The organism is Enterococcus sp. AZ163 (assembly GCF_050498925.1).
Lineage (GTDB): Bacteria > Bacillota > Bacilli > Lactobacillales > Enterococcaceae > Enterococcus_A > Enterococcus_A ferrettii.
Genome location: NZ_JBIPAO010000001.1, coordinates 1 through 115343, shown reverse-complemented (window position 1 = coordinate 115343; position 115343 = coordinate 1). Strand labels below are relative to the sequence as shown.

At 39.7% G+C, this 115343-nt stretch carries 113 protein-coding genes, 1 tRNA gene and 1 other RNA gene (1 of these 115 running past the window's edge); 94 read left to right on the top strand and 21 right to left on the bottom strand.

The window, feature by feature from the left end:
- Nucleotides 1-60: the beginning of a helix-turn-helix domain-containing protein gene (locus tag IGI46_RS00575; protein WP_429972646.1), read on the bottom strand. The gene continues 1473 nt to the left of window position 1, outside the view; the window shows 60 of its 1533 coding nt (coding positions 1-60); the start codon lies at nucleotides 58-60; its stop codon lies off the left edge, out of view.
- A 373-nt stretch (nucleotides 61-433) separates the two neighbouring features.
- Here IGI46_RS00575 and IGI46_RS00570 point away from each other — a divergent pair, with 373 nt between their 5' ends.
- The 16 genes from IGI46_RS00570 (at nucleotide 434) to IGI46_RS00495 (ending at nucleotide 18190) form a co-directional block, all read left to right on the top strand.
- Entirely contained in the window at nucleotides 434-1639 is a 1206-nt protein-coding gene (locus tag IGI46_RS00570) for an O-antigen ligase family protein (RefSeq protein WP_429972645.1), read from the top strand.
- A gap of 2 nt (nucleotides 1640-1641) precedes the next feature.
- Nucleotides 1642-2676 carry a glycosyltransferase family 4 protein gene (locus IGI46_RS00565; RefSeq protein WP_429972644.1) on the top strand — a complete coding sequence of 345 codons (1035 nt, stop codon included), beginning with the start codon at nucleotides 1642-1644 and terminating at the stop codon, nucleotides 2674-2676.
- Nucleotides 2677-2742: 66 nt separating this feature from the next.
- Nucleotides 2743-3375 (top strand): YveK family protein, encoded by a 633-nt coding sequence (locus tag IGI46_RS00560; RefSeq protein ID WP_429972643.1) that lies wholly within the window; start codon nucleotides 2743-2745, stop codon nucleotides 3373-3375.
- A gap of 16 nt (nucleotides 3376-3391) precedes the next feature.
- Nucleotides 3392-4600 (top strand): polysaccharide pyruvyl transferase family protein, encoded by a 1209-nt coding sequence (locus tag IGI46_RS00555; RefSeq protein WP_429972642.1) that lies wholly within the window; start codon nucleotides 3392-3394, stop codon nucleotides 4598-4600.
- Complete coding sequence (locus IGI46_RS00550) at nucleotides 4597-6003, top strand: lipopolysaccharide biosynthesis protein (RefSeq protein ID WP_429972641.1); 1407 nt, start codon at nucleotides 4597-4599, stop codon at nucleotides 6001-6003. Before IGI46_RS00555 ends, IGI46_RS00550 begins: the two co-directional genes overlap by 4 nt.
- A 4-nt stretch (nucleotides 6004-6007) precedes the next feature.
- Nucleotides 6008-6733, top strand: coding sequence for a WecB/TagA/CpsF family glycosyltransferase (locus IGI46_RS00545; protein ID WP_429964419.1), 726 nt, complete (start codon nucleotides 6008-6010; stop codon nucleotides 6731-6733).
- Nucleotides 6730-7953 (top strand): glycosyltransferase family 4 protein, encoded by a 1224-nt coding sequence (locus IGI46_RS00540; RefSeq protein WP_429972640.1) that lies wholly within the window; start codon nucleotides 6730-6732, stop codon nucleotides 7951-7953. The genes IGI46_RS00545 and IGI46_RS00540 overlap by 4 nt, the downstream gene beginning before the upstream one ends.
- 42 nt (nucleotides 7954-7995) lie before the next feature.
- Nucleotides 7996-8703: a winged helix-turn-helix domain-containing protein gene (locus IGI46_RS00535; protein WP_429972639.1), complete on the top strand. Its 708-nt coding sequence runs from the start codon at nucleotides 7996-7998 to the stop codon at nucleotides 8701-8703.
- Between the two features lie 269 nt (nucleotides 8704-8972).
- Nucleotides 8973-9656, top strand: coding sequence for a sugar transferase (locus IGI46_RS00530; protein WP_429972638.1), 684 nt, complete (start codon nucleotides 8973-8975; stop codon nucleotides 9654-9656).
- Nucleotides 9657-9691: 35 nt separating this feature from the next.
- Nucleotides 9692-10465 (top strand): YveK family protein, encoded by a 774-nt coding sequence (locus IGI46_RS00525; protein ID WP_429972637.1) that lies wholly within the window; start codon nucleotides 9692-9694, stop codon nucleotides 10463-10465.
- A 19-nt stretch (nucleotides 10466-10484) separates the two neighbouring features.
- Nucleotides 10485-11168, top strand: a complete 684-nt coding sequence (locus IGI46_RS00520; protein ID WP_429972636.1) for a CpsD/CapB family tyrosine-protein kinase — start codon at nucleotides 10485-10487, stop codon at nucleotides 11166-11168.
- Between the two features lie 66 nt (nucleotides 11169-11234).
- Nucleotides 11235-14123: an immunoglobulin-like domain-containing protein gene (locus IGI46_RS00515; protein ID WP_429972635.1), complete on the top strand. Its 2889-nt coding sequence runs from the start codon at nucleotides 11235-11237 to the stop codon at nucleotides 14121-14123.
- Between the two features lie 16 nt (nucleotides 14124-14139).
- Entirely contained in the window at nucleotides 14140-14625 is a 486-nt protein-coding gene (locus IGI46_RS00510) for a DUF4352 domain-containing protein (protein WP_207702878.1), read from the top strand.
- 160 nt (nucleotides 14626-14785) lie between these two features.
- A complete protein-coding gene (wecB, locus tag IGI46_RS00505) occupies nucleotides 14786-15898 on the top strand; it encodes a non-hydrolyzing UDP-N-acetylglucosamine 2-epimerase (protein ID WP_429972634.1) in 1113 nt (370 codons plus the stop codon).
- Between the two features lie 43 nt (nucleotides 15899-15941).
- A complete protein-coding gene (locus IGI46_RS00500) occupies nucleotides 15942-16883 on the top strand; it encodes an LCP family protein (protein ID WP_429972633.1) in 942 nt (313 codons plus the stop codon).
- Between the two features lie 137 nt (nucleotides 16884-17020).
- Nucleotides 17021-18190, top strand: a complete 1170-nt coding sequence (locus IGI46_RS00495; protein WP_429972632.1) for a 3D domain-containing protein — start codon at nucleotides 17021-17023, stop codon at nucleotides 18188-18190.
- Between the two features lie 261 nt (nucleotides 18191-18451).
- Here the strand turns inward: IGI46_RS00495 and IGI46_RS00490 are convergent, their stop codons facing one another.
- Both IGI46_RS00490 and IGI46_RS00485 read right to left on the bottom strand, forming a co-directional pair.
- Entirely contained in the window at nucleotides 18452-19027 is a 576-nt protein-coding gene (locus IGI46_RS00490; RefSeq protein WP_429972631.1) for a DUF2922 family protein, read from the bottom strand.
- Nucleotides 19028-19088: 61 nt separating this feature from the next.
- Entirely contained in the window at nucleotides 19089-19478 is a 390-nt protein-coding gene (locus IGI46_RS00485) for a hypothetical protein (RefSeq protein WP_429972630.1), read from the bottom strand.
- A 1208-nt stretch (nucleotides 19479-20686) separates the two neighbouring features.
- Here IGI46_RS00485 and IGI46_RS00480 point away from each other — a divergent pair.
- From IGI46_RS00480 to IGI46_RS00405, 16 genes are all read left to right on the top strand, one after another.
- Nucleotides 20687-21295 carry a hypothetical protein gene (locus IGI46_RS00480; protein ID WP_429964406.1) on the top strand — a complete coding sequence of 203 codons (609 nt, stop codon included), beginning with the start codon at nucleotides 20687-20689 and terminating at the stop codon, nucleotides 21293-21295.
- A gap of 76 nt (nucleotides 21296-21371) precedes the next feature.
- The gene (locus IGI46_RS00475; protein WP_429964405.1) at nucleotides 21372-21983 is read left to right on the top strand and encodes a class D sortase; all 612 of its coding nucleotides are present in this window, start codon (nucleotides 21372-21374) and stop codon (nucleotides 21981-21983) included.
- A gap of 9 nt (nucleotides 21984-21992) precedes the next feature.
- Nucleotides 21993-22841 carry a hypothetical protein gene (locus IGI46_RS00470; RefSeq protein WP_429964404.1) on the top strand — a complete coding sequence of 283 codons (849 nt, stop codon included), beginning with the start codon at nucleotides 21993-21995 and terminating at the stop codon, nucleotides 22839-22841.
- 1 nt (nucleotide 22842) lies between these two features.
- A complete protein-coding gene (locus tag IGI46_RS00465) occupies nucleotides 22843-23634 on the top strand; it encodes a YveK family protein (RefSeq protein ID WP_429964403.1) in 792 nt (263 codons plus the stop codon).
- A gap of 9 nt (nucleotides 23635-23643) precedes the next feature.
- The gene (locus tag IGI46_RS00460) at nucleotides 23644-24330 is read left to right on the top strand and encodes a CpsD/CapB family tyrosine-protein kinase (protein WP_429972629.1); all 687 of its coding nucleotides are present in this window, start codon (nucleotides 23644-23646) and stop codon (nucleotides 24328-24330) included.
- Between the two features lie 11 nt (nucleotides 24331-24341).
- Nucleotides 24342-25082, top strand: a complete 741-nt coding sequence (locus IGI46_RS00455) for a tyrosine-protein phosphatase (RefSeq protein WP_429972628.1) — start codon at nucleotides 24342-24344, stop codon at nucleotides 25080-25082.
- A 13-nt stretch (nucleotides 25083-25095) separates the two neighbouring features.
- A complete protein-coding gene (locus IGI46_RS00450; RefSeq protein ID WP_429972627.1) occupies nucleotides 25096-25788 on the top strand; it encodes a sugar transferase in 693 nt (230 codons plus the stop codon).
- Between the two features lie 17 nt (nucleotides 25789-25805).
- A complete protein-coding gene (locus IGI46_RS00445; RefSeq protein WP_429972626.1) occupies nucleotides 25806-26606 on the top strand; it encodes a DUF4422 domain-containing protein in 801 nt (266 codons plus the stop codon).
- Nucleotides 26607-26642: 36 nt separating this feature from the next.
- Nucleotides 26643-27752, top strand: coding sequence for a UDP-galactopyranose mutase (glf, locus tag IGI46_RS00440; protein ID WP_429973938.1), 1110 nt, complete (start codon nucleotides 26643-26645; stop codon nucleotides 27750-27752).
- Between the two features lie 59 nt (nucleotides 27753-27811).
- Nucleotides 27812-29086, top strand: coding sequence for an O-antigen polymerase (locus IGI46_RS00435; protein WP_429972625.1), 1275 nt, complete (start codon nucleotides 27812-27814; stop codon nucleotides 29084-29086).
- Nucleotides 29076-30044, top strand: a complete 969-nt coding sequence (locus IGI46_RS00430; RefSeq protein WP_429972624.1) for a glycosyltransferase family 2 protein — start codon at nucleotides 29076-29078, stop codon at nucleotides 30042-30044. Before IGI46_RS00435 ends, IGI46_RS00430 begins: the two co-directional genes overlap by 11 nt.
- A gap of 20 nt (nucleotides 30045-30064) precedes the next feature.
- The gene (locus IGI46_RS00425) at nucleotides 30065-31192 is read left to right on the top strand and encodes a polysaccharide pyruvyl transferase family protein (RefSeq protein WP_429972623.1); all 1128 of its coding nucleotides are present in this window, start codon (nucleotides 30065-30067) and stop codon (nucleotides 31190-31192) included.
- Between the two features lies 1 nt (nucleotide 31193).
- On the top strand, nucleotides 31194-32198 hold the full coding sequence (locus IGI46_RS00420) for a glycosyltransferase family 2 protein (RefSeq protein ID WP_429972622.1): 1005 nt from the start codon (nucleotides 31194-31196) through the stop codon (nucleotides 32196-32198).
- A 34-nt stretch (nucleotides 32199-32232) separates the two neighbouring features.
- The gene (locus IGI46_RS00415; protein WP_429972621.1) at nucleotides 32233-33474 is read left to right on the top strand and encodes an oligosaccharide flippase family protein; all 1242 of its coding nucleotides are present in this window, start codon (nucleotides 32233-32235) and stop codon (nucleotides 33472-33474) included.
- A 103-nt stretch (nucleotides 33475-33577) separates the two neighbouring features.
- Nucleotides 33578-34591, top strand: coding sequence for an acyltransferase family protein (locus IGI46_RS00410; RefSeq protein WP_429972620.1), 1014 nt, complete (start codon nucleotides 33578-33580; stop codon nucleotides 34589-34591).
- Nucleotides 34592-34699: 108 nt separating this feature from the next.
- Nucleotides 34700-35269 (top strand): VanZ family protein, encoded by a 570-nt coding sequence (locus tag IGI46_RS00405; protein WP_429972619.1) that lies wholly within the window; start codon nucleotides 34700-34702, stop codon nucleotides 35267-35269.
- A gap of 26 nt (nucleotides 35270-35295) precedes the next feature.
- Here IGI46_RS00405 and IGI46_RS00400 read toward each other — a convergent pair whose 3' ends face one another.
- Nucleotides 35296-36126, bottom strand: a complete 831-nt coding sequence (locus IGI46_RS00400; protein ID WP_207704134.1) for an AraC family transcriptional regulator — start codon at nucleotides 36124-36126, stop codon at nucleotides 35296-35298.
- Between the two features lie 131 nt (nucleotides 36127-36257).
- Between IGI46_RS00400 and IGI46_RS00395 the strand changes: the two genes are divergently transcribed.
- The 3 genes from IGI46_RS00395 to IGI46_RS00385 all read left to right on the top strand — a co-directional run bounded on the left by IGI46_RS00395 (nucleotide 36258) and on the right by IGI46_RS00385 (nucleotide 41114).
- A complete protein-coding gene (locus IGI46_RS00395) occupies nucleotides 36258-37736 on the top strand; it encodes an amino acid permease (protein ID WP_429972618.1) in 1479 nt (492 codons plus the stop codon).
- Nucleotides 37729-40701, top strand: a complete 2973-nt coding sequence (gene ebgA / locus IGI46_RS00390) for a beta-galactosidase subunit alpha (protein ID WP_429972617.1) — start codon at nucleotides 37729-37731, stop codon at nucleotides 40699-40701. Before IGI46_RS00395 ends, ebgA begins: the two co-directional genes overlap by 8 nt.
- Nucleotides 40702-40775: 74 nt before the next feature.
- Nucleotides 40776-41114, top strand: a complete 339-nt coding sequence (locus tag IGI46_RS00385; RefSeq protein ID WP_207704137.1) for a hypothetical protein — start codon at nucleotides 40776-40778, stop codon at nucleotides 41112-41114.
- An 18-nt stretch (nucleotides 41115-41132) separates the two neighbouring features.
- Here IGI46_RS00385 and IGI46_RS00380 read toward each other — a convergent pair whose 3' ends face one another.
- Nucleotides 41133-42023 (bottom strand): GH25 family lysozyme, encoded by an 891-nt coding sequence (locus IGI46_RS00380; protein ID WP_429972616.1) that lies wholly within the window; start codon nucleotides 42021-42023, stop codon nucleotides 41133-41135.
- A gap of 388 nt (nucleotides 42024-42411) precedes the next feature.
- A complete protein-coding gene (locus IGI46_RS00375; RefSeq protein WP_429964381.1) occupies nucleotides 42412-43878 on the bottom strand; it encodes a helix-turn-helix domain-containing protein in 1467 nt (488 codons plus the stop codon).
- Nucleotides 43879-44377: 499 nt separating this feature from the next.
- Between IGI46_RS00375 and IGI46_RS00370 the strand changes: the two genes are divergently transcribed.
- The 5 genes from IGI46_RS00370 to IGI46_RS00350 all read left to right on the top strand — a co-directional run bounded on the left by IGI46_RS00370 (nucleotide 44378) and on the right by IGI46_RS00350 (nucleotide 51128).
- Entirely contained in the window at nucleotides 44378-45127 is a 750-nt protein-coding gene (locus IGI46_RS00370) for a winged helix-turn-helix domain-containing protein (RefSeq protein WP_429964380.1), read from the top strand.
- An 84-nt stretch (nucleotides 45128-45211) separates the two neighbouring features.
- Nucleotides 45212-49705, top strand: coding sequence for a bacterial Ig-like domain-containing protein (locus tag IGI46_RS00365; RefSeq protein WP_429972615.1), 4494 nt, complete (start codon nucleotides 45212-45214; stop codon nucleotides 49703-49705).
- Between the two features lie 136 nt (nucleotides 49706-49841).
- The gene (locus IGI46_RS00360) at nucleotides 49842-50162 is read left to right on the top strand and encodes a DsrE/DsrF/TusD sulfur relay family protein (protein ID WP_207704142.1); all 321 of its coding nucleotides are present in this window, start codon (nucleotides 49842-49844) and stop codon (nucleotides 50160-50162) included.
- Between the two features lie 80 nt (nucleotides 50163-50242).
- Nucleotides 50243-50845 (top strand): alpha/beta hydrolase, encoded by a 603-nt coding sequence (locus IGI46_RS00355; protein ID WP_429964378.1) that lies wholly within the window; start codon nucleotides 50243-50245, stop codon nucleotides 50843-50845.
- A gap of 55 nt (nucleotides 50846-50900) precedes the next feature.
- Complete coding sequence (locus IGI46_RS00350) at nucleotides 50901-51128, top strand: CsbD family protein (protein WP_429964377.1); 228 nt, start codon at nucleotides 50901-50903, stop codon at nucleotides 51126-51128.
- 125 nt (nucleotides 51129-51253) lie between these two features.
- On the opposite strand, the gene IGI46_RS00345 is transcribed toward IGI46_RS00350, so the two are convergent.
- Complete coding sequence (locus IGI46_RS00345; RefSeq protein ID WP_429964376.1) at nucleotides 51254-52147, bottom strand: LCP family protein; 894 nt, start codon at nucleotides 52145-52147, stop codon at nucleotides 51254-51256.
- Nucleotides 52148-52341: 194 nt separating this feature from the next.
- Here IGI46_RS00345 and IGI46_RS00340 point away from each other — a divergent pair, with 194 nt between their 5' ends.
- From IGI46_RS00340 to IGI46_RS00245, 20 genes are all read left to right on the top strand, one after another.
- Nucleotides 52342-53376: an aspartate-semialdehyde dehydrogenase gene (locus IGI46_RS00340; RefSeq protein ID WP_207704145.1), complete on the top strand. Its 1035-nt coding sequence runs from the start codon at nucleotides 52342-52344 to the stop codon at nucleotides 53374-53376.
- Between the two features lie 591 nt (nucleotides 53377-53967).
- On the top strand, nucleotides 53968-54597 hold the full coding sequence (locus tag IGI46_RS00335; protein WP_429964375.1) for a signal peptidase I: 630 nt from the start codon (nucleotides 53968-53970) through the stop codon (nucleotides 54595-54597).
- Nucleotides 54598-54629: 32 nt separating this feature from the next.
- Nucleotides 54630-55484, top strand: a complete 855-nt coding sequence (locus tag IGI46_RS00330; protein WP_429964374.1) for a hypothetical protein — start codon at nucleotides 54630-54632, stop codon at nucleotides 55482-55484.
- Between the two features lie 83 nt (nucleotides 55485-55567).
- The gene (locus IGI46_RS00325) at nucleotides 55568-56368 is read left to right on the top strand and encodes an LPXTG cell wall anchor domain-containing protein (protein WP_429972614.1); all 801 of its coding nucleotides are present in this window, start codon (nucleotides 55568-55570) and stop codon (nucleotides 56366-56368) included.
- Complete coding sequence (locus IGI46_RS00320) at nucleotides 56352-56837, top strand: signal peptidase I (protein ID WP_429972613.1); 486 nt, start codon at nucleotides 56352-56354, stop codon at nucleotides 56835-56837. The genes IGI46_RS00325 and IGI46_RS00320 overlap by 17 nt, the downstream gene beginning before the upstream one ends.
- Nucleotides 56838-57027: 190 nt before the next feature.
- Nucleotides 57028-57543, top strand: a complete 516-nt coding sequence (locus IGI46_RS00315; protein WP_429972612.1) for a helix-turn-helix domain-containing protein — start codon at nucleotides 57028-57030, stop codon at nucleotides 57541-57543.
- A gap of 127 nt (nucleotides 57544-57670) precedes the next feature.
- The gene (locus IGI46_RS00310; RefSeq protein ID WP_429972611.1) at nucleotides 57671-58924 is read left to right on the top strand and encodes a hypothetical protein; all 1254 of its coding nucleotides are present in this window, start codon (nucleotides 57671-57673) and stop codon (nucleotides 58922-58924) included.
- Between the two features lie 311 nt (nucleotides 58925-59235).
- Nucleotides 59236-60915, top strand: a complete 1680-nt coding sequence (locus IGI46_RS00305) for a ribonuclease J (protein ID WP_429972610.1) — start codon at nucleotides 59236-59238, stop codon at nucleotides 60913-60915.
- Nucleotides 60916-61203: 288 nt separating this feature from the next.
- Nucleotides 61204-62244, top strand: a complete 1041-nt coding sequence (locus tag IGI46_RS00300; protein WP_429972609.1) for a zinc-binding dehydrogenase — start codon at nucleotides 61204-61206, stop codon at nucleotides 62242-62244.
- A 20-nt stretch (nucleotides 62245-62264) separates the two neighbouring features.
- Entirely contained in the window at nucleotides 62265-62768 is a 504-nt protein-coding gene (locus IGI46_RS00295) for a PTS sugar transporter subunit IIA (RefSeq protein WP_429973937.1), read from the top strand.
- A 22-nt stretch (nucleotides 62769-62790) separates the two neighbouring features.
- On the top strand, nucleotides 62791-63084 hold the full coding sequence (locus tag IGI46_RS00290; protein ID WP_010756850.1) for a PTS sugar transporter subunit IIB: 294 nt from the start codon (nucleotides 62791-62793) through the stop codon (nucleotides 63082-63084).
- Nucleotides 63085-63127: 43 nt separating this feature from the next.
- Nucleotides 63128-64399 carry a PTS transporter subunit IIC gene (locus IGI46_RS00285; protein WP_207704154.1) on the top strand — a complete coding sequence of 424 codons (1272 nt, stop codon included), beginning with the start codon at nucleotides 63128-63130 and terminating at the stop codon, nucleotides 64397-64399.
- 118 nt (nucleotides 64400-64517) lie between these two features.
- On the top strand, nucleotides 64518-67481 hold the full coding sequence (locus tag IGI46_RS00280) for a sigma 54-interacting transcriptional regulator (protein ID WP_429972608.1): 2964 nt from the start codon (nucleotides 64518-64520) through the stop codon (nucleotides 67479-67481).
- Nucleotides 67482-67520: 39 nt separating this feature from the next.
- Nucleotides 67521-68753, top strand: coding sequence for a RuBisCO large subunit C-terminal-like domain-containing protein (locus IGI46_RS00275; RefSeq protein ID WP_429972607.1), 1233 nt, complete (start codon nucleotides 67521-67523; stop codon nucleotides 68751-68753).
- 439 nt (nucleotides 68754-69192) lie between these two features.
- Nucleotides 69193-70173: a thiamine pyrophosphate-dependent dehydrogenase E1 component subunit alpha gene (locus IGI46_RS00270; protein ID WP_429973936.1), complete on the top strand. Its 981-nt coding sequence runs from the start codon at nucleotides 69193-69195 to the stop codon at nucleotides 70171-70173.
- Nucleotides 70174-70186: 13 nt separating this feature from the next.
- On the top strand, nucleotides 70187-71158 hold the full coding sequence (locus IGI46_RS00265) for an alpha-ketoacid dehydrogenase subunit beta (RefSeq protein ID WP_207704158.1): 972 nt from the start codon (nucleotides 70187-70189) through the stop codon (nucleotides 71156-71158).
- Nucleotides 71159-71171: 13 nt separating this feature from the next.
- Entirely contained in the window at nucleotides 71172-71414 is a 243-nt protein-coding gene (locus IGI46_RS00260; RefSeq protein WP_429972606.1) for a biotin/lipoyl-containing protein, read from the top strand.
- A complete protein-coding gene (locus IGI46_RS00255; RefSeq protein ID WP_429972605.1) occupies nucleotides 71407-72084 on the top strand; it encodes a 2-oxo acid dehydrogenase subunit E2 in 678 nt (225 codons plus the stop codon). The genes IGI46_RS00260 and IGI46_RS00255 overlap by 8 nt, the downstream gene beginning before the upstream one ends.
- A gap of 12 nt (nucleotides 72085-72096) precedes the next feature.
- A complete protein-coding gene (lpdA, locus tag IGI46_RS00250; protein ID WP_429972604.1) occupies nucleotides 72097-73479 on the top strand; it encodes a dihydrolipoyl dehydrogenase in 1383 nt (460 codons plus the stop codon).
- A gap of 229 nt (nucleotides 73480-73708) precedes the next feature.
- The gene (locus tag IGI46_RS00245) at nucleotides 73709-73855 is read left to right on the top strand and encodes a putative holin-like toxin (protein ID WP_010758334.1); all 147 of its coding nucleotides are present in this window, start codon (nucleotides 73709-73711) and stop codon (nucleotides 73853-73855) included.
- A 486-nt stretch (nucleotides 73856-74341) separates the two neighbouring features.
- Here IGI46_RS00245 and IGI46_RS00240 read toward each other — a convergent pair whose 3' ends face one another.
- The 7 genes from IGI46_RS00240 to IGI46_RS00210 form a co-directional block, all read right to left on the bottom strand.
- Nucleotides 74342-74422, bottom strand: coding sequence for a putative holin-like toxin (locus tag IGI46_RS00240; protein WP_242704509.1), 81 nt, complete (start codon nucleotides 74420-74422; stop codon nucleotides 74342-74344).
- A 133-nt stretch (nucleotides 74423-74555) separates the two neighbouring features.
- Nucleotides 74556-75272, bottom strand: coding sequence for a DUF2922 domain-containing protein (locus tag IGI46_RS00235; protein WP_429972603.1), 717 nt, complete (start codon nucleotides 75270-75272; stop codon nucleotides 74556-74558).
- Between the two features lie 44 nt (nucleotides 75273-75316).
- Nucleotides 75317-75700: a hypothetical protein gene (locus tag IGI46_RS00230; protein ID WP_429964366.1), complete on the bottom strand. Its 384-nt coding sequence runs from the start codon at nucleotides 75698-75700 to the stop codon at nucleotides 75317-75319.
- Between the two features lie 55 nt (nucleotides 75701-75755).
- Nucleotides 75756-75974, bottom strand: a complete 219-nt coding sequence (locus tag IGI46_RS00225) for a DUF2922 domain-containing protein (protein ID WP_207703723.1) — start codon at nucleotides 75972-75974, stop codon at nucleotides 75756-75758.
- Nucleotides 75975-75990: 16 nt separating this feature from the next.
- Nucleotides 75991-76197, bottom strand: a complete 207-nt coding sequence (locus IGI46_RS00220) for a hypothetical protein (RefSeq protein ID WP_429972602.1) — start codon at nucleotides 76195-76197, stop codon at nucleotides 75991-75993.
- A 430-nt stretch (nucleotides 76198-76627) separates the two neighbouring features.
- Nucleotides 76628-77080 carry a competence protein ComK gene (locus IGI46_RS00215; RefSeq protein WP_429972601.1) on the bottom strand — a complete coding sequence of 151 codons (453 nt, stop codon included), beginning with the start codon at nucleotides 77078-77080 and terminating at the stop codon, nucleotides 76628-76630.
- A 35-nt stretch (nucleotides 77081-77115) separates the two neighbouring features.
- Complete coding sequence (locus IGI46_RS00210; RefSeq protein WP_429972600.1) at nucleotides 77116-77562, bottom strand: hypothetical protein; 447 nt, start codon at nucleotides 77560-77562, stop codon at nucleotides 77116-77118.
- 63 nt (nucleotides 77563-77625) lie between these two features.
- On the opposite strand from IGI46_RS00210, the gene IGI46_RS00205 reads away from it, so the two are divergent.
- From IGI46_RS00205 to IGI46_RS00165, 9 genes are all read left to right on the top strand, one after another.
- On the top strand, nucleotides 77626-79053 hold the full coding sequence (locus tag IGI46_RS00205) for an MFS transporter (protein WP_429972599.1): 1428 nt from the start codon (nucleotides 77626-77628) through the stop codon (nucleotides 79051-79053).
- A gap of 90 nt (nucleotides 79054-79143) precedes the next feature.
- The gene (locus tag IGI46_RS00200) at nucleotides 79144-79590 is read left to right on the top strand and encodes a hypothetical protein (RefSeq protein WP_429972598.1); all 447 of its coding nucleotides are present in this window, start codon (nucleotides 79144-79146) and stop codon (nucleotides 79588-79590) included.
- Between the two features lie 88 nt (nucleotides 79591-79678).
- Nucleotides 79679-80146, top strand: a complete 468-nt coding sequence (locus tag IGI46_RS00195) for a YbaK/EbsC family protein (RefSeq protein ID WP_429972597.1) — start codon at nucleotides 79679-79681, stop codon at nucleotides 80144-80146.
- A gap of 120 nt (nucleotides 80147-80266) precedes the next feature.
- Nucleotides 80267-81598, top strand: a complete 1332-nt coding sequence (locus IGI46_RS00190) for a DRTGG domain-containing protein (RefSeq protein WP_429964360.1) — start codon at nucleotides 80267-80269, stop codon at nucleotides 81596-81598.
- Nucleotides 81599-81610: 12 nt separating this feature from the next.
- Nucleotides 81611-82555 (top strand): DHH family phosphoesterase, encoded by a 945-nt coding sequence (locus IGI46_RS00185; protein ID WP_429964359.1) that lies wholly within the window; start codon nucleotides 81611-81613, stop codon nucleotides 82553-82555.
- A 199-nt stretch (nucleotides 82556-82754) separates the two neighbouring features.
- Nucleotides 82755-83609 (top strand): PRD domain-containing protein, encoded by an 855-nt coding sequence (locus IGI46_RS00180; protein WP_207704171.1) that lies wholly within the window; start codon nucleotides 82755-82757, stop codon nucleotides 83607-83609.
- 3 nt (nucleotides 83610-83612) lie between these two features.
- Nucleotides 83613-85589, top strand: a complete 1977-nt coding sequence (nagE, locus tag IGI46_RS00175; RefSeq protein WP_429964358.1) for an N-acetylglucosamine-specific PTS transporter subunit IIBC — start codon at nucleotides 83613-83615, stop codon at nucleotides 85587-85589.
- A 236-nt stretch (nucleotides 85590-85825) separates the two neighbouring features.
- A complete protein-coding gene (locus IGI46_RS00170) occupies nucleotides 85826-86161 on the top strand; it encodes a zinc ribbon domain-containing protein YjdM (protein WP_207704173.1) in 336 nt (111 codons plus the stop codon).
- Between the two features lie 83 nt (nucleotides 86162-86244).
- A complete protein-coding gene (locus tag IGI46_RS00165; RefSeq protein ID WP_207704174.1) occupies nucleotides 86245-86952 on the top strand; it encodes a zinc metallopeptidase in 708 nt (235 codons plus the stop codon).
- Between the two features lie 30 nt (nucleotides 86953-86982).
- Here IGI46_RS00165 and IGI46_RS00160 read toward each other — a convergent pair whose 3' ends face one another.
- Nucleotides 86983-87471, bottom strand: coding sequence for a GNAT family N-acetyltransferase (locus tag IGI46_RS00160; protein WP_429964356.1), 489 nt, complete (start codon nucleotides 87469-87471; stop codon nucleotides 86983-86985).
- A 145-nt stretch (nucleotides 87472-87616) separates the two neighbouring features.
- Between IGI46_RS00160 and IGI46_RS00155 the strand changes: the two genes are divergently transcribed.
- Entirely contained in the window at nucleotides 87617-87955 is a 339-nt protein-coding gene (locus IGI46_RS00155) for a hypothetical protein (RefSeq protein ID WP_207704176.1), read from the top strand.
- A 60-nt stretch (nucleotides 87956-88015) separates the two neighbouring features.
- Here the strand turns inward: IGI46_RS00155 and IGI46_RS00150 are convergent, their stop codons facing one another.
- Entirely contained in the window at nucleotides 88016-88402 is a 387-nt protein-coding gene (locus IGI46_RS00150; RefSeq protein WP_429964355.1) for a YxeA family protein, read from the bottom strand.
- A gap of 141 nt (nucleotides 88403-88543) precedes the next feature.
- Between IGI46_RS00150 and tadA the strand changes: the two genes are divergently transcribed.
- The 3 genes from tadA to IGI46_RS00135 all read left to right on the top strand — a co-directional run bounded on the left by tadA (nucleotide 88544) and on the right by IGI46_RS00135 (nucleotide 89810).
- Nucleotides 88544-89056 carry a tRNA adenosine(34) deaminase TadA gene (gene tadA, locus IGI46_RS00145; RefSeq protein WP_207704178.1) on the top strand — a complete coding sequence of 171 codons (513 nt, stop codon included), beginning with the start codon at nucleotides 88544-88546 and terminating at the stop codon, nucleotides 89054-89056.
- A gap of 26 nt (nucleotides 89057-89082) precedes the next feature.
- Nucleotides 89083-89169: signal recognition particle sRNA small type (ffs, locus tag IGI46_RS00140), an RNA gene on the top strand.
- A gap of 137 nt (nucleotides 89170-89306) precedes the next feature.
- Nucleotides 89307-89810: a hypothetical protein gene (locus IGI46_RS00135; protein ID WP_429964354.1), complete on the top strand. Its 504-nt coding sequence runs from the start codon at nucleotides 89307-89309 to the stop codon at nucleotides 89808-89810.
- Between the two features lie 48 nt (nucleotides 89811-89858).
- Here the strand turns inward: IGI46_RS00135 and IGI46_RS00130 are convergent, their stop codons facing one another.
- The gene (locus IGI46_RS00130) at nucleotides 89859-90989 is read right to left on the bottom strand and encodes an AI-2E family transporter (protein WP_429964353.1); all 1131 of its coding nucleotides are present in this window, start codon (nucleotides 90987-90989) and stop codon (nucleotides 89859-89861) included.
- Nucleotides 90990-91178: 189 nt separating this feature from the next.
- Between IGI46_RS00130 and IGI46_RS00125 the strand changes: the two genes are divergently transcribed.
- From IGI46_RS00125 to IGI46_RS00110, 4 genes are all read left to right on the top strand, one after another.
- Nucleotides 91179-92069, top strand: a complete 891-nt coding sequence (locus IGI46_RS00125; protein ID WP_429964352.1) for an SPFH domain-containing protein — start codon at nucleotides 91179-91181, stop codon at nucleotides 92067-92069.
- Nucleotides 92066-92554 carry an LURP-one-related/scramblase family protein gene (locus IGI46_RS00120; RefSeq protein WP_429964351.1) on the top strand — a complete coding sequence of 163 codons (489 nt, stop codon included), beginning with the start codon at nucleotides 92066-92068 and terminating at the stop codon, nucleotides 92552-92554. Before IGI46_RS00125 ends, IGI46_RS00120 begins: the two co-directional genes overlap by 4 nt.
- A 74-nt stretch (nucleotides 92555-92628) precedes the next feature.
- Nucleotides 92629-93819 (top strand): AI-2E family transporter, encoded by a 1191-nt coding sequence (locus tag IGI46_RS00115; RefSeq protein WP_429964350.1) that lies wholly within the window; start codon nucleotides 92629-92631, stop codon nucleotides 93817-93819.
- A gap of 74 nt (nucleotides 93820-93893) precedes the next feature.
- Nucleotides 93894-93977 (top strand) — tRNA-Leu (locus IGI46_RS00110).
- A gap of 117 nt (nucleotides 93978-94094) precedes the next feature.
- On the opposite strand, the gene IGI46_RS00105 is transcribed toward IGI46_RS00110, so the two are convergent.
- Nucleotides 94095-94553, bottom strand: a complete 459-nt coding sequence (locus IGI46_RS00105) for a methylated-DNA--[protein]-cysteine S-methyltransferase (RefSeq protein WP_429964349.1) — start codon at nucleotides 94551-94553, stop codon at nucleotides 94095-94097.
- Nucleotides 94554-94637: 84 nt separating this feature from the next.
- On the opposite strand from IGI46_RS00105, the gene IGI46_RS00100 reads away from it, so the two are divergent.
- The 14 genes from IGI46_RS00100 to nifJ all read left to right on the top strand — a co-directional run bounded on the left by IGI46_RS00100 (nucleotide 94638) and on the right by nifJ (nucleotide 110548).
- On the top strand, nucleotides 94638-96020 hold the full coding sequence (locus IGI46_RS00100; protein ID WP_429972596.1) for a bifunctional metallophosphatase/5'-nucleotidase: 1383 nt from the start codon (nucleotides 94638-94640) through the stop codon (nucleotides 96018-96020).
- A 34-nt stretch (nucleotides 96021-96054) separates the two neighbouring features.
- Nucleotides 96055-96648 (top strand): YutD family protein, encoded by a 594-nt coding sequence (locus IGI46_RS00095; protein ID WP_429964347.1) that lies wholly within the window; start codon nucleotides 96055-96057, stop codon nucleotides 96646-96648.
- A gap of 4 nt (nucleotides 96649-96652) precedes the next feature.
- Nucleotides 96653-97423: a TIGR01457 family HAD-type hydrolase gene (locus IGI46_RS00090; protein WP_429972595.1), complete on the top strand. Its 771-nt coding sequence runs from the start codon at nucleotides 96653-96655 to the stop codon at nucleotides 97421-97423.
- Nucleotides 97401-98051, top strand: coding sequence for a TIGR01906 family membrane protein (locus IGI46_RS00085; RefSeq protein WP_429972594.1), 651 nt, complete (start codon nucleotides 97401-97403; stop codon nucleotides 98049-98051). Before IGI46_RS00090 ends, IGI46_RS00085 begins: the two co-directional genes overlap by 23 nt.
- 431 nt (nucleotides 98052-98482) lie before the next feature.
- Nucleotides 98483-99808 (top strand): electron transport complex subunit RsxC, encoded by a 1326-nt coding sequence (gene rsxC, locus IGI46_RS00080; RefSeq protein WP_429972593.1) that lies wholly within the window; start codon nucleotides 98483-98485, stop codon nucleotides 99806-99808.
- Complete coding sequence (locus IGI46_RS00075) at nucleotides 99805-100749, top strand: RnfABCDGE type electron transport complex subunit D (protein WP_429964343.1); 945 nt, start codon at nucleotides 99805-99807, stop codon at nucleotides 100747-100749. Before rsxC ends, IGI46_RS00075 begins: the two co-directional genes overlap by 4 nt.
- On the top strand, nucleotides 100746-101303 hold the full coding sequence (locus IGI46_RS00070) for an FMN-binding protein (RefSeq protein WP_429964342.1): 558 nt from the start codon (nucleotides 100746-100748) through the stop codon (nucleotides 101301-101303). Before IGI46_RS00075 ends, IGI46_RS00070 begins: the two co-directional genes overlap by 4 nt.
- A gap of 14 nt (nucleotides 101304-101317) precedes the next feature.
- Entirely contained in the window at nucleotides 101318-101995 is a 678-nt protein-coding gene (gene rsxE, locus IGI46_RS00065; RefSeq protein WP_429964341.1) for an electron transport complex subunit RsxE, read from the top strand.
- Nucleotides 101995-102585 carry an electron transport complex protein RnfA gene (locus IGI46_RS00060; RefSeq protein WP_207701990.1) on the top strand — a complete coding sequence of 197 codons (591 nt, stop codon included), beginning with the start codon at nucleotides 101995-101997 and terminating at the stop codon, nucleotides 102583-102585. The genes rsxE and IGI46_RS00060 overlap by 1 nt, the downstream gene beginning before the upstream one ends.
- Nucleotides 102586-102598: 13 nt before the next feature.
- Nucleotides 102599-103411, top strand: coding sequence for an RnfABCDGE type electron transport complex subunit B (locus IGI46_RS00055; RefSeq protein ID WP_429972592.1), 813 nt, complete (start codon nucleotides 102599-102601; stop codon nucleotides 103409-103411).
- A gap of 867 nt (nucleotides 103412-104278) precedes the next feature.
- A complete protein-coding gene (locus IGI46_RS00050; RefSeq protein WP_429972591.1) occupies nucleotides 104279-104722 on the top strand; it encodes a flavodoxin in 444 nt (147 codons plus the stop codon).
- Between the two features lie 29 nt (nucleotides 104723-104751).
- Nucleotides 104752-105588 carry a sulfide/dihydroorotate dehydrogenase-like FAD/NAD-binding protein gene (locus IGI46_RS00045; protein ID WP_207701993.1) on the top strand — a complete coding sequence of 279 codons (837 nt, stop codon included), beginning with the start codon at nucleotides 104752-104754 and terminating at the stop codon, nucleotides 105586-105588.
- Nucleotides 105581-106999, top strand: a complete 1419-nt coding sequence (gene gltA / locus IGI46_RS00040; RefSeq protein WP_429964339.1) for an NADPH-dependent glutamate synthase — start codon at nucleotides 105581-105583, stop codon at nucleotides 106997-106999. The genes IGI46_RS00045 and gltA overlap by 8 nt, the downstream gene beginning before the upstream one ends.
- Before the next feature lie 15 nt (nucleotides 107000-107014).
- A complete protein-coding gene (nifJ, locus tag IGI46_RS00035) occupies nucleotides 107015-110548 on the top strand; it encodes a pyruvate:ferredoxin (flavodoxin) oxidoreductase (RefSeq protein ID WP_429972590.1) in 3534 nt (1177 codons plus the stop codon).
- Nucleotides 110549-110701: 153 nt separating this feature from the next.
- On the opposite strand, the gene IGI46_RS00030 is transcribed toward nifJ, so the two are convergent.
- Complete coding sequence (locus IGI46_RS00030) at nucleotides 110702-111211, bottom strand: phosphatidylglycerophosphatase A family protein (protein ID WP_429964337.1); 510 nt, start codon at nucleotides 111209-111211, stop codon at nucleotides 110702-110704.
- 12 nt (nucleotides 111212-111223) lie between these two features.
- Nucleotides 111224-112213 (bottom strand): NAD(P)/FAD-dependent oxidoreductase, encoded by a 990-nt coding sequence (locus IGI46_RS00025; protein ID WP_207705471.1) that lies wholly within the window; start codon nucleotides 112211-112213, stop codon nucleotides 111224-111226.
- Nucleotides 112214-112456: 243 nt separating this feature from the next.
- Here IGI46_RS00025 and IGI46_RS00020 point away from each other — a divergent pair, with 243 nt between their 5' ends.
- On the top strand, nucleotides 112457-113044 hold the full coding sequence (locus IGI46_RS00020) for a peptidylprolyl isomerase (protein WP_429964336.1): 588 nt from the start codon (nucleotides 112457-112459) through the stop codon (nucleotides 113042-113044).
- Between the two features lie 66 nt (nucleotides 113045-113110).
- On the opposite strand, the gene IGI46_RS00015 is transcribed toward IGI46_RS00020, so the two are convergent.
- Nucleotides 113111-114277, bottom strand: a complete 1167-nt coding sequence (locus tag IGI46_RS00015; RefSeq protein WP_429964335.1) for a MalY/PatB family protein — start codon at nucleotides 114275-114277, stop codon at nucleotides 113111-113113.
- Nucleotides 114278-114355: 78 nt separating this feature from the next.
- Here IGI46_RS00015 and IGI46_RS00010 point away from each other — a divergent pair, with 78 nt between their 5' ends.
- Both IGI46_RS00010 and IGI46_RS00005 read left to right on the top strand, forming a co-directional pair.
- A complete protein-coding gene (locus tag IGI46_RS00010; RefSeq protein ID WP_429964334.1) occupies nucleotides 114356-114736 on the top strand; it encodes a CvfD/Ygs/GSP13 family RNA-binding post-transcriptional regulator in 381 nt (126 codons plus the stop codon).
- A 94-nt stretch (nucleotides 114737-114830) separates the two neighbouring features.
- Entirely contained in the window at nucleotides 114831-115187 is a 357-nt protein-coding gene (locus tag IGI46_RS00005) for a hypothetical protein (RefSeq protein WP_207705474.1), read from the top strand.
- Nucleotides 115188-115343: the final 156 nt, after the last annotated feature.

The following is a 115343-nucleotide window of genomic DNA, read 5'->3' as shown; positions in this document are numbered from 1 at the left end:
TTTAATCTTAGTAATCGTTTCCTTATCAAACAGTGAAGCTAAATAATCAATTGAAAACATCCTTATAGACTAACCCCTTTCCTACCTAACAAACCAGACATGCAGTAAAATCTCCTAATAAATGTTTAACTCATAAAATAATTAATTAAAAAATGAAAACATGATTTTCTGTGTGATTGCAGGATTTTTAACTTAATAGAAACAAAAAAATCTGTTTTGGACTATTTAAATATTATTTTATACTTTAAAATCCTGTTTGATCGGTCAAAAAAAGACGCTAAACGAACAAAATTAGACGTTTAATTGGTTAATAGTTAGCTTATTATTAACCGTGCTTAAGGGAACATCGAGGGTTAGTGAGGTGTTCAGTTTACAAAAGAGGGGAAATAGTTTGGGTGATCGTATAAGAAGTTATTTTTTTTTGATATTACTAATGATTTTTCCATTGGTAGATATTTTCAATGGCGTTTTTATCACATATGGGCATGAAGTTCCTCTGGGGATTGCATATAGACTATTATTTATCTGCTTTATTCTATATAGCGTGCTGCTTCAAGGAATCAGGCGATCAGGAATCTTTTTTCTGTTACTTCTTTCATTGGTCTCACTGATTTTGGTTTGTGTCATTCAGTCCTTTTACTTTAGAACGGGGATACCAGCTTTGATCAAGGAGCTTTCATACATTATCCGTTTTTCCTTATGTTTATTGATTCCTTTTTTTGCTGAACAATATCAAGAACAGTTTTCGCTGAAAAAAATGGCTTGGTTAACCATTGTATTAGATAGTTTCTTGGTTGGCGGTTTAGTCATCCCTTATCTCTTGGGGATTGGCAATAATACCTATGACGAAACAGCTGGATTTAAAGGCTTCTACTTTGCAACAAACGATATTGCCTATGCCTTCTTGATTCTGTTGTTTTTAATTGGCTGGTTTTTAATCCGCCGGGAGAAACCCTTCCCAACCATAGTATTATTGGTTCTTTATTTTTCTAATCTGTATTGTCTAGTGATTTTGGGAACGAAATCAGGCTTGCTGGCAGGTGTTTTGTATTCTCTTTATTTGGTCATTTATTTTATTTCTCACTATCGGAGCCGAACCCTCTACGAACAATTCTTTGTGTTTGAGTTTTTACTGCTGCTGTTTTTATTGCTAGTAGTGAAAGGGAAAGAATTTATACTGAAGTCTTTGTCTAGTGTAATTACCCGATTTGTTTATTTCAAAACGTTGTATCAGGACGATTGGCTGCGCCTGCTTCTGAGTTCTAGAAATGTTTATTTGAGGGATGCTAATGAACAATTTTTACAAACACCCAATAATCAGGCCATCTTTTGGTTTGGCAGCGGCTTTGAGAATCGGTGGGACTGGTATGGACGAAAGGGCGGGCTTATCGAAATGGATTTCTTCGATATGTTTTTCTCTTATGGAATGATTGGTTTAGTTGTGCTTGTCCTAGTAGTGAGCTATTTCTGGTTCATTATTCTTAATAAAGGCACCAGTAAATTTGGGTTGTTCCTGTTACTCTTCACAATTATTTACAGTTTCTTAGTAGGCCATGTATTCTTTTCGGCACTATCGGCGACGGTATTTGGCGTTATGGCCATGTTTATTCAAGAAATAAAGAAGGAGCAGCTAGGCTGAATATGAAAAAAATTATTATGGTTGGACCAGACAGTAAGGGAAAAGGGGGCATCTCAACCGTTATTCACAATTTTATCCATTCCTTCAAGCAAGAGGAATGGCAGGTTTCGTATGTATGCTCCTGGAAAGCGAGTGCTAAACTTCTTTACAGTTTGCGCGCCTGGTGTCAGCTGTTTTTTCTTACCCATACACAGCAAATTGAGATTGTTCATATCCATGTTTCTCAAGATGCCAGTTTCTATCGAAAGGCCATACTTCTGACAGCGATTAAAAAAAATGCCAAGGTGATTTTTCATATGCACGCGCCTCAATTTGATCTTTTTTATCAAAGGAAGAGTACCAGAGGTCAGAACAGAATTGAAAAAATTTTTAATCGTGTAGATTTGGTAGTTGCTCTTAGTGAAGAATGGGCCCAATTTTATCAGCAGCTTACGACTACTAAGGTGCAGGTGATTGAGAACGCAGTAAATGTACCTGAAGTCTTTCACTATCAGGTGCACTCGAAGAATGTATTAACCTTCGGACGTATATGTGAACGAAAAGGAAGCCAAGATATCGTGACGCTTGCTAAGAGAATTGAGAAAAAACTGCCGGATTTACGTTTCAGTTTATATGGGGATACTGATGAGACAACAGTCAAGATTATTCAGCAAATCAAGGATTTAGATTGTCGCAATGTTGAACTACATGGTTGGACCGATCAACAAGAAGAGTTATTAAAGGATTGTGCTTTGCATTTGCTGCCTTCTTATCATGAAGGAGTCCCCATGGCAATTTTGGAAACTATGGCAAATGGTGTCCCCAATCTGGCAACCGAAGTAGGAGGAATAAACCAGGTGGTTAAGCATCAAATAAATGGGTATCTAGTTTCTCCTGGAAGTATTGATGAGATGGAACACTATCTATTGGCGTTCTTCAGTGATCCTGAAATGCGTTGTCGTTTTTCAAATCAGGCAAGAATGATGATCGACGAGCATTTTTCTATTCCAAACTATCTTCAGAGCTGGAATAGGGTGTATCAATCTTTAACTAAATAAGAGGAGAACGGCATGGTGTATTCATTTAAAGATTTTTTGCTTTTTTTGTGGCTCCGTAAAAAGTGGTTGAGTATCGCAACGTTGGCAGCTATCGCAGTTGTTTTCAGCAGCCTAGTCTTACTAAAAGGATTTGATTATTCAAAAAAGGTTTCATTTTTATTACCAGTGACAGAAGTCCAAACTGCAAAAAATGTCGAGAATGAACAAGAATTGGAGAATCGAATCATCGCCAGCAACATTAAGCTAGTCGAAACTTACAAAGAAATGGTGAAAAGTGACCAAGTAATGGAGGAATTACAGAAAAAATTTCCGAATCAATCAAAATCAGACCTGACAAACGCATTGACTGTAACCAGTAGTATCAATTCTCAAATCTTTACGGTTGTCATTACAACAGATAATCCCAAAATCAGTCAAAAGCTGGCCGCTGATTTAAGTAAGATTTATCCGCAAGTCGTAAAAGACAGCCAATTACCAAGAGAAGTTTTTCCACTAACGGCTGAAGCAAACGATTTTTATCGTTCGCCAAGCATAGCAAAGGTTCTGACGTGCACGGTTCTTTTCAGTCTATTTTTAAGTACGACCAGCTGTTTTATCTGGGTCTCTTTACGTGAACGAAAGTTTTTGCGAAGTCCAGAAGCTGTTTCCAGTTTAGTTGAAGTGGACGTACTCGGTGTAGTGAACAGGTACGAAATATAAGAGAGGAGGTAGGGCAATGAAGGCACTACTGGTTAGTTTTATTGACAGTTCAAATATTGGAGATCGTCTAATTGCAGAAACCTTGGATAAGCAGCTGTTAACTGACTGTGAAACGAAAAAATATAGTTACAAATTGATTGAAGAATCGCAAGTAGTTATAAAACAGGCAATTGTTCCTCGTTCAAAGCTTCATGAAATTTATTACAAGTATTTTCGAAGTATTCCGTTTTTAGGCAACGTTGTGACAAAGGGGAAATGGCTTCGCGGCAGACATAGAATGTATGACCCGAAGAACATCGCAAATTTTGAACAAGCGTTGACTCAAGCGGATCTGTTAGTAATTGGCGGAGGCAATGCCATTTTTGATTTATCATCGGCTACCTTGTCTGCTCAAAGATTTGATCAGGTGGTTTCACTAGCTAAAAAACATCAGGTCCCCATTTTTGTCAGCTCCATTGGAATTGGGCCATTTTGTACAAACAAGCAAGAAGCTGCAGCAGTTGAAACACTAAAAAAATGTGAGTATGTCACGTTTCGGGATCAACGATCACTGAATTATTTACCAGAGGATCAGCACTCTGCAGCTTATGGTTCAGTAGACCCAGTTTTTTTACTGCCAGCTACTTTGCCTTTTGAACAATTAAAGGCTAAAAAGCGGCTGAATCAGCGAATAGGTATTTGTGTGATTGATTATCGGATTACCGGATGTTCTCACAAAGAGTATCTAAGCTACTTAACCCAAATGAAGCAATTGATTCAGCGGTTGGCTCAAATGAACAGTGAAATTATTTTGTTTTCATCTGAAATTCAAGATTATGAAACGCTCGAAGCGATTTACGCCAGTTTTGAAAACTATTCGCAGGTCACTTCTGTCTTAATCAAAGACAAGGAAGCCTTGCTGAAGTTGTACGAAGGGTTGAACTTAGTGATTGGAACGCGAATGCACTCAATGATTGTTGCAGTGTCTCAATATATACCGATTATTGGTTTATCTTGGCAGCAAAAGGTGAAGGAAATGTTTCGAAATCTCAATTTGGAGGATGACGTGCTGCCAATTGAAGAACTGGCCCCGAATCTGGATTTGCTAATTGAGAAGGTTCAAACGAAGCTGACAAATAATCCACAGGAACTGATGAAAATGAAAGAGTGTAAAGAAGCCATGCAGGGAAAATTTGCGATCAATCATCAGATTATGCACACGCTAGAACAGCGTTTCCAGGAATGATGAATCAATATAAAAAGTTAGTCAATGATTCGCTCATTCTGGCTATCGGCAGCTTTGGCAGCAAGTTGATTACGTTTTTCTTAGTAGGGTTTTATACCTACTATTTAACAACCGCTGAGTATGGAATGGCTGATCTGCTCCTTAACAGCATAAATCTAGCTCTGCCAATTGTCAGCCTCAGTATATCAGAGGGGGTGCTGCGTTTTACCTTAGACAGCAACCAGCAGCAGGAAAAGGAAAAACTATTACATACTGCTTTAAAGATTAATAGCTGGGGAATTGGAATGATTGGATTCATCTTGTTTGGCAGCTATTTTCTTATTGGATCTGGTGGACTTTCGTCGGCAATCTGGCTGTTCAGCTTTAGTTTACTGGTTTTGCAATCCTTTCAGCTTATCCTTATGCAATACATCAAAGGAATGGGGAAATTAAAGGTTTATGCTGCAAATGGTATCTTATTGTCCCTATTAACGTTGTTGTTTGGATTTCTGCTTTTTCGTCGAATGCAGGATAAGTTGACTGCCTACTTTTGTTCCTTAGCATTGGCTAATGGACTATCACTGATCTTTTTAATGGGAAATGCTTCGTTGCATACCTGGCCGACGAAAGCGAATTGCTTGAATAGAGATCAAACTAGACAGCTGATTAAATATAGCCTGCCTTTAATTCCTAATTCTGCTATGTGGTGGGTATTGACGACCTCCAGCCGTTTCATAATGACCTTCTTTTTAGGAGTAGCCAGTAACGGAATGTATGCAGCTGCCAGCAAAGTTCCCAACCTATTATCAGTAGTCGGTTCTATTTTTTTGCAGGCTTGGCAGCTGTCAGCGGTGGAAAACCATCGAAAAAAGAATGCTTCCGTCTTTGCTCAAAGAGTTTTTAATTACTACAGCACCTTGCTGATTGTATTTTCCAGCTGCATTCTGTTGTTCTTGGATCCGTTAGCTTCTATTCTGCTGTCGAAAGATTTTTATTATGCAAAAGCATATATACCGTTGCTGTTGATTAGTAACTTTTTCTCCTGTATCTCAGGCTTTTTCGGCACTACTTATATAGTAGTAAAAAAAACACGCGGCGTTTTAACTACTTCTTTGGTGGGAGCAGGAATTAGTTTGATTGCCAGCTGGTTGCTTATCCCGTTTATCGGAATTAATGGAGCTTCCTTGGCTTCTGCGTTAGGTTTCTTTGTAATTTTTTATCTTAGAAAGCGTCAAACTCGTCAGCTAACGAAAAGTCAGTTGTCTACCAAGCGAATGAATGGGCAGGTGATCTTGCTGCTCCTTCAGATCGGACTGCTTTACTGGTCCCCTGTGTCAAAGGGAGCAACAGTCCTGCTGCAAGTCTTGTTGCTAATTTTTATGGGGTTGATAGGGATCGTGCATCAGCCTGTTAGAAAGGAATAATCCAATGAATAAAATAGAACTGTTTGGCTTACCGATTGACGATGGCACTCTGACAGAAACGGTTGAGGAGATTGTCACCCGGATTCGACGAAATGAAGTAATAGAGCACGTTGGAGTTAATTCAAATAAAGTCGTGTTAAGTCAACGAAATGCACATATTAAACAAATCATTCAGCAAGCGGATATGGTGAGTGCCGACGGTTATTCAGTTGTCAGAGCCTGTCACTGGATTAATAAGACAAAAATTGAGCGAGTGACCGGAATTGATACGATGCAGGCGCTCTTAAAACGAGCAGAGGAAGAAGCGTTTAGCGTGTATTTTTTAGGAACAAAGGAAAGTACATTGGAAAAGCTATTGACGGCAGTGCAAAAGCAGTACCCAAAATTACGAATTGCAGGTGCGCATCATGGCTATTTCAAAGACGCGGAACAGGTGGTCGAGGAGATTGCGGCCTGTCAGCCGCAACTATTGTTTGTTGGTATTACTTCTCCTTATAAAGAAGAATTCGTCAATAAATACAAGTATCAGTTGAAAGCCAATTTGATCATGGGGGTTGGCGGAAGCTTTGATGTTTTAGCCGGAGAGATTTCACGAGCGCCAAGATGGATGCAGCGCAGCGGATTAGAGTGGCTTCACCGGTTTATGAAAGAACCGCTGCGCCTATACAAACGCTACATTTTTGAAAATTTGTACTTCGTTTATTTAACACTACGGGAGAAGGCGAAATGAAGAAAAAGCGTGTGTTACTGCTGACTTACGGTAAATTGCCTGTTCCAGCTGTCCGTGGCGGCGCAATTGAAACTTTGATAGAAACATTAATTGAAGAAAATGAGCGGCACCAATTAGTGGAACTATTCGTGATTTCTCGAGAGGATTCAGCGATTGAGTCTTTCAATCAGAAACATCAAGCTACTCAAATTATTTCAGCAAAGACGAAAGAACATCCGATATGGTGGTTTTTTCAAAAGTGCATGAATAAGGTTCTTGCTGCGTTTGATGGAAAAAAGCGTACGTTAATCCCCTATCCGGTTCTTATAGCCGAGGCCAAGGATGTTTTGCAGGAACAACCAATGGATTGTGTAATTGATCTAAATTGTCCAGAACGAGTTCTAAGCCTGAGAGAGTTTTATCCCGGCAAATTAGCTGTTTATTTGCATAATGACTATTTGAATCAACGGACATCACATGGGAAAAGCATATTCCAACAGTTGGATGGCATAATTTCAGTTTGCGACTTTTTAAATCAGCAAGCCAAAACGATTCCTGTTACTGGAACTGAACCACAATTCTTTCGAGTAAACAATGGCATTGATCTAGCTAGCTACCGCCCGCCTGAAATGGAGGAGCGCAAAAGCTGGCGCGAGAAATTCAATATAGAGGAGAAAGATTGTGTAATTGTTTTTTTCGGCAGGATCACGGAAACGAAGGGGGTTCACCTTTTATTGAACGCGTTGAGCCAAATTGAATATAAAACCAATGTCAAGGTGTTGATTATAGGAGGAAATACCTACAGTTCGGCTCAGCAGGATAGCTATGTCAAAAAGGTCAAGATGCAAGCTGAGAGACTTCCTATCGATGTTGTCTTTACTGGGTATGTTGACAAGGAACAAATTCCCAACTATTTGAAAGCTGCGGATATTTGTGCAGTTCCATCAATTTTTCATGAGACTTGCTGTCTATCTGCTGTAGAAGCGCAAGCGATGGGGATTCCGGTTATCGCGACAAAAATTGGCGGTATTCCTGAATACATCAGTCAGAACAGTGCTCTACTAATTGATTACGATAAAAACTTTGTCGGAAATTTTGCTAAGGGTCTTGATCAGCTGATTCATCATCCTGAGTTCAGACATCAATTACAGGAGCAAGCGATTAAGCAACGGAATCGCCACTCGAAGGAGCGTTATTATCAGGAATTTGTTGCAAGTGTCGAAGCCTTACTCGCGGATTAGTACAAAAGAAATCTCAATTATAAAGGAAATGAGGACTATTCAATGAAAATTTTAATTTTAACCAAGAATTTATTGGCCGAAACTGAATGTCAAAACAAGCTCCAGCAATTAAATAATGAGGTGCTGTGCAGTACCAGTTTAGTGAAGGATAGTTACATGACGCCAGGAAAGACAGAAGCGATTCTTTCCTATTTTAGCTTAGTTATTTTGAGTGAGACTATCTCTTATCAGGAAATAAAGGCAGTCGTTCCAATCATTCGAAAACATGCGACGGCAATCGTTCGAAAGTTTGAAAGTGACTATACTAAAGACTTCGAGGAAGAGCAGACGGAATATGTCATTGATCAATGGATAAGAAAAGACGCCTCATTAGAAGAAGTGAGAGAGCTTTGCCAGACTATAACTCAACGAGAAAGTGACAACCAAGTAGAGATTTTATTCTCTAATGGGAAGGGTGTATTTAATAAAGGGCAGTATCATTTTTACGATATTGGTTTTTCTAAACGTGAAAGTGCTTTGCTGCTGTCTTTATACGAATGTCGAGGATCCTATCTTTCTCGTGAAGAATTGTGCGGGAAAATTTGGAAGGAGAAGCTGGTTTCAAATTCGCAGCGTTCGGCATTGTCGACTTGTGTGCGAAACATTAAGTCGAAGGTACGCAAGATTGGCATTCCATGTGAGCCGATTGAAACAGCTTGGGGTAAGGGATACCAGATTTCAGATGAATTCTATCAATTAATTAAGATATAAACGTATAGTCCATTTGACAACGACTTATAAATAAAAAGTTCGTAATTGAACAAAAAATGAATGGACCCGCACGATATTTCTGTTTTTATTCAGATTTAAAGCGATTTTTAATAAAAAATAGTAAAAAACGGGTAATTAATTGATGGTTCAAAAAAACGAAAGTGTTCTACTATAGGATTGTTGCTTTGAATCATTTTAAAAACAATAGTCATTATTTGGGGAGTAAAAAATAAATCGGCTCAGGTTGTCGATCTGTTGGAAGTGAAAGAATGAATAATATGTATGAAAAGAACTCCACAGCAGAACGAGTTGAATTAGTACAGCAGTCTGTTTCTGATCATTCGGCTTATTTCTTTGGCAAAACGAAACGCACAGTGGATGTTATGGTGAGCCTTTTGGGGTTGGTTGTTTTGTTCATTCCCTTTGTGCTGGTTGCCGTATTAATAAAACTAGAAGATCCGAAAGGGCCGGTTTTCTTCAGCCAGACTCGTGTGGGAGCAAAGGGGCAGCCTTTTATTTTGTACAAATTTCGTACGATGTCGGTGGATGCGGAAGAAAGACTGAATGAATTATTGGATAAAAATGAGATTCAAGGGTATATGTTCAAAATGAAATATGATCCGCGGATCACCCGTACTGGCCGGTTTTTGAGAAAATTTAGTATTGATGAATTTCCTCAGCTATTTAATGTTTTAAAAGGAGACATGTCACTTGTTGGGCCTAGACCAGCTTTACCGTGTGAAGTAGACAAGTACTCCAATTATCATCGATTAAGATTACGAATCAAGCCAGGCTGTACCGGACTTTGGCAAGTCAGCGGGCGCAACAAATTGCATTTTGAAGAAATGATCAGATTAGATCTAGCCTATATAAATAAAGGAGATTTGTTTTTTGATTTGAAAATCATCGCTAAAACATTGTGGGTAATCCTCACACATGACGGCGCATATTGAGCAAGTACATAAATAATCGGGAGCTGTAAATCATTATGGATGAATCGTTGAATTTCTCTTTTCTATTCAGAATAGTGAGAGAAAAATTAGCAACAATTATATTTTGTAGTATCGCAGGCCTGTTAATTGGCGGCTACATTTCTTTTTTTTGGATTACCCCGCAATATAGCTCTCAAACGCAAATGATTGCTGCTACTAAAGCAAATGAGGAAGACTTATCGAGTGAAATCACAGCTAATTTGCAATTAGTTAAGACCTACAAGGAATTGGTGCTAAGTGATTTAGTGCTAGGGAGAGTCCAAGCAAAATTAAAGGCCGAAGAAAATACTTCCATGTCTTTAGGAGAATTAAGACCAGCGATTACCCTGGAACAGCAACAAGAATCACTTTTTTTCTCAATTCGAGCAATAAGTGACAGACCAAGGTTATCTGCCTATCTAGCGAATACCACCTCTGAAGTTTTTCAAGAGGCTTTAGCTGAAAGTCAAATTCCGGGTGAAATATCGATTACGACTGAAGCAGCGGCTAGTCAGTCACCGGTTTCACCAAACCACAAATTGAATTTGGTTTTAAGTTTGTTTGTGGGTGGAATGCTCGGCTTTATTTTTGTACTGCTACGTGCCAGTCTGGATCAAACAATTAAGTCTGAACAGGTTATTTACGATATCTTTGGCTGCAATTCATTGGGGATTATTCCTTTTACCAGCAATACGGATATGAAAATGACTTCTAAAGATAAAGAACTATTGAGCAGAAATCTTTCTGATAAATCAATCACTGTTTCACGGCGTCAAAGAAAAAGAATCTAAATAAGGAAGAAAAACCAACATGAAAGAAACCGAAACACGTTTAATTTCGATTGAAAACCGATTCTCTCCCATTACGGAGCAGTATCGCAATGTCCGTACCAGTATTCAATTTGCCGCAACTTCTGGCAATCCATTGAAGCTGCTGCTGATTACTTCGACAGAACAAGAAGAGGGAAAAACGACCTTGGCTGCTAACTTATCAGTTGTAATGGCTGAAACCAATAAAAAGGTTTTGCTGATTGATGGGGATTTACGACGAGCCACTGCTGGAAAGTATTTTAATGTATTGTCTTCACCAACACAGGGCTTTAGCACACTGCTAAGCAATTATCGACAATTACCAGAAGAGGTTATTCAAAAGACCCAAATTAAAAATTTAGATTTTCTTCCGGCGGGACCGATACCGCCGAATCCGTCAGAGCTGTTGAATTCGAATCGATTAAATCAACTCTTCGTTATGCTGGAGCAGCAATACGACTTAATCATTATTGATTCACCGCCGTTGCTGGTAGTAACGGATGCTCAGCTGTTTTCTTCGAAGGTGGATGGTGTGGTTCTAGTAGTAAGAGAAAATCGTACTAAAAGAAATAATTTAGTCAAATGCAAAAATTTATTAGAACGCTCAAATGCTCGCCTGATCGGGATTGTATATAACGGAGCTAAGTCAATGAATGATGGGCACTATAAATACTATAAGTATTAGGAGGTGGTTGATGAATAGGACGAGGTTTTATCTCAAATAAAAGGGAAGAAGAAAGGGGAAAAAGAAGTGAAGAAAAAGAAATTATTAACTATTGGGGCCAGCGGCTTGATGCTGCTAAACGCCGGACTATTGCCTGTAGTGTCATTAGCAGAAGAGAATACCGCACCAACAACTGAGGAGGCAGCACCTTTGCCAGAAGGAAAACTTCCGGAAGAATCTACTGCTGCTACTAGCGAGTCAACTTCAGAAGCGCCTACATTAGAGGTGCCGACAGATACCAGTGAAGAGGTTGCACCGGCACCAGAAGAAAGTGCTGAAGTACCGACCGCTGATACACCAGAGCAAGAAGAGCAGGCAGCGCCTGGTAGACAAACTCGTGATATTGGTTTAGTTGCGTGGGGAGAAATTGGCTTAAAGACCTCAACGGGCAAAGAATTAGTGATTAACAATAAAAAAACAGAAGGTATTTTAACTGTCGACTTAACTGTTAAGCAATTAGCCAATTTAGGTGTTTCTGACAAAACTTTTTATCAAGTCAAATTACCAAATGAGTTCAAACCTTTATTGCAGGATCCACGTTTTATCAACTATCTTTCTGGTCAAATGAAGGCCTGGAATATGGGGATTCCAATAAAATCTTATAATTACAAATCGACTGATATTAAAGTTGACCCTGACAGTGGCTCGTTAATTATTCAAAATCCAAAAGTTTCAACGATAATTGGGATTGTTCCAACTGTTTACTGTACAGTAAATATCGACCTAGGTGGATTTGTTTCAGATACTGAAATTCGTATACCTAACTCATTAGACGGTAAATACCACTTCAGCACAGCCTTAGCTCAGGACAATAACGTAATCGACTGGACTGTCGGTGGCGCGAAAGAATCGAGTGGATTCTTAGAATATGCTAAATTGGATCCTGCTTATGGAACAGAAAAACCTGTTTTAACAGCCTCTGATCGTAAAATTGTTTTAGGTGATAATTTTAGCGGAGCCTTTGCAATGAAGGGCGTTTCTGCTGTAGATAAAGAAGACGGTGATCTTACTAAGGATGTCGTATTACTTGATAATCAAGTTCAGTCAAATGTTCCTGGTACGTATCCTGTCACTTATAAAATCACGGATAGTGACGGTCTAACCGCGACTAAAACAATCAACGTAACCGTCGCAGCTAACTCGCTGCCGGTTATCCATGCAGAAAATAAAGTGATTGAAAAGGGTGCACCGTTTAATCCATTAGAAGGTGTTACGGCTAGTGATGAAGAAGATGGCGATTTGACTTCTAGTATAACCATTCGTTCTAACTCAGTAAATACCAATGTTGCTGGAAAGTATTACATTACTTATGCAGTAACAGATAGCCATAAAGGTGTTACGACTAAAGATATTGAAGTAGAAGTGAAGAGTACAATTAACAGTATTACTCCTAAAGATTATACAGTTGGCCAAGGCTTAATTACTGGTACGTATGAAGGGGATGTCTCTTACCTTGAATTTTATGTAGACGATAACCTTGTTTCTAGCGGCGGTACCTTGAAAGACGGTAAATTTACTTATGAAGTAAACACTGGTTTAATCAAGAAAAATTCAAAGGTTACTTTGGTTGCCTATGATAAAAATAAAAAGAAATTAGACGAGAAACCAGTTAAGGTATTGTCAAACTATACTGGTACTGTTTCAGCGTACGATTATACAGTTGGTGATGAATATATTCGCGGTACTTATACTGGCGATGTGAAGAAAGCCAAAGTGATCGTGAATGGAAAAGCCTTAGCTTTAGGCGGTTCATTTAGAGATGGTGAATTCAGCTACTGGGTTGGTAAAAATGCAATCAAAAAGGGCGACAGTGTCTTAATCAACGGCTATGACGTAGATGGTGATGTCTTAACCCAAAATAACAAAGTAACTATTATTGCTGCTCCAGCCGCAACAGGTACAATTTCACCGAATCCTTTCCCATTGGGTTCAGAACAAATTACAGGAACTTATACCGGTGATGTGAAAAAAGCTCGTTTATATGTCAATGATCAACTCATCTCACAAGGCGGAAGCTTTAAAAACGGTACTTTTACTTATTATGTAGGTAAAAATGCGTTGTCTAAAAATTCAAAAGTACGTTTGGTGGCTCTTTCAGCGGATAACAAAGAATTAGACAGCAAAGTGGTACAAGTAGAATCTACAACTTCAGGAGCATTGTTAGCGGAAGCTTACACAGTTGGTGATGAATACATTACTGGATCATATAGTGGTGATGTGAAAAAAGCTAAAGTTATAGTAAATGGCACTGTTCTTTCATTAGGCGGTTCATTCACTAATGGACGTTTCTCTTACTGGGTAGGTGCTAATAAGATTAAAGCTGGAGACAGCGTGTTAATCAACGGCTACGACCAAAACAATGTTTTACTAACACAAAACAATAAAGTAACGATTAAACCAGCGCCTTCTTTAAAAGGAACAATTACACCAGATTCTTATACAGTAGGCAATGGTGAAATTTCTGGTAAGTATACAGGCGATGTACGTAAAGCACGTTTAAGTATTAACGGAAATGTTATTTCTTGGGGCGGAAGCTTCAAAAACGGTCGTTTCACTTATTACGTTGGAGACTCAATTAAAAAGGGTGATGTTGTTACCTTAAATGCTTATGGAACAAATGATGTTCTCTTGCAGGAAAATGTCAAAGTACCATTCGCGAATGCTTCGTATACTGGCAGTATTTCTCCCAATAGCTATACTGTGGGTTCTGCTGAACTTACCGGCAGTTATTTAGGAGATGTCCAACAAGCACGACTATACGTAAATGGCGGATTAGTTTCAATTGGCGGAAATTTCAAGAGCGGTTCATTCACCTATTACGTAGGGAGTTCAATTAAGAAAGGCGATACAGCGTATTTGATTGCCTATGCTCCAGACGGAAAGGAATTAGATCGTAAAACAATTTTAGTAAACTAGCGAACGGAGATTTTGAATGAAAAAATTAGTATTGAGCATTCTTGCAATTTGCTTTCTTCTGACTGGATGCAGTACGGCAAACGATAAAAAAACAGCCAACAGCGATGGAGACGGAGCTGCGCCAGCAGCAGAGGTTGCAGTAAAAGATGGGTTGAATACACCTTTTACAGCTGATGGCATTGAGATGAAGCTTACAGAAGTATCCAGCAGTGAGTCAGTTGATCAGGCAGACAAGCCTAAGCAGTTGATTACCTTTACAGTAGAAAACAAAAATATTGGAACTGAGGATAAAGGAATTGGCGCCATCGATTTTCGATTAGTTACAGATAAAAAGGATAAAACCTATCCTGTGACGGAAGAAATGGAGGCATTTGGCGGTGTGCTGAAGCCAGACGAATCTGCAAAAGGCAAGCTTTATTATCTGATTGAACCCGGTGAAAAACCAACAAAATTGGAATACGCACCCGCAGACAAAGCCTTGAAAACTTGGGACCTGCAATAATCGATTTTTTCATCCTCTTACTTTCGCAAATAATCATCGATCTTTTATTGCTTAGCTCCATCTTTCGCAGCTTCTGCGAACAATTTGAGAATCTTGGAAGAGAAGTATCCAACTGCTCTTCCAAGATTCTTTGCTATAAGAAATGAAAAGGAGATACATAATGCCGATAAAAGTAATGTCTGTTTTCGGAACCCGACCGGAAGCAATCAAAATGGCACCAGTAGTAAAAGCATTGGAAGCAGATGCTCGTTTTCAATCACAGGTAGTAGTTACTGGACAGCATCGAGCTATGCTGGATCAGGTTCTGGCGTTCTTTGAAATCACACCTGATATTGATTTGGCTATCATGAAGGAGAAGCAAAATTTAACGGATGTGACCACTCGAATTATTAGTCGGTTAACTCCGGTTCTAGAGACGGAAAGACCAGATATTGTGCTGGTGCACGGCGATACTACAACTACTATGGCAGCAGCGCTAGCCGCATTTTACCAAAAGATTACCATTGGACATGTCGAGGCAGGTTTGCGAACCTGGAATAAATATTCACCCTTTCCCGAAGAAATGAATCGTCAACTAGTCGATAGTTTGGCAGACCTTTGCTTTGCCCCTACCCAGGAGAGTGCTGAAAATTTAATCAAGGAGAATCAAGCGGTAGATAAAATTTTTGTGACAGGAAATACGGCAATTGATGCGATGAGCTATACCATCAGCCCCGAGTATACACATAACTATCTACCTGATAATGGCAAGCAACGACTATTGGTAACCATGCACCGCAGAGAAAATCTTGGAGAGCCTATGAGAGAGGTCTTTCAAGCGCTCGCTCGAATCGCAGCCGAAAAACCAGCAATTGAAATCATTTTTCCTATGCATAAAAACCCCTTAGTTCGAGAGCTGGCACGAAAGGAATTAGGAAATTTCCCTAATATCAACTTAATTGAACCGTTAGATATCTTTGATTTCCATAACTTTGCCCAGCGCTGTGATATCATTTTGACCGATTCTGGTGGTGTTCAAGAAGAAGCCCCTGCTTTAGGTGTTCCTGTACTCGTTTTACGTGATACCACTGAACGACCAGAGGGAGTGAAGGCTGGAACCTTGAAGTTAGTTGGGACTGACGAGGAAACGGTTTACCAAGAAACGCTCAGACTTCTAACGGATGAAGCGGCCTATTCCAAGATGGCGAATGCTGTGAATCCCTATGGTGATGGGCATGCCAGCCAACGGATCGTTGATGTTTTAGCTACGCATCAAGAAACTAGTTTTACATAGTTGCCAATAGACGACTGCAAGAGAATAAAAATGGAGTGGACAAATGGGAAAAAAGCAAAGAGCTTTTCGGCGAACGAAAAAACTTAAAAAAATAGTACGGATATTAGTTAGCAGTTTATTGATGATTTTATTATTAATCATTGCAGTCGGTGGCAAGGTACTATATGACGTAAAAGGAACAACAGACGCTGCTTACGAATCTGTTGCGAGAACGCAGAAAGCAAAACCAATTGATTTGAAACACAAGGAGCCCTTCAGTGTTTTACTGCTTGGTGTAGATACCGGTGCATTAGGTCGAACTGAACAGGGACGTTCGGATACGATTATGGTGGCAACAGTTAACCCAACAACAGAACAAACAACGTTAGTCAGTTTACCTCGAGATACGTATGCTGAAATTGTTGGGCAAGGTTCATTTGATAAAATTAATCACGCCTATGCCTTTGGCGGAACAGCTATGACCATTGCTACCGTTGAAAAATTACTGGACATACCGATCAATTATTATGTAACGATTAATATGGAAGGAATCGAGTCTCTTGTTGATGCAGTAGGAGGTATCGAAGTATCCAATCCCTTTGCTTTCACGTATGAAGAAACCGAGTTTCCAATCGGCTTGCAGCATTTAAATGGAAGCAACGCATTAAAATACGTTCGCATGCGCTATGATGATCCAGAAGGAGATTATGGCCGACAAGCAAGACAACGACAGGTCATCGAAGGAATCATGAAGCGGACGGTCAGTATTAGAGGGTTAAGCGGTTATCAAGAAATACTTGCGAGTTTAGGTGACAATATTAAGACAGACATTCGTTTTAAAGATGCGGAATCACTAATCAGAAACTATCGTGGGGCCTTTAGTAAAGTAGAATCTGAACAGGCTAAAGGAGAAGGATTCATGCAGGATGACATTTCTTACCAGCGGATTTTACCAGACGAATTAGCGAGAATCCAAGGGCTACTGAAGAAACAGCTAGCCAAATAACGGAGCAAGAGAAAAAGAAACAACCGATGTTTTGTCAAATATGATACATTTTGTAATAAACTGTAACCTTCATGCAACATCGTTGTCCTTTTTTTTGCGTATAATAGCCAAAGGGAAGACAGAAAGGTGGAAATGCAGTGAAGGGGAAAATGTTTGGTATTTTTGCGACAGTTTTGTTAAGCTCAAATATGCTTACACCAGTGTTCGCTCAAGCCGAATCAATGGATAAGCTAGATGAAAAAACAACGACTATCGCACGCCAAAGTGACAAAATCAGTGCAGAACTACAGCTCGCATTAAATGATGTGAACGAAACTTATCAAGAGGTAAACGGTATCCGCAGCGAGATTGAAGCCAATCAGCAAACAATCGAAAAGACTAAGTCAGAGATTGCGGAAACGGAAAAGAATATAGCACAACGTAAAGAAGTCATAGCAGAACGAATGAAGGAAGTGCAGCTTAACAGCACAACCGATCGAACCATTACAGCTCTGCTTGAGGCAAAAGACATCAATGACTTTTTAAATCGGGCTTACGCAATGTCGGTGATTCAAAAGGCCGAAAAAGAAAAAGTGACTAGTTTAAATGAGGCGAAAGCTAAGTTAGATGAATTGAAGACAACTCAAGAGACTACCCAAGCGAAGCTCGTAGCTAACGAAGAGAGCTTGAAGACAGAGTCTTCTCAGCTAGATAATAAAATGGAAAACCTCAAGACTGAGTTGGCAGATAAAAAATCAAGCCTTGAAGAAATCAGTCAAGCCAAAGAAGTAGAGCAAGCGCGTCTAACCGCAGAAAAAGCTCAGAAAGAAAAAGCGGAAAAAGAAGCGAAACAAGCGGCGGAGAAAGCTGAAGTGCAAAAGGCTGCTGAATCAAAAGCGCAGCAAGAACAAGCAGCTGCTTCACAAGCACAACAAAGTGCATCGTCCAGCGCAACTTCAGAAACACAAACGCAAGAATCAGTACAACAACCGGCTGCTCCGGAACAACCAGCAGCACCGGCACCAAGTACACCGACAACATCTGGACGTACAATTCAGATGCAGTCAACAGCGTACTCTTGTGCTGAGTCAGTAAACACCTTTTACACTGCACTAGGAATTGACCTTCGTCAAAATCCGCAGGTAGTCGCAGTGGATCCTTCCGTAGTTCCACTAGGATCAATGGTAGAAGTTTCCGGTTATGGAATTGCGATTGCCGGTGATACTGGCGGAGCAATCAAAGGAAATATTGTAGATGTCCACTTCCCAACTGTTGAACAATGTATTCAATGGGGACGTCGGTCTGTAACCTTAACCATTATTAGCTAAAATGATCGAAGACTGAAGAGTGTATTCTTTTCAGTCTTTTTTTTGTTCCTTAAAAGTAAGATCTACAGTGGACCTCTGAAAGATAGAGAATGTGACTGGATAAATAAAAAAAGTTGTGAAATAGACAAGAATGTTTTAAAAATCTAAGAGTTAAAAGCAGCATTGATAGTTTAGCGAAACAATTATTTAGTTTTCAAGGAAACAAGGACGTCATGTACAGCTATACATAACCAGAATAATTATATTCCAGCACTAAGATCGTTAACTAGAGGAATCCGGTGGAATATCCCGTCGTTGCTCTTTGGCCTTTCTACGCAGCTTCCGTCTGAACATTTCTTTGACTATGTTGTAGGGTTTCTCTGATGGATCAGGATTTTCTTCCTCGTTTTTTGTAGCTATTTCAACAGATAGATTATGGTGGTTAATTGTTTCATTTGGTGCATTTATAGGAACTTCCTCTTTAATGAAGGAAGATAAGGACACCTTTGGGACTTGTGGTAACTCGCGCCAAGAGCTTTTGGCTTTCAGTTCTTCAAGACTAGCGATACCAATCTTTTCTGGTAAGGTTGTTCCTCCTTCAGATTTTTCTTCAATCGGTGCGGGCTCACCGAACAATTCATTCCCCTTAAAAATTGGTCGTTCGATAGTTTCTACATATTTTGCCTTCACGACTTCTTGGAATAGGCCGACACCATCTTTTTCAAATAGCTCTAGGCTGCTTAGTAATTCCAATGATTCTTTGATTTCTTCTGGACTTTTCGTAGTGTCAGGATCTTTAAAAGTAAAATTGTGTTGCTTACCTTCGCTGTTTAGGAAGGTAGATACTAGTTTGATCATTTTTGTAACTCCTTTCGGCTTTTATTTGCGTAAGTGAGACGGACAATCGTTTTAGTTATTCTCAGGTAATTTCAGTTTCGGACTCAATTGGAAAAATTTTAGCTATCTGCAACTTGATAAAAGACTTGGCACCTTCAATAAAATTGCGAACAGGTTTCAACTTTAAACCCAATAATCGTAATTCACTAGTTTCAAAATAATCTGCAAAATACCAAAAGAAGCGTTTCATGGTTTTCGTCGCTTTTGTATTCATAAATAAGTAACGAACTAAGTCTTGCAATACCAGAGCGAATTCCTTCGCTCCAAGTTGGTAGCGTACACGTAAAGCAAGCAATAGCTTAATAGTCATAGTGCTATTTTGAGTCTCCTGATAGTATTCTAGGAGCCTTTGCTCGATCGTTTCAAGTTTGAGAGTAAACAGTTGTTGGTGCGTGAAGGGTTGTTCTGACATAATGGATTCCTCATTTCTTCATTTAAGTAATAGATAAGTCGTGTAAGTGAAAGAAGAGCTGCTGCAACTCTTCAAGATTCAATTATCATGTAAAAAATTTATGGGTAGTTCGACAATTTTTCATACGAAGTTGTCTAAGAAGCCGCTATTCTTAATGCTCGTATCCTGTTTGTAGTTTGTAACTAATTTTAAGAGCGTCCATTCTTTTTCTGTTTGGAGTTGTTTACCAGCTGGTGACTTAACCATACTTGAATAACACGGATTTGAAAAACGACGAAAGTGGTTGGGCATGTCCCAAATTGACAGACATATTTTTGAAGAATCCTAATTTGATAGGGTTTTACTAATTTTTATCCCTATTCAAGCTAAAAAAACCACCGTTTTGGGACATATAGAAAAATTTTCCCATGTCCCAAAATGACCTGAGTACTTTGTGAATAAAGCTCTTTGATTGCTTGATAGCAAGCTGTTTTTGTTAGTGAATGGCTAGTAAAAGAGGCTTGGGAGAGTTTGATTTTGGCTTCCAGATCAGAAATTAGATAACAAAGAATCTTTATTACGGGAGCTGATGTGATTGTTTACTTGGCAAAAATATATCAACTAGCATAAACATTCTCAGAAAAGTATACCGCTTATTTAGTTTCTAAATAGTTTAGCATTCAAAATGAACCATTTTTCTTCATTTTGAGTATAGATAAGCAGTTAGCGGTACAAATGTAAGATAAATATGAGAGCTAGATTAGATGACAGATATTACAAAACAGTAGATCAATGAGAACTATTTTCCAGCTTTTTGTTTTTTTATGAAAAAGCACCGATTCTTTCAGAAAAACAAAAAAAGTTATCTACTTGAAATTGTTGTTATTTCCAAGATTGGCCAAGCGAAAAAGAAATATTTTTTCTTATTAGAATGAACCTAATAATGTTTCGGAAACAGAATTATATAAATAATATATAAAATAATAAATACAACTGAATTAACCCGAACAGGATAGCTTTTTGCGATGTTTTTTAATCTGAAAGTTATAATAGTGTTGTTGTATTTTTGTGTAGATGAAAGTATAATGTGAACAGTGATTAATTAAAATGGCGTAGTTTGGCCTGTGTTCATTTTGGTCATGCGGTTATTTTTAGTTGGTTGCTCATTAAATCACGGGATTCAGAGTCTAACTCTTTTCCAAATAAAACTAAAAAAGGAGGTCTGTCGAATGAAAAAACTTGTTAGTGTTGTTTTAGCAGTAATGGCAGTGTTCTTATTAGCTGCTCCTTCTGCACACGCGGATGGCGCGATCACAGCAGACGAGCAACGTATTTTAACAGAGATGGACAAAGGCGTTACTGTAAGTGGCAAGAATTTTGCTTTTGCAAGTTCAGATCGTGCACAAGCAGAAAACTACTTGAAACAACACGATGTCTCTACTGCACAGGTTGATGCGGTTGTTGGATACATCCAACAAGCACGCGCGATTGCAGCTGCTCAAAAAGTGGATGTTTCAAACATCAATTCATTACCTGAATTGATCAAAGCATTCCCAAGTAACGTGATCAATGAGTTGAAGAACATTGTTACTTCAGCAGCAAACGTGTTGGGTCTATCTGTAACTTATGGACCAGGAACTGTTACTATTTCTGAAAAAACTGGAAATAACGGTTCAGCAACAGTTAAAACTGCAACTCCAGGCAAAAATACTGTTTTTGCATCTGGTGGCGCAGTAAAACAAACTGGTGCTAATTACGCGGTTAGTTTTGCATCATTCGGAAGTTTATTGGTACTCGCAGCAGGTGCGTTTGTCGTAGCTAAAAAGCGTGTTGCCTAAGAAAACTTCTTGGCTAAAGAGACTTGGGGCGGCAATTGTTGCCCCAGTTGTTTTTTTAGTAATCGGATACTCTCTCATGTACGTAATCGGAAAACCTGTCATTCAATTCGTGACATCAACGATAGAATTATTCTTACTAACAGATGCACCGACATTTGATGCGCAAGCAGCGGAGGATTTCACTGCTATAAAGGAAGAAGAAGTTCAAGAGAAGGTTAATGAAAACAACGAGCTTCCATCTAGCGAACTAACTTATCCAGTTGGCGGACAACAGTATGGAAAGATTCTTGTTTCACCAATCGGATTGGATGTTCCGTTGTATTTTGGAGATACTGATGAAATGTTACGTTTAGGTGCTGGACAATTTATGGGCTCAGTTTACCCTGGTGAACAGGGAACAAGCTTAATTGGCGGACACAATGTTGATGGTTTTGGGAAATTAGCGATGATCAATATCGGTGATGAGATCCAAATTCAGACAACCTATGGCAATTATATATTTACTGTTTCCAATAAAGAAGTCGCAAATAAAGACGATAAAGCAATCAACGATTTGATCTATCAACGAGATAAACGGATTGCACTTTTATATACCTGCTATCCAATTGATAGCTTAGGGATGACTGATGAGCGGTTATTTGTCACTGCTGATTACACATCAGGACCAATGATTAATGAGAATGAATAGGAGAGAAGCATGAGCACATCGAAAAAATTTGCCCGTTGGCTGTTAGCCTTCATCAGTTCTCTGTTACTATTCTCGTTGCTGGCCCTGACCTGTGTTAAGTCCACCTTGTTCAATCAAGAATTCATGGTTGATCAGATTCATCAAGCAGATTATGTAACAAGAGTACAAAAAGACGTTACCCAGCGCATTCAAGACTTTGGGCGAGGAAGTAATATTCCGCCGGAAGAGTTAGCTGAGGTGGTGCCAAGAGAAGTTGTCGAAGAAAATGTTGATAACTACATTCGCGGTATCTACACAGGTGTTCCTTTTAATATAGTTGGTAAAGATAAACTTAGTAAGAACATTCAAACAGCCGTTGATCGTTATGCAGCGGAAAAAGGAATCGATATTGACGAAGCAACTCAAGCGAATATTGATCAGTTGAACGATACCGCTGCTGGAGCATTCGAATCCTACATCGCAATTCCTTACCTATTAGAATATGGACAAAAAGTGATGGCCTACAATCAAACATTGACGCTGTTAATGATCATTGTTGGGGTGGCCTTTTTACTTGTCTTTATTGGCTTAATGATTACCACTAAATGGCTGCATCGTCGTCTCCGTTTTGCCGGAGCTGTTATTGGTGGTGCGGGTCTAATGTTAACAGCTTTACCATTATACATTTATTTCAGCGGAGTGATTGACCGTTTAGGGATCACATCTGAAGGAATGTATCACTTCATCACTAATTACTTAAAGGCTTTTGATTTAACCTTTGTTAAGGCAGGAATTATTAGTTTAGTCTTAGCAGTGATCTTAGTGCTGATTAGTGAAGTTTTACGTCGCAAAAATGTTAGTCGGGTAAAGGGAGAATAAAATGGAAGAAACAATTAGCTTAGGGGAAATCTTTGACATCTTAAAGAAACGCATCGGCATGATACTTGTTACTACACTAGCAAGTATCTTAATCGCGGGTGCTGTTACCTTTTTCATCATTACCCCTAAATACAGTGCCTCAACACAAATGATTGTCCAGTCGAGTGCAGCTGAAAATCCAAATACTAATCTACAAAATGATATCAATGGTAATGTTCTGCTGATTAATACATATAAAGATATGATTACCGGGGATTTAGTTATCGATACTGCTCGTGATCAATTGCAGGCAGAAAACAATTACAATTTGACGAGTGAAAACTTGAGAGCGATGGTGGAAGTTGAACAATCACAAAATTCTCAAATGTTTCAGGTGATTGCGACTGCTGAGCATCCACAAGAAGCAGCCGTTATCGCAAACAAAGTATCACAAATTTTTCAAGAAAAAGCACAAGAAGTATTAGCTGTTAATAAGGTGACCATTACTTCAAACGCTCAAACACCTACAAAGCCCGTTTCGCCGAACAATAAGCTGAACTTAGCAATTGGTGCAGCTTTAGGAATTATGTTGGGTGTAGGTATTGCTTTCTTGTTAGAACTAGTAGATAAGACAGTTAAGGATGAACGTTTTGTGATAGAAACTTTAGATTTACCTATTCTAGGACAAGTAACTGAAATGAACAAAAAAGAATTAAGTTATAGTCGGAATGCACAAAGTCCAAAAACGACTCACAAAACGCCGACTAAAGCAGCCACTGCTGCTGGCAGCCGTCAATCTAGGAAACGTGTGTAGGAGGAAGTTATGGCAAAGAAAAAGAATGAAATACTACCAGTTGCCTTAGTGGCCGCAACCGATAACTTCTCAACTACTACAGAGCAATATCGGACTATTCGAACAAATATCAGTTTTTCATCTGCTGACAAAGACATTAAAACCTTGGTCATTACTTCATCTGGTCCTTCAGAAGGAAAATCGACGACTTCAGCGAATCTGGCGATCGTTTTTGCAAATGCTGGAAGCAAAGTGTTACTGGTTGATGCTGATTTAAGAAAGCCCAGTGTAGCAATTAGTTTCCGTTTGCCAAATGCAACCGGATTAAGCAATTTATTGACAAACCGTGAAGCATCCATCGATCGGTATTACCAGGCAAGCTCAGTGGATAATTTGTATGTAATGACGAGTGGACCCAAACCACCAAATCCATCAGAATTATTAGGTTCACAAAGAATGCTGGATATTATGAATGTGATGCGAGAAGAATTTGATGTGATTATTTTCGACATGCCACCAGTGGCAACTGTTACAGATGCACAGATTTTAGCAGCACATACCGATGGAACACTATTGGTTATCCGTGAGCGAAAAACAAAGAAGCAAGATGTCATTAAGGCAAAAGAATTACTAACATTAGCAAAAGCTAATATCTTAGGCGTTGTTTACAACGGCAAGAAAAAAGGCGACTCAGCTGGCTACTATTATTACGGTTAGGAGGAACAAGGATGTTGGATTTGCATTGTCATATTTTACCGGGAGTTGATGACGGCGCCCAAACAATTGACGATAGTATAAAAATGGCGAAGAAAGCCGTGAAGCAAGGTATCACCCACATCCTTTGTACTCCGCACCATAACAGACATTATCAAAATCCCAAGGATGAAGTGATTCCTGCGGTTGAAGAATTGCAAGCAGTCTTTGATGATAAAGGAATTCCTTTAACATTATTTGAAGGACAAGAAGTACGGATACATGATCAACTAGTTCAAGAGATAAAAGAGGATCGTATCCTTTTTGCAGATGTATATGATCAATACGTATTAATCGAGTTTCCGACAGCAGAGATTCCACATTATGCAGAAACGGTGCTTTATGATTTACGTCAGATGGATAAGGTTCCGATTATTGTCCATCCAGAAAGAAACCTTGGCTTTCAAGAAGAGCCGAATCAGTTATTAAACTTTCTGAATATGGGCTGTTTAGCTCAACTAACTGCACCAAGTATTGTTGGTATATTTGGGAAAACGGTTCAGAAATTGAGTCATCAATTAGTCGAAAACGGGCTAGTACAAATGGTGGCATCAGATGCTCACCGTCTGAAGCAAAGGGACTTCTATTTAAAAGAAGCTTCGGAGTACATAGTAAAACATTTCGGGGAAACACGTTGGGAACAAATGGATCAGGTGTGCCGTGATATTATCAATGGCGATCCAGTAGCACCTTTTAATTATCAGGAGTTAATGTGAAGGAGCGGAGAAGATGGACAAGCACGTAGTAAAAGACGACGTTCCACCTGTTGGGAAAGTAGAGACGGTTTGGTTGGATAAAGATAAGATTAATAACCGTATTGGATTCCAATGCGTGAAACGAATAATAGATATTACATTAAGTGCAGTAGGACTAGTTTTTCTAATCCCAGTCTTCATTGTTGTGGCTATTTTGATGAAGAAGGAAGAGCCTAGAGGACCAGTCTTTTTTAAGCAGACACGGGTAGGCAAGAACGGTAAAGAATTCACCATGTACAAATTCCGTTCAATGTGCATTGATGCGGAAGAGAAGTTGGCTGATTTACTAGCTGAAAATGAAATTAAGGGTGCAATGTTCAAGATAAAGGATGACCCAAGAGTGACAAAGATTGGAAAAGCAATTAGACGAAATAGTATTGATGAGTTGCCACAGTTGCTTAACGTACTTAAAGGAGATATGAGTTTGATAGGTCCTCGTCCGCCTTTGCCAAGAGAGGTAAAAGAATACAGTCGCTATGATATGCAACGTTTGTTAGTTAAACCGGGTTGTTCAGGGCCTTGGCAAATCAGTGGTCGAAATGAAGTTAATTTTGCAGAGATGGTAGAGTTAGACATTCAGTACATTCGTGAGCAAAGTTTGATGAATGATATTAAGATTATTTGGAAGACTGTTACAGTTATGGTTAAGCCAAATAGTGCGTATTAGGGAGTTGTGAAAAGGATTTGAAAGCAAGTGAGGTTTTTATAGGTATAGCTGCTCATAAAGAGTATCAAATGCCTAATAATTCAATATACTATCCGATACATGTAGGTTCCTACAATAAAGAACTAATAGGTGGATATCTCAGTGATGCGGAAGGTGATAATATATCCAAACATAATGCTAACTTTTGTGAATTGACTGCGACTTATTATATTTGGAAAAATGTAAATGCTGATTATAAGGGATTAGTACATTATAGACGTCACTTTACATCGAAAAAGTCACATAGTGACTATATAAAAGGGAAATTTAGTGAAGTATTAGATGAAAAAAAACTACTCACTCTATTAGAAGACTACGATGTGATTTTACCAACAAAAAGAAAATATTTTATAGAAACTCTATATTCTCATTATAAGCATTCACATGAGATTATGCCACTTGATCAGACTAGAATTATAATAGAGGAAATATATCCAATGTATTTAGACTCTTTTGACAAAATAATGATTCGACGATCAGCACACATGTTCAATATGTTTATAATGAAACATGAATATTTCAACACCTATTGTGAATGGTTGTTTTCTATACTTTTTGAATTACAGAATACAATTGATATAAGTAAATATGATGAGCAGGAAGCTAGAGTTTTTGGATACATTAGTGAACTGTTGCTAGATGTTTGGCTGGAAGAAAACAAAGTTCGTTATAAAGAAATTCCGGTGATGTTCATGGAACAACAAAATTGGTTTATCAAGGGAAAAAATTTTTTAATGAACAAATTTGGGAATAAGAGTGCAGAAAAAATTTCTTTGTAAAAAGTCCATAATTAAACCAAGAGTTAAGGGAGAGCTATTTTGAAATATACAGTAGTAGGTGCAGGACTATTTGGTTCTGTTTTTGCGTTTGAAGCAGCAAAAGCCGGGCATCAAGTAAGAGTAATTGATAAACGAAATCATGTTGCTGGAAATATTTATACGAAGCAAATTGAAGGAATACAATTCCATCAATATGGGGCTCATATTTTTCATACGTCGAATGAAGAGATATGGGACTATGTAAATCAGTTTGCTGAATTTAACCGTTACACCAACTCACCTATCGCAAACTATCGTGATGAAATTTATAATTTACCTTTCAATATGAATACTTTCAACAAACTTTGGGGTGTTATATCACCTTTAGAAGCAAAAGTAAAAATTGATGAGCAGCGAGCTATTTTGAATGGAAGAAGTCCAGAAAATCTTGAGGAACAGGCAATATCTCTAGTAGGTACGGATATATATGAAAAACTAATAAAAAATTACACTGAGAAACAATGGGGAAGATCTTGCACAGAACTTCCACCCTTTATCATCAAACGTTTACCTGTAAGATTTACTTACGATAACAATTATTTTAATGATAAATACCAAGGTATACCTATCGGAGGATATACTCAAATAGTTGAAAAAATGTTAGATCATTCAAAAATCGAAGTAAATCTAAACGTAGACTTTTTTGAGAATAGGAAGGAACTCGAAGATGATGCGGATAAAATTGTGTATACAGGAATGATTGATCAATTTTTTGATTACACTTTAGGAACATTGGAATACAGATCACTGAAATTTGAAACCGAGATACTTGATATAGATAACTTTCAAGGAAATGCCGTAGTAAATTATACTGATTCAGAAAATAAATTTACCCGTATTATAGAACATAAACACTTTGAGTTTGGAACACAGCCAAAAACTATTATCACTAAAGAGTATCCAGAGGATTGGGAAAAGGGTGAGGAACCTTATTATCCTGTAAATGACATGAAAAATAATGATCTTTATGGTCAGTATAAAAATATGGCTAAGGAGAATAGTAAATACATATTTGGTGGACGCTTAGGTATGTATAAATATTTTGATATGGACAAGGTAATTTTTGAAGCGTTGAAAACAGCAAAAGTAGAGTTACGGTTAAAATAACTGTGTTTCTTAATTAATGAAACGGTTAAGAAACTTTTAGGTTTGATTGGAGAAGAAATATGGTCTATTTAGGGTTGCTAATAATGATAATTATATTATTTTTTAGTTTTTTGCTAAATCGAAACTTTGTATCACCAGTGTTCATTTTTTCAGGACTGTTCTCGCTTATAATATCATTAGCACTGTTAAAGCTCAATGATATAAGACAATTTACGGATACGGCTGTATATTCAATAGAGCTTGGAGTTCTTTTTTTTACTTTGGGTGCAATTTTAGTTAGAGTAATTTTTGATTCATCAAAGAGTAAAAAAGAATTGATTATGGAAAAAAATTTGGTGATTGATTGGAGATGGACGAAACTATTACTAGTATTGGTAACTGTCGGTACGATCATTACAGTATTTAATGTAATAAATTTATTGATGAGCGGAGGCGACTATTATCAAGTTAGAAGTAGTTTACTTGGATATAATGAAAGTGATTCTTTAATCAATAATTCCATATTAAATGGTCTGGTATATTATGTTGCTGGACCAGGGTTATATGCTTTAACACCATTAGCTATATATTTTTTCGCGATAAAAAGACATAAATATTTTTGTGTACTTGTTTTTCTTAATATTATACTCAATTCCTTCGCGACAGGAGGGAGAATCACATTTGTTTACGTGATAATACAATTTTTAGCAACGATGTCTTTTGTTAATATAAAATTATCAAAAAAAACAAAGAGAGTTTTATTATGTTTGATAGTTATGTCACTAATTTTTATTGGGATAATTTCAAATGCTCGTTCTAATAGAAGCATAGTAGAAATATTTTATGCCTATTTTTCAGGGCCAGTTGTTTTACTATCTGAATGGCAGAAAGTTGTCGATAACTCCAATATTTGGACATATGGACTAAGTTTTTTGTATCCTTTTTCTTATATTGTCAACACTATCTCAAATTTATTAGGAATCAAGTTTGATTTATTGAGCAATGTAGTTAGTCTACAAGGAAATCCACAAGAGGTTTGGATAAATGTTTTCCCTAATATGCCTATGAATGCTTTTGTGACAATGTTCTATTTTTTTTATCAGGATTTGAGATTCATCGGAATAATAATATACTCAACTTTATACGGTGCCTTTTGTAATTATATATATTGTAAAGCCTATATGAAGAGAAATGTAAAATATTTCATTATATATTTACTTGTAATAAAATCAGTTTTTGGAGCATTTATGATTTGGCAATTGGGTAGTACTAGCTTTTTTGTTAGTTTCGTTATGCTATTACTATGCTTAAAGCATTCTAAAGCAACAAAGGGGAGCCGATTAAATGACTATTAGTATTGTAATTCCTGTTTACAATGTACAAGGTTATCTAGAAGCGTGTTTGGAATCAATAATTAACCAATCATATAAGGATATTGAAATTATTTTAGTCAATGATGGTTCTACTGATAGATCTATTGAAATTTGTGAAAAATATATTTCTGTGGATTCTCGAATAAAACTCATTCATAAAGAAAACGGAGGGCAATCTGAAGCTCGAAATTTCGGAATTAAAGAAGCTGTTGGTGAATGGCTAACATTTATTGATGCTGATGATTACGTGACAAGTGATTACGTAGAGTATCTATATACACTAATTCAAGAATACTCTGCGGATATTTCAATTGGTTCTTTTACATATGTGACCAAAAATAAGAATACTGATCATAGCACTGGTGAAGTCACAGTAATGGATACCGAAACTGCGATCAAACGAATGCTTCTTAATGATGGATATGATATGGGGGTATGGGCAAAAATGTATCGCACAGAGTATTTTAAAAAGAATAATTTTCCTGTAGGTAAACTATTCGAAGATTCGTTAACTACATATGAGGTTATAGCTGAATCAAAGAAGGTAGTATTAGGATCAAAGTCTATTTATTATTATGTGAATCGATCAGATTCGACTGTGAATAGTTCTTTTAATATGAAAAAATTTGATTTAATAGAAATGAATTTAAAAAATGAGATATTCATAAAAACAAAATTTCCTAATTTATCTTTAGCGGCTCATCGAAGAGTAATATGGGCCTATTTTAGTACGTTGAACCAGTTAATAGTGTCTAATGATAAAAAGGTAATTGATAAATATGGACCTGATTTAATTACCTATTTATTGAGTCAAGGAAATTTTATTTTGAAAAATTCTTTTGTACCTTTGAGAGATAAAATAGGTTACTGTTTTTTAAAGCTATTCGGTATACGTGGCTATAAAAGCGCGTGGACAACATACCTAAGAATAACTAGGTAGATGAAAAAGTGAGGGAAAAAATGAGAACAGCTACTATAACATTACACTCAGCGCATAATAATGGTTCTTTTTTGCAAGCTTTTGCCTTACAAAAATCAATTATTGGCATGGGAGTTGAAAATCAAATTATCAACTATGTTCCACCTGCTCAGTACTCTTTATATCAAAATATTATTCTAAAAGAAGTGACACCAAAAGGTATCATAAAAGGTATGCTAAATATTTCTCAGTATAATAAGTTGAAAGAAAGAAAAAATCGATTCAATCGAGTTCAAGAATGCCTAGAAGTTACTGATAAGTTTGAGGATGAATCAGAATTCGATAAATTTGCTAATAAATATGATTGTTTAATAGCTGGAAGTGATCAAATATGGAATAGTGCAAGTATGCCTGATTTTACGTCTTTATATTTTTTACCCGTTAATAAATACAAAGTTGCATATGCACCAAGTTTTGGGAAATCGCTTGAAAAACAGTTTAGTGAAAAAAATGTGACCATGATCAGTGCTTTTGATAGGCTTTCAGTTCGTGAACAAAGTGCTCAAAAAGAGTTACAAAAAAGAATTCCTAGCAAAGATATCAATGTAGTGTTAGACCCAACTTTTCTACTTAATAAAGAAGAGTACGAATCATTGGTTAATGGTGCAAAATGTAAATACGAAGGAAAATATATTTTCTTTTATTGCATTAAAGCGAGTAATGATGTACTAAAGTCAGTTAAGGAAATTGGTGAAAAACTTAAATTACCGATAATTACCATCTTTACAGGTGTTAATACTTATAAGTGTCAAGTCTTCGGTCAAAAAGTGGATTTTGCTGCTGGACCTGAAGAATTTTTGAGTTATATAAAAAATGCTCAGTATGTAATTTCAAATTCGTTTCATGGAATAGTATTTTCAATTATTTACAATAAAATATTTTATCGTATTGCTGATGATGACAACGGGAAAATTAAAATTGATGAAAGACTAGATTCTATTTTAAACTTTTTAAACTTAAATCAGCAAAATTTGATTGCGGGTGAAAATCCAATATTAAATGAAGAAATTGATTATACACTGGTTAGTAAGAATCTAAATACCTTAATACATCAATCTTCGGGATGGCTAAAAGAGTCATTAGAATTAGCTGAAGAAAGTAGGAATTAATTTGAAAGAAGAAAAAATTCTAGTTTCTATAGTATTAGCTGCTTATAATGTTGAAAAATATATTGGGAAATGTTTGGATACGATTGTCAACCAAACTTACAATAATTTAGAAATTATTGTAGTTAATGACGGTTCTCCGGATAATTCTCAGAAAATAGTGGAAGAGTATGCAAAAAAAGATAATCGAGTAAAGCTGGTTTGTCATGAAAAGAATGAAGGATTGAGCGCTGCAAGAAATACTGGGTTAGCTCATGCTCAAGGAGATTTTGTATCATTTGTTGATAGTGACGATTATTTAGCAGAGGACTTTGTTGAATATATGCTTAAGATATATATAAAGACCAATGCGGATTTATGCTTGTCTATGAATATTTTTACAACCAAAGATAAAAAACAAATTACCCATGATAATATAACTACTTTATCTTCTGAAAAAGCGGTCGCTGAATTATTGTATCCTCGTATACGGATGGGTGTTTGGAATAAATTGTGGAGGCACGATTTTATTGTTGAGAATAAACTCAAATTTATACCAGGACAATCTACTGGAGAAGGACTTACTTTCATGACTAATGCTGCACAATATATTAATTGTGCAGGAGTGGGACAAAGAAAGGTTTATTGTTATCGATTGGATAATGAGAATAGTGCTACTACAAAGCCGAATGTTGAAAAACAAGGCATAGGAGCTTTAGAAGCCATGGAAATCATTGAAAATAACTTAGATTTTTCCTCTCCTATCGTAAGACACGCTTTTGATTATCAGATGTGGAGCACTTCCACTTATGCACTCAGACAAATTATTGATGCAAATAAAAAAGATGAGTACTATAGTCTATTTAACGATCTTGTCAAATATATAAGGAAAAATAGTCTTAAAATGCTTCATCCCAGTGTTGATTTACCGTTAAGAATGAGAATGATTGCAATATGTCGATGGGTCAATCCTATTTGGATAACCAAACTGTCTCTTTATCTTCGAAATCGTCATTTAAAAAATAGTTAATGATATCAGCGACTTATATAACTATGGAGGAGCCATGAATACTAACAGACGCATTGCAAAAAATACATTTTTTTTATATATTTTAACTTTATCCAACTATTTTTTAGGATTATTACTCTATCCATTCCTATCGCGTGTATTAAGCGTAGAGAAATTTGGATTAATTGGATTTTCGATGTCTTTCATCTTAATTTTTCAGATGATTGTAGAATATGGTTTTAATATTTCTACAACTGCAGATATTTCTAAACTTCGTTTAAATACTAAAAAGGTTAATGAAATAGTAACATCAGTAATATGGTCAAAAATTTTGTTATCAGGTATATCTATATTTATTTTCGCCTTTATTTCTCTACTTCTTCCTATGATTGGAAATAATATACTAATTGTTGGATTGTTTTTGATTGATTCGATAATAAAGGCAATGCTTCCTGATTTTTATTTTCGTGGTATTGAAGAAATGAAAACAATAACTATAAGAGCAGTCATTGCCAAATTTTTGTGTATATTGTTAGCCATAATATTTGTACATAGCGATAAACAAATAGTTCTTATACCTATTTCCTTTATTATCGGTGATTCTATGGCTTTAATAATCACTTTCATAATGATGTTTAAAAATGGAGTAAGAATATCAAAACCTAATTTTTCTGAGATATGCAAAATGCTAAGAGAAGGATTTTTGTTTTTTATTTCGAGATTGTCTGTTAGTATCAATAACTCTGTAGGCTCCTTTTTCTTAGGTCTAAGTTTTTCTCCAGCTTCTGTGGAATTAGGGATTTTGGCAGGGATAACGAAAATCACTACTGCTGGAGAAATGATGTTGACACCAATTAGTGATAGCATTTACCCCCATATGGTAAAAGAAAAAGACTATAAGCTATTGAAAAAGATTTTCATATATGGAGGAATTGTTTGGTTAGTTGGGTGTTCAATTGTTTTTCTTGGAGCAAATACAGTTTGTAGCATCATATTAGGTGCAAAATATTCTTCAGCAGGAGATTATCTTAGAATTTTGATGGTAAATAGTTTTTTTGCTTTTTTTAGTATATTTTTGGGATATCCTTCGCTATCTCCAATTGGAAAAGCTAATTATGCAAATGCGGCAATTCCTGTTGCGACCATTATAAATGTCTTAGCATGTCTCATGTTATGGATTTTTAATGCTATTACACTTGTCAGAATCCTTGTAATTATGAGTTTAATGAATATTATTCTGGTGATAATTCGAGGATCAGCATTCTACAAATACAGATATTTAATCCCTAAAAAGTAATTGTATCTAGAGGCATGATGTACCAGACCACTTGTCTAAATGCAAGTGGTCTAGTACCGTATTCGCTAACACTAATTTTAATCAAAAAGCATATGTATTGGGGATGTTTATCATAAAAAAAAGATTAATCAGTATAGATATTGCTAAAGGGATCACTATTTTACTAGTAGTATTTGGACATGCATTGCAAGGTGTAGTTGACAGTAACTCTTTATCTTTGGTTTCAAATAATTCTTCTGTTTATATACTAAAAGAAATCATCTATGGATTTCATATGCCTGCTTTTTTTATAATCAGTGGTTTGTTTTTGGATTCATGGTTATCAAAAAAGTTGAATCGAGCACTTAAACAAAAATTAACAAGACTTGTCTACCCATATTTTGTTTGGTCATTGCTAACTGCTTGTTTTATGCAAGTAGGATCAAGCTATACTAATAATAGCTTGGGCTTAAAGGAATTTCTACTATCTCCGATAGTGCCATTTTCTCAGTATTGGTTTCTTTACGTGCTCTTTTTCTTTTACTTAGTCACGTACATGATTCATTCTTTATTTAGAGATAAATACAAGATTTGTTTACTGATTATATCATTATTGATTTTTGTGATTAATCCAATAATTCCCAATGTTTGGATTATTGATTCTTTTAGTAAATATTTAGTATACTTTTCTATGGGTACATTTTTACTACCCTATTTCAAACAGAAACAGAAGGAAAAAAAATTCAAAATGATCTTGGTATGTATAGCTTTTATTGTGGTGAATTTTGTCTATGTGAATTTGCTATGGAGAGATTTAAAGTCAGCAACGTATTATTATTATTTAGTAACAGCCATAACTGGAAGTTTGTTGATTTTTGAAATATCAAGTCTGATTGCTAATACTACACATTTTAAAAGAGCAAAAAAAAATCTTGCATCTTTAGGGGAAAATTCTATGCAAATTTATGTGATGCATTTGATACCACTGGCTGGTCTCAGAATTGTTTGTGAGAAAATACTTAATATAAGCAATTTATGGATAATTATTTTAGTTACATTCTTTTTGTCTATGTTATTATGTATTTTTGCTTCGGGAATATTGAAGAAGTTCAACGTTCAAAGAATCTTTTTTGGATAATAATTAAAGGGAAAAGTGTTATTTTTTTTGAATAGTCGTTGTTCATACAGAAGTACCACAAGCAACAATTCTCTGCTATAATAACCAAAAACCAGAAAGGCTCCCCCTATGAAAAAAATCATCGCAGGAATTCTATCATTGATTGCCAGTTATGGCGTTATATACTATTTAGTTATGCCGACATTGATGCATTATCCGCGCTTGGCGGGGATGATGCATCGTTTTGTTTATACGGATGAGGCGTTGTGGGCGTTTTTGTTTTTGAGCTTGTGGTTGTTCTATATTCAGTGGGAGCGGCGGCAGCTGTGGACGGTTTATTTGTATTTGTTTTATAGTGTGTATGCGTTGTTGATGTTTATTGTGTTGTTTACGAAGGCGGAGCATTATCATGCATTGAACCTGGATATTCGGCAGGTGCCGTTGCAGTCGGAGGCGGCTGTGATTGAGTTTGTGTTGAATATTGGATACTTTATTCCGTTGGGGATATTGTATGGGATGCGGGCACGATTGGTTGAGGCAATTGTTTTGTCTTTGGTTACGATTTTTGGTATTGAGACGCTGCAATATGTTTTTTATTTGGGGACGTTTGATATTTGGGATGTTTTGACAAATTTTGCTGGCTGTATGATTGGGTATGGGTTATGTTGTCGGTTAAAGAGGCAGTTTAAAAAAGGTTAAGTCCGTCGTGGCTTAACCTTTTCTTTTTAATGGACCCGGTAGCGTAAGCGAAATTTATGGGGAGAGTAGCCTTTGTATTTGCTGAAGATTTTTGAGAAATGAGAATAGCTGGAGAAGCCAGTAAGCTGGGCGACTTCTTCGATTGAATAATTGGTTTTTCGCAGCAGCTCGCTTGCTTTGTTTAAACGAAATTGGATCAGGTATTGCTGCGGGCTGGTGGTAATATATCGTTTGAACAGTTTGAAAAGGTAGCTGCGTTCGATTTTGATTTGGTCGCAGATGTCGGTAATTTGTAATTCGTTATTGGCGTAATGTTGCTTAATAATGTCCATGGCGTTGAGGACATATTTCTCTCCTTCACTGGTGGAGAAGCGCAGGAGTTCTTCGTTTTGGGCAATCAGGCAATTGAAAAATTCGTAAATTTTTGCGTGGGCTCCGTAGAGCTGATTGCTTTCGGCGAAGTCGTAAATGGCTTTAAACAACGTGTCGATAGTTTCGAGGTGGTTGTATTTATACGTGAAGCTGCCTTCTAATAGTCCGGCTTTTTTTAAGATGGTTTCGCATTGACTGCCGCGGATACCGATCCAGCGGTAGCTCCAGGGATTGCCTGAGAGCGGGTAGTAATTGTTTTTGGTATCGGGGGGAATGACAAAGCCTTCGCCAGCGGAAAGTCGGTGAACTTCGTCGTTAATAAAAAACAGGCCTTCGCCTTCTAAGATAAAGTGAATCAGGTAGTAATCGATTTTTTCGTATTGATATGGTTCGCGTGGTTTGACATCTTCAAAGCCGCATTCAAAAAGAGTCAGCTCTTGGCTAAGTAGTTCTTGCGTTTGAAAGGTTCCTACAGAATTAAACATATTTTCTCCCCTTATTCAACATGATGACATATAGTAGCAACAAAATCCCCTTGGAAGTAGTCTTATTATAATTTATTATGAAAGCGTAATCAATGGGTCCGGACCCCGATTATCGAATTACAGTTAGGAGAATGATTATGGAGACACGGAAGAAAATAAGTCCAGCTGCGTTGTTGTTAATGACGTTTACGGCAGTGTTTGCGTTTAACAACATTATTAACAACAGTATCAGCATTGGACTGGCTTCGATTCCAGCTTATATCTTTGCGACCCTTTGTTACTTTTTCCCATTTGGGTTGATGATTGGGGAGTTTGCTTCAGCCAATAGTGAGTCTGAATCAGGCGTTCACAGCTGGATTAAATCATCTTTAGGGGAGAAATGGGCCTTTTTAGGTGCTTGGTCGTACTTTTTTGTTAATTTATTTTACTTTACTTCGTTGCTGCCGCAAATTTTGATTTATGCTTCCTATACCTTCTTGGGACGGAATGTTTTTGCGGGAAATCAGGCAACATTGATCATTTCGTTAGTATCGATCGTCCTTTTCTGGTTGGCGACTTATGTATCGATTAAAGGGGTTAGCTGGATTTCGATTATTACCAGTGTGTCGGGAGTGGCACGGTTATTATTGGGAATTGGTTTTATTGTCTTAGCCTTTATTGTGGTGACCTTTTTAGGGGAGCCGGCTGCCCAAACCTTCACTGCTCAGTCTGTGGCACCGAAATTTAACTGGACTTTTTTCATGACGATGGCTTGGATTCTTCAGGCAGTAGGCGGTGCAGAAAGCGTGGGTGTTTACATTAAGGATGTCCGTGGTGGAAACAAAGTGTTTGTGCGGACGATGTTAATCACGACTTTATCTATCGGTTTAATATATTGCTTAGGTTGTGTGGCAGTAGGATTAGTGGTACCGCAGGAAACCTTAGCTAATAACTATTCGAATGGGTTGTTTGAAGCTTTCACAATTTTAGGCCATCATTTTGGGATTGGCAACATTGTGACAAATATTGTGGGGTTGATCATGCTGTTTAGTGCCTTGGGGTCTTTGGTGTTGTGGACAGCGGCTCCAGTGAAGGTTTTGTTTTCGGAAATTCCTGAAGGGATCTTTGGGAAATGGATGACTAAAACCAATGAGGAAGGGAATCCAACGAATGCGTTACTGGTTCAAGCGATTGTTGTAACGGTATTGTTGATTATTCCGGCTTTAGGAATTGGTTCGGTGGATACGTTGCTGCAGACGCTAATTAATATGACAGCGGCGACTTCATTGATTCCGGTATTGTTCTTGTTGATTGCATACATTGTACTGCGCTTGAAAAAAGAGGATATGCCTAGAAGCTTTAAAATGGGAAGTCGGAAAACAGGGATTGTTGTAGGTAGTTTAATTTTGGGCTTTTTCTTGGTGGCCTTCTTCATTTCGACTTTCCCATCACCCTTTGAAATCATGGCTTATTTGCAAACGGGCGTTGTAGCTGAAGGTTCAGCTAATCCACTGTTTGTTTTAACCTACAATGTCTTGGGAATTGTCATCTTCTTGGGCTTTGCCTGGGTTTGTTACCAACGCTATGAAAAAAAGAATAAAGTATTAAAAGGAGCCAATGAGCATGCATAAATTAAAACGCTGGGAAAATCATCAGCTGAATCATATCAACCGTTTGCCGGAAAGGGCGCATTATTATAGTTACTTTAGTCAAGAGGATGGACAACAGGGCTACACTCAGGCACGAAACTATCAAAGCTTAAATGGGGATTGGCGCTTTCTGTTCTTAGCAGCACCTGAGTATTCCCCCGTTGATTTTTACCAAGTGGACTGCCAAGAGGAACAATGGGATACGATTCCAGTTCCGAGTAATTGGCAGCTGCAGGGCTATGGCAAGATGCACTATTCAGATTTGTGGTACAATTTTCCGATTATTCCGCCAAAAGTACCGACGGAGAATCCTACGGGGATTTATCGGCGAACGTTTGAACTGAATGAGGTAGAGGTCAATGAACGCTATTTACTGAAATTTAATGGCGTGGATTCGGCTTTTGAGGTTTATGTGAATGGCGAGTTCGTGGGCTACAGCAAGGGTGCTCGGCTGCAAAGCGAGTTTGATCTTTCTGACTTTGTAAAGTCTGGAAGTAATCAGCTAACGGTTCGAGTTTTCCAATGGTCAGATGGAACGTATTTGGAGGATCAAGACATGTGGTGGCTGAGCGGGATTTTCCGCGATGTCGAATTCTATTCGCTTCCTCGTGCTGGGTTGTATGATTTAACGGTAGTCGCGACTACCGATGATACGTATCAAATAGGCCAGTTAATGGTGACTCCACAGCTTTCATCTGTTGAGGGACAAACGATTCGTTATCGTCTAAGCCTGGCTGATGAACTAGTTATGGAGAAAACATTGTCAGCTGGTGAAGTGCTGCAGGAAGAGTTGGAAGCTGTGAAGCTCTGGTCAGCTGAGACACCTACCTTGTATTTGCTTGAAATTGAAGTGCTGCAGGATGGTTTAGTTGAATATATTCCATTGAATATAGGGTTCCGTCGAGTGGAGGTCCAAGGGAAGCAATTCTTATTCAACGGGCAGCCAATCATTCTAAAAGGGGTGAATCGGCACGATTATAGTCCTGAGAACGGACGAGTGGTAACTCGAGAAAGTATCGAAAGTGATATCCAATTGATGAAGCAGCACAATATCAACGCCGTTCGGACTTCTCATTATCCTAACGCTCCTTATTTTTATGACTTGTGTGATGAATACGGTATGTATGTGATTGATGAAACGGATTTGGAGTGTCATGGTTTTGAGTTGACCAACGACTACGACTGGATTTCCAATAATCCTCAGTGGGAAGCAGCCTATGTGAATCGCCTGTCACGGATGATTCATCGCGACAAGAACCATCCTTCGATTATTATGTGGTCGCTGGGAAATGAATCGGGGTTTGGGAATAATTTCCGGACGATGGCAGCCTTTGCCAAGGCGACCGATCCAACACGCTTGGTTCACTATGAAGGGGATTTCGAAGCTGAGGTTACTGATGTGTATTCAACTATGTATACTTGGCTGGAGCATGACGAAAAATTAACCATGACTGAAGTGATTGAAAAGACGCAAAAGCCCCACATTCTTTGCGAGTATGGGCATGCGATGGGCAATGGTCCCGGAAATCTGAAGGAATACCAAGAATTGTTTTATACGCATGATCAATTACAAGGCGGCTTTATTTGGGAATGGTTTGATCAAGGGATTCAATCGGTTGATGATACCGGAAAGACCTACTATAAATACGGCGGTGACTTTGGTGATGTGCCGAATAATAGTAATTTTTGTATTGATGGTTTGCTGCAGCCGGATCGGACCGTTTCTACCAGCTTGATCGAGCTGAAGAAAATTTTCGAACCGTTTGAGTTAAATGTGGTGAATCGTCAGGCAGGAGTCTATCAGCTGATCAATCATCTAGAATTCACCGCTACCGATGCGTATGATTTTTACTATGAACTGCAGATTGAAGGAGAAGTAGTTGAAGAGGGTGCTTTAACTATACCAGCAATTAAACCACAGCAACGAGGAACCTTCACTTGTCTGACTAAAATTAATGCAGGATCTGAACAACTGGTTACCTTGCACGTAATTACCCAAGTGAAAAAAGCGACGAAATGGTGTGAAGCTGGTTTTGAATTGAGTCGTTCAGTAGTAAAGGTACAAGAGCCTCAGCTTTTAAAATCAACGACGGAGGCAACTGTGGCGTTTGAAGAGCAACAAACTAGTCTACAGATAACGACGAATAATGGGCTCTTTACTTTTGACAAAGTGCTTGGCGAGCTTACTATTAAACGAAATGACCAGCAGCTGAGTGGTCCAATGATGAACTTCTGGCGAGCACCGATCGATAACGACATGTATCTGATTGAGGAATACTACAACAAGTACTTCATGAATTTATGGCATGAAACGTTAATTGATTTTAGTTATGAGGCCACGTCGGACCAATGTGTAATCACGATCCAAAAATATTTGGGAACGACAAACAGCTCTTGGTACTTCGATATTCGTCAAAGTTATACTATTTTCGGCGATGGAAAGATGACTGTAATGATCGATGGCATTGCGAATGGTCGAAAAGATCAGGCACCCGCAATGATTCCACGTATTGGAGTTAAAATGGTCTTGCCAAAAGTCTATGAGTCAGTGACGTATCGTGGCTTGGGCCCTCATGAAAATTATTGCGATTCTCGTGAATCGGCTTATCCAGGGGTGTTTAAAGATACGGTGGCTGGAATGTATGTACCTTATGTGTATCCGCAGGAGCATGGAAATCGAATGGAAATGGACTATTTGGAGTTAAACGGCGACAATCAAGCCATAAAAATTCAAGCAGCGGACAAATTAAACTTTAGTGTGTCTCATTTTGCTGATGAAACCTTGGAAAAGGCAAAGCACACCAATGAGATGGTAGAGGACGAGGCGACTTATCTATACTTGGATTATAAGCAAAATGGTCTTGGCAGCAATGCCTGCGGACAGGATCAGTTGCAGAAATATCGTTGTACCTTTGATGATTTTTCTTTTGGCTTTACTTTTGAATAGAGGGTAAAACTTCCGCTATCTTTCCGTCAACTATGATAAAATGAACTCGTAAGTTGTTGATGGGGGGAGTACAGATGACGGAGGGGTTTACCTTTCGAGGGTTGAATTTAATACCAATTGGGGTAGCATTAAGTCCAGAAGAGCTAAAGACAAGGATGACGTTTGAGGGTGCGATTAGTTATGAACGATTGAAGGATTCGAGCTTTGTCTATTTTATGATGACCAAGCATGACTTGGAAGAGCTGCTGGAGAAGCTAGGACCGCTTGATCCAGAAATACCGGCTTTGTATCAGATTAAGGGTTCGTTGATTTCAAGTCGTTTAAAGGATGAAACAGTGGATGGCTATTATTTGCCAACACAATGGGGTTTCATCCGGGTAAATTTATTGGAAGAAGAGGAGACGTCAAAATAGACGCTCCTCTTTTTTTGTTTAGCGAAAGCTTCCCCAGCTTGACCCAGTTCGGATAGTTCCATTCGAGGGTCCCGTTGCTAAATAGGCCACATGCCCATCTGCTCGCGGCTGACGAATCCAGACATAGCTGTTTTGATGAGCAAAGGCATCGTAATGAACCTCAGCCCCTGCTGGCAGTACGGCCAAACTTTGGGCATCAGCAGAAGGTTCTGCTCGGAGATGAATCGCGGTATTCAAGGTAAAGATACCTTTTTCCGCAGTTCCCCAACTTGGAGCAGGTGATGGAGCAGCTGGAGATGCGCCATCGGTAAAGTAGCTAAGCGGCTTCGTGCCTGCCAAACGGTTTAAATCCAAAGCGCCTGCATAACCTGCAAGTCGGCCAACCGAGGTATATTGGTGTAAATCGTAGTGAGTGGTTGCCGTTGGATTCGTACCTTGATAGCTGCCAGTATTTGCACCATAAGTTGGCAGCCAAATACCGTCAAAATTCTCGGTAACTAGATTGAAGGTGCTGTAAAGGTGATTGGCGATATAAGCCCCGACTTTTTTACCGGATAAATCTTTGAGTTTGCGACGGCAGCATTCTATACCACCGCGCATGTCTGACATGGATTGTTCTTCAACATCCAGCCAATAAAAGGTTGGATTGTACTGTTTAGCACGTTCGTAGAAGATCCGAGCTTCTTCCTCCATGTCATTGTGGTTGACGCCTCGAACCCAAGCATAGACGGCGACTGGTACACCTAAGGCTTGGAAATTCTCAATGTGTGTTCGGTAATGCTTGTCTTCATAAGCTGAGCCGTATTGTACACGGACGATTACGTGAGCAACCTGTTCAGCCAGCTGTTGGTAGTTCATTTGCGACGGCACCTGCCATTCGCTGATATCTAAAATAATTGGTTGGGTCATGTTCTCTCTTCTTTCCTTCAGGTATTTGGCAAGCTTGCTAACCCAATCATGCCTGAAAGGTCCGGTAGAAAACAACTGCAATAATTATACTTTAAGAGTAAACTCCTCGTTCTTCATTTATTGATACAAGCGAAGTTGGTATTCGAATTTTTCAACTATAACAAAAATTAGTTCTGTTGGATAAAGACCTGAAGAGATTAGTAATAAAATCAAGGGCTTTTGTTAGAGAATTCCAGAGATTTAAGAAGGCGGAGGAATAGTAAGTCTGGTGCTGATTTCTTCGGACTGAGAAAGCGAGTCAGTCCGAAATGTAGCCTTTTTTTGTCTATGTATAATAAGAAGCTAGCTAGACTTGCAGGAGGTTGCACTAGTAGCTACCTCCTGATAATCAAAGCTTAACAGTTGGAATTGGGTCAACTAAGGCCCGTTTTAATCCATTTTCGAATTTTTGGCGAATAGAAAGATCAACTAAGTCATTTAGATACTTGATGTCAGAAATCGTCGGAAAGATATCTGTCACGATGCAATTTTCCTTCTTTAGGGTGGTTAAGCAGGTGATAATAAAGTCGAAATCGCTTAATTCGGCCTCATTATCAGGTGCATTGCAAAACTCATCATAATCAATTACTTCAAAAGCCAGATTATTCGTAAAGGAGTTGTTCAATTGATAAGAAAATAGTTCGCTGTGTTCTTTATCATAGGTATACAAAACGCCAACCCGTTTCTTTTCCTGATGCTCATTGATTAACCGTGTTAAGGTGGTTTGATTGATCAATAGTGAGTACATTAATTCATAAAACAATCCATCATTTCCGATGGCCGTTCGTAAGTGCAGAATTTCCTGGTAAAGCTTCTCAGAAAGTTCTTTTGAGAAACAGCTGTTTTGTTCGAAAAAATTTAGGACAAAGCGCTGTTTTTTCTTGTTCAAAATATAATTAGGTCCTACATAAAGCAAAAGAGCTACGTCAATGACACGGTTATCGTCAAAAGAATGCGGGCAATCAAATAGGGCATACAAGGTTTCGAAAAAGGTAATGATCGAGCTCTTTTTTCTAACCAATTCGGGCATCGTGATCGTTTCCTCCAAAAACTGGTACAGTTGTGAAAAGATGCCATTGAGATAGCCAGAAAAGTTTACAGAGAAGGTCTCCTCGAAATCTTGATAGCTAAATACAAGGTTAAATTCTTCAGCATTATCAAACTCCTGTGTTAGGAATTCTGGAAAATGTTTGCTTAGCTTAATAATTACCCAAATCCATGTTTTAAGACGTTGCTTGTCTTGAAGCCCGCCAACTAGAGGTAAATTGGTGAAGCTTAGAACAAGCTGATCCAATAGTTGATTCTCCTTAGGTGAAATATAGTCATCTAAAAAATCATACTTTTCGAACATATAGGCAATGAAAAAAGCACAAATTTTATGATAGTCTCCCTGGAATCTAAACGGAGAATCACTCAAGGAAAAACCATAGGATTCACAAACCTGCTTTAGGGTGTGACGTAATTGGTTGCATTGAGACCGGCTAATACCAAAACGTTGAACAATTTCCTTCGTTTGAATAAAAGGATTCAGGAAAATGATCTCCAACAATTGGAGCTGAATCGATTGCTGATAGAAATAGCGATAAATTGTACTATAGTTGGTACGGTTATTCCGTCTAAGAAAATAGGTACCTTTCCCCTTTTGGATATAGAAAAAATCGGTTGATTGTTTTACTTCATCAATATAAGTGCGAATGGTCTGTTTAGAAGCGCCGGTCAATGACTCCAATTCTTCAATGGTTATCTCATTCTTTTCTAAAAAAGCCTCCATGATGAGTAGCTGAGCTTGATGTTTTGTCGATAATAATTGCTTCATAGGTCCACTTCCTTCAGTAATATGTGTATTTGATGAATATCCATTTAGAACAAGGATATAAGAATCAGTGATAATTTTAACCTCCATTATAACAAAAAAATAATGGAAACGAATAGGAAAAATATTTTTTGGTATTTTGTATCTATTGGTTAAAAAAATAATTTTTGAAGATACAAAAAGAATCAGTGTATTAGAATAAGCTAATAAAAGGTTCATTAGCATATGAAAAACTAGTTTTTGCTGTTAAAAATAAAATAATGAAGAAAAATGAGTTGAATAGAACTAATTTTATGTTGTTAGATGTTGATTGTCTTGACAATCTGTCACTTATTAACTGAAAGTTATAAATAATGTTTTTCGGTTTTTATTGCTCTTGGAATAAACTCACATTATACATTTAGATATGAAATGAAGCCAATAATTGGCATTTTATTTAGAATAAGTAAGGGTTGTTCGAGGCAAACAGCATCCATATATTCAAAGGAATGGAGATTTTTTAATGCAAAAAATTTTAGTGTTAACTAGAAATGTTTTAAATGAACAAGATCTACAGGAGAATATTCAACGTCTTAGTCATGAAGTATACTGCACTTTTTGTGATTTTGACCAATTAAACAATAAAGTCTTCTTGATGAATATCGTTAATTTTTTCCCAGTAGTGATAATTAGTGAGACAATCTCGGATCATCAAATGGCAGAAATTTTGAAGGTTTTGAATACAAGTGATATCAAAGTCTTCAGAAAAGTTGAGTGCCTGCCGGATAAACAAGACCGGGAACAATATGCATCATTGGAAATTGATGATTGGATCGAAGCTTCTGATACCTTTGAAGTGCTGCGTGAGAAACTGGAGCGCACTTCATCTGCTAATACAGCGCAAGTAGAGATGACTAATGGATCTTCCAGCATTAACACACCGAACCAATTTTATTTGGCAGAAGGTGAACAATTCTTGCGGGCATTGCGTAAGCTTTCCAGCAATGAAAGAAAAGTTTTCTACTATTTAGTATCCGTAGAAAACAAAACGATTTCTCGAAAATCGATTTGCGAACATATTTGGTCAGACGAGCTAACAAACTCTCAGCTTTCTTCATTGTCTAACATTGTTAAAAAGATTCGTGGTAAGTTCCAAGATGTCGGTATTCATGATGAAATCATCAAGAACCATTGGAAAAAAGGCTATGCCTTTACTGACAAGTTCTGGCAATTGATTCAACTGGCAAAATCAGAAGGTCAATTAGCTGGATAATAAGAGTCACGGATAAGAGAATACAAAGAGTAACGCAGGTTAGAAAATTCGCCTGCGTTACTCTTTTCTTAAGGAGAGGAAATATTGAAGAAAAAATTATTGACAACGGGATTGCTGGCTATTCTTATCGGTGGCAATCTAATAAATACGGCCGTCGTTTTTGCTGAAACTGTTCCAGCAAAAGCTGAGAGCCAAGAGTCAGAGTCGGTTTTACCTAGTACCACGGATTCATCAGCTGCGATACCAGAGGCGACAACGACAGAAAAAGTACCAGAATCAGCTGCCACTACTGCTTCTTTGACTGAAGAAACAACAAGCAGCAGTGAGACGGAAAGTTCATCAACTCCAAAATCTGCTGCAGCACCCAAGGCTGCCAGTGTGATTACCGATTCTTTATTAGCTAAGGGAACATTGTTAGCAATGGATGGTACTGAATATAGCCAAACGGAACGGACAAGAACCTTGAATAATACACCGGTTCGCTTGATGCTGGATTTTGTGATTGAAGATCAGGATTATGCGCCAGGCTCTACTTATGAGCTGACGTTGCCGGAGCATTTAGGTTTTTCAGCTGGAAGCGGCACGATTAAGAATCTTGAAGCAACCTGGCAGGTATCACCTGAGACGCGGACCTTGACGATCCAATTTGCTCAACGCATCACGGATGCAACCTTCTCATTAGAGTTGAAAAGCTACCTATATACAGATAGCCAGCCGCTAGTGGATGTAGCAATTGATAGTCAGCAAAAAAACAGTTATCCGATTGATTTATATGAGACTGTCGATCCGATTCGCTACAGTGAAACCAAAGCGGTAATGGGGCTGAATGGTACGGTTTATTACAATTTGGATCGGACTTTAGCTGGTCAGGAAACCTTGACCCTTTCCTTGACAGATACTCCAGGAGCAGTATTTGAAAAAGAGGAGCAAGCACCTTTAAGTGTTTACGAATACGATGTTGATATTAAAGGAAATGTCTTGCCGGAAAGTGAGCATTTGCTAAGTGAAGGCAGCGATTATACGCTAACCAGCAATACCTTATACGATACCTCAGTGGAAATTAATCAGCTGAATCAGCAGAAAGCATACGGTGTGCGGCATAATTTTACAACCGGACTAGAAGCTGTCACAGATTATACATATTCATACAATAAGGGCTATCCTACAACTGGCTTTGGTTCAGTTAAATTGAAGCGAACCACGGCTCAATATGGTGGTCTATCCTTAACTGCTAAAAGCAGTAAAAATCAAAAAGAAGTGTATTACCGGTCGTACGATTCAGTGATGTCTGGCAGCATGTATAATAAAGGGGATTATTCCCTCTATATTCACCAGACTCCTACGAAAATGAAGGCTGGAGAGCAAATTATTTTAACGAGTCAAAATGGTCAAGCGTTTGAAAGTATTCAACTGACAGCCAATACAGGTGCCTTTGAAATGGTTAATGTGGATGAATATTTTGATGTGAAAAAGGATGGTGCTACCGCTACTGTAACGGCGAAGAAAGACAGTACGTTGCGCATTGGAATGTTTCGGGTGAAGGTTCCCTTCAATGGTAAGGACATCATTATCAATGTGGAATCGCCGTTAATCAAAGGGAAATCTTTTAAAATTGTTGAGGATACATTTGTACAGCCGATTTCTATTTTAAATCCTAACAATGTAGAAACAGCCTGGGGGAACTACACTGAAAATGGGGCCTACATGTCAGATACTACTGTGGGTGTTGAAGGAAGTACTAGTGCACCGATTAAAAATCTAGAAATCGCCATTGAGCATCCGAAGTATTTAACGCTTCGGCAGGTGCCTGAGGTTTCCTTCTATTACAAGTTGGGACAGGATTATACGATTACACCAACTGAAAAAGGTAGTGTGATTAAATTTACTACCCCGATTACGCATTCAGTTCAGATTGATTTAGGCTTTAACTACGTTCCCGACAGTCTAGCCGTAAATGTTGCAATTCCGATTGATAAACTGCCAGTAACTCTTAAGGCTGATGGGTACGAAACGATAAATACCACTGTAACTACTGGAAGGAAGCAATATTCGGAAATGACGCTGCAGGCTAAAGAGAACCAGTTTTTGGTGAATCCTCGGCAGGATACTCGAGAGAATCTTGTGGTGCAAGCGAAGGCTCCAGAAAAAACGGACGTCGTTTTTAATATTTACGATATATCCAATGATAAGGAAGTAGGCGTTTACCCTCAATATTGGTATTATGGATTGTTTTTAAAGAATCCTATGAATGAACAGGATGAAGGCTATCCAGAGGTGGCTTATGATAAAGAGAGTCAGACGTATACCTTTGATTTTGGTAATACCAATAAGCGTTACATTATTGAGTGGAAGTATGCCAATGGTTGGAGTGATGGACCAGCAGTAGCGGTTCAAGGACGGAATAAGGATCCACTTTATAACGATCGAGAATTGACCGCAACTGCTCAAGTAACCAATAAAGCTAGTACAATTATTGAAGCAGCGCAAAGTGCGGTTCCTGAAGTCAATAATCTGACCACTACTACGGTTAAAACACAAAATATTGATGATAAGACTAAAAAGGTTGTTAATCCGACGATTGAATTGTTTACCAAAGGCAATACCAATGCGTCGATTGATTTGAACTCGATTCGTGTGTCGGGTGTTTCTCAGGAAAGCTATCAGGTTGAAGCAACTGCCACAGGGGCGAAGCTTATTTTTTCTGACTATACCTTAACGCAAAATATCGAAATAACCTATAATGTGATTTCGCAAAATGCCGGACAGGTTTCGACAGCAGCGACAATCAGCTCTGAAAGTACCGAAGGGCTTAACGAGGCATCTCGTACGGCTGAAACAGCAACTTTAAACTTGAAGTTTTCGGCTGGTGATTCTGAAGGGATCGTTTATAAAACACAAGCAGAATTCCAAGTATTTGATTCTGATGAGAAAACAAAAGCAATTTCTGAGGTGGACTTGAAGCTGGTGGATAAGGTGACGGGTCAGACGTTAACCTTTACTACTGATGAAACAGGCAGCTATTTGTTTGATGAAATTATGTCTGGTAAATACGATTTGTATGTGGCCAATGCACCGGCTGGTTATATAATTCCAGACGAATACATTCAAGGCAAAGAAATTCAGCTGGTCAAAGAGAAAAATACGATTTTGGTGTATCTAGATCCTGTGCCAGATTTTAGCAGTGTTGCTGCTAAAGACTCAACACTTTATACTGGGGATTCTTGGACGGCTTCAGATAACTTTGTGTCAGCGACTAATACGGCTGGCGAAGAAATGACCTTGGATCAGTTAACTGTTGAAGGTACTGTGGATACTGCAGTTGCCGGAGATTACCCAGTGACTTATAAAAACGGGGCTAAGAGCGCAGTTGCGATGATTCATGTGCTAGACAATCAAGAGCAGATAGCTGCTAAAGATTCGACGATTTATGCTGGAAGTCAGTGGAAATCAGAGGATAATTTCGTTTCGGCTAAAGACAAAACCGGAGCAGCCGTTCCTTTTAGTCAAGTTTCAGCAGCTGGTTCAGTCGATACGAATAAACCGGGGCAGTACGAAATTACTTATTCCTACAACTCTGCACAAGCAGTTGCGATTGTAACAGTCATAGCGAATCAGACAAGTGTGGAAGTAAAAGATTCTACCATTCATGTGGGGGATAAATGGACGGCTGCTGATAATTTTATCAGTGCCACGAATCAGGCCGGAGAGTCGGTTGACTTGGATCAATTGACAATCAAGGGTGCTGTGGATACCAGCAAAGTCGGCAGCTATAAAGTGACCTATCAAAATGGTGCAAAGAGTGCAACAGCGACAATAACGGTGGTAGACGAGCATGAAACGATTGCAGTGAAGGATTCGACAATTTATGTAGGAGATTCCTGGGAGGCAGCTGATAACTTTGTGTCAGCTGCTGCTAAAGATGGCAGTTCGGTTGAATTCAATCAAGTGGTGGTAGCAGGCACGGTTGATCCAGAAAAGGCTGGTACTTACAAGGTTACCTATAGTAATGGAACAGCTAGTGCAGTTGCAACGATTGTGGTAAAAGACAATTTAGCAAGTCTCTCTGTAGCAGATTCAACGATCTATGTTGGTGAAGGATGGCAACCAGCCGATAATTTTGTGTCAGCTGCCGATCGTGATGGCAAAGCAATTAATTTCAAAGATGTTCGATCAAAAGGTGAGGTAGATACCAATAAAGTAGGGGTGTATGAAGTAACGTACACCATTGCACAGACGGGTAAATTTAGTGAGAATCTTTTGCAAAAACTCCTAGCTACCGAAAAAACAGTAACTGCAACGGCCAAGATTAAGGTAGTTGAGAAGAAAAAAGACGACGAGAAGACGGATAACTATACTGGAACGAAGGATAAAGATTCTACAGATTCATCAGATCCAATTGATTCAGTAGGTTCAGCAAATACAGCAGGTCCAACGAATACAGCAATTCGAAAAGTAACGCCAGCCAATAGCCAGACGCTTCCTAAAACGGGAGAAAAGAGTCAAACCTGGTTGTACGCTTTAGGGATTGTTTGTATAGCAGCCGCTGGCTATCTTTGGTGGCGGAAGAAAACAAAATAAACGGATAGTTGATTGAAACAGCTCATTGTTTTTCAGAGCCGAGAGCTCTTGTTTAAATTTTACAAACTACTATACTATAGCTAGTGAGAAACTTTACCAAGACAGTAGTAAATGAGAGTTGGAGGAATGAAAAACGATGAAACTAGCAATTATTCTAGAAACGAAAGAACACGAGAAAGCTTGGAATGCCTTCCGCTTTGGGGTTGCCAGCTTGAAAAAACAGCACGAAGTCAAATTCTTTCTAATGGGTGAAGCGGTGGAAGTTGAAGCGATTGTTGATGAAGAATATGATGTACCGGCTGAAATGAAAAAGCTGGAAGAAAACGGTGGAGAGCTGTTAGCCTGCGGTACTTGTCTAAAATCACGACAATTGGAGGATCAGACCAGCTGTCCGATTTCTACAATGTTTGATTGTGTGGAAATGGTGGAGTGGGCAGATAAGGTCGTTACTTTTTAAGTGTCTCAAACAGATTCTTTGCTATCAGCTATTGAACATGCTACCTTTAACTTATAAAAAGTAAGTAAGGAGGATGAACGATGAAAGCTTTATACGATGCCGGACAAGCTGGTGGCAAGAATTTACTGTTGCTTCACGGAACAGGTGGCGACGAACGTTCATTAGTAGATATCGCCCGCTTTTTAGATGGCAGCGGCCGTATTCTCTCTTTTCGCGGCGAAATCCAAGAAGAGGGCATGAATCGCTTTTTCAAACGCAATGGCTTAAATCAATTTGATTTCGAGAGTTTGGAAGAAGAAACGGACAAGCTGCTATCTGCGATTGAGAATGAGAGTAAGGACAAAGGTGTAGCCATGGAGGATTGGATACTTGTTGGATATTCCAATGGTGCCAATATTGCGGCTCATTTATTATTGGAGCGGGAAACACCCTTGAAAAAAGGCCTGTTTTTCCATCCAATGTCTTTAGAGGTCCATACGAAGACCTTTGATTTATCCGATAAACAGGTCTGGCTGTCTTACGGCGGCGATCGTGACCCAATTGTTAGTCAAGAGTCCTTTGATGAGCTGGTCACGGCCTTCCAAAAACGCAATGGAAATGTAACTGTTGAAAAAACAAGTGCGGGTCACCAAATTAATATGGAAGAACTGCAGTCTGCCCGTAATTGGTTAGCAGGGATGTAAGCAGATTAGTTGCAAAAAGCGTTAATAATGCCTACTCTTAACTAAAGAGGAGGTCATGATTATGACAGACACAAGCAAAGAAATAAAAGATGCAAAAGACAAAACAAAGGGTAAAGCCAACGAAACTGCTGGCAAAGTCAGAGGAGACAAAAGCCAAGAGCTAAAAGGCAAAGGCCAATCCCTTGGTGCTGACCTTAAGAATGATGCTCGCCACCTAGGTGATGAGATCAAAGAAGAAGGCCACAAGTTAAAAGAAAAGTTCAGCAAGAAAAAAGAAGATTAAAATTACTGACTGACGATCCTAACGGATGGTCAGTTTTTTTGTGGGTAAAGAAAAACAGCAGCCAGCCTCTTTTTCAAGAGATTCTAGCTGCTGCCTAAGGGTCTTTTTCGAAAGACCGCTTCATGTTATTCTGTTAGGAATTTCTCAATTGCTTGACCATTCTGCTGTGCATCCAATTCAATCACACTACCACTTTCAGTATAGTCGTTGAATTGCCAAGAGCCATCCACAGGAACAGCCAAAGTTTCTACTTTTTCGGTTTCGCCTAAAGCAAAGTCTTTTCCGACACTTAACATAGTGCTTTCTGGTACGTTAGTTTCAACATATCCCAGTAGCTTGCCGGTTGTTTTAGGCAGTTTTGTTAAGGTAGTTACATTAGTAATTTGGCTGGCAATAGCCTCCATTACTTGCTGCTGGCGTCGAACTCGACCAAAGTCGCCTTCCTCGTCTTCACGGAAGCGCGAATATTGAAGCAAGGTATTGCCATCCATTTTTTGTTTGCCCTTTTCAATGAAAACACCGTCTAAATCCAAATCTTTTTCCGCATCAATGCTGACACCTTTAGGGAACAACGTATCTACGGCATCTTTGAAGTGATCAAAGTCAATAACGACATAATATTGAATCGGCAGATCAAAGTTTTCTTCCAGTGTTTTTCGGACTAGTTCAATTCCACCGTACGAATAGGCAGCGTTGATCTTGTCCATCCCGTGCCCAGGGATATCTACATAGCTGTCTCGCATGATCGATACCAATTTGGGGACCTTTTTGGATTGGTCATAGTGGGCGACCATCAACGAATCCGATCGTCCGCGGTCTTCTCCGCGGGAATCTGAACCGATAATCAGCACATTCAAGTCGTTAACGTCGGGTGCTTTTGTCCCGTTAAACTCAATGGATGCCTCAGTCGTTTTATTTTTAGATGATTCATAGCCGTTAATAAAAGAAAAAGCAAAATAGCCTTCTACGAGTACAATAACGCCTAGCAGGATCAAAAAACCCCGTTTGACAGCTTTCATAAATAACCCTCATTTCTAGTGATCTCGTGCTTATTATGAACTTTTTTCACCAGATGGGTAGTCTTATCATGGAAAGAAATCGAAACTTAGAAAAAAATCAAAAAATGTTCGCCTTTGTTCGTAAAACAATGGTTGTCTTTTATACCGTATATGATAGAATGATAAAAATACTATGAAGTGAGAGAGTGATAAAGATGAGAGAAGTCAACGTGGCTGTTGTAGGTGCATCTGGCGCAGTCGGCACACAAATGATCAAAATGTTAGAAGAAACATCCATGCCTTTAGGCGAAGTGAAATTTTTAGCTTCCTTCCGTTCTGCAGGCAAAGAATTAACTTTTAAGGGTGAAACCAAGATCATTGAAGAATTAGTGCCTGAATCCTTTGAAGGCGTTGATTTAGCTTTGTTCTCAGCAGGCGGCGGCATTTCCGCTAAATTTGCTCCAGAAGCAGTAAAACGCGGAGCAGTCGTGGTGGACAACACGAGTCACTTCCGGATGGACAAAGAGGTTCCCTTGATTGTACCTGAAGTGAATCCTGAAGCATTACGAGACCACAAAGGGATTATTGCGAATCCTAATTGTTCCACTATTCAAATGATGGTTGCTTTAGAACCTGTTCGTCAGGCTTTTGGCTTGAAACGAATCATTGTATCAACCTATCAAGCTGTTTCCGGTGCGGGAAATCAAGCGATGGAAGAGTTGAAGAATCAAACGCAAGCCTTTTTAAATGATGAACCTATGACAGCAGAGATTCTACCATGCGGTGGAGACAAAAAGCATTATCCGTTGGCCTTTAACGCATTGCCGCAAATCGATGTATTTGCAGAAGAAGGCTATACGTATGAAGAATGGAAAATGGTTAATGAAACAAAGAAGATTATGTCAGACGACAGCATCCAAGTTTCAGCAACCTGTGTTCGAATTCCGGTCTTGTCAGGTCACTCTGAATCAATCTATGTAGAAACGGAAAAACCAGCAACAGTTAAGGAGATTCAAGAGGTTATCGCCAATGCAGCTGGAGCGGTCGTGGAAGACGATCCTAGTCAACAAATTTATCCACAAGCATTAAACAGTGTTGGCAAAAAAGAAACCTTTGTGGGGCGGATTCGTAAAGATTTAGACGTCGAAACTGGCGTGCACATGTGGGTAGTTTCAGATAACCTGCTAAAAGGTGCCGCTTGGAACTCCGTCCAAATTGCAGAAAAAATGGTGGAAATGGATTTACTGTAAATAAACGCGTGATTCAGGACGTTCTTTGAAAAAAGAACGTCTTTTTTGTTATTTAAAATAGGAGGATAAAATTCTTTCGAAAGGACACTCTTTTTCTGAAAGTAAATAAAGGAGTGAAAAAAGTTTGTAAACACAGGAAAGTTTGAGGATCATGATTAAGTTGAAATGAGTAGAAGAAGATAATAAATAAAAGATTGGTTTTGTTGTATAAAATACATCTGTTATATTACGTGTTATAGTTAAAAAGTTAATGAAATATAAAATAAAAGAATTGTATTGTTAGTATATTAACATCACATGCTTGATAAATATTCTGGAAGGATAAAAATACCTTCTCGATCCTTGACATATAAGCGTTTTTCGTATAAATATCCTATACAGTTTTTAGGTAATCCAATAATGTCTTCCGGCTATAGAAAACAAATGCTTTAAATGTTTTAAAAATCGATAAACTCCTTGTTTTTTAATAATTGTTATATTATTATAATTGTATAAGAGTAAGTAGTCAGGACTTTGCCAGGGAAGTTGAGTTGAGCAACACCTAACTGGTAATTACGTCTTTGTTTTACAAGAAGGAGGTGCTCGATTCTGTTGGAAGAAAGTGAAATGGACATTCGTGAAGAAGAGAACCGAGACGCAACGGGAAGCAAAGGAAATGAAAAGAAATTACAAAAGTCATTACCACAAAAAGTTACAGGATGGTTAGCAATCGCTATCTGCTTATTGTTGCTCCCCATTCTAATAGCCAATCTGGCGATTATTGTAAAGGGCAGTTTAAACCCCGATGAGATTCCAACGGTATTGGGGTATGCACCGATGGCGGTTGTGACCAACTCAATGAACACAGGAGAAGCAGACGCAATTCGCGCGGGGGATTTAGTGATCACGAAACAAACCGATCCAGACACCTTAGAGGTGGGAGATGTGATCATGTTTAAGAATAATCAAACAGCGATCATTCACCGTATTGTTGGATATAATGATGCGTCAGACACTTTTGTTACCAAGGGTGATGCGAATAATTTGGAGGATTTAGATCCGGTAGAAAAAGGAAAGATTATTGGTAAATTTACACAGCGTGTGCCCAAAGTTGGAGATTTTATTTTATTTTCTCGAACACCTTTAGGCATGCTGATTTGTATCGGTATTCCGATAATACTGTTTTTGGGTTATGACTTTGTTGCTAAGCGTCTTACGCGTCGCAAAGAAGTTAGATCATAAATTAAAGGGGAAGAAAAGAAGGGATGAAAGAAATGAGTAATGAAAAGAAAACAATGACACAGCGCAAGAGCAATAAGTCTATAAAAACCGCTGTTTTATTGTTTGGGGCAGTTTTGCTGACGACAAGTCTTTTAGGAGGTACGTTAGCAAAGTATACAGGAACAATTGGTGAAGCTAGTGATAGCGCACGAGTGGCAAAGTGGAATGTGGATGAAAAAATGAAACCATTTGATCTATTTGCCAATTCATATGTAAGCAAAGCTGGTGGAAATATTCCAGGTACTAACGAACCAGTAACAGTCAAAGGTGAGGGAACGACTAAGGTTATTGCTCCGGGTACACAAGGAGAAGCGATAATCAAAGTTGATGATACTATTACTGCTAGTGAAGTAGCCTACAAGTATAACTTTATGATCGACGCAGAGGATATGGATGGAACAAATCCTGTTTCAGCGGTAATTCCGTTTTATCGTAATGGGAATGAGAAGATTCCCACAGCACCAACTGCAGCTATTAAAGGTTGGAATGTTGACAAAAATGCAAGCAATAGTTTTGATGCTTGGCTGCCACTAGAATTTAAAGTTACTCAAGGCGCTTCAAAAATACTTTATGATGGTTTTACCAGTGGTGAAGATGGAACTGCTCAAGCCAAACGGTTAAGACAAGCCTTAACGAGTGTTGAATCTGATGTAATTTATCCTCAAAGCACTCCTAGTGATATTTCAACTATCTTAAACAATTCATCCGTCAAAATCGAGTGGAGATGGCAATTCGATCGAAATAAAGACGATCAAGATACGCAATTAGGCTTGAATGCCAACGGAACTGGAAATGAAGTACCTAATTTTGTAATTAAAATCGCTGCTGCAAAAACGCAAGTCGATTAATTCCTATTTGAGAAGCTGTTTTCAGCTTCTCAAAAGGTTGTCTAACCTTAGACAGCTTTTTGAGAGATTGAAAGAAGGGGAAAATGATGAAGAAGGATCTGCTAGTTAAAGTAAAACAGCTCTTGTTGATTTTCGCAGCGTTTTTCCTCTGTTTGACCATACACACGCAGGCTAGCTATGCTGCAGTCGAGGATTTTGTTTATGTGGAAGATCAATATGGTGAGCGTTGGCGTCCGGGTGAGATGACCAATACCAATATTTTTACTACTATTATCGTAGATACAGCTGCCAAAACGACAGCTGACGGTGAAAAATTAATTGCTCCTGGAACGAGCGGTGAGTATTCTTTTACGATTCATAATACATATGAACATCCGATTGACTATACAGTGATTGGCAAAGATCAGAACATCGACGAATTGCCTTTGGATTTTAAGCTGCGAGTAGCTAATGGTCCTTGGATTACCGAAGGAAGTGATCGGTGGAATTTATGGTCAAATACCTTTCCTTTAAGCTATACGCGAAAGCTTGAATCTGGTATGAGTGAGACAATTAATCTGCAATGGCAGTGGCCCTTTGAGCGCAGTCGCGATCTCGGCGATACGAATTATGGAGAAATAGCAAAGACGAGAGAGTTGATTTATCAATTAACGCTAAATGTACTCGTAGAAACGGATGACGGCCAGGGGAAACCTAAACCGGTTGATACATCTGTAAATGATAGGAAAGTCTCAGGCTTCTTCTCTGACAAAAAGTGGCGGACGTATCCTCAGACTGGGGAGTCATTAGCCAAAGCTAGTATCGTTATTGGATTTTTGATTCTCTTTTTCGTCTTTATCATTTTTCGCTTGCGCAAAGGACAGCAAGATGAAAACAATCGTTAATGGACTGAAAAATCTTATGATTGTCTTTTTATTACTGATTCTAACCTTCAATCTTTACAGCTTATACCAAAGTAAGAGTAACGACAGCCGTTTCCCAATGATACTTGGATACGGTTATGCTGTTGTGGCCTCTGGAAGTATGGAACCGACGTTGTCACAGGGAGATCTAGTGATTGTTCACGAGGAGATTGACTACGAAAAGGATGACATCATTACTTTTATTCAAGAAGGCGATAATCGAACGACTACACATCGGGTTATCGAACGTGAAGCCAAACATTTTATTACTCAAGGAGATGCCAACAATGCTGAGGATCAGCCAATTGTGGATGAACAAATCTTCGGAAAAGTGGTAGCTACACTTCCTCTAATCGGGTATATAATCCAGTTTGTGCGTACACCAGCAGGTTTATTAATAAGTATAAGTTTGTTTTTTCTACTGTTCTACTTGGATACTCGGCGAAAATAAAAGGAAACATAGAAGCCAAAAATTAACCCAAATAACCAGTGAATGAAATCAAAAGGCCAAGCAGCTTTTTGATTTTTTTGTATGCAGAACCTTGTTGTAGCAACACCGGAAAGACTTTTCTACCTAAATTTTATAGACAAATGGTCTGATTGAATTTACGATAGAAGCAGCAAAAGAACGGGAGAAGAGCATGAAGATTGGTGAACAACTAAAACAAAAACGACTGGAAAATAATTGGACACAGGCAGAGGTAGCTGAAGAGCTGTTTGTATCTGCTCGTTCAATTTCCAACTGGGAGAATGGAAGAAATATGCCGGACATTGAAAGCTTGATTCGTCTGGCACGACTTTATCGACTTTCTCTGGATGAATTATTAATGGAGGGATCGGAAATGGTAGAAGACTTAAAGAAAAAGGAACAGGCAGCACAATTGAGCCGAATCTTATTTTTTGGACCAATAATGACTAGTACTTTGCTGCTGATTTTGATGTTCATCCTGCCAAGTGGCTTGAATCGAGGTTGTCAATTTTTGATTGTAGCTGCGGCGGGCACAAACTTTGTTCCATGGCTTTATCTAAAAATGAAGATTGATCGGTTAAAAGGCCGTGAGCATGACTGGGAGAAAGAGATCAGAAACAGTAAAATAATCACCCTTGCGGCATTAATTCTGATCTTACTTTTTGTCGCTTATCTGTATACGCTATAATTCTAAAAAAATAGGCTGTTCGAGACTAAAAAGACACGACTTTTTATCCTTTTTCGCTATTTCCTATATATTTTTTATACACTTTACCTTAAAATTGTGAATGAAAGTTCTTTATTGGAGGATTGTGATGAAAAAAAGGCAAAAGGTTGTTGTTTACGGATTGATTTTAGTGATCCTGCTAGCTACAGGGATTAGTATAAAAATGGGATTGAGTAATCGCAGTGAAGAACAAAGTGAGCCGCCCGTTCAGAACACTGTCAGTCCTTTAACGGAAAAAGAAGAGGAACAATTGAAACAGGCCGATAGCTTGGCTATGCAGTACGATTATGATGGTGCAATCAAGCTGCTTCAAGGGCAGGATTTCACAGGAGTGGAAGAACGGTTGCTTGATTACAAGCTGCGAAAGAATGAGACCATTATGTGGTCTGACCCTGCGCTGTTTTCACACCTATCGATGCAGCCACTTGTTCCTCTGCCGGAAAAAGCCTTCAGCTCAACTGGAACGGTGGATTATCAGGGCAATAATGTAACGACGGATGAATTTGAACGTCTGCTTAACGAATTATATGAACGAAACTATGTACTGGTGCGCTTGTCTGACATTGTGAAAAAAACGAACGATGGCACGTGGCAATTTGTCGGAGTGGCTTTGCCGGAGGGGAAAAAGCCGCTAATTTTGTCTCAAGAAAATGTTTCTTACAACGAAGAAAACTCTGAAGCAGGACTTTCCAGTAAATTAGTAGTGGATAAGGACAATCGGGTGAAAAGTTGTTATCGGGCTGGTGAGAATGAACTGGCTGGAAATTATGATATGGTACCTTTAGTGGATCAATTTGTCTGGAAGCATCCGGACTTTTCTTATCGCGGATCAAAAGGAGCTTTGGCAGTAACTGGTGCAGACGGTGTTTTTGGCTATAATGTTTCCGCAAAGAAGAACACCAAAGAGAAGCAGCGGGCAAAAGCTGTGGCTGATCGTTTGAAGGAAACCGGCTGGACACTGGCTTCCTACTCATGGGCACCAATCAATTTTGACCATTCTAGCTTGGCAATGATTCAAGCGGATACTATTAAATACCAAGAAGAGGTGGAATCGATTATTGGTGAGACACCGTTGCTTTTGTTTCCAGCAGGTTCAGATATTGGTACATGGCAGCCATATAATGAATACAATCAAGCGTATCTTTATTTAAAGGACGCAGGTTTTTCTGTCTTTAGCCAACAAAACGCCACCCAAGAATCCTGGGGAGAATTCACCCCAGAGTATTACCGGAATTCACGGATAATGGTAACCGGAACGGCTTTGGAGAACGGGCATTCCAGTTTGACGCCATTTATGGATATTGCAGATGTAATAGATAAAGAAGTACGGGGATTCCCCTAAATAAAGGAGGCTGAATGCCTTCTTTTTTTGCAAGTAATTTAAAAAAATGGGCAAACCTTCAAAATGAAGAAAAGTTTTTTACCTTAAAACTTCAAAGTAGAAAGTAAGGATGTTTTATCTATCGTCAATCGGAACAGTTTGCGATTTTGAGCTTCTAAATCTTTTTAAGGGTTTCGGTAGTTTCTAGCTCTGTTCATGGTTTTTCAGCAAAAATCATGTATAATAGCTAGTGAGTATAAGCACAGACCGAACTGTTACGGGGTCTGAGGAAGCTGAAACCAATAGATAAAAAATATAAGAGGTGGCTATTTTTGAGTACAATCAAAATGATCCCCTTCAGCGGAGTACGTGAAAATGGTAAAAACATGTATGTGGTTGAAGTGGATAACGATATTTTTGTCCTAGATTGCGGACTAAAATATCCAGAAAATGAACTGTTGGGAATCGACATTGTGATTCCTGATTTTACCTATCTAATTGAAAATGCTGATCGAGTGGCGGGAGTATTCTTAACTCACGGGCACGCAGATGCGATCGGTGCTCTGCCTTATTTAGTATCCGAAGTGAATGTTCCAGTTTTTGGTACGGAGCTGACGATCGAATTGGCGAAGTTAAGTGTGAAGGACAATGAAGACAGCAAAAACTTCAAAGATTTTCATGTCATTGATGAGCATACGGAGATTGATTTTGGTTCAGCCAGTGTCAGCTTCTTCCGGACAACGCACACGATTCCAGATTCCGTTGGGATTAGCCTGAAAACCGATGAAGGAAACGTGGTTTATACTGGCGACTTCAAATTTGATCCGACGGCTATTCCAATGTATGCAACCGACTACCGCCGCTTGGCAGAGATCGGATCGGAAGGTGTCTTGGCGCTGTTCAGTTCTTCTTCTAACGCTGAAAATGCGATTCAAGTCGCTTCAGAACGAGAAATTTCCGACGAAGTATTCGATACCATCAAATACTGGGAAGGCCGGATTATCGTCGCTTCGGTTGCGAGCAACCTGCAACGGGTTCAGCAGGTGCTAAATGCCGCTGAAAAAGCCCATCGCAAAGTAGTACTAACCGGTCAAGATTTCGAACGAATTATCCGTACAGCAATGCGTTTAGGCAAGTTGGAAGTTCCTGAGGATTTGTTTATTACTCTGAAGGAAATGAAAAAGTACAAGCCTGAAGAATTAATCATCCTAGAAACTGGACGCATGGGTGAACCAATTAAGTCGTTGCAAAAAATGGCGAACGGTTCTCATCGCAATATTCGCATTGAAGAAGGTGACTTGGTCTACATTACCACTACACCAACTACGGCAATGGAAACAACTGTGGCAAAGACTGAAGACATGATTTACCGTGCTGGTGGAATCGTGAAGAATATTTCAGAAGATCTGCGCGTTTCTGGCCATGCGAATCCCCGTGATTTGCAGTTGATGTTGAATTTTATGTCACCGAAATACTTTATTCCAGTCCAAGGAGAATACCGTCAATTAGCTGCACATGCTGATTTGGCTCACGAATTGGGGATGGCTTACAAGAATATTTTCATCACAGGACGAGGCGATGTGTTGGAGTACAAGAACAACCATCTAAGCTCATCCGGCAGTGTTCCTGCGGATAACGTCATGATTGACGGAATTGGAGTAGGCGATATCGGTAATATTGTCCTGCGTGATCGTAAAGTTTTATCTGAGGATGGTATCTTTGTCATCGTCGTAACGATTGACCGTAAAGGCAAAAAGATCGTTTCAGCCCCACAAATTACGTCACGAGGCTTTGTTTATGTGAAAGCAAGCCGTGACCTGATTAAAGAAAGCGGCGAAATAACCGAAGAAATCGTTGTGAAGCATTTGCATTCGGATGATTTTGAATGGGCCAAACTGAAACAAGATATCCGTGACAAGCTAAGCCGCTACCTATTTGAACAAACCAAACGTCGTCCGGTGATTCTTCCTGTCATTATGGAAGCCAATCAACGCCGTGGACGCCGCAAATAAATAGTAAGCTAAAGACACAGTCGAACGTAACAATCGTTTGACTGTGTTTTTTTGCGTTTTTAAGAAGCAGGTTGCTAGTTAAAAGACCGGCTGCCTTTCTCGTAAACCAAAATGAACAGGTCAAAAACCAAAATGAAAGGTCTAAAAGTGTTCAATTTTGCCAACATGGTTAATCTTTTTGATACCGCTTTCTTTAGTTTGACAAGCTTCAACCAAGTTGAATAGAAGTTGGCACAGGAATTGCTTTATAAAAAGTGAAAGCAAATAAAGAGATGAGGATGTGATCCAATGAAAGCAGAAGTTTTGTATGGACCAGATGATGTACGCTACGAAGAGGTAGAGGAACCAGCTTGTCCTGCAGATGGTATAAAAGTGAAGGTAATTGCCTGTGGGATTTGTGGTTCGGATTTACGTACCTATGGTGGTGGATCGAAAAATTCAATTTTGCCAGCGATTTCCGGCCATGAGATTTCCGCTGAGGTGGTAGAAAGCAATTATGAAAGATTCCCAGTAAGTACTAAGCTGTCCATCGCTCCAGTCATCGTTTGTGGCGAATGCTGGTATTGTCAAAATGGGATTCAAAATCTTTGCGACAACATTCGGATGATTGGGACAGCGGAAGGAATCAATGGAGGCTTTGCCGAATACATTGCCTTTCCGAAAGAAATTATTGACCATGGCTGCTTCAATGCAATTCCGGAAGATATTGATCCAATTGATACAGTTATTGCGGAAACAGCGTCGTCAGTGCTGTGTGCGCAAATAAATACCAATATCGTCATGGATGATCTAGTAGTAGTTATCGGTGCTGGAACAATCGGCTGTCTGCATAGTGAGATTGCCCAAATTCGAGGTGTAAAAGAAGTACTGATTGTGGAAATGAATGAAGACAAAGCCAATCTAGCCCGCAAGCAAGGCTTCAATAATGTTATCAACATGAGCAGCTCAGATCCTCGCTTAAAAGAAATGGTGTTAGAGAAAACTAGTGGACGAGGAGCTGATGTGGTAATTAGTGCCTGCCCAGCAGGTCAAGCACAAGCTGATGCGGTTGAATTGGCCCGTAAGCGAGGCAAGGTCATCTTGTTTGGCGGTATTCATCCATCCAGTGCGAAGCTTTTGGACACTAATGCAATTCATTACAAGGAAATTATGGTTTACGGGGCTTCAGCTTATTCACCAGAAGTGAATCGAAAAGCCTTGAATTTAGTCTTAAATCGTCAGTTGGATGCTCGGAAATTTATCACGCATAAATATGAGTTAAAAGATTTGGCGCAGGGCTTTCACGATATGCGAGCCGGCAAAATGATTAAAGGTGTCATCATTCCATGAGAATGTAGAAAGTGAAGGAGGTGACTCAATTGGATAAATCATTCACTGAGAACCAGATGCTAAGCAAGAATGAGATCCATGCCATCATCACGGAGGAAACGAACCGTGATCAACTGATTTACCAGCTGGCCGGTGAAATGGCCGCTCATGGGATGGTGGAAGACTGCTACGGAAAGTCAGTTTTAGAAAGAGAACGAGAATTTCCTACGGGGGTTCCAACACCAGTACCAATAGCCATTCCTCATAGTGAACGCTCGCAGGTATTCAAAGCTGGGATTGGCGTTGCAGTACTGAAAAATAGTGCAAAGTTTGCCAGTATGGAAGATCCAAACCTGTTTTTAGAAGTAAAGGTTGTTTTTATGTTAGCGGCCAGCTTGAACGATGAACACCTGTATATGATCAAGGATATTATGGAAATTATCCAGGATACGCAAGTAGTTCAACAGCTTTTGGCAGCAAAATCACCAGAAGAAGTAGAAAGTATCATGCACTATGAATTCTCTAAAAGAGAAACCGAACGGTAATTAAAGAAAGGGGAGTATAAAAATGGCAGAAGAAAAAATCGTCGTAGTTGTTTGTGGAGCGGGGTTCGCAACCTCCACTGCAGGTGAAAATGAGGTGAAGAAAGTAGCCAAGGAATTGGGCATCAAAGTCAAATTGAACAAACGTCGAGCAACGGAATTGAAGACCGTCTTAAGTACCATGCAGCCGGATATGTATTTGCTGATGACACCGGTAACCACAGAATTAAATGCACCTAAGGTTAATGGTGTCCCGTTTATTTCAGGAATTGGTAAAGAAGAAGCCATGGAAGAAATGCGTCAAATTCTTAAGGGGTAGGCAGTTAAGAAAAACAGAATGAAAAAAGAATGGGGGGAAATCCATGTTTGAAGCAGTAAACAAAGGGTTCCAATGGTTTACGGGATTAGGTAGTAATGGGATTTTATGTGTAGCCTTGCTGATTATTGGACTGGTTTTAGGGTTGAAAGTTGGGGATGCCGTCCGTTCAGCATTGACTGCCACGGTTGGTTTCATTGGATTGAACTTAACTGTAGATATGCTGATCGCACAAATGTCACCGGCGACCCTGTCAATGGTTGAACGAATGAACTGGAATTTGGACGTTGTAGACGTCGGCTGGGGCTTAATGGGGATGGCCTGGGGACAACCTGGTTCAGGAATGGTAATCATCGCATTAATTGCAACGAATATTGCACTGATTTTCTTAAACTTCACAAAGACATTAATGGTAGACTTTTGGAATTATTGGTCTTTTGCAGCAAGTGCGGCTTTAATTTATGGAGCAACCGGCAACATGATCTTTACTGTACTAGCAGGTTGCATTTATATGGCTGTTTCTTTGAAATGGGCGGACAAAATGGCGCCAATTTACCAAGAATTTTACGGTATTCCAGGTTGTAGTTGGCCAACAGGGGCGATTATTGCTCCGGCTATGATTGGGATTCCAGTTGTAAAACTGATTCAAAAAATTCCTGGCATCAAAAATGTCAAAGCCGATCCAGAAACCATGCAGGAAAAAATGGGGATCTTTGGCGAACCGATTGTTATTGGGGCTGTCTTAGGGATGTTGATTGGTTTTATCGCCGGTTACGATGTTCGGCAAATCCTGTTATTAGGTTTCAATATGGCAGCGGTAATGATTCTATTACCACGGATGATCCAAATCATGATGGAAGGTTTAATCTCTATTTCCGACCAAGCGAAAATCTTTACAGCGAAATATATGAAGGGCCGTGAAGTTTGGATTGGGATTGATGCTTCTACTATTATGGGAAATCCAGCAACCATGTCAGCGATTTTGATCATGACACCAATCGTTACTTTTATGTCGATTATTCCTGGAAATAGAATGCTGGCGACCGCTTCATTAGTAGCCGTTCCATGGTTCATTATCGGGATTACTGCCTTTGCTAAGGAAAATATTTTGCACATCTGTATGTCCGTATTTGTAGTATTTGCCATTTATTTCTGGTGTGCCACTGCAATGGCCGGAGCGCATACACACATTGCTGAAATTGTAGGCTTTGAATTTCCAGAAGGCACAAGCTTAATTAGCAGTCTGTCAGAAGGAGGTAACCCAATTACCTTCATAATGTATAAAATCCTTGATCTTTTAGGCTTCGTAAACTATTAACGACAGGACTAAAAACAAGAATTAGGTTGTTCAGTCAAGACAGTTTTTATAGTAGGATTATAAATGAATAGTAACTGTCATTTATAACTACTAAAATCTGTTGAGGAGGTAAAACACTATGAAATCATCCGATTATACGCGCATGTTGCAGATGATTGACTCTGAAGATGCAAAAAATCCCTATACAGATCAAGAACTGGCTGAACATTTAAAGCTTTCTCGGAGTAGCGTGACTACCATGAGAAAAAAAGCAGGTATTGAAAATTCCAGAGAACGACGAGAGGTTGTTTTGTTAAGAGCAATTTTGACTTTTTTGGAAGCGGAACCAACGATCAGCATGAATCAACTGACTAAACGGTTAGTTGATTCAGGTTATCGAATTACTTTAAACAGCATTATCAATTTTGTTGAACAGCAAAATATATCTGTAGATACTGGGAAACAAGACGCATCGCCGCAAATGATCAAGAACGAGGCCTTTGCGGGAATCATCGGTGCGCAACGCAGTCTGAGTATCCAGGTGGAGCAAGCCAAAGCGGCTGTAATGTATCCACCAATCGGTCTTCATACATTGATTGTTGGGGAGACTGGGGTTGGGAAGAGTGTGCTAGCTGAAGCTATGTACAAATTTGCTTTGTTCAGCAAGCAGTTAGAGCCAAAGGATATGCCCTTTGTCGAGCTGAACTGTGCGGATTATGCTGAGAATCCTCAACTATTGAATGCGCAGCTTTTCGGTTATCAACGAGGAGCCTTTACGGGAGCTGACGAAGATCGCGAAGGATTAATCAGTCATGCCAATGGCGGTATTCTATTTCTTGATGAGGTGCATCGCATGCCGCCAGATGGACAGGAAATGCTGTTTCAATTAATTGATAAGGGCGTTTATCGTCGGCTGGGAGATCAGAAGACGCGAAATGCCCAAGTCATGATTATTGCTGCAACGACTGAAGATATAGAGACAAACTTGCTGGATACTTTCCGGCGCCGCATTCCGATGACGATAGCCATTCCGTCACTTTCAATGCGCGGAATCGATGAGAAATATGATATTATCATGACCTTTTTTCATCAAGAGGCACTGCGGGTAAATCGTGAGATCGTGATAACTTCTGATGCAATGCGCAGACTATTATCTTTACACTATCCCGGAAACGTTGGTGAGCTGAGAAGTAAAATTCAGGTGGCTTGCGCTAAAGGGTACTTGGCTTGTATGCATAAAGCCGGCAATAACGTTTGTATTCTGATTGATCGCGAGACGCTAGTTATCTCCCATCAACAGCTGCAGGAAACCGAAGCCCCCTCCAAAGAAATGGATACCTTTACTGCAAATGATTTAATTGTTTCTCCAACCGATGAAGCAATTGTTCCAGAATTAAAAATTAAAGATCCGAATGAATTTTCTGATGGTTTGTACCGGATTATTGAAACAGAATACGAAAAACTTCAAAATAATGATTTTTCAGAAAAAGACATCAATTCTATCATTTGGAAGCTGATGGAAAAGAAAATTTCCCGTTATATCAGTAACATTCAAACCGATAAGAATGTGAATCAAATCACGGATAATATCCAAACGATCGTGGAAGAAGATTTGCTGAAAATGGTAGAAGAGATGCTGAAGGTTGCTAAGGAAGAGCTAGGTGAGATTGATAAGTCCCTACTTTTTTGCTTAGCGACACACTTTAACGCCTCAATTGAGCGCATTCGCCGCGGAGAGCGTATTTTAAATCCGAATTTATCTAATGTGAAGAAACATTACCCTAAAGAATTCCAATTGGCTTATAAAATGGCAGGCTTGGCAAAACAATACATTGGGATGGAGCTGCCGGATGAAGAAATCGGCTTTATCGCTATGTACCTGTCCGCTACTAACAGCGGAAACGTTCGTTATGGCGAGGCAATTGGAGTTATCGTTGTTACGCATGGTCGAGTGGCAGCAGAAATGGTTGCAGTGGCGAATGAGCTGATGGGCAAATCTCATTTGACCTCACTTTGTATTAGTTTAGATGAAAGTCCCCGTTCGATATACAACCGCCTGCTAGAGCAAGTGAAAAAGAATAATCAAGGTCGAGGCGTACTGATCTTAGTAGATATGGGTTCACCAGAAACCTTCGGCAGTGAAATCGGGGGAGAGCTGGATATTGAGGTTCGAACAGTTACTCGGGTAGATACTTTAATGGTACTAGATGCGATTCGCAAAACACAGCTGGTAGATATGGATATAGATGAAGTAGCTGAATCCTTGATTAAGAACCAGCAAAATGTCGTTTTGAAGAAGCAAACAACCGCTGCGCCCAAACGACTTGCTTTTGTTTTTTTCTGTCTAACCGGTGAAGGCTGCGCCCAGTATTTGTACAAGCATCTCAACCAAGAAATTAGTACTTTGGCACCTTCGATTGCGTTCATTTTTTTGAGCTTATTAACAGACCAGCCACTGGACAGTCAAATTGCTGAAGTGAAAAAGGACTATCATATTTTAGGAATGGCTGGCTCTCTTGATGCCAATACAGGAGATATTCCACTGTTTATAATGTCAGAAATGCATCAAACAGGAGCGTTGGAACGCTTCATATTACGATTAAAAAAACGACAAATGCTGTTACCAACGCAACAAGTAGATACGTTGCCACTTAGCAGCCAATCGCTAATTTTCATGGATCAGGATTTTCAAACTAAGGAAGCCGCGATCCAATTTTTAGCGAACCAGTTAGTGGCTCAAGGCTACGTGAAGTTGAATTTTATTCAAACTGTGATTGAAAGAGAAAACATGGTACCAACTTGCTTAGAAACCGGTGTAGCAATTCCTCATGGCTACTTTTCAGAGGTAATTAAACCGCAAATTGCGATTTTGTTGCCGCGAAAACCAATTCCTTGGGGAAATCAAGCACTAGCGAAGGTTGTTCTATTGCTAGCTTTTACTGAAGAAACTGGTCCGATTTTCAGTCAGGTTTACTCGGTAATCTCAGATAAGAAAAAGGTTGAGACATTAACCAATCTACAAAGCAAAGAAGAAATTCAAGCCTGTTTAGATCCTTTTTATCCAAAATCACAGACGTTGGTAAACCAGCCTGTCGATGACTAATAGGAATCAACCAAAAACTGAAAGAAGATGAAAAACGACATGAAATTTGAAACGTTGAAAATGGTAGAAGGCTTAGGCAATGAGTTTGTTGTTGCAACTTATTACATGCGTTCAGAAAAGGAACCGGATCTTTATGACTGGGTAAAATTAGTCGCCGCTGACCAAAGTGCCGGCACCTGGACTCATGTGGAAGGCGAAACACCTGAAGTAATTGAAAAATATGGCGCGAAGGTAGTGGGTGTCTATCCAATGTCAGATGGTATTTCTTGTGTAGCACGAGTAGCTTATCCAACTGCCAATTTTCCGGCATACATGGCAATGGTTATCAGTACCGTAGCGGGAAATGTTTTAGCTCAAGATGGTATTCGCTTAGTTGACATTGAATTTCCTGATGCCATGCTGGAAGAATTTACTGGGCCATTAATGGGTGTCAGCGGTATCCGAAACCTGTTAGGTATTCAGGATCGTCCATTAGTCGGAGCAATCTTGAAGCCTTGCATTGGTGTTCCACCAGAAGCGAGTGCTGCCGGGGCAGCCAAAGCAGCCCTAGGTGGAGCAGATGTCATCAAGGACGATGAATTATTAAGTGATCCGGTTTATTCACCAATGGTAGATCGAGTAAAAACAGTCATGGCACATTTGAAGGAAGTTGGCAAAGATCAATCCACCTTGTACGCAGTGAATATCACTGGTTTAAATGTTGTCGATCGTGCCAAAGCAGCGATTGATGCCGGCGCTAACTCTATCATGGTGAACTATAACGCATTAGGCTGGGCAGCCACAGAAGACTTAGTTCGCTTTCTAAAAAAAGAAAATATCAAGATTCCAATCTTTGGCCATTGTGCTGGAGCCGGTGCGTATTACCGCTCCCAAAACAATGGAATGTCAGCAGCCTTAAGCTGTGGAAAATTACCACGGATCATGGGAATGGATATGCCATTGGTTTATCCAGACAGCGGACGTTTTGGCACAACTACGGATGAATTAGTGGAAACGCACAGTGCCTTGTCTACTCCTATGAAGAAGATTGAACCAGCCTTTACCACAGTTGCTGGTGGGGTTCATCCCGGCAGTATTGAGTACCTGATGAACCTGCTAGGCAACGAAACTATCCTAATGGCCGGTGGCGGAATTTACGGACACCCTAATGGAGCAGTCTCAGGAGCCAAAGCATTATTGCAGGCTATCGAAGCAGTCATGGCAGAGGTCCCCGTCACCGAAGCAGCCAATACCCACGAAGAATTAGATCAAGCACTGAAATTCTGGAGTTAAGAAAATAAAGCACGTGGACAAGGGGCAAACCTTTGTCCACACTCCAAATAGCTGATAGATGAATTAAAAATGAATACCATAATACAAATTAGGATGTCAGTCCAACTTTTCGCAGCATCAAAAATCAGAAAGAAATATCCAAAGTATCCACCCAAACAAGAATTAAAAAAGTTTAGTTGGATGATATACGTGGTGAAAATCAGACTCATTTTTCCCCAAGAAAAATGAATACCATAAAATGAACTAGGGTGTCAGTCCAACTTTTCGCAGCATCAAAAATCAGAAAGAAGTATCCAAAGTATCCACTCAAACAAGCAGCGAAAAGTCTAGTCGGATGATACACGTGATGAGAATAAAACTCATTTTTCCTCAAGAAAAATGAATACTACAATACGAATTAGGGGGAATTTCGTTGGAAAGCAAGATCTCGAAAGAAACGATGTTAGAACTCTATCGGGTGATGATCCGCATTCGGGCTTTTGAAAATGAAGCCATTGAATTGGCGAAAGCCAACATCACTCGGGCGGCAGTCCACACCTACAACGGGGAAGAAGCCATTGCTGTAGGCGTGTGTGCCCATTTAAGTAATAAAGACTATATCACCTCTACCCATCGCGGCCACGGTCACTGTATTGCTAAAGGCGCCGATTTGCGACGCATGTTCGCTGAACTGATGGGACGAGAAACCGGCTACTGTAAAGGAAAAGGCGGCTCCATGCATATTGCTGACTTAGCTACCGGAAATCTGGGAGCCAACGGGATTGTTGGTGGCGGAATTCCAATGGCGATGGGTGCAGGACTAGGTCAACAGGTTGCTCATGAACCAAACTTGACCGTTTCCTTCTTCGGAGATGGTGCCTCTAATGAAGGCTCCTTCCATGAAGCATTAAATATGGCCTCCATCTGGAATTTACCAGTGGTCTTCATTTGTGAAAATAACAAATTTGGCATTTCAACCTCTACTGAAAAATCGATGAATATCGAACGAATTTCGGACCGGGCGAAGGCTTATGGAATCAAAGGATTAACGGTTGATGGAAATGATTTAGTGGACGTTTATCAAACCTTTGCCGAAATCAAAGAAGAAGTTTTAGCAGGCAAAGGACCTGTATTGCTGGAAATGGATACCTACCGCATGTCTGGCCATTACTTTGGTGACAGCGAAAATTATCGCAACCGCGAGGATGTCGAAAAATGGAAAGATAAAGATCCGATTGTCCGCTGTGAACAGCGTTTAGTCAAGGTACATGGCGTAAGCGAAGAAGCTTTGAAAGCTATTCAAAAAGAAGAAGAAAAAATGGTACTGGCTGCTTCTGAACAGGCCAAGCTAGATCCTGAGCCGGCGGTTGAAGATATCATGAATGATTTATACGATCCAACCTTTGAAGAAATCGAATGGAAAATCTTTTCCAAAGGATAGGAAGGAGATTAATATGCGGAAACTTTCAATGCGTCAGGCGGTCAATGAAGCACTGCACATTGCCTTTAACAGTGATAAAAATGTATTTACCATCGGGGAGGATATCGCTGTTTACGGCGGTCAGCTGCGATGCAGTTACGATTTATTAGATAATTTTGGCGGTGAACGGGTGAGAGACACCCCGATCTCCGAGGTAGCGATTGTCGGAGCAGGTATCGGCTCAGCTATGATCGGTCGCCGACCAATTGTTGAATTGTCTTACATGGATTTTATCGGTGTTTGTTTCGATCAAATTCTTAACCAGGCAGCTAAAATGCGGTATATGTATGGCGGACGAGTGAGTATTCCATTAGTCATTCGCACGCAATGTGGTGCTGGACTAGGAAATGGTGCTCAGCATTCCCAATCATTAGAAAATATTTTGTCTCACGTACCAGGTATTCGGGTCGTAATGCCGTCAAATGCCTACGATGCCAAAGGCCTGCTGCTGCGGGCGATTCGCGATAACAATCCAGTGGTTTTTGTGGAACACAAAGCGCTGTACAAACGTAAATGCGAAGTGCCAGAAGAACCTTATGAAGTCAGTTACGAAAGTGAAGTCAAGGAAGCTGGCGATGACATTACCTTGATTGCTTACTCAGCCATGGTGGACGTTGCATTGAAAGCAGCCAAAAAGCTGAAGGAAGAAGGCATCAGTGCCGAAGTCATTGATGTGAAGAGTATCGAACCGTTAGATATGCAGCCGATTCTAAAATCAGTTGAAAAAACAGGGCATGCGGTGATCGTCCATGAAGCGGTTAAAAAATCTGGCTTTGGCGGCGAAATAGCCACTCAAATCCAAGAGTTTGCCTTCGAGCATTTAAAGAAACCCGTTTTGCGAGTAACTGCCCCTGATGTGCCAGTACCATTTGCTCGTAATTTAGAAGTTGCTTATGTGCCAAATGAGGAACAAGTAATGGAAGCTGTCAGAGCTACATTGAAATAGAGGAGGACCATTGATGAAAAAAGAAGTAATTATGCCAAAAATTGGCTTAGATATGGATGAAGGAACGATTCTTACTTGGTACAAAAAAGTCGGTGATTCGGTTAAAAAAGGAGAAGTCTTATTAGAAATCGAAACCGATAAAGCGACAACCGATGTAGAATCAGCCGTTGATGGTACCTTAGTGGAAATAGTCGAGGAAGAAGACGAAACTGTCGATATCGGTGAAACGATTGCGTGGATTGAAGTCGATGAGTAGTGAAGGAAAGAAGCTGACTGGGCTAAAAAAAGCCATGGCCAAGCAAATGATTCGCAGCTGGACCGATGTACCCCAGTTTCAACTGAGTACTACGGTTCGTTGCGATCAGCTAATCGCCTATCGCAAGGATTTGGCTACAAAGGTATCCTTTACAGCGATTATTGCCAAAGCAGTCGCGATTGCCTTGTCTGAGTTTCCAGAAATCAATCAACGTTTTGTGGAGGGGTTAGTGGAAAGTGTAGCGGCAGTCAATGTCGGTATTGCTAGCGATACCAAACGAGGCTTGCTAGTTCCCGTAATCAACCAAGTGGATACAAAGTCATTAGCAGCTATTCAAAATGATTTGAATCAAATCAAGGAACAAAGTAAAACTGGCAAGTTCTCAATGGAAGAGCTGACTGGTGGCACCTTCACCATCAGTAATCTGGGCATGTTTAATATTGAGACCTTTTCTTCGATTGTGAACACACCGGAATTAGGTATTCTGGCAATTGGAAAGATTGCCAAGAAACCTTATGTTGATGAAAACGATCAGCTGATTGTAGCCTCGGTTCTACAGCCAGTCCTAACCTTGGATCATCGAGTAGCCGATGGGGCGACGGGTGCCCGCTTCTTAACCCGTTTAGCTGAAATCTTAGAAAATCCCAACGAACAGTTACCAAAAGAATAGGGAGGTCAGTCAGTGAGTAAAACTGTAGCAATTATCGGCGGCGGTCCCGGCGGATATGTAGCCGCGATCCGAGCCGCTCAATTAGGAGCCAAGGTCACGCTAATTGAAAAAAATCAACTTGGCGGAACGTGTCTAAATGTAGGCTGTATCCCAACCAAGGCATTGCTGCAATCAGCAGAAGCCTTAGAGCAGGTGAAACAAGCTAAAAAATTCGGTGTTCAAGCCGAGGCACAAGGCTTCGATTGGGTAGCAGTGATGAAGCGCAAGGACCGGGTAGTCAAGCAGCTGGTTAAAGGTGTACAGGGCTTGATGAAAGCCAATCAAATTGAAATCTTGCCAGGTACCGCCGCTTTTGTAGATGATCAAACCTTAGAAGTGACTGCCGCAGATGGGGAAAAAATTCAGCTGCAGCCAGATCGGATTGTGATTGCTACCGGCTCGCAGCCCTTCATTCCACCAATTAAAGGATTAGATACCTACACTAATTGGTTGGATTCAGGCAAAGCCCTAGCTCTAGAAACCTTGCCTGAATCATTAGCCATCATTGGCGGTGGGGTAATTGGGATCGAATTTGCCTCTATTTTTAATAGCTTTGGGGTAAAAGTAACCATTGTTGAAGAACAGCCAGAAATTTTGCCTTCGATGGATCAAGAACTAGCTGGACTGCTCAGAAAGAAATTAGCGAAGGCAGGCATTCATTTCCTATTAGGCCAACGAGTTGAAGTAGTTGCCGGCGATGAAAAGCAGGTCGAGCTTTCTTTAGGCGAAGAAACCGTTCAGGCAGAGCAGCTGCTAGTGGCGGTCGGCCGCAGAAGCTACCTTGAGGGTTTAGGCCTTGAAAATACCAGTATCCAAACCGAACGACAACGAATCCTAGTGAATGAGTACCTCCAAACTAATGCAGCAAATGTATACGCAATTGGGGATTGTACTGGACAGATTATGTTGGCCCATTATGCTTCCGCCCAAGGAGAATGTGCCGTGGAGAACGCACTAGGAGCATCAGAAAAATTCAGGGGTGAAGCTACCCCAGGCTGTGTCTACTCCGATCCAGAATTCGCCAGTGTTGGTTTGACAGAAGAACGAGCAGCCCAAAAAGACCTTGCCTATCGTGTTGGCAAGTTCCCGCTAAAAGCTAGCGGAAAGGCTCTAGCAATGGACAAAACCTATGGATTCGCCAAGGTTCTAGTCGAAGAGCAAACCCAAAAACTGCTGGGTGTTCATTTACTCTGTGAACGAGCAACTGATTTGATCACCGAAGCAGCATTAGTTTTACAAAAAGGTGGAACCGTCGAAGATATACTTGCAACGATCCATCCGCATCCAACCCTCAGCGAAGTGGTCCGAGAAGCTGCCTTAGCTGCGGATCAACGAGCGATTCACATTCCAAACTAAAACCATAAACTTCAGAATTTTACGGTGTTTATCAAGAGTGGATAAGCAGACAAAAAATTCTGAGGTTTATTTTGTTAGCAGGTGTAGGTGAATTGGTCTTTGAACCAGATTTAACTTATTAATCATTATTGAAAACACCTAGTGATAGCGGTTACTTTTGCTGTTATAATAAAGAGGCTAACAAATAACTGAATCGTGAACGGTGGCTATCTCTTGGGAGGTGGTACTTATGGAGATAAGTACAAAATCTGAAGAAGGGAGAGGCCTTTTGTCAACCGCTGAAGCTTTGCAGCTGATGCTGGCATTTGGTGGCTTTGTGCTAACCTTTGTCGGTGTAGTTGTGGCTTTGATCGAATTAAAAGACAAAAGAAAATAACCGTTCAGCGACGCAAGCTGTAGTACGGTTATTTCTTTAAATAATTAAACTATAGCTGCCGTTCTTGAAACGGTGTTCAAGTTAGCATTAGGGGCATGTTACCAGCATGCTCCTTTTACACCTCTATAGTAGCATTTTCTGCTTAAAAAGTATAGCACTCCCTCCATAGAAGTAGTCTCGAGAACAAACAGTAACGTCAAACTTTACTGACGGATTAAAGCCACAAATAGGCAAAAATGAAATGCAATATCTAAAGACTCACTCTACACAAGACTCTCTCTTCAAAGAATCAATGACTACAATCCATCACTAAAAAAACAACTGGTTCATTCAATTATCAAAGATCGCAGACTGCCAACAAAACGGCAGAAAAAAGCTAAATTCCAACCTCAATTATGTAGAACTTTTCTACTCAAAGCAGAGGTGCTGCGCGCATAACACCTCAAAAGCACCGTTTAAGACGGTGACTGTGAGTAGAGGTTGGTATTATTTCTTGTTGTGTCGATCAAGGGTAATGATCAAGGTCGCAAAGGCAATTGCCAAGGTCAACGCCTGATACACAGTCATGGCGGGAAATCCTTTCCTAGGTTAAGCATTTTTTTCGCATCCCTCCTTTATAGAAGTTCAGCCACCGCCATAAACACTGCTAAGTCAGACATCACCTCCTTTACAAACCACAAGGGCAGGGTGGGAAATCACTCTAGCGTTTTTTCTTTTTGCCTTTTTTCTTCTTCTTGGCTTCGTGAAAGGCTCGGACTCGATCAACTTGGGCCTTTCTTGGGTTAACGGGCTTCTGGATTGTCTGATTATCGATTATTGGCAAGTTACTTTCTGTTTCATTCGATACAGTTTCCAGTTGTTGGGATGAAGCACTTGGTACAACAACGGAAACTTCATTAGGCGCTGCTTTCTCAACAACAGCTGCCAGTGAATCAGAGTTCAATAAAGGAGCCTTCAAAGAAGTAGTTGACACCACCGCTTTTTTCTCAATTGACTTCATTGTTTCTGGCACTTGAACAATGGTTTCCGCCGTTCTTGGTGCAACAACCTCTTCTTGAATTATTTCTTCAAGTACATTTTCTTCTGGTTTTATTTCATTTAAAACAGGTACTTCAGAGATTTGCGGTGCTTCTTCAGCTACAATATGAGCTGAAAAGATATTGCTTGGATCAGCGATATAAGCTTCTGGTGTTGGCTTCGATAGATCAAAAATCGGTGTTTCAATAGTTTCAACGAATTTCGCGGAAACGACCTTAGTGAATTGTCGGATTCCGTCTTTCTGAAATAGATTTAACGTAGTTATGGTGTCTAAGGCTGTTTTGATTTCCTCTGGACTCTTCGTTGGATCTGGATCATTGTAGCCCCAGCGATGGGTTCTTCCTGCGGCATTTTCAAATACGGCTGCTAGTTTAAACATATTTTTTTCTCTCCTTAATTTTTTTATCTTTATATAGTAGTTTTTCAGGAACTTTCTAAAGTGTCCTGTTCATTTCCTTCAACACTTGACGGGATGACTTCCATTAATTCTGTAGTGACATGTGCAGGTGGAAAACACCGAGCTGATAAGATCTCCCACTCATTCTCTTCAAAATATTCTCTAAAGAAATAGAAGTAACGGCGCAGGGCACGAGTAATCCGATTGTTGGCAAAAAGATGCTTAACTAAATCCTGCAGGAATAATTCAAAATCAGATTCGCCTAGCATATGGCGAACTTTCATGGCTAACAATAGTTGAATCGTCACAGAACTATCCTGGGTTTCTTGATAGTAATGAACAATTTGTTCTTCTAGTTTGTTGCTTTTTAAATGAAATAGTTGGTATTGAGTGAAAGGCTGTTCAGTCATCGGTGGTTTCCTCCTTCAGCTCCCGCGGCGCTCTAGCCGCGGGGCATACTTGTGTTTAAAATAGTGGTGTTTCTTTGGTAGTAACAAATTCTGCACTTTCCACTGAGAAGAACTGGCGGATGCCATCCTTCTTGAAGAGGTTTAGAGCAGTTAGTTCTTCTAAGCTTGCTTTGACTTCTGCTGGAGTCTTAGTGGTATCCGGTTCGTTATAACTCCAGGTGTGCGTTTTGTCCGCTTCGGTTTTGAAGCGAGCGATTAGTTTTGTTTCGGGCATAGCTTCCTCCTTGGGTTTATTTAGTAACACGAGTTTGGTTGGTAACAATGATGCTGTCTAGGCTGCTGCCATCTCCTGCTAAGTCAGCCATGACTTCGCCTAACTTTGTAATGTCTGATTCTGCTGGGTTTGTGACGATGTTGCTGAAGTTCACTTTCTTTTGTTTGTCTTTGCCTGCTTGTTCGATTTGTACTTGTAATTTGGTGCCTAACTGCTGGATCATTTGGTTTCCTCCTGTGAGATAATTTTTTTGTTCCGGCCGGTGACTAAACAATAAACTAAAGGAATAAAAAAACAAAAGGAGACTTTTGCAAAATACCAGAGACTTTTGCACGATTTTTTTGAAGACTATTGATTTGATCGTAAAGTATAATTTACTAAAAACAAAAGTCTAAGGAAACTTGCAAAAGTCTTGTGAAAACAACGAATAGCCAATAATCCTGCTATGATAGGGATTATTGGCTAAAAAGGCTTCTGATGGAAATTGATGTACAGTGTAAAAATAACTATAGAAACAAAAAAAGAATAACTATATCGAAAATTCTGGGGATATAATAAGGGCAATTTCTCCAAAAAGATCGCTGCAGATCCTTAGTTAAAAACAAGAATCTGCAGCGATCTTTTTAATTAATAGTAGACTGTTTCGTTTTAAGCTAATACAGCCGAGCCTCTATATCTGGACAATCCGCTAGTTGTTGATACCAAAGTAAATGCTCCTCCAATTTGTAATGATTGAAAAACATGCCAGGACTCATGTGCCAGCGTTGAAGCAGGTCTTGGGTGTTTAGCAGCTGTCCAACTGGTGTAGCAGGAAGAGAAACGTAATCCAGTGGACAACCATCTGATTTTAAACTGGAGGCATAGTCTTGCCGATAAGTCGCCAAAGAATAGACAGCCTTGCCGGCTAAGTTGATTAATGAACGTTTGGAAATCGGCAGCTCCAGAGTCAACCCGTGGGTCAGGGTCACAGAGCAGATCCCGTCCTCCTCTTGAATGTGATCAATAGCTAAAGGATTGAACCAGCTAGACTCTTCCGGTTTAAAAACTGGGAACAAAGCAAAATGCTGATTCACGATTGGTACCTTCAATGATGGTAACGCCTTCAACGATTAGCAGGTTCGTGGCATCAGGTGATAATCCATTAAGCGATGCGTTTTAAAGAATGTATTGATGGTTTCCAAGGGGTTTTCCTTGGATAAAAAAGGCAGGTTTTCTCGTATAACAAGAGGCCCTTTTCCATTAGGTATAGGACAAACGAGGATGCTTTGTCCTCTATCGAACTTAACCCAGTCTCTTGGTAGAAGATGATCCAATGTTCTTCGGTTGAAAAGTGCCCAACTGCAAAATCAGCGAAGCTTTCCTCGATTAACTGACGATCATTATTCTTGGCAGCATTTTGAACATCCATAATATACTTGTCCCCTTCTTTGGTATATTCCAAGATATCTCCATCCTGCAAGCCACATTCCTTAGGGAAAAGCACCCTAGCTGATTGCCTATTTTTCGGACCTTTAGTTCCCCCATCATAAACCACTCCTTCTATTTTATCAGAACATGTTCTAACTCTTGCAGTAAGCTTTGGCAACATATTGCTGCTATTTTTTTGGAAAACTTGTTATAATCACAATGATTAGAAAGAAGGATGTTTTATATGAGGACTTATCAAGATGATCCATTGGTACAAAAAAATCGCTGGTGGATATTAGTCTCGGTAGCCTTGTTTGCTTTCATGTCCACCTTGGATTCTAGTATTGTGAACATCGCTTTACCAACTATCTCAAGAGATTTAAATGTACCAATGAATGAGGCGGAATGGGTGGTTTCCATCTATTTAATCGTTGTTTGTGCCTGTCTGCTGCTGTTTGGTAAAATCGGTGACAGCTTTGGAAAGATTAAGGTGTATCGAATGGGTACCATCATTTTTACGGTGGGCTCATTGCTTTGCGGGTTCAATCATTCGCTAGAGTTTCTGCTGTTTAGCCGCGTGATTCAAGGCATTGGTGCTAGCATGACCATGGCAACTAATTCAGGAATTGCCACAGAAGTCTTCCCAATGCAGGAACGTGGAAGGGCATTAGGGGCAATTGGTGCATTTGTTTCCTTGGGATCGATTGCTGGACCAGGAATTGGCGGCTTGATTTTGTCGCAATTTTCGTGGTCCTATATTTTCTGGATCAATGTTCCAGTGGGAATTATCACCATTTTAATCGGTGAAAAATTCCTGCCGAAAGACTTAACTATGTCCAAACGCAAGATCGATTTCTTGGGCTTTGGAACCTTTGCGGTAACGATTATAAGCTTTTTCGGCAGCATCTTCATCGGCCAAGAAATTGGTTATTTACATGCGCTGCCTCTAGGCCTGTTTGGATTAGCACTGATCGCTTTTCTCCTTTTCATCTATGTAGAAAAACGGAAAACCGATCCGTTGATCGTCTTCTCCATCTTTAAAAATAAAATGTTTACCATGAGCTTAATTACAGCGGTATTGATCTTTGCCTCGAACTTTTTTGTCAATGTAGTAATGCCCTTTTATTTACAAAGTGCACGAGGGCTTTCGGCTAGTTATTCCGGTCTCTTGCTGATGGTATTTCCGTTATTAATGGTAGTGGGTTCACCCATCAGTGGATACCTTACAGACAAGATTGGTTCACCAATTCTAGTTATTACAGGTTTAGCAATGCTTTCGTTAACTCAGATTATGTATATTTTCATGAATGAAACAACACCTATCTGGTATTTTGTTATTGCAACAGCCATCATGGGCTTGGGAAACGCACTATTTCAGTCACCAAACAACACGATGGTTATGAGCAGTGTAACCAAAGAGAACTTAGGTGTAGCAGGTAGTATGAATTCTTTTGCTCGGAATTTAGGTATGGTGATTGGGATTGCCTTGGCAACAACGATTCTCTATGGTGGAATGAGTGTAGCTTATGGGGAACGAGTGACCACGTACATTGCCAATCGACCAGATATTTTTGTTTTTGGAATGCGCGTTACCTTTATCGCTTCCTTCGCATTGTGTTTTATTGCATTAGTTATTTCTGCCGTTCGATTCAGAAAAAAGAAGAATGCCTAGTTGTATCAGATGCTTTTAATTGCATTGAAGCTAATGATGGGTAAGGGCTGATAATTAAGAAATTGGCTCAGTTAATCAGTGGAGGATTCTATGGAAAATACAGTAAGTGACATTCAAGGTAAATGGTTGATTCAAGCGTCGAATTTCCCTATGTGGCTTTCAGGGAAACGACTCAATCCCTCCATCACCTATCGTGCGATTAGCGATGAAACTGAGCGCCTGCTGGATTTAGTAGAGTATCAAAAGCCAAATGGCAAACGTAAATCTATTGTTGGGATAGATACGGTTGTTAAAAATGGGTTTGAATGGCGTGGGAAAGGTCTTTTGAAATTATTGCGGAGTCATTGGTCTGTGGCAGGCAAGAACGAAACAATTCTGGTCATTCGTTTTGAAGCTTCTTTGGTAACTCCTGCGGGCGTCGATGTTCTGATAAGAGCAACGGATGATAAAAATGCTGATTTAAAAGAAATTCTTGCAAACTCCTTTGAGAAATTTGGATTGACAACGACGGAATTCGAAAGTTTGACTTGGCTTTAATGATCAGATTCCGTGAAAAAATCTATAAAAGCAGACACTAGCAATCGGGAGCATTTTATCCTGAGGTGCTTTGGAAGGAGAAAAAATAGTGAATCAAGTAGAAGCCTATTTAACCCAAAAAGGGATTCATTTTACTGTCCATGAGCTGCCAGTCGAGCAAGCGGATGGAACTGCAGTCTTAACTGAAGAACCTGCGGATCACAACAAAATCTTTAAGACGCTAGTTATGAAAGGGAATAAGACGGGCGTAATAATCGCAGTTGTTCCCTTGGATGCACGAGTGGATTATAAGAAAGCGGCGAAAGCAACTGGGAACCGTAAAATCGGCTTACCGCCAATGGAATTTGTATTGGAACATACTGGATACGAACATGGAGCGAATACACCAATCGGCATTCATTTAAATCATCCTGAATACTCAATGGTTTTTGATGATAGCATTCGGGAGTATGAACAGGTGATTGTTTCTAGCGGTGAAATTGGCAAAGCTGTTGAATTAGCTGCGAATGATTTATTGGAACTGTTACACCCTGAAATTGAAAATATAGTGAAATAATCAGTGGAAGTCAGTTGTTTAGTTGTAAAACTTGCAGGCGACTTCTTTTTTTTGACCCCTTCTGTTATACTAAAAAAGATGAAACTGTACTAATGGAAAAGGAAAACAGGAGGAGTAGCAGTGGCAACTAAACATGATTTAATTTTAGAACACATTGAAAGTTTGCCCGTGGGTGAGCGCATCTCAGTCCGCAGCATTGCCAAGAATTTGAGTGTCAGTGAAGGAACGGCTTATCGGGCCATCAAGGACGCGGAGAATATCGGATTGGTTTCGACGATTCAGCGGGTGGGGACGATCCGAATCGAACGCAAATTAAAGAAAAATATTGAACGCTTAACCTTTGGTGAAGTGGTTCGAATTATTGAAGGCGACGTTTTAGGCGGTGCCAGTGGATTAGATAAAGATCTAAATAAATTTGTTATTGGGGCAATGACAGAAGAAGCAATGCAGCGCTATATTACACCGGGATCATTATTGATCGTAGGAAACCGGTTAGGTGCGCAACGATTGGCTTTAAAAGACGGCGCAGCTGTTTTGATTACTGGAGGATTTGACACAGAACCAGAAATTTCGCAGTTGGCGGATGAATTGGAATTGCCGGTTTTACGTACGACCTATGACTCCTTTACTGTAGCTACAATGATTAACCGTGCGTTAAGCGACCAGCTAATTAAAAAAGATATCATGCAGGTCAGCGATATTTACATGCCTTTAGAAAAGACTCATTATTTGCAGGCAGGCGAACCGATTGCTAGTTATCAAGCATTATCTGATGAGACTGGCCATTCACGTTTTCCAGTTGTAAACAAAAATATGCGGGTAATAGGCATCGTGACTGCCAAGGATATTTTAGGCAAAGCAGACAATCAGCTGCTTGATCGGGTGATGACCAGAGAACCGATCGTGGTTAAAACGAATATGAGTGTGGCTTCTGTCAGCCATCGCATGATCTGGGATGGACTGGAAATGATGCCAGTAGTCAAAGATGATTTAACCTTATTGGGGATGGTTAGCCGCCAGGATGTTATGAAGGCAATGCAACTGGTTCAGCGACAGCCGCAGATGTCTAACACCATTTCGGACCAGATTGTTGGTGATATCGTGATGATTGATAGCGACCGAGAAGGTAATCCGTTAGATGTACCTTATTTTAAATTCGAGGTTAGTCCGCAAATGGTCAATAGTGTCGGAACGATTTCATTTGGGGTATTAAGTGAGCTGCTAGCCAATGTGGCCCAACGTACTTTGATGATTGATCAACGACGGAATACTTTAATTGAGCAGATGAACCTGCATTATTTACGTCTCATTCAGTTGGAAAGCGAAATTGAAATTCGAACGAAAATATTTGAATTTGGTCGCCGTTCAGCGAAATTAGATTTGGAAGTCTACATTGATAATGTGATTGTGGCTAAGGCCTTAGTGGTTTGCCAAGTAATGGAGCGTTCTTAGAAAGAGGATACTATGAAAACAATGGAAGCAATTAGTGCAGCAATTAAGGAATATGACCGGATTATTATCCATCGACACCAACGTCCAGATCCAGATGCCCTTGGTTCTCAGGTTGGACTGGCGGAAATCCTGCGCTACAATTTTCCTGAAAAGGAAGTTTACCAAGTTGGCGGATCAGTCGAAGGGCTAGAATTTTTAGCTGAGATGGAAACTATCGAAGATCGTTTGTATCAAGATGCTTTAGTAATTGTAACTGACACTGCCAACTCACCAAGAGTCAGTGATAAACGCTTTTCTTTAGGTGACAAGCTGATTAAAATTGATCACCATCCCAACGATGATCCCTATGGCGATATTGTCTGGGTGAACACTAAAGCGAGCAGCTGCAGTGAGATGATTGCAGATTTTGCCTTTGATCAGGATCTGAAATTAAATGAAAATGCAGCTCGTCTTTTGTATGGTGGTATTGTGGGTGATACAGGACGGTTCTTGTATCCAGCTACTACATCACATACGCTGAGAGTAGCAGCTAAATTGGTAGATCATGACTTTGACGCGACTAAGCTGAATCGTGAAATTGAACAGATTTCCTTGAAGGTCGCAAAACTTTCAGGTTATCTGTATCAGAATTTAGAAGTAGATGAAAATGGTGCGGGACAAGTTGTATTGAGCCAAGAAATTATGAAAAAATATGATATTGTGGATTCGGAAACCTCTTCGTTGGTTCCTTTGCCTGGAGTGATTGATCATGTGCTTGCTTGGGGGTTGTTTGTTGAACAACCAGAAGGCTACTACCGTGTACGATTGCGTTCAAAAGGGCCGGTTATCAATGAGTTAGCTAAAAAACATCACGGCGGCGGACATCCCTTAGCCAGTGGTGCCAATGCTCATGATGATAAAGAGCGAGCGGAAATCTATCGAGAATTACAGGCTTTGTGTGCAGAATTTAAGCGTTAAATTTTTTTCAAGAAAGCGGTTGACAAAATGGTTATTGGTCTATACAATTAGAATTGTTAACAAATACTGTTTCATGTGACTAGATCATACTAGGCATGGAAGGAACTCACAAGGAAGCGACCTTGTGTTTCTTCCATGTCTTTTTCTTTGGCCAAGAACTAGTTGAAATAGTGAAAAATTCTGCAGAATGAGGAAGAGTATGAAAATTAAAAAGATTTTGAATCAAAATGCAGTGTTGGTAGATGATCATGGGGAAGAGAAGGTAGCTATAGGCAAAGGGGTAGGCTTCAGCAAGCAAAAGAATGACTTGATTTTTCCTAAGGATGTCGAGCATTTGTTCGTTATGGAGCCGGAAGGACAGCAAAAGTTACAGAACTTATTGAATCAAATTGATGAGAAGTATTTCTTTGCGGCTGAGCATATTATCGATCATGCGGAAACCGTCCTAATGGAAAAATTAAACGAGCATATTTTTGTTGCACTCACGGATCACATTGCTTTTGCGGCACAAAATATCACCAATGGCATTGTCATTCGTAATAAGTTGTTAAGTGAAATTGAGGTTCTGTACAATGAAGAATTTGCTATCGCACAATGGGCAGTGGATTATCTAAATCGCACGTTAAGCATTCCTTATGGCTACGACGAAGCGGGTTATATTGCCATTCATATTCACAGTGCTCGTATGGGGAAAAGCAATAATTACTCTAGTATTCGTGAAGTGACGATCATTTCTGAAGTCATCAACATTATTGCCGAAGAGGTGGGTGTTGATATCTATTCAAAGGAAATGGCCTTAGATTATTCTCGTTTAGCTAACCACCTGCGTTTACTTTTGCAGCGGTATCAAAAACAGCGCTATGCTTCTCTAGACATGGATATTATTGAGATGGTTCGCAGCAAGTATACGGAAAGCTACCAAATTGCTAAAAAGATTCGAGTTTTTTTAATGAAAAATTATCAGCTGGCAATCACTACAGAGGAGTTAGGGTATCTAGCGATTCATGTAGAGCGATTGCGGGGGGCAAAAAATGATTTTAAAGGGGAAGAATAAATAATGAAAGCTTATATGCAGCGAATGGGTCGTTCATTGATGCTACCGGTGGCTGTTTTACCAGCAGCATCAATTTTAGTAGGGATCGCTAACTGGATTGTGGGAATGGGTGTATCCAATGCAGCTACCACTTTCTTGATGAATAGTGGATTGGCAATTTTAGACAATTTGGCATTGCTGTTTTCAGTCGGATTAGCGTTAGGGATGTCGAAAGATAAAGATGGAGCTGCTGCTCTAGCAGGGCTGGTTGCATACTTAGTACCTAAAGCAGTTTTAGCTTCGGCCTCAGTTCAGTTATTACTAGGCCTTGGAGATATCGCAGATGTAAATCCTGCATTTAACAGTATGGGGAATAATGTATTTGTAGGGATTATTGCGGGTCTTACCGCAGCGGAAATGTACAATCGCTTTAGTGGAGTAAAACTCCCAATGGCCTTGTCGTTCTTTAGCGGAAAACGGCTAGTACCTATCATGTCAGCAGTAGGAATGTTAGTGATTTCTGGGGCCCTATTGTTCATATGGCCAGTAGTTTACAACGTGCTAGTAACACTAGGTGAAGGAATCTCTGGTTTAGGATTTATCGGGGCTGGCTTGTATGGGCTATTTAATCGGCTGCTCATACCTACAGGGCTGCACCATGCATTAAACTCTGTTTTCTGGTTTGATGTAGCAGGAATCAACGATATCGGGAATTTCTTAGCTGGTCAGCAAGCTATTGATGAAGGTTTAGCAATTGTAGGGAAAACTGGTATGTATCAGGCTGGCTTTTTCCCAGTGATGATGTTCGGTTTACCAGCAGGAGCATTAGCGATTTATCAATGTGCAAGACCTGAAAAGAAAAAAGTAACGGCTTCTTTAATGATTGCAGCGGCGTTTGCTTCCTTCTTTACAGGTGTTACTGAACCTCTGGAATTTTCTTTCATGTTTGTTGCATGGCCTGTATATGTCCTGCATGCTATTTTCACTGGATTGTCTTTAGCAGTAAGTGCATTCTTCCAATGGACAGCTGGTTTTGCCTTCAGTGCAGGATTTGTTGATTATTTCTTATCCTTGAAAAACCCAGTGGCAAACCAACCGCTGATGTTGATTTTACAAGGCTTGGTTTTTGCCTGCATTTATTACTTTGGTTTCCGTTTTGCTATCACTAAGTTCAACCTAATGACTCCAGGACGTGAAGAAGGTGATGGAGAAGAAATGCCAGATATTGATACTACTGGAGATAGCAAACATGCTGTAATGGCGCAAAAGATTTATGATGCACTAGGTGGGGCTACCAATGTAACGACAATTGACAATTGTACAACTCGTCTTCGTATGCAAGTACAAGATACTGGTGCTGTTGACCAAAGCAAGATTAAAGCAACTGGAGTACCTGGTCTGAAGGTGATTGATGATAAAAATATTCAAGTAATCGTCGGAACGGAAGTACAATTTGTAGCCGACGAAATGAATCGTCTGCATCACGGCGCTGCTGGAACAGCGAATGCCGCTGTTGAGAAAGTAGCTGTAGAAGCAGTGTCGAAGAATCAAGAATTATTTGCAGTAGCCAATGGTAAATTACTACCGATTACTGAAGTTTCTGATGATGTCTTTTCAGAGAAAATGATGGGTGATGGCTATGCAGTTTTACCAGTATCTGGCGAAATTTTTTCACCAGTAGCTGGTACGATCTCCAGTGTATTCCCAACGAAACATGCGGTAGGAATTACTACTCCTACGGGTGTTGAAGTATTGCTTCACATGGGATTAGACACAGTGGATCTTGGCGGAACACCGTTTACTGTTTATGTAAAAGCGGGACAACAGGTTGGACGCGGTCAAATGATCGCTCAAGCCGATTTGGAAGCAATTAAAGCGGCTGGAAAGAAAACCGACATGATTGTTGCCTTTACAAATGGTGAAAAAGTAGAACAGTTGACGATTGAAGCAGCAAAAGAAGTAAGTGCGAATGATATTGTTGGCGAATTAGTTAGTAAATAAGAGAAGGACGGCTTTCTTTAGAGGGAAGCCGTCTTTTTTTAGCATAGAGAGAATTCACCAATATTGACGCTTAGCTAATGATGGCAATCTTTAGGATGTCCGGCTGGACAAACTAGCTTTGTTGCATAAGTTAAATAGAGTGAGTTCGTGCAAAACCGAAAGAAAGTGAGAGCAGCCCTTTTCAAAGAGGGCTTTTTTCGCTAAAATAAAGCATCAAATAAAAAAGGAGACAAGACATGTCATTACCAAATTGCCCGCTATGCCAATCAGAATATACGTACGAGGACCGCAATATGTTTGTATGCCCGGAATGTGGACATGAGTGGAAAGAAGACGCAGAGGCGTCTGCTGAAGAAGGACTCGTTGTCAAAGACAGCAACGGCAACCTTTTACAGGATGGCGACAGCGTTACAGTGATTAAGGATTTGAAAGTGAAAGGGGCTTCTAATCCGATTAAACAAGGAACAAAAGTCAAAAATATTCGCTTAGTTGAAGGCGACCATGATATCGACTGCAAAGTGGATGGCTTTGGTCCTATGAAATTGAAATCTGAATTTGTTAAAAAGCTCTAGAGAGTTTCTTAGGGCCAGCTTCACACTTTTTTCATTGCTTTCTGTTACACTATTAATAGAAAGATAAGATAGGGGAAATGTATATGTACGGCTATGGATTTGGATTCTTTGATCCGACTTTCTTTTTAGTTATCCTCGGATTGGTGATTAGCGGTGCTGCTTCAGCTTATGTCAATTCCACATTTCGTAAATATGACGAAGTGCGCAGTCGTAACGGACTGACTGGAACACGAGCTGCCCAGTATATTTTGCAAAATCAGGGAATCAACGATGTCGGTGTACAGCAGATCGCAGGGGATCTAACGGATAATTATAACAGTGGAAACAAGATGTTAAGCTTGTCAGAAGCCACTGCACAATCTACTTCAGTTGCTGCAATTGGTGTTGCTGCCCATGAATGTGGTCATGCAGTACAAGATGCGAAGGGGTATGCTCCCTTGAGAATTCGACACGCAATTGTGCCAGTTGCTAATTTTGGTTCAACGATTGCTTTTCCAATTATTTTGATTGGAGTATTCATGAGTTGGAACTCAACACTGATTAATATCGGGATCGCAGCCTTTTCGTTAGCGTTGGTTTTCCAATTGGTTACTTTACCAGTGGAATTTGATGCTTCTCGACGGGCACTAGCGATTTTGCGAGATGGCAACATGCTGGAACCAGATGAATTACAAGCAGCTCGTAAAGTACTGACAGCCGCTGCAATGACTTACGTTGCGGCAGCCTTAGCAACCTTCTTGCAATTGCTGCGTCTAATTCTACTATTTGGTGGCAATCGCAATCGAAATTAAACAAAAGCTGTAAGCATCTAATTAGGATGTTTACAGCTTTTTTGTAGGCTTCATTAATAAAAATGCTTTGAAATTGCTAAAATCATTGTGTTGTGGCGTTTCATATACGCCGATAGGGACGAATCCCCTTTGAGCATAGAAATTTTTGGCTAACTGATTCTTATCGCTGACATAGAGATAAAGAGCCTCTCCCAACTGCTCTGCTGCGGCTAGAAGTGCCTGGGCGACGCCACGTTTGCGAAAATCAGGATCAACAAATAACTGTTGAATTAACAGTCCCTTCAGTGGTTGTGGTTCGAATAAATTGTCCTTCGCTAATTTTTCCAACAGTCCCTCCTCTGCGATTAACAGGAAGCCGATAATTTGATCGTTTAAGGTAGCTAAATAGACTTTTTGGGAAAGGTCGAAGGCTTCGTGATCAATAATTCCTTCGCCATCAATTGTTGACAAGTGCTTTAAGCTGTATTGTTTGGCTTGTTGGAATTTTGGATGAGAGGCAAGACATTCGTTAATGATCATAATTGTTCCTTTTTTTCTATTCAGTATAGCAAGCCGAACGAGAATTAACTACTATTACTTTCAAAGTAAAAAAGAGAGAGTTCTTATTATTGTTCATCTTTAGAGTGTGGTATGATTAAATTAGCAAATAAAGGAGCTGATACCCATGAAAAGAGCAACGAAAATTAAGATCGGTGTAAGTGTCATTGCGGTAGCTAGCGTTGCCACAGCAGTGATTGCCTCTGGCAAGATTCTGGACAAGGCCCGTCATGTTTCGAATCGCCATAAAGTGAAAAAGTTTGTGAGTGATAAATTCGACGGCAATGAGAAAGTAATGGACATCGTCGACAAGCTATCTGACGATGATTTAGACAACCTGATGAACATCCTTGGTAAGATCAAAGATGGGAAGAAACGTGTCTCGGTATACGGTGATTCCATCAAAGAAACCACGGATGATTTGAAAGATAAGATTATGGGCTTTGTGGAAAACGTAATCGATTAATGAATAAACACCTGTTACCAGCGAGTACTAAGCTGGCAACAGGTGTCTTTATGTTTAAAGCTAACGCAACTGATCACGTGCCTTTACGGGAACTTGAGCTGGTAAAATCTCTCGCCAACTGCGAACGTTTTGTCCTTTGGTGACCACTTCTAGATAACGTCCGGAAGCAACATGTTTATTAAATTTCTGGTAGCTGATTTTTCTAGCTTGCCCATAATTGTCATAGCTGGTGGTAACGTAGACTGGTTCTTCCTGGGTAGTACGTGCGATAACCGAATCAGAGCTGTGAGCCGTTCTGATATAAACCTTCTCTTCTTTGACGAAAGGATTGAGGTGGTCAGCGGTTGAGGCCCAGCGATGGACACAGTCCTTGGTTAAGTGAGGCTGTATCAATAAGAAGCTTACTACAAATAGAAGGAAAAGAAGTCCGTATTTATATTTTCTCATGCTCGCCCCTCCTTGCTAAAACACTCTACCTTTATCATACAACCAAGAAGTTTTTTTAAAATCAGTCATAAGTCTGAATATCGTAAAATTTTTACTGACTTTTGCGTAAAATATGCTAAAGTTAAAAACGAGGTGAAGCGTGTGGAACGAATCAGTTCATTTACTGAAGAAGAAAAAAATGAGTACATGCAAGAAGCAATTAAGGAAGCTCAGAAGGCTGAGAGGATTGCGGAGGTACCAATTGGAGCGATTATTGTACATAATAAAGAAATCATTGGTCGTGGCCATAATCTGCGGGAGCACAGTCAGGATGCGACTAGTCATGCTGAAATGTTCGCGATCCGTGAAGCTTGCAAAGGTTTGGACAGCTGGCGCTTAGAAGAATGCCAACTGTTTGTCACCCTGGAGCCCTGTCCTATGTGCAGCGGTGCAATGATCTTGTCGAGGATAGAGGAAGTCTATTTTGGTGCATTTGATCCAAAAGGCGGAACAGCTGGGACCTTAATGAATTTATTAACAGATGAAAGATTTAATCATCGAGCCTACGTAGAAGGCGGTATTTTAGAAGAAACCTGCGGAAAATTACTAACTAATTTTTTTCAGCATTTACGAGAAAAGAAAAAACAAATGAAAAAGACTAGCCAAGAAGACTAGAATTTGTTATACTAATTTTTGCCGAAAGGCTAGGACAATGTCGGGCTTGTGAATTGTGTCAGATCTGGAAGGAAGCAGCACTAAGCAGGATCCGGCATGTGTCTGAAATTAAATAGACAATCATCCAACAGGCTGAGGCCTGTTTTTTTTTTCGAAAAAAGATTGCGTTACCTGCTTTTCTTATACTATTATGAAGTTGAAGGGTATTGGCAGCAATTAGAAATGAAAAAGTGAAGGGGCGACTAATACAATGAAAAAAGCAACGCCTAAAAAACAAACATGGTCGGGGAAATATCCGCGTTTAAGTATAGCAGCCGGAATTGCGCTTATTATTTTGGGGATAGCTGTTTCTGACAGTGATCTGCTTAACTCCTCCAGCTCAATAGCATCCAATGACTATGCAAACGAGGAGTATTGGGAAGAAGACGAAGCGTTGGATTACATCGATGAAGTGAAAAACTGGGACCGCGGTACTTATGAAAACATCCAAGTAGCAACCACCAATGTGGAGTACGACGAGGATGACGAAACATCGATTGAAACCTATTCTCATGGTGATTCTTATGAAGAGCTTGTGGAAGCTGTAGGACCACCAACTAGAACCTTTACCAACAAAGGAGATGCTACCCGTCCGTCGATTGTGGACGCTGACTGGGAGAAAGATTTTGAGGATGGCGGCTACATTTCGATCAATATTCGCTATGAAAAAGATACAGGACAGATTATTTCGAAAGACTGCTATGGCAGCTTTTAAACAAAGAAACCCGTGAAATCTACTTGGATTTCACGGGTTTCTTATTTATTACTGTAAAGTATTTGAAGAATTCGTATCATCTTTAAGCAGCTGACTTTCTCGACGAATATGATAAATCTTATGGATATTAATAATCAAGGTTTTGATTACCGCATAAACTGGAATACATATCAGCATACCAAGGATTCCGGCCACACTTCCCGCACCGATTAACACTAAGATAATAGTAAGGGGGTGAATATTCAAAGATTTACCAAACAACAATGGTTTGATTAAGTTTCCATCCAACTGCTGAATCACTAAAACAGAAAGCCCCATGTACAAAGCCTGCAAAGGTGAGACAAAAAATCCTACAATAACTGCTGGTACCGCACCAATAAATGGTCCAACATAAGGAATAATATTGGTCACACCACAGAAGATCGCCAATAATAAACTATAAGGTTGTTTAAAAATAGTCATAGCAATGAAGCTCAAAATCCCAATAATAAACGCATCTAACACCGTACTGCTGATATAAGCAGACAGAGTTTCATTTAATTCCCGGACCGTCTGACGTAACTCTTTCCGAATGGTTAAAGGGAAAAATTGTGATATCGCATCAAGAAACTTGTGACCATCCTTGAACATAAAGATCAAAATGAATGGAACGGTAAATAGCAGCACGAAAAACTGCATGGCTACACTAACAATTCGTGACAGACTGGAGGTCACACTAACGATTGCTAAATTAATCAAGTTATTAATCGTCAGGTTAGCAGAAGCCAGCTGTTCTTCCAAATTGAAGTTCTTGAACTCCTCCCGCTGGGCCAGCTCAGTCATCCATTTTCCAGTTTCTTCAGCATATACCGGTAAGTTTTGAGTTAACTGAACCGTTTGCTCAATTAACTGCGGAATTACGTTCATTGCTGCCAAAACAATAATAATCGCAATTACCACAAAAGAAATTAAAAAGCCGAAGACACGAGGAATACCACGCTTTTCTAAGAATACGACGATGGGATCGAACATATAATAGAGAAATCCAGCTACCAATAAGGGCAGTACCACTGCTGAAAGCATGCCTAAAACAGGTTCAAAGATATTAGGCATTTGCAAAATAAAGTAAATTCCGATAATCGTCAAGACGATTTCGGCTGTCCAGAAGAACAATTTAGACTGTTTGAAACGTGAGAGCATAATAGCCTCCTTTTATATGATAGCTTCATCTTATCATTTATTATGCAATGAAAAAATCTTTTTTAAGAAATTAAAGAGAAAGTTCGGGAAGCTTTCTATTCTTTTTTCAATAAGTTTGAGAACAGTTATTTCATTGAATCTGGTTAAGGTTAGGAGTACACTGAAAGAAATTAGTTGGAGGTGTTGCAGGTGAGAGAAAAAAAAGCCTTTCACGTTAACGGGTATGCAGCGTTGTTTGTTTTAATTTTGATTATGATCGCTGGAGTTTGGTTTATCTATTTGGGAAGCAGCCGGAATCAAATCGGTTTAATTATTTTAGCAATAGCTTTATGGATAATCTCCTTCTTATTCATTAGCTCCCTAACTATTGTCAGTCCAAATCAAGCCAAAGCCGTACTGTTTTTTGGAAAATATGTAGGAACGATCAAAGGCAACGGTCTGTTTGTAACCACTCCTTTGACGCAGAAAATTAAAGTCTCTATGAAGGTGCGCAACTTTAACAGTTCTCTATTGAAAGTAAATGATTCAGATGGAAATCCTATTGAAATTTCCGCAGTGGTTGTTTATAAGGTTGTTGATACGGCCAAAGCATTGTTTGATGTCGATTATTACTTAGATTTTGTTGAGATTCAAAGCGAAACGGCGATTCGCCACATTGCCTCTCAATACCCTTACGATACCTTTAATGATGACGATTTGACTTTACGAGGCAACACCACCAAGGTTTCTGAGGAATTAGCCAAGGAATTACAGGAACGTTTGGCGATTGCCGGCGTAGAAGTGATTGAAACACGCTTAAATCACTTAGCCTATGCAACTGAAATTGCGAATGCAATGCTGCAGCGTCAGCAAGCCCGGGCCATTCTTTCAGCTCGCCAAACGATCGTTGAAGGAGCGGTAACGATGACTCAGATGGCTCTTGAGCAAATTGAGGATGGGCAGGATATCCATTTTACAGATGATCGCAAAGTCCAATTAATCAATAATCTGCTGGTTTCAATTATTACCGATAAAGGGACACAGCCGGTCATCAATACTGGGGACATGAGCGATAAGTCTAAGACAGGAGGCAACAAATGAAGAAGCTGTATATTAAGCAAAAGGTTTTTAGCATCAGTGAAAAATTCACCATTATGGATGATCAGCAAAATCCTCGCTATTACGTAGAAGGAAGTTTCTTGAGAATTCCGAAGACTTTCCGAATTGAAGATGAACAGGGGAGAGAAATCAGTAAAATTACTAAAAAAACTATTAGTTTGTTACCAAAATTCTTTGTAGAAATTGATGGTCAAGACATGATTGAAATCTCTAAACACCTAACATTTCTCAAGGCGCAGTATTCTATTGAGGCAGAAGGAATGTCGGTGGAAGGAAACTGGTGGGATATGGATTTCATTGTGGAGAAAAATGGGCGTCGAATTGCGGACATTAATAAACGCTGGATTTCTTGGGGAGATACTTATGAGGTGACTATTTTAGATGAATCGTATGAACATCTAATCATCTCTTTAGTGATTGCAATTGATCGAGTGAAAGAGGATGAACGAGCATCTAACAATAGTTAAGGCCGGTTATAGGCCTTTTTTTTGTGGGATGGTAATTGTTTCGTTACAATGAAAGAAAAAGGATTTGATAAAAAATGGAACGACCTTCGACAAAAGCGACCCGCTGGATCCAATTTATCGGTGGCCGCAACTTAATTTTTACTTTAATAGCTGGTGTACTGTTAGGGGCCTTAATCTTCATTTTCTACTTGGTGCGCTTCATTTTTGAGCCAGTAGGAATTATTCTAGGAACGTTGTTTGCTCCCGTGTTATTGGCATTGATCTTGTACTATTTACTGGACCCAATTGTTAACTACTTTGAGGTGAAAGGTGTTAAGCGAATTTATACGATTATTGGTATTGGCTTAACTCTGGTTCTACTACTTGTCGCCTTCGGAATCTGGGCAGTTCCTAGAATCTATAGTCAAACGCTTAGCTTGGTAAACGATTTTCCACAGCATGTTGATAACTTCAATAATACGGTTCAGAATTTTGTTGCTGGAACGATGTTTGAAGAACCAGCGCAAGAATTTTTTGGCTCGTTAGAAGATGTAGTGGGACAGGTTATTAATATTTTATCTGATTCTCTAGGTGACATTCAACAATTTGTTGGTGATCTTTTTTCAACCGTCAGCGGCTTTTTTATCATCTTGCTGACAGCACCAATTATTGCCTTCTTCCTATTAAAGGATGCAAAGAAGTTTAAGCATTACTTTCTCAAGCTGATGCCGCCAAAATTCCGAGAAGATGCCAATGAACTGGGGGGAATTCTTGATATTCAGGTAGGCAACTATTTGAAAGGGCAGTTTATTGTAGCTTTAGCGAACGGTTTAATCGTCTTTATTGGTTTTCTAATTATTGGCATGCCTTACGCGTTACCCTTGTCATTATTAGTGACCATCACTTCTTTTATCCCATATATAGGACCTTTCATTGCATTTATTCCCTGTGCGGTGATTGCGTTGCTGGAATCTTTTCAATTGTTGTTGGCATTAATTGTTGTCTGGATTATTGAACAGGTGCTCAACGGTAATGTAATTGAGCCTAAGGTATTAGGCGAACAGCTAAGGGTTCATCCAGTGACAATAGTATTGGTTTTATTGGTGATGGGGAATCTGTTTGGTCTATTCGGTTTAGTTTTTGGAGTGCCGACATATGCAATTATCAAAGCTTTCGGCGTATTCTTATTTCGCAAATTCAAACAGCGGTATAATCGATATTATGGCAAGGATGATGGCGAATATGAAGACACTGAATTTTCACAGGATGAATATATTAACGACTAAATATTTCAGATTTTGACTAGTTTTAGGATAAAAATCATTGCAAAATGTCTGTCTTTGATTTACTCTAGATTCATGCGGTCGTGGCGGAATTGGCAGACGCGCTAGCTTCAGGCGCTAGTGGTAGAAATACCGTGGAAGTTCGAGTCTTCTCGGCCGCATTGAATAAAAAGACTTTATTTTACACAGTATCTTGATAGAAAAAACGAATTACAATTAGTACCAGCTCGCTTCATCCTACCTATGGATGAAAAGCTGTCCTAATGTAATTCGTTTTTTTATTCATTCTGCTCAACTGTTAACAGCTGCTGCTTAATAGCTAGGCCTTCTGCACTTGATCCGGAGTAGCCAGTGAGTTGGCCACCCTTTCCGATGACTCGATGGCAGGGAATAATAATCGGTAAGGGATTTTTTCGATTGGCTTGGCCGATTGCACGAACCGCTTTCGGTCGTTGGATTTGTTCCGCGATATCCTGATAGCAACATGTTTTGCCATAAGGAATTTGGGCAAGGGCATGCCAAACTTCTTGTTGAAAGGAAGTACCGTAAATAAATTCATAAGGTACAGTGAAGGCGGTTAGTTGGCCATCAAGAAACTGCAGAATTTCTTCTTTTGCTTGTTCAAGTATGACTGGATTTGCCGTCTTTGATTCAGAAATCTTAGTGTAGGAAACAGTAGTTAACGCGTGTTCGTTAGCATCTAACCATAGAGTGCCTAAAGAAGTATCAAATTTCATGGAATAAGTGCCTCCTGTTCAATAATTATCGTACGATTATGGTACTATAGAACCAATAAAAAGCGGTAAGAGAGAAGCGAAATTATGGAAAAAATTATTCTTTTACATACGAACGATTTACATTCTCACCTAGAAAATTGGCCTAAGATTCGACGTTTTTTGCAAGCGCGTCAACAAGAGGATCAGCATAACAATCAGGCGGTTATTACAGTTGACCTTGGTGATTTTGTTGATCGCTGGCACCCCTTGACGGAAGCTACCAATGGACAAGCCAATGTTGAATTAATGAATCAAATCGGCTATGATGCGGCAACAATCGGTAATAATGAAGGAGTTGGGAATTCCAAAGACGACTTGAATCATTTGTACGATGATGCCAATTTTGATGTGATTCTAGATAATTTGTTCGATAAACCTACGCTGCAAGCCCCAGAGTGGTCAAAGGTCTATAAAATCATCACGACGGAAAATGGGACAAAGGTAGGGCTGATTGCCTTTACCGCTCCCTTTCCATTAACTTACAATCCGAATGGATGGGATATTCGCCAGGTGGAGGATATGATGCCGGATTTGATTGCACAGCTGCGATCGCAGGTGGATGTACTGGTATTGATGAGTCATTTGGGCATAAGTGCGGATCGTTCCATTGCTCGGGCACATCCTGAGATTGATGTGATCTTAGGATCCCATACGCATCATTTATTCGAACAGGGCGAAAAGATTGGCAATGTTCAGGTGGCTGCAGCAGGTAAGTATGGTTATTATGTTGGAGAGGTGCACATCTATCTGGATGATGAACATCAGATCGTGCGAACCTCTGCTCACACTTATGCGACTGATAAAATGTTGGAGCTGCCAGAGGATAAAGCAGAAATTACCGGGTATTTAACGGAAGGCCATCAATTGCTTTCTGAGAAGATGGTAGCCGATCTGCCATTTTCCATTAGTGTGGATATTCATGGGAAACACCCGATGATTGAGTATACCTTACATGCAGTAAAAGAAAAGGCTGAGACTGACGTCGCTATTTTGAATTCGGGTCTCTTTTTAAGCGACATTCCTGCCGGATTTGTGAATCAAGATCAGCTTCATACTACGTTGCCACATCCGATGCATCTGATTCGAGTGACTCTGACTGGGAATGAACTGGTCCGCTTAATTTTGGAAATGGAAAAGAACCGTCATTTTCTAATTAACTTCCCAGTCATCGGTATGGGTTTCCGCGGGAAGGTCTTTGGACATTTGGTGTATGAAGGTATATCCTTCGATGCGGTTAACCACCAGGTCTGCTGGCTAGGTGAGCCAATCGATCCAACGGCAAATTACACGATTGCAACGGTGGATCACTATATGTTCCTGCCGTTCTTTCCGACAATTGAAATAGCTGGGACTGCTGAGTTTTTATTCCCTGAATTTATTCGCAGCGTATTGGGGGACTATCTAAAAGCTCACTACCCAATCCAATGAAAACAAGGTATAATAGCAAACAGGTGGTGAAACGATGACAACTAAAGAAAATAAAACTGTGACCGATGAAGTGGCAGAAGCGTTGGAAGAAATCGTCGAAGCCCCCGCTGAAGAGAAGAAAAAAGGTGAGCTTGTCGTAAGAGTAGATGAGACAAACCTATTAATCGGTGAACGCCAATACCGGATAGCGGTAGACTATCGCGAAGGCTTTGATGCAGAACGATTAGGTGAACGCTTTAGCGAGGTGCTCTCTCGTTATGATTATATTGTCGGCGATTGGGGTTACGATCAACTACGTTTAAAAGGATTTTTCCGAGTAGATGATCGAAAAAGCAATGCTGAACAACGTATTGATACATTAGAAGATTACTTATACGAATATTGCAACTTTGGCTGTGCATATTTCGTCATTGAACGAATGGGCGTCAAGCGACAAAACAACAATCGTAAAAAACGGAAAAAACGCCGCAGCACGAACCAAGCCCACATTGAAGAAAAGAAGACTCCTGTCAAAGAAAATACTAAGAAAAAACCAGTAATCAAGAACCGTAAACCAAAAAAAGAAGCGGCGATGAAAACAAAAGAAAACGATGGACGTTTTGTCATTCGCCAAAGAGAAGAGCAATAAAACTATGAAATACAAAGGTTATTTGATTGATTTAGATGGTACGATTTATCGTGGAAAAGAACCGATTCCTGCTGGCCGGCGTTTTGTTGAACAACTTCAGCAGCGTGGAATCCCATTTCGCTTTTTAACTAATAATACGACCAAGGAACCTGAAACAGTTGCGGCTCGCTTAGCGAATGAATTTGATATTCACGTTACAGCAGAAACGGTCTATACTGCGACGTTGGCAACCATTGATTTCATGAAGGAGGCCAATAGAGGAAACAAAGTTTACATTATTGGCGAATTAGGCTTGCGAGATCCTATTTTAGCTGCTGGCTTTGAATGGGATGAAACTGCACCAGATTATGTGGTGGTTGGGTTAGATAATGAAGTAACTTATGAAAAATTTGTCGTGGCCACATTAGCAATTCAAAAGGGTGCACTGTTTATTGGGACGAATTCCGATAAAAACATCCCGACTGAACGGGGACTGCTTCCTGGTGCAGGCTCTGTCATTGCTTTTTTAGAAACTGCTACTCAACAAAAAGCAATCTACATTGGAAAACCTGAAGTGATTATCATGGATAAAGCTGTTGAACTTTTAGGTTTGGCAAAATCGGATGTGGTCATGGTAGGAGATAATTACTTGACAGATATTCGAGCTGGAATTGACAACGGGATTGATTCCTTACTGGTTCTTTCGGGATTTACCCAAAAGAAAGACGTTCCCAATCTACCCGTTCCGCCAACTTATGTTGTTGAATCTTTAGATGAGTGGAATTTTGATGCATAGCTGGCAGCGGTGGGAAAGAGTGGGATTAGTTTTTTGGTCGTTAACCCTGTTGACCTTGGCGATTACGTTGACTATTAATGCCCGCTGGCTCTATCAGTGGGATATCCAGCAGTTAGATCTGTTGAATTATACAACGGTATCCGAAAAGGAATTACTAACGAATTTCGATCATTTAATGCGTTATTTGAATACACCCTGGATCACGGAATTGGCTTTACCAGACTTTCCGGTCTCAGCGAGTGGTGCGCTGCATTTCTATGAAGTTAAGCGTTTGTTTCTGTTAAATTATGGCGTACTTGTGTTTACCTTGATTCCCAGCTTTCTCTATTTGCGGCACTTGATTAAGCAGAAACGCTTGTGGACGTTGGTTCAGCCTTTTAAAATTGCGGTGGGGATCCCCTTAATTGTGGCTGTTGTGATGGCAATGGGGTTTGATCGATTCTTTGTGGCCTTCCATGGAATCTTCTTTAACAATGATGCTTGGATATTTAATCCAGCAACCGATCCCATCATCAACGTATTGCCAGAGGAATTTTTCCTGCATAGCTTTGTTCTGTTTTTCGTTTTACTAGAGTTTTTTTTCATTTTACAAATACTGATTGGAAAATATGCTTTAAAAAAGGTTTAAAACAAATAATTTTTGAGAAAAATTTAAGGCGGTGTACTTAACTTTCTAGTTGAGTACATCGTTTTTTTTAGTTTGTTGCAAAAGTGGTAAACAAGGGGAATTGTTGAAAGTTTACACTGACACAGGGGAAGCTGACTAATTTCTTTATTAAGTATTTTAATAAGATAGTTGTTCTTTTTTGTTGAAAAAAATGAATAGGCTATCGTTTTTTTTAGCATTACTAAGAACGATTCTCACTGGAATCGATTGTGAAAAGACTTTATATAAGGGTATAATAATAACAAATAAGAATCGTGGTAAAGAACTTTTTAGTCAGTTTATTGATAATGATTTCACAAGCAGAGTTATTAATCTGTCAGCGATAGTGACGACTAGTTTCACGAGCTGGACAGGAGCTATAGAGACTCTTCTTATTACAGGGAGGATTGTGTATGAAAACATTAGTGAAAGCAATGGCAAAATTTAAAGGAGGTGTGAAGGTTCCTCATAATAAAAATACAGCAGAAAATGAAAGCGTTATAATAGAACAGCCCAAAATAGTTATCATTCCCTTGCAGCAGCATATTGGCGGTCCGTGCGAGCCTACTGTTAAGTCGCGGGAGATTGTTACTGTCGGCCAAGTAATTGGTGACTCAAAAGCGTACGTGTCTGCTCCAATTCATGCCTCTGTTTCTGGAAAGGTAAAAGGAATCAAGCCGGTTTTATTAGCAAATGGTCAAACCTGTGACGCCATCCACATCGAAAATGATGAGTTGTATACGCGAGCACAAGAACCAGCACCTATTCAAATCGATTCTAAAGATGACCTATTGAATGCTGCAAGAGATAGCGGTTTGGTAGGAATCGGCGGGGCTGGTTTTCCTTTGCATGTAAAGCTTGCGATTAAGGAAGAGACACCGATCGATATACTGGTTATTAACGGCGCGGAATGCGAGCCCTTTATTACTTCTGATTATCGAGAAAGTTTAGAGTATCCGGAACGGATCATTGCAGGGATGCAGGTAGTCATGAAGCAGTTGAATATTTCCCACGGGGTAGTGGGGATTGAGAGTAACAAACCAAAAGGATTACAAATTTTAAGAGATCGGTTGAATGAATTGGCAGATCTTGATCCAGCCATTGATATAATGGAAATTCCTTCTCTATATCCTCAAGGAGCAGAAAAAATGTTGGTCTATGCAACAACAGGCCGCAAAATCCCACCAGGCAAACTTCCATCTGAAGTGGGCTGTTTAATCATGAACATTTCCACGATTTCTCGTTTACAGGAATACCTTGAAACTGGTCTTCCATTGATTCAAAAGAGGGTTACAGTGGATGGCAATGTTGCAACACCTAAGAATGTTGTTGCCCCAATCGGAACACCTATCAGTGAAATTGTAAAATTTTGTAATGGGTTTATTGATGAACCCAGCAAAGTGATTTTAGGAGGCCCTATGATGGGGATTGCTCAATATTCGCTTGATCTGCCCATTACAAAGCAAACGAATGCAATCACTATTTTGTCGGAGACACAAGCACTGCCGGAAGAGTCTCCGTGCATTCGTTGTGGGCGCTGTGTGACTGCTTGTCCTATGTCGTTATTGCCGGTTCAAATCGAACGTTGTGCGCGGAATAAAGATCTAGAAAATTTGAAAAAGCTAAATGTATCGGCCTGTATGGAATGCGGGTGCTGTGCATACGTTTGCCCCGCGGGACGAAAATTGGTTCAGTCAATGAAGCAAGCCAAATTATTGGAAAGAGAGGCAGTCAAATGAACAAGCTACCTGTATCCATTTCACCTCACCTGCATTGTGGCCGCAGCAGCCGCAGCATTATGCTAGATGTGATTATTGCCTTGACTCCCGCTATCATTGCCTCAACCATAATTTTTGGCTTTCGTGCACTTATGTTGATTCTAGTAACGGTGGCTGCCTGTGTCTTAAGTGAATATGTCACTAGAAAAATTTTTAAACGACCAGATACCATTCATAATCTAACTGCAGTAGTTACCGGGATTTTATTAGCGTTGAACTTGCCAGTAACGTTGCCCTTTTGGATGGCTGCTTTAGGGGGAGCCATTGCGATCGTAGTTGTAAAAGAATTCTTTGGTGGGGTAGGACAAAACTTTGTTAATCCAGCAATTACAGCACGGATTATCCTTTTAATGTCTTTTGCTTCTCAAATGAGTACTTGGCAGCCGCCATTTGATTATCGAATGGCAGCAGGGGTAGATGTGATTTCTTCAGCTACCTATTTTTCTGCTCGTCAGACCGGACAAGAAATTCCATCGTTAATGGATATGTTTTTAGGGATACGGGCCGGAAGTTTGGGAGAGACCTGTGTATTAGCTCTGCTGATAGGTGGGGGGTATCTAATTGCTCGAAAAGTAATATCGCCAATTATCCCGCTTTGTTTTATTGGAACTGTTGCGATCCTTTCAGTTTTGCTAGGTGACAACCTGTTGTATCAAATAATGTCAGGCGGGTTATTATTAGGAGCCTTTTTCATGGCAACGGATTATACCACGTCTCCTGTCACTAGGAATGGCAAGATTATTTTTGGAATAGGTTGCGGTATCATCACGATTTTGATTCGCTTTTTTGCTGCTCTTCCAGAAGGAGTTTCTTATGCCATCTTATTAATGAATATCCTGGTTCCTCATATTGAGAATCTTACAATTCCGAAAGTCTTTGGTGAGGAGGCAAAAGCAAAATGAAAAAATCAAACGTGATCTTTTCAGACACACTCTGTCTCTTTATCATTTGTCTGGTAGTTACCTTTGCAGTTGCAGGAACACGTGCTGCATTCAAAGATCGCATCGCAGAGCAAGAATGGGCCCAAACACAAAAGGTCATGAACAAGCTGATTAAAGCAGATAATTTTAAGAAAGTGAAAGTTTCCGGGGAAAATCAGGCCTTCAAGGCTCTCGACTCATCGGGAGAAACTCTGGGTTATCTTTTTATAACCAATGCTTATGGATATGGCAGCGAGGTGAGTGTCATGAGTGCTATTTCAGAAGGTAAAGTTGTGGGAATTGATATTTTAGATGCTTCAAATGAAACCCCGGGTTTGGGGCAAAATGTAACGAAAAAGGGATTTGTTGATCAGTTTTCTGGACTGATTGGTTTGCCGGAAGTTGTGAAAAGCACGCCAACGGGAGAAAATCAGGTCGAAGCAGTTACTGGAGCAACGAAATCTTCAAAGGCTGTAGCAAAATCGGTCGAAGAGGCTCTTGCTCTTTTTGAGCAAGTAATAGCTTCAGAAAAATAAAGGGGGGAGATTCCATGGAAAAAGAAAAGCTATCTGCTATTTTTACAAAAGGGTTAATTGTTGAAAATCCAGTTTTGCGTCTCGTGTTAGGTACTTGTCCGACTTTGGCAGTAACTACCTCTGCTATGAATGGATTAGGGATGGGAGTGGCAGCGACAATTGTACTTTTTAGCTCAAATATCGTGATCTCCCTTCTGCGTAAAGTGATTCCTGATCGGGTAAGAATTCCTGCGTTTATCACGATTATTGCTGGTTTTGTGACTGTGGTCCAATTAATGGTTAAAGCATTGGCACCTGCGTTAGATGCGACACTGGGGATCTATTTACCTTTGATCGTAGTAAATTGTATTATTCTGGGTCGTGCAGAAGCTTATGCTAAAAATCATCCGGTCGTTCATTCAGCTTTAGATGGTTTAGGAATGGGTGTTGGTTTCACAATGGCTCTTCTTTGTATGGGGGGAATTCGTGAATTAATTGGAAGCGGTACGTTATTGGGATTTTCAATTACAGCTGGCTTTGTTCCACCAATGACAATCATGCTGCTGCCTCCAGGAGGATTTTTCGTATTTGGCATGCTAGTTATGGTAGCGAATAAATTGGGAGACCGTACCACTAAGGAAGTAGACTGTTCATCCTGCCCAATTTCTGAAGCCTGTACAACAGTTTGTGAAGGGGAGGAGGGTGACAGGTAATGCAGACTTTCGTAACTATTTTAGTAGCGGGAATTTTAACAGATAATTTTGTTTTGTCACAATTTTTGGGAATCTGTCCCTTTCTGGGCGTATCAAAAAAATTGGATACTGCAATTGGAATGTCTTTAGCGGTCACTTTTGTTATGGTTTTAGCGACCTTGGTTACTTATCCAATTTACAGCTCCTTGTTAGTCCCTTTAGGATTAGACTATTTGCAAACGATCGTCTTCATTTTAACGATTGCTGCACTAGTTCAGTTAGTTGAGGTCATAATGAAACGGTACATGACTCCCTTATATAATGCATTGGGAATTTATCTGCCATTGATCACTACCAACTGTGCGGTGCTGGGTGTGACTATTTTGAACTTCTCAAAAAACTATACCTACATTCAATCAATCGTTAACGCATTTGCTGCTGGGGTGGGATTTTTAGTAGCTATGGTGATTTTTGCAGGGGTCCGTGGACGTTTGGAAGGAAATGATATTCCTAAATCATTACAAGGACTACCGATCACGTTGGTTGCTGCAGCACTTGTTGCTTTATCGTTTTTAGGATTTGCTGGTTTAGCAGAAGGGCTATTCCAATAGGGGGTGTAAATAAATGGCTGAAATCATAATACCTATTAGCATTGTCAGTGGAATGGGGTTAATCGCAGGAGTCATTCTCTCAGTAGCGACCATCATTTTCCATAAACCAGTAGATGAAAAAGAAGAGGCTCTGCGAGACGTATTGCCGGGAATTAATTGCGGTGCCTGCGGATTTTCTGGCTGTGATGGATATGCTAAAGCTATGGCGGAAGGTAAAGCGGGCGTAACGAACTGTACTCCTGGCGGATTGTCTACTCGTCAGGCTTTGTCAGAAATCTTAGGTGTGGAAGTTGGAGAGGTTCAAAAGATTGCCGCATTTGTACGCTGTAATGGGACCTGTGAAGTTACGAATAAAAAAATGGACTATGCTGGTACCGAAACGTGCTATGCCGCTAATCAAATCTTTGGGGGACCACAAGCCTGCCGCTTTGGTTGTATGGGCTTTGGCGATTGTAAAGTCGTATGTGATTACGATGCGATTGATATAATTGATGGAGTTGCTCAAATCAACCCCAATAAATGTGTCGGTTGCTTAAAATGTATCACTGCCTGTCCAAAAAGTTTAATAAACATGCTGCCGGCAGAAGACACGTCGATTGTTGCTTGCTCAAATCAAGAAAAAGGCGGGGGCGTAAGGAAAATCTGTAGTGTGGGGTGTATCACCTGCAATCGATGTGTGAAGGCCTGTCCGCAGGAAGCGATTCAAATGGAGAATAATGTGGCAGTAATTGATCCAGAATTATGTACCAACTGTGGTGAGTGTCGAGAAGTCTGTCCGCAGAACTGTATTTTGGAGATGCCTCTGAAGGAAACAGTCGGAAGCTGATTTTCCAAGGCTGATTCCAAATTAGAAAAAATAGTTGAATTGAATGATGATGTGCCTAGGCGTTCAGCTACGGGAATTAAGCAGGTATGTCGGCGCACGCAGTCGTTTTGCTGTAACGCATTAAGAATAGTACTCCGAAGACAGGTTTTCCTATTTTGGCGATCATCCGTTTTATTTCTGAAAACCTTCGAAGACTCGCCCATTGGAGCGTAACATTTGAGAAAATCGAATCGGAACGTAAGATTGCTTCGGTTACACCGCTTATTTTTTTTAGATCCTGTGACATTCTTATAGTCACAGGATCATTTTTTTATAGATAAGAAGATCGGAACGAAACCTTTTCTAATTTCTAGTTCAATTTAATCTGAATGCGAATAGAGTAAACCTACGGAGTTAAAAATACTATGTTATATAACAGTAGATATTTTTCTGTTTCTGATATATAACAGATTCGTTTTTTTAATATAAAACAGCATAAGAGTTAGAACTATTCTTATTTATAAAAATCGAGAAAAACGCAATACATTCAATAAAACCACTGTTCATATACATTACAGAATGATGATAAAACGGAAAAACTTCTTTGAGAACAGTTCTCATTATCATTTGCTAGTTTTGCCACAATCTCTGCTTTTTTTTGTTATAATTATCTTGATACGAATTACTTACTGCTAGCTTAATCATTTTTTTCAACTGTTTAACTTCACCTATTTAGTCTTAAAATGAAGACTAGATGCGCAAGAATAGAAGTTTGCTCTGGCAGTATTATCGGTTATCTAGCTTTTTAAATAAAGCGCTTTTAAGACTTGTCAATACTCAATAAAGATTATTGATACAAAATCATACACAAAAGGAAGGATGACAAACATGGCATTAGCGAAAATTGTTTACGCAAGCAATACTGGAAACACAGAAGAAATCTCAGAAATTTTGGAGGATGTTTTAAAAGAATCTGGAGTAGAAGTAGAACGTGTTGAAGCAGACGATGCAGAAGCAGATTTTTATGAAGATGCAGATATTTGTATATTAGCTACTTATACTGATGGTGATGGCGAACGACCTTTTGATTTAGAAGATTTTTATGAAGAATTACCGGATCAAGATTTGTCTGGAAAAGTATATGCAGTTGTTGGAAGTGGAGATAGCGAGTTGTATCCTGATTATTTCTGTCAAGCTGCTATCGATTTTGACGAAGCTTTTGCAAAAACAGGTGCTAAAAAGATTGGTGAAACAGTGATGATCGAAAACGATGCGGATGATGAAGATGAGGAAGTTTTAAAAGCACTTGTTAAGTCTTTAGCTGAAGCGTAGGGGATTCAGGAAAAGGTTGGGGTGATAATTTGTTTAAAGTAGTGAAACGAAAAGAATTGGCACCGACAGAATTTGAAATTTATGTCGATGCTCCAAGAATCGCCAGTAAAGCAAAACCAGGACAATTCGTCATTTTACGGATCGATAATCAGGGGGAACGGATTCCTTTGACGATCGTGGATACTGATTCAGAAACAGGCTTAGTTCGCCTGATTTTTCAAGTGATTGGAAAATCAACGGCGCAATTAGCAACTGTAATGGAAGGTGAATCCTTGAGTGATGTTGTGGGTCCTTTAGGAAAACCAACAGACATCGAAAACTATGGAACAGTTCTTTTAGTCGGTGGTGGAGTGGGGATTGCTGCTCTATTCCCAATTGTAAAAGGCCTAAAGGAAGCGGGCAATCGCGTAATTACTGTTCTAGGAGCGAAAAATGCGGAGCTTTTGATCCTAACTGAAGAGTGCGAAAAATACTCGGACGAATTGATTCTAATGACCGACGATGGATCAGTTGGACAAAAAGGTCTGGTTACTCAAGCGATGGAAGAGGTTTTTGCTAGGGAAACTGTTAACAATGCATGGGCAATTGGGCCAAGTATCATGATGAAGTTTTGTACTATTACGGCGCAAAAATATCAAGTGCCGATTTATGTTTCATTAAACCCAATTATGATTGACGGAACAGGAATGTGTGGAGGCTGCCGAGTAACCGTTGCAGACAACATTAAGTTTGCTTGTGTTGATGGACCGGAGTTTCTTGGTGAAGAGGTAGACTGGGATGAATTTATCAGTCGGATGCAGCAATATCGTCCAGAAGAGCTTCGTGCCAATGAAATTTATGAAAAGCAGGTGAGTCAAAATGGCTAAGGCTAAAAGAAGTTATACAAAAACACCGATGAAAGAGCAAGCGCCTGAGATTCGTTGTCATAATTTCGATGAGGTTGCTTTAGGCTACACACTTGAAGAAGGTCAGTTGGAAGCAAGCCGCTGTTTACAATGTAAAAACGCGCCTTGTATTGAAAATTGTCCGGTAATGATTGATATCCCAGGATTCATTAAAGCGATTGAAGAAGGCGATATGCCAAAGGCTTATGAAGTTTTGGGCCGCTATACCAATCTACCAGCCATCTGTGGACGAGTATGTCCTCAAGAAAAGCAATGTGAGATGGTCTGTCGCTTAGGTCGTTCGAAAAAATTTGAACCAGTTGCAATTGGTAAGCTTGAACGTTTAGTTGCCGATTGGGCCTTGGATCAACCAATTGAATACAAAGAGGTCACTGGGGAGAAAGGCAAAGTTGCCGTCATTGGCTCCGGACCTTCAGGTTTGACTGCGGCCGGCGATTTGGCGAAATTGGGTTATGAAGTCATCGTTTATGAAGCATTGCATGCACCGGGTGGTGTGTTGACTTATGGGATCCCTGAATTCCGTCTACCTAAAAATATTGTGAACAACGAAATTGAACGAATCAAAGCACAAGGTGTTGCCGTTGAAACCAATGTTGTTGTGGGAAAAACAATTACGATGGACGAGATTATGGACGAATTTGATGCGTGCTACTTGTCAGTTGGAGCAGGTGCACCGAATTTCCAAGGGATTAAGGGCACTTCTTTAAAGGGTGTTTATTCGTCTAGTGAGTATTTGACGCGGATTAATTTGATGCATGGCTATCAATTTCCTAAATATGATACACCTGTTCAGGAATCTAAAAATGTTGTAGTTATCGGTGGCGGGAACGTTGCCATGGACGCTGCGCGTTCAGCTAAACGGCTGGGTGCAGAAAATGTATCCATCGTTTATCGACGCTCATTAGCAGAATTACCAGCCCGAGAAGAAGAGTACCATCATTCGGTTGAAGAAGGTATAAACTATCACTGGTTGACAAATCCTGTTGAATATATGGGTGATGAGAACGGTAACTTAGTAGCCGTTAAATGTGTGCAAATGGAGCTTGGTGAGCCTGATGACTCTGGTCGAAGACGTCCAGTTGTAATCCCTGGCAGCGAATTTATTATTGAAGCGGATACTGCGATTGAAGCGATTGGTCAAGGGGCCAATAAAGTCTTGCTAGATACCTTCCCAGAGCTTTCTTTAAATAAATGGGGCTATATTGATGCCAGCGAAGAAACTTGTGCTACCTCTATTCCAGGTGTTTATGCCGGTGGAGATATTGTAACCGGAGCCGCAACCGTTATTTTGGCAATGGGTGCTGGTAAGATTGCAGCAAACGAAATTGATAACTATGTTCAAAATAAAAAGTTGCAGGAGCAACCGGTCTGAGCGGAGGACAAATTGATGAAAACGATAAAAACGATGGATGGAAATACGGCAGCTGCTCATATTTCTTATGCGTTTACCGAAGTTGCAGGAATCTATCCGATCACACCAAGTTCGACCATGGCGGAAATCGTAGATGAATGGTCAGAACAAGGCCGTAAGAATATCTTTAACGAGCCAGTTAAGGTAGTTGAAATGCAGTCAGAGGCAGGAGCTGCTGGGACCGTACACGGCTCGTTAAAAACAGGGGTCTTAACAACGACTTATACAGCTTCTCAAGGGTTGCTTTTAATGATTCCTAATATGTTTAAAATTGCGGGGGAACTGCTGCCGACAGTTTTCCATGTGGCGGCTCGGGCAGTCTCTACTAATGCATTAAGTATTTTCGGTGATCACAGCGATGTTATGGCTGCACGTCAAACCGGATTTTGTATGCTGGCTGAGGGCAGTGTTCAGGAGGTAATGGATCTTTCGGCAGTTGCGCATTTAGCAAGTCTTGAAGGCAAGTTGCCTTTTATGAACTTTTTCGACGGGTTTAGAACGAGTCATGAGCTTCAAAAAATTGAAGTCATTGATTATGAAGATTTGAAAAATATGGTGAACTGGGAAGCTTTGGAAGAGTTTCGTGCGCTAGGCATGAACCCGAATCATCCAAATGTTTCAGGTACTGCGCAAAATCCGGATATTCATTTTCAACAAAGAGAAACGGTCAATCGCTATTATGATGAAATGCCGATGATTGTTCAAAAATACATGCAGAAAATTAATGATCTTCGTGGTACAGATTATGACTTAACTAACTATTATGGTCATCCGGAAGCAACGGAAGTTATTGTAGCCATGGGATCAGCTTCACCAGCGATTCAGCAAACGGTGGACTATTTGAATGCTCAGGGCCGTAAAGTCGGCTTTATTGATATGCATTTGTATCGCCCGTTCCCAGCTGAAAATATGTTGGAAAAATTACCGTCCACGGTAGAAAAAGTAGCGGTTCTAGACCGCACAAAAGAGCCGGGTTCAGATGGTGAGCCTTTACTATTGGATGTACAAAGTGTGCTTTATCGCCATTCTAATCGTCCGATCGTTATTGGCGGTCGCTATGGAATTGCTTCAAAAGACGTGACACCAGATCAAATTGTAGCTGTTTACGATCATTTATTATTGCCAGTTGAGGATATGAAGCAGCGTTTTACGATCGGAATCAATGATGATGTAACTCATATGTCTTTACCTCAGAGAGAAGTATTGGATTTAACACCTAAAACAACTTTCCAAGCAAAATTCTGGGGACTTGGTTCAGATGGAACAGTGGGTGCCAACAAACAAGCAATTAAAATAATCGGAAACAATACTGACTATTTTGCGCAGGCTTACTTTTCTTATGATTCGAAAAAATCAGGAGGGGTAACCATTTCTCATTTGCGTTTTGGGAAAGATCCAATCCTGTCAACCTACAATGTAGAGGGCGCCGATTTTGTTGGTTGTCACAACAATGCCTATATTCACCAATATGATTTATTGCGTGGACTGAAAGACGGCGGAACATTCTTGCTTAACACAGTTTGGGATGAAGCAAAAGTTAAACAAGCCTTACCAAATCGGATTAAGCGCTATTTAGCAGAGCATCAAATTAATTTTTATATCATCAATGCGATGGATATTGCGCAAAAGATTGGTTTAGGCGGTCGTATCAACACGGTGATGTCTACCTCATTCTTTGAATTAACAGATATCATGGATCGTGAAACCTTCCTGCCTTTACTAAAAGGAGAAGTGGAAGCTGCTTATGGGAAAAAATCGAAAGTTGTAGTGGAGCGGAATTGGCAGGCGATTGATGAAACCTTTGCTGCTCTGAAAAAAGTTGAGATTCCGGTTGAATGGGCTGAATTAGAAGTTCGTCCAGCGCCAAAAGCTGATCAAAGTAAACCTGCGTACGTTCGTAACATTTTAGAACCAATCAATCGTCAAGAAGGCAATCAGTTGTCAGTCAATGACCTGATCGAAAATGGTATGCTGGGTGGTGTAATGCCATTAGGAACTGCGGCATATGAAAAACGCGGAATTGCTTTAGAGGTTCCAGAGTGGATTCCGGAAGCATGTACCATGTGTAACGAGTGTGCGTTTATTTGTCCTCATGCAGCGATTCGTCCATTCTTAGCGAATGAAGAAGAGATGGAGCAAGCACCAGAAGGCTTCATCACTCGTGATATGCGTGGTAAAGATGGATTGAAGTACCGAATCCAAGTTTCTTTGGAGGATTGTACAGGTTGTGGGCTTTGTGCTGAGGTTTGTCCAGCTAAGGAAAAAGCGCTGGTTATGAAGTCTTATGAAGAGCAAAAAGAACAAGCGATCAATTGGGCTTTTGCGATGACCCTTCAACAAAAAGAAAACCCAGCGAAAAAGTTTTCAGTCAAAGGTTCTCAATTTGAGCAACCATTACTTGAATTCTCAGGGGCGTGTGCAGGTTGTGGTGAAACACCTTATATTAAGTTATTGACGCAATTATACGGTGATCGTATGATGATTGCGAATACGACGGGGTGTTCATCAATCTGGGGTGGTTCATCTCCAGCGACACCTTATACAGTTAATGTAGATGGTCGTGGGCCAGCATGGAGTAATTCATTGTTCGAGGACAACGCCGAATATGGTTTAGGCATGCATATTGCCAATGAAACTAAACGAAATCGAGTAGCAAACAAAATGCATGAAGCTCTGGCTCAAGATTTAGGTTCTGAAGATACAAAAGCCTTAATGCAAAATTGGATCGATCATATGCTGGAGGGTGAAGGCTCACAACAGCGGGCGGCCAAGTTAGCAGCGACTCTTTCTGAAGAAAACGATCCGGCCTTGCAGTCAATTTTGAAAGATAAAGATATGTTTGCGAAACCTAGCCAATGGATTATTGGTGGTGATGGTTGGGCATATGATATCGGATTTAGCGGGATTGATCATGTGTTAGCTTCTGGCGAAGATGTAAATATCTTTGTAATGGATAATGAATTATATGCGAACACTGGCGGTCAAATGTCAAAAGCAACACCAACAGCAGCAATTGCAAAATTTGCGGCTGGTGGTAAGAAGACTAAGAAAAAAGATTTGGGCATGATTGCAATGACTTATCGGGATGTCTATGTAGCACAAGTAGCAATCGAAGCAAACCCTGCTCAGACCTTGAAAGCGATTCGAGAAGCCGAAACGTATCCAGGTCCTTCAATTATTATCGGTTACACACCTTGTATCAATCACGGAATCCGTGGCGGTATGAGCAAATCAATTGAAGAATCAATCGAAGCTGTTGAATCTGGTTATTGGCAGTTGTATCGTTTCGATCCTCGTCAAGCAGATAAAGGCAAAGATCCGTTACGTATTGACTTCAAGAAAGCTGATTTCAGTAAAATGAATGACTTCTTAGAAGGTCAAACACGTTTCTCTGCCCTGCATAACATTAAACAAGATACAGCAGAGGTAGAGGAAATGCTGAATCAAACGGTAGATGATGCCGAAAAACGTTTAGAAAACTATAGTGAATTAATGAAGTCTAAAGAGTAAAATTATTCATACCAATAAAGCTCCCGTACAAAACACTTTTCATACCGAGTGTTTTGTACGGGAGCCTTTTGTTGATACACAGCAAGATTGATCATAGAAAGTAAAACGATTGCTCTTGCGTGAGTAGGATACTGATTTTACTATCTAGTAAAATCAATTAATCAGGTCATCCAAAGTTTCGGGATCCTCATGAGCCAAACGACTGGCAGCAGAAGCAGCAATTGCCCCTACAAGATCATCCAAAAAGGTATGCACTGATTTGCCATCATGGGAATTCAGTTTCTTCAAAATACCTGGTTTTACTTTATCAATATAACCATAGTTTGTAAAACCGATTGAACCATAAACATTAACAATTGATAAAGCCATGATTTCATCGACACCATATAACCCTTCGTCTTCTTCGAGAATTTCTTGAAGTGGAGAATCCAGCAATTTTTGCTCTGCTAATTTATCCAATTGAATTCCCGTGATAATTGCATTGTGAACTTCTCGCTTTGTTAACACGCGATTAACACTATGAGTACACATGTCCATTGTTAGTTTATCGATGTAGTCTTTTTGAAGAAAAAAAACAAGTTCTGCAATATCTTTGATGGTCACACCCCGTTCAATCAATAGCGCGCGCGCCTTCTCCTCCAGTGCGGTTGTTTCAAAAACCATAATATTCCTCCGTTATCCTTGAATTTTTGGAAAAAAGCTAGTGCTGTGCCCCGGTTGTCTCCGAGCCTCTGGATCAATATAATGCAAAGCGTTGTTAACTGCTGTGGGAGCTTCTCCTGATCCGGTAGCAATTAGTTTTACTTTTCCATCATAGGTAGTAATGTCTCCACAAGCATAGACCCCAGGGATAGAAGTACTCATATCAGAATTCACAAGCACTGCCTGGCGAGTGCATTCGACCCCCCAATTTTTTAAATGGTCTAATGATGAAGTAAAGCCGTAATTAACAATTAGATGATCCGCAGCCAATTTCATTGTCTCATCTGATCGAACTTTTTGCAAAGTCACAGTCGTCAATTCGCGATCACCAGATACTCCAGTGACGATGTAAGGCGTCAGAATATCAATGGTGGAGTCCTTCAGTTTTTCGACACTATGCTCATGTCCACGAAATTGATCCCGCCGATGAACAATGGATACTTTTTCGGCAATGGGTTCCAGCATCAGAGCCCAATCAATCGCGGAGTCTCCACCGCCAGCAATGACAACTTTTTTGCCGGCATATTTCATCAAGTCATTAACATAGTAATCAATACCTCTATTTTCAAATACATCGCTATTATCAACTTGCAAACGTCTTGGTTGAAATGAGCCATTCCCAATTGCTAAGATGACGGCTTTCGTATAATGAGCTCCTTTGTTAGTGGTGAGCTCAAGGTATCCATCATGCTGCTTTAGATCAATTACTTCTTCTTCTAAGCAGTAGGTATGCGGGAATGTTTGCAATTGCTTCTCTAAATTCCCGATCAAGTCCGCAGCTTTGACCACTGGAAAACCAGGAATATCGTAAATATTTTTTTCAGGATAAAGAGCTGTCAGCTGACCACCTAGTTGTGGCAAGCTATCAATCAGTTTCGTCTTTCTTTGGCGGATTCCAGCGTAGAAAGCAGCGAACATTCCTACCGGGCCCGCTCCTACAATCGTTATATCAAAAATGTCCATTGTATTTTTCCTTCTTTCTTTACTATCGTGGTATTGATTGTATCAAACTTTCTTGAAACCTTCCAAAATGTAAACGTGGATGGATAAGAAACGATACCTTCTAAAAAACAGAGAAATAAAATCAACTAAACCGGTTTGAGTTTCAAGGAAATAAAAAAAGACTAGTCAATCAATCGAATTTACGTGGAAAAAAACAGAAAGTTTGTTATGATGGAACGAGATAAATTAAAGGAGGATATACCTGTGACTCAATTTCCACAATTAAATTTAGCGGATCAAAAAGGTCCAAAAGCGACAATCAAAACAAATATGGGAGATATTGTAGTTCAACTATTTCCTGAGGAAGCACCAAAAACAGTAAAAAACTTTGTTGAATTATCTAAAAAAGGCTACTATGACGGTGTAATTTTCCATCGTGTTATTCCTGATTTTATGATTCAAGGGGGCGACCCAACAGGTACTGGTATGGGTGGAGAAAGTATTTATGGGGACAAATTCGAAGATGAATTTTCTCGTAATGTGTACAATTTACGTGGCGCGTTGTCAATGGCTAATGCTGGTCCAAATACAAATGGCAGTCAGTTCTTCATTGTTAATAACCAAAATGTTCCAGCTAATATGATGACTCAATTAGAAGAAGCTGGATTTCCTGGTGAAGTTGTTGAAACTTATAAACAAGGGGGGACTCCTTGGTTGGATTTCCGTCATACTGTCTTCGGACATGTTGTTGAAGGAATGGATGTTGTTGATGCAATTGGTGCTACCAAGCGTGGACCTCAGGATCGTCCAGTTAATGATATCATAATTGAAACCATTGAAATAAGTGAATAAAGAAGCCTCTTTAATGATCTGACCCTAAAAAAGCTATCTTTTTTAGGGTCAGTCTATTTTTTATTTTTAGTTTAAGGCAGTTGCGATTCGTTTGAGCCCTTCTAGTAGGGTAGCGTTAGGACAGGCAACATTTAAGCGCATATGTTGTTTTCCACCTGGTCCGTAACTAATCCCCGTATTCAACACGACTTTTCCTTCATGAACAAGCTGATTCTCCAATTGCTCATCCGATAGTCCATAATCCGAAAAATCGATCCACAGTAGGTAAGTTCCTTCAGGTTTCATAATTTTTGCTTTTGGCAGATACTTGTCGAAGAAGGTGAATGTATCATCAATATTTTTTTGCAAATACACCAATAACTCATTGAGCCACTCTTCACCAGTACGATAAGCTGCCTCCATACCAACTAAACCAAAGGTATTAATTTCTTGCTGAAAGTTTTCGGTTTGTTTGTGCTCTAATTGCTTATGCAATTTAGGGTTTTTGACAAAAGCAACAGAATTCTTGACCCCAGCTAAATTAAATGTTTTAGTCATGGAAGTAAATTGTATGGTAAAGTCTTCAAATTTATCTCCAGCATTTGAAAAACTAGTCATTTGATTTGGTAAGAAAACAAGATCTTGATGAATTTCATCACTTAAAACTAAGACTTGATATTTTCGACATAACTCACCAAACTGATTTAATTCTTCTTTCGTCCAAACACGTCCGCCCGGGTTATGAGGATTGCACAAAATTGCTAGTTTAATATGGTTCTGTTTAATTTTTTCTTCCATATCTGCGTAGTCCATTACAAAGTGTCCGTCTTTTTCAAGCAATCTGCTGCGAACAATTTTTCTTTTGTTTTCATTAAGGATCCCAGCAAATGGGGGGTAAACAGGATCGTGAATCAAGACCGCATCGTTTGGTTCAGTGAATGCCTGAATGGCAGTAGCTAATCCAGCTAGTACACCGCTGAAAAAGAAAATCTCATCTTTGGTTATTGATAAATGATGCTTATGCTTTTCCCAATCAATGATTGCTTCATAAAGTGAATCTGGTGTTGTAGTGTAGCCGAAAATACCATGTTCGATCATTTCTTGGTAAGCTTGGATGATACCAATGGGAGCTTTAAAATCCATGTCAGCTACCCATAGAGGTAATAACTCTTCTTCTTGATACGTATGGCAAATCTGATCCCACTTAACGCTGTTTGTACCTTTTCGATTGAATTGTTCATCAAAATTGACCATGTTTTTCCTCCTAATTTTGCAAACTTCTTTTTTTGTTGTAAATACAGTATAATAAAACTTGCGGAAAGAGGGAACTAAATGGGATATAAAATTGGACAAATTATAAAAGGAGACATTACCGGTATTCAACCATACGGTGCTTTTGTTTCTCTGGATAATCATACGCAAGGGTTGATCCATGTTTCTGAAATTCAAGCAGGCTTCACTAAAAACATTCATCAGTACTTAGAAATTGGACAAAAGGTACAAGTACAGATCATTGATATTGATGAATATACTCAGAAAATAAGTTTATCATTACGCACATTAGCAAATCATCCACCGGCATCACCGTATCAACGAAAACGATATTTCACTAATCGTAACAAGAATATCGGGTTTCGTTCCATACAAGATGAGATGCCTCGTTGGATTGAAGATACTTTGCGGTATTTAAGCAGTACAAAGAGTGAAAATTGACAATTTATTTTCACGAGCCAATATCTTTGTTTCTGAAAATATGATATGATAGAATCCAGTTGAGACTAAGTAGCTACCATAGGAGTGAATCAGTTTGACAAAAGAAGTATCTGGAACGGTAATGTTGAATCTAGCAGATGGATCAAAACGCTTTTTAGTTCGTCACGAAGGTACTGCAAATGAATTTGCTCGTACTGAAATCAAAAAGGAAAATACTGTTTTAGCAAGCTTCCTAAATTTTTTGAAGAGTGTGGTTCAAATCAACATCAATGAGATAAGTTTAGTTGAATTGACAAATACACAAGCAAACGGTATTAGTTTACCGTTATATGTCTTCGAAATGAATCAAGAAGAGGTAACAGAGCTTCCTGAAGGTTTTGTTTGGGAAACACCGGATAGTGTACGTGAAATTTTGCATACATTTGAAATTGAAGGTGTACCACTTTTTTAAAAGAAGTACATACAAAGAGCACAGTGAATATTTTCATTCACTGTGTTTTTTTTGAGAAAATAAAAATAAGTAGTTGACGTGTGCTTGGATAAATGGTAAATTATTGGAGTTGCCAATTCGTGCCGAGAAACAAACACAACTTTTTCGAAAAAAGTT

What these genes read in the sequence shown, in the direction of transcription:
- IGI46_RS00570 (WP_429972645.1), top strand. Translation starts at nt 434, where the DNA reads ATGATTTTTCCATTGGTAGATATTTTCAATGGCGTTTTTATCACATAT.
- IGI46_RS00565 (WP_429972644.1), top strand. Translation starts at nt 1,642, where the DNA reads ATGAAAAAAATTATTATGGTTGGACCAGACAGTAAGGGAAAAGGGGGC.
- IGI46_RS00555 (WP_429972642.1), top strand. Translation starts at nt 3,392, where the DNA reads ATGAAGGCACTACTGGTTAGTTTTATTGACAGTTCAAATATTGGAGAT.
- IGI46_RS00550 (WP_429972641.1), top strand. Translation starts at nt 4,597, where the DNA reads ATGATGAATCAATATAAAAAGTTAGTCAATGATTCGCTCATTCTGGCT.
- IGI46_RS00545 (WP_429964419.1), top strand. Translation starts at nt 6,008, where the DNA reads ATGAATAAAATAGAACTGTTTGGCTTACCGATTGACGATGGCACTCTG.
- IGI46_RS00540 (WP_429972640.1), top strand. Translation starts at nt 6,730, where the DNA reads ATGAAGAAAAAGCGTGTGTTACTGCTGACTTACGGTAAATTGCCTGTT.
- IGI46_RS00535 (WP_429972639.1), top strand. Translation starts at nt 7,996, where the DNA reads ATGAAAATTTTAATTTTAACCAAGAATTTATTGGCCGAAACTGAATGT.
- IGI46_RS00530 (WP_429972638.1), top strand. Translation starts at nt 8,973, where the DNA reads ATGAATAATATGTATGAAAAGAACTCCACAGCAGAACGAGTTGAATTA.
- IGI46_RS00525 (WP_429972637.1), top strand. Translation starts at nt 9,692, where the DNA reads ATGGATGAATCGTTGAATTTCTCTTTTCTATTCAGAATAGTGAGAGAA.
- IGI46_RS00520 (WP_429972636.1), top strand. Translation starts at nt 10,485, where the DNA reads ATGAAAGAAACCGAAACACGTTTAATTTCGATTGAAAACCGATTCTCT.
- IGI46_RS00510 (WP_207702878.1), top strand. Translation starts at nt 14,140, where the DNA reads ATGAAAAAATTAGTATTGAGCATTCTTGCAATTTGCTTTCTTCTGACT.
- wecB (WP_429972634.1), top strand. Translation starts at nt 14,786, where the DNA reads ATGCCGATAAAAGTAATGTCTGTTTTCGGAACCCGACCGGAAGCAATC.
- IGI46_RS00500 (WP_429972633.1), top strand. Translation starts at nt 15,942, where the DNA reads ATGGGAAAAAAGCAAAGAGCTTTTCGGCGAACGAAAAAACTTAAAAAA.
- IGI46_RS00490 (WP_429972631.1), bottom strand. Translation starts at nt 19,027, where the DNA reads ATGATCAAACTAGTATCTACCTTCCTAAACAGCGAAGGTAAGCAACAC.
- IGI46_RS00485 (WP_429972630.1), bottom strand. Translation starts at nt 19,478, where the DNA reads ATGTCAGAACAACCCTTCACGCACCAACAACTGTTTACTCTCAAACTT.
- IGI46_RS00480 (WP_429964406.1), top strand. Translation starts at nt 20,687, where the DNA reads ATGAAAAAACTTGTTAGTGTTGTTTTAGCAGTAATGGCAGTGTTCTTA.
- IGI46_RS00475 (WP_429964405.1), top strand. Translation starts at nt 21,372, where the DNA reads ATGTACGTAATCGGAAAACCTGTCATTCAATTCGTGACATCAACGATA.
- IGI46_RS00470 (WP_429964404.1), top strand. Translation starts at nt 21,993, where the DNA reads ATGAGCACATCGAAAAAATTTGCCCGTTGGCTGTTAGCCTTCATCAGT.
- IGI46_RS00465 (WP_429964403.1), top strand. Translation starts at nt 22,843, where the DNA reads ATGGAAGAAACAATTAGCTTAGGGGAAATCTTTGACATCTTAAAGAAA.
- IGI46_RS00460 (WP_429972629.1), top strand. Translation starts at nt 23,644, where the DNA reads ATGGCAAAGAAAAAGAATGAAATACTACCAGTTGCCTTAGTGGCCGCA.
- IGI46_RS00455 (WP_429972628.1), top strand. Translation starts at nt 24,342, where the DNA reads ATGTTGGATTTGCATTGTCATATTTTACCGGGAGTTGATGACGGCGCC.
- IGI46_RS00450 (WP_429972627.1), top strand. Translation starts at nt 25,096, where the DNA reads ATGGACAAGCACGTAGTAAAAGACGACGTTCCACCTGTTGGGAAAGTA.
- IGI46_RS00435 (WP_429972625.1), top strand. Translation starts at nt 27,812, where the DNA reads ATGGTCTATTTAGGGTTGCTAATAATGATAATTATATTATTTTTTAGT.
- IGI46_RS00430 (WP_429972624.1), top strand. Translation starts at nt 29,076, where the DNA reads ATGACTATTAGTATTGTAATTCCTGTTTACAATGTACAAGGTTATCTA.
- IGI46_RS00425 (WP_429972623.1), top strand. Translation starts at nt 30,065, where the DNA reads ATGAGAACAGCTACTATAACATTACACTCAGCGCATAATAATGGTTCT.
- IGI46_RS00415 (WP_429972621.1), top strand. Translation starts at nt 32,233, where the DNA reads ATGAATACTAACAGACGCATTGCAAAAAATACATTTTTTTTATATATT.
- IGI46_RS00410 (WP_429972620.1), top strand. Translation starts at nt 33,578, where the DNA reads ATGTTTATCATAAAAAAAAGATTAATCAGTATAGATATTGCTAAAGGG.
- IGI46_RS00405 (WP_429972619.1), top strand. Translation starts at nt 34,700, where the DNA reads ATGAAAAAAATCATCGCAGGAATTCTATCATTGATTGCCAGTTATGGC.
- IGI46_RS00400 (WP_207704134.1), bottom strand. Translation starts at nt 36,126, where the DNA reads ATGTTTAATTCTGTAGGAACCTTTCAAACGCAAGAACTACTTAGCCAA.
- IGI46_RS00395 (WP_429972618.1), top strand. Translation starts at nt 36,258, where the DNA reads ATGATTATGGAGACACGGAAGAAAATAAGTCCAGCTGCGTTGTTGTTA.
- ebgA (WP_429972617.1), top strand. Translation starts at nt 37,729, where the DNA reads ATGCATAAATTAAAACGCTGGGAAAATCATCAGCTGAATCATATCAAC.
- IGI46_RS00385 (WP_207704137.1), top strand. Translation starts at nt 40,776, where the DNA reads ATGACGGAGGGGTTTACCTTTCGAGGGTTGAATTTAATACCAATTGGG.
- IGI46_RS00380 (WP_429972616.1), bottom strand. Translation starts at nt 42,023, where the DNA reads ATGACCCAACCAATTATTTTAGATATCAGCGAATGGCAGGTGCCGTCG.
- IGI46_RS00375 (WP_429964381.1), bottom strand. Translation starts at nt 43,878, where the DNA reads ATGAAGCAATTATTATCGACAAAACATCAAGCTCAGCTACTCATCATG.
- IGI46_RS00370 (WP_429964380.1), top strand. Translation starts at nt 44,378, where the DNA reads ATGCAAAAAATTTTAGTGTTAACTAGAAATGTTTTAAATGAACAAGAT.
- IGI46_RS00360 (WP_207704142.1), top strand. Translation starts at nt 49,842, where the DNA reads ATGAAACTAGCAATTATTCTAGAAACGAAAGAACACGAGAAAGCTTGG.
- IGI46_RS00355 (WP_429964378.1), top strand. Translation starts at nt 50,243, where the DNA reads ATGAAAGCTTTATACGATGCCGGACAAGCTGGTGGCAAGAATTTACTG.
- IGI46_RS00350 (WP_429964377.1), top strand. Translation starts at nt 50,901, where the DNA reads ATGATTATGACAGACACAAGCAAAGAAATAAAAGATGCAAAAGACAAA.
- IGI46_RS00345 (WP_429964376.1), bottom strand. Translation starts at nt 52,147, where the DNA reads ATGAAAGCTGTCAAACGGGGTTTTTTGATCCTGCTAGGCGTTATTGTA.
- IGI46_RS00340 (WP_207704145.1), top strand. Translation starts at nt 52,342, where the DNA reads ATGAGAGAAGTCAACGTGGCTGTTGTAGGTGCATCTGGCGCAGTCGGC.
- IGI46_RS00330 (WP_429964374.1), top strand. Translation starts at nt 54,630, where the DNA reads ATGAGTAATGAAAAGAAAACAATGACACAGCGCAAGAGCAATAAGTCT.
- IGI46_RS00325 (WP_429972614.1), top strand. Translation starts at nt 55,568, where the DNA reads ATGATGAAGAAGGATCTGCTAGTTAAAGTAAAACAGCTCTTGTTGATT.
- IGI46_RS00320 (WP_429972613.1), top strand. Translation starts at nt 56,352, where the DNA reads ATGAAAACAATCGTTAATGGACTGAAAAATCTTATGATTGTCTTTTTA.
- IGI46_RS00315 (WP_429972612.1), top strand. Translation starts at nt 57,028, where the DNA reads ATGAAGATTGGTGAACAACTAAAACAAAAACGACTGGAAAATAATTGG.
- IGI46_RS00310 (WP_429972611.1), top strand. Translation starts at nt 57,671, where the DNA reads ATGAAAAAAAGGCAAAAGGTTGTTGTTTACGGATTGATTTTAGTGATC.
- IGI46_RS00300 (WP_429972609.1), top strand. Translation starts at nt 61,204, where the DNA reads ATGAAAGCAGAAGTTTTGTATGGACCAGATGATGTACGCTACGAAGAG.
- IGI46_RS00290 (WP_010756850.1), top strand. Translation starts at nt 62,791, where the DNA reads ATGGCAGAAGAAAAAATCGTCGTAGTTGTTTGTGGAGCGGGGTTCGCA.
- IGI46_RS00285 (WP_207704154.1), top strand. Translation starts at nt 63,128, where the DNA reads ATGTTTGAAGCAGTAAACAAAGGGTTCCAATGGTTTACGGGATTAGGT.
- IGI46_RS00280 (WP_429972608.1), top strand. Translation starts at nt 64,518, where the DNA reads ATGAAATCATCCGATTATACGCGCATGTTGCAGATGATTGACTCTGAA.
- IGI46_RS00275 (WP_429972607.1), top strand. Translation starts at nt 67,521, where the DNA reads ATGAAATTTGAAACGTTGAAAATGGTAGAAGGCTTAGGCAATGAGTTT.
- IGI46_RS00270 (WP_429973936.1), top strand. Translation starts at nt 69,193, where the DNA reads ATGTTAGAACTCTATCGGGTGATGATCCGCATTCGGGCTTTTGAAAAT.
- IGI46_RS00265 (WP_207704158.1), top strand. Translation starts at nt 70,187, where the DNA reads ATGCGGAAACTTTCAATGCGTCAGGCGGTCAATGAAGCACTGCACATT.
- IGI46_RS00260 (WP_429972606.1), top strand. Translation starts at nt 71,172, where the DNA reads ATGAAAAAAGAAGTAATTATGCCAAAAATTGGCTTAGATATGGATGAA.
- IGI46_RS00255 (WP_429972605.1), top strand. Translation starts at nt 71,407, where the DNA reads ATGAGTAGTGAAGGAAAGAAGCTGACTGGGCTAAAAAAAGCCATGGCC.
- IGI46_RS00245 (WP_010758334.1), top strand. Translation starts at nt 73,709, where the DNA reads ATGGAGATAAGTACAAAATCTGAAGAAGGGAGAGGCCTTTTGTCAACC.
- IGI46_RS00240 (WP_242704509.1), bottom strand. Translation starts at nt 74,422, where the DNA reads ATGACTGTGTATCAGGCGTTGACCTTGGCAATTGCCTTTGCGACCTTG.
- IGI46_RS00235 (WP_429972603.1), bottom strand. Translation starts at nt 75,272, where the DNA reads ATGTTTAAACTAGCAGCCGTATTTGAAAATGCCGCAGGAAGAACCCAT.
- IGI46_RS00230 (WP_429964366.1), bottom strand. Translation starts at nt 75,700, where the DNA reads ATGACTGAACAGCCTTTCACTCAATACCAACTATTTCATTTAAAAAGC.
- IGI46_RS00225 (WP_207703723.1), bottom strand. Translation starts at nt 75,974, where the DNA reads ATGCCCGAAACAAAACTAATCGCTCGCTTCAAAACCGAAGCGGACAAA.
- IGI46_RS00220 (WP_429972602.1), bottom strand. Translation starts at nt 76,197, where the DNA reads ATGATCCAGCAGTTAGGCACCAAATTACAAGTACAAATCGAACAAGCA.
- IGI46_RS00210 (WP_429972600.1), bottom strand. Translation starts at nt 77,562, where the DNA reads ATGTTGCCAAAGCTTACTGCAAGAGTTAGAACATGTTCTGATAAAATA.
- IGI46_RS00205 (WP_429972599.1), top strand. Translation starts at nt 77,626, where the DNA reads ATGAGGACTTATCAAGATGATCCATTGGTACAAAAAAATCGCTGGTGG.
- IGI46_RS00200 (WP_429972598.1), top strand. Translation starts at nt 79,144, where the DNA reads ATGGAAAATACAGTAAGTGACATTCAAGGTAAATGGTTGATTCAAGCG.
- IGI46_RS00185 (WP_429964359.1), top strand. Translation starts at nt 81,611, where the DNA reads ATGAAAACAATGGAAGCAATTAGTGCAGCAATTAAGGAATATGACCGG.
- IGI46_RS00180 (WP_207704171.1), top strand. Translation starts at nt 82,755, where the DNA reads ATGAAAATTAAAAAGATTTTGAATCAAAATGCAGTGTTGGTAGATGAT.
- nagE (WP_429964358.1), top strand. Translation starts at nt 83,613, where the DNA reads ATGAAAGCTTATATGCAGCGAATGGGTCGTTCATTGATGCTACCGGTG.
- IGI46_RS00170 (WP_207704173.1), top strand. Translation starts at nt 85,826, where the DNA reads ATGTCATTACCAAATTGCCCGCTATGCCAATCAGAATATACGTACGAG.
- IGI46_RS00165 (WP_207704174.1), top strand. Translation starts at nt 86,245, where the DNA reads ATGTACGGCTATGGATTTGGATTCTTTGATCCGACTTTCTTTTTAGTT.
- IGI46_RS00160 (WP_429964356.1), bottom strand. Translation starts at nt 87,471, where the DNA reads ATGATCATTAACGAATGTCTTGCCTCTCATCCAAAATTCCAACAAGCC.
- IGI46_RS00155 (WP_207704176.1), top strand. Translation starts at nt 87,617, where the DNA reads ATGAAAAGAGCAACGAAAATTAAGATCGGTGTAAGTGTCATTGCGGTA.
- IGI46_RS00150 (WP_429964355.1), bottom strand. Translation starts at nt 88,402, where the DNA reads ATGAGAAAATATAAATACGGACTTCTTTTCCTTCTATTTGTAGTAAGC.
- IGI46_RS00135 (WP_429964354.1), top strand. Translation starts at nt 89,307, where the DNA reads ATGAAAAAAGCAACGCCTAAAAAACAAACATGGTCGGGGAAATATCCG.
- IGI46_RS00130 (WP_429964353.1), bottom strand. Translation starts at nt 90,989, where the DNA reads ATGCTCTCACGTTTCAAACAGTCTAAATTGTTCTTCTGGACAGCCGAA.
- IGI46_RS00120 (WP_429964351.1), top strand. Translation starts at nt 92,066, where the DNA reads ATGAAGAAGCTGTATATTAAGCAAAAGGTTTTTAGCATCAGTGAAAAA.
- IGI46_RS00115 (WP_429964350.1), top strand. Translation starts at nt 92,629, where the DNA reads ATGGAACGACCTTCGACAAAAGCGACCCGCTGGATCCAATTTATCGGT.
- IGI46_RS00105 (WP_429964349.1), bottom strand. Translation starts at nt 94,553, where the DNA reads ATGAAATTTGATACTTCTTTAGGCACTCTATGGTTAGATGCTAACGAA.
- IGI46_RS00100 (WP_429972596.1), top strand. Translation starts at nt 94,638, where the DNA reads ATGGAAAAAATTATTCTTTTACATACGAACGATTTACATTCTCACCTA.
- IGI46_RS00095 (WP_429964347.1), top strand. Translation starts at nt 96,055, where the DNA reads ATGACAACTAAAGAAAATAAAACTGTGACCGATGAAGTGGCAGAAGCG.
- IGI46_RS00090 (WP_429972595.1), top strand. Translation starts at nt 96,653, where the DNA reads ATGAAATACAAAGGTTATTTGATTGATTTAGATGGTACGATTTATCGT.
- IGI46_RS00085 (WP_429972594.1), top strand. Translation starts at nt 97,401, where the DNA reads ATGAGTGGAATTTTGATGCATAGCTGGCAGCGGTGGGAAAGAGTGGGA.
- rsxC (WP_429972593.1), top strand. Translation starts at nt 98,483, where the DNA reads ATGAAAACATTAGTGAAAGCAATGGCAAAATTTAAAGGAGGTGTGAAG.
- IGI46_RS00075 (WP_429964343.1), top strand. Translation starts at nt 99,805, where the DNA reads ATGAACAAGCTACCTGTATCCATTTCACCTCACCTGCATTGTGGCCGC.
- IGI46_RS00070 (WP_429964342.1), top strand. Translation starts at nt 100,746, where the DNA reads ATGAAAAAATCAAACGTGATCTTTTCAGACACACTCTGTCTCTTTATC.
- rsxE (WP_429964341.1), top strand. Translation starts at nt 101,318, where the DNA reads ATGGAAAAAGAAAAGCTATCTGCTATTTTTACAAAAGGGTTAATTGTT.
- IGI46_RS00060 (WP_207701990.1), top strand. Translation starts at nt 101,995, where the DNA reads ATGCAGACTTTCGTAACTATTTTAGTAGCGGGAATTTTAACAGATAAT.
- IGI46_RS00055 (WP_429972592.1), top strand. Translation starts at nt 102,599, where the DNA reads ATGGCTGAAATCATAATACCTATTAGCATTGTCAGTGGAATGGGGTTA.
- IGI46_RS00050 (WP_429972591.1), top strand. Translation starts at nt 104,279, where the DNA reads ATGGCATTAGCGAAAATTGTTTACGCAAGCAATACTGGAAACACAGAA.
- gltA (WP_429964339.1), top strand. Translation starts at nt 105,581, where the DNA reads ATGGCTAAGGCTAAAAGAAGTTATACAAAAACACCGATGAAAGAGCAA.
- nifJ (WP_429972590.1), top strand. Translation starts at nt 107,015, where the DNA reads ATGAAAACGATAAAAACGATGGATGGAAATACGGCAGCTGCTCATATT.
- IGI46_RS00030 (WP_429964337.1), bottom strand. Translation starts at nt 111,211, where the DNA reads ATGGTTTTTGAAACAACCGCACTGGAGGAGAAGGCGCGCGCGCTATTG.
- IGI46_RS00025 (WP_207705471.1), bottom strand. Translation starts at nt 112,213, where the DNA reads ATGGACATTTTTGATATAACGATTGTAGGAGCGGGCCCGGTAGGAATG.
- IGI46_RS00015 (WP_429964335.1), bottom strand. Translation starts at nt 114,277, where the DNA reads ATGGTCAATTTTGATGAACAATTCAATCGAAAAGGTACAAACAGCGTT.
- IGI46_RS00010 (WP_429964334.1), top strand. Translation starts at nt 114,356, where the DNA reads ATGGGATATAAAATTGGACAAATTATAAAAGGAGACATTACCGGTATT.